Annotated in this window: 99 protein-coding genes and 1 pseudogene; 15 read left to right on the top strand and 85 right to left on the bottom strand. The window is 59.1% G+C overall.

What is annotated here, in order from left to right; all coding sequences use genetic code 11:
• Positions 1-451: 451 nt before the first annotated feature.
• Positions 452-763, top strand: coding sequence for a DUF3077 domain-containing protein (locus M9827_RS02625; protein WP_250603211.1), 312 nt, complete (start codon positions 452-454; stop codon positions 761-763).
• Positions 764-839: 76 nt separating this feature from the next.
• Here M9827_RS02625 and M9827_RS02620 read toward each other — a convergent pair whose 3' ends face one another.
• The 3 genes from M9827_RS02620 to M9827_RS02610 all read right to left on the bottom strand — a co-directional run bounded on the left by M9827_RS02620 (position 840) and on the right by M9827_RS02610 (position 3,447).
• Complete coding sequence (locus M9827_RS02620) at positions 840-1,127, bottom strand: type II toxin-antitoxin system RelE family toxin (protein ID WP_250603209.1); 288 nt, start codon at positions 1,125-1,127, stop codon at positions 840-842.
• Positions 1,128-1,138: 11 nt separating this feature from the next.
• Positions 1,139-1,429 (bottom strand): Phd-YefM, encoded by a 291-nt coding sequence (locus M9827_RS02615; RefSeq protein WP_064393110.1) that lies wholly within the window; start codon positions 1,427-1,429, stop codon positions 1,139-1,141.
• 176 nt (positions 1,430-1,605) lie between these two features.
• Positions 1,606-3,447: a potassium transporter Kup gene (locus M9827_RS02610; protein ID WP_502943390.1), complete on the bottom strand. Its 1,842-nt coding sequence runs from the start codon at positions 3,445-3,447 to the stop codon at positions 1,606-1,608.
• 350 nt (positions 3,448-3,797) lie between these two features.
• Between M9827_RS02610 and rimO the strand changes: the two genes are divergently transcribed.
• From rimO to tsaA, 6 genes are all read left to right on the top strand, one after another.
• A complete protein-coding gene (rimO, locus tag M9827_RS02605) occupies positions 3,798-5,135 on the top strand; it encodes a 30S ribosomal protein S12 methylthiotransferase RimO (protein WP_250603205.1) in 1,338 nt (445 codons plus the stop codon).
• Positions 5,136-5,456: 321 nt separating this feature from the next.
• Positions 5,457-5,930 carry a GNAT family N-acetyltransferase gene (locus M9827_RS02600; RefSeq protein WP_250603203.1) on the top strand — a complete coding sequence of 158 codons (474 nt, stop codon included), beginning with the start codon at positions 5,457-5,459 and terminating at the stop codon, positions 5,928-5,930.
• A 188-nt stretch (positions 5,931-6,118) separates the two neighbouring features.
• Positions 6,119-6,829 carry an rRNA pseudouridine synthase gene (locus M9827_RS02595; protein WP_250603201.1) on the top strand — a complete coding sequence of 237 codons (711 nt, stop codon included), beginning with the start codon at positions 6,119-6,121 and terminating at the stop codon, positions 6,827-6,829.
• A gap of 70 nt (positions 6,830-6,899) precedes the next feature.
• The gene (locus tag M9827_RS02590) at positions 6,900-7,370 is read left to right on the top strand and encodes a YehS family protein (protein WP_250603199.1); all 471 of its coding nucleotides are present in this window, start codon (positions 6,900-6,902) and stop codon (positions 7,368-7,370) included.
• A 129-nt stretch (positions 7,371-7,499) separates the two neighbouring features.
• The gene (locus tag M9827_RS02585) at positions 7,500-8,270 is read left to right on the top strand and encodes an SDR family oxidoreductase (protein WP_093436415.1); all 771 of its coding nucleotides are present in this window, start codon (positions 7,500-7,502) and stop codon (positions 8,268-8,270) included.
• 182 nt (positions 8,271-8,452) lie between these two features.
• A complete protein-coding gene (gene tsaA, locus M9827_RS02580; protein ID WP_250603197.1) occupies positions 8,453-9,151 on the top strand; it encodes a tRNA (N6-threonylcarbamoyladenosine(37)-N6)-methyltransferase TrmO in 699 nt (232 codons plus the stop codon).
• 184 nt (positions 9,152-9,335) lie between these two features.
• On the opposite strand, the gene fpr is transcribed toward tsaA, so the two are convergent.
• Entirely contained in the window at positions 9,336-10,115 is a 780-nt protein-coding gene (gene fpr, locus M9827_RS02575) for a ferredoxin-NADP reductase (protein WP_007908723.1), read from the bottom strand.
• 133 nt (positions 10,116-10,248) lie between these two features.
• Here fpr and M9827_RS02570 point away from each other — a divergent pair, with 133 nt between their 5' ends.
• The gene (locus M9827_RS02570) at positions 10,249-11,175 is read left to right on the top strand and encodes a LysR family transcriptional regulator (RefSeq protein WP_038358063.1); all 927 of its coding nucleotides are present in this window, start codon (positions 10,249-10,251) and stop codon (positions 11,173-11,175) included.
• On the opposite strand, the gene M9827_RS02565 is transcribed toward M9827_RS02570, so the two are convergent.
• The 3 genes from M9827_RS02565 to M9827_RS02555 all read right to left on the bottom strand — a co-directional run bounded on the left by M9827_RS02565 (position 11,172) and on the right by M9827_RS02555 (position 13,232).
• Positions 11,172-11,534: a diacylglycerol kinase gene (locus M9827_RS02565; RefSeq protein ID WP_003222276.1), complete on the bottom strand. Its 363-nt coding sequence runs from the start codon at positions 11,532-11,534 to the stop codon at positions 11,172-11,174. The two genes, M9827_RS02570 and M9827_RS02565, sit on opposite strands and share 4 nt — an antisense overlap.
• 74 nt (positions 11,535-11,608) lie before the next feature.
• Positions 11,609-12,259: a response regulator transcription factor ErdR gene (gene erdR, locus M9827_RS02560; protein WP_250603195.1), complete on the bottom strand. Its 651-nt coding sequence runs from the start codon at positions 12,257-12,259 to the stop codon at positions 11,609-11,611.
• Between the two features lie 223 nt (positions 12,260-12,482).
• Positions 12,483-13,232 (bottom strand): tRNA-uridine aminocarboxypropyltransferase, encoded by a 750-nt coding sequence (locus M9827_RS02555; protein ID WP_250603193.1) that lies wholly within the window; start codon positions 13,230-13,232, stop codon positions 12,483-12,485.
• Positions 13,233-13,417: 185 nt separating this feature from the next.
• Between M9827_RS02555 and M9827_RS02550 the strand changes: the two genes are divergently transcribed.
• The gene (locus tag M9827_RS02550; RefSeq protein ID WP_007908738.1) at positions 13,418-13,843 is read left to right on the top strand and encodes a PA3611 family quorum-sensing-regulated virulence factor; all 426 of its coding nucleotides are present in this window, start codon (positions 13,418-13,420) and stop codon (positions 13,841-13,843) included.
• Here M9827_RS02550 and M9827_RS02545 read toward each other — a convergent pair whose 3' ends face one another.
• Complete coding sequence (locus M9827_RS02545) at positions 13,844-14,038, bottom strand: hypothetical protein (RefSeq protein ID WP_077571372.1); 195 nt, start codon at positions 14,036-14,038, stop codon at positions 13,844-13,846. It abuts the gene before it with no gap.
• 351 nt (positions 14,039-14,389) lie between these two features.
• On the opposite strand from M9827_RS02545, the gene M9827_RS02540 reads away from it, so the two are divergent.
• Complete coding sequence (locus tag M9827_RS02540) at positions 14,390-15,508, top strand: LOG family protein (protein ID WP_250603191.1); 1,119 nt, start codon at positions 14,390-14,392, stop codon at positions 15,506-15,508.
• A 55-nt stretch (positions 15,509-15,563) separates the two neighbouring features.
• Here M9827_RS02540 and recX read toward each other — a convergent pair whose 3' ends face one another.
• The 46 genes and pseudogenes from recX to M9827_RS02310 all read right to left on the bottom strand — a co-directional run bounded on the left by recX (position 15,564) and on the right by M9827_RS02310 (position 52,616).
• Positions 15,564-16,034: a recombination regulator RecX gene (gene recX, locus M9827_RS02535; protein WP_095112456.1), complete on the bottom strand. Its 471-nt coding sequence runs from the start codon at positions 16,032-16,034 to the stop codon at positions 15,564-15,566.
• 8 nt (positions 16,035-16,042) lie between these two features.
• Entirely contained in the window at positions 16,043-17,101 is a 1,059-nt protein-coding gene (gene recA / locus M9827_RS02530; RefSeq protein ID WP_090282065.1) for a recombinase RecA, read from the bottom strand.
• 83 nt (positions 17,102-17,184) lie between these two features.
• Complete coding sequence (locus M9827_RS02525) at positions 17,185-17,685, bottom strand: CinA family protein (RefSeq protein ID WP_250603189.1); 501 nt, start codon at positions 17,683-17,685, stop codon at positions 17,185-17,187.
• A gap of 67 nt (positions 17,686-17,752) precedes the next feature.
• Positions 17,753-18,271: a lysis system i-spanin subunit Rz gene (locus M9827_RS02520; protein ID WP_250603187.1), complete on the bottom strand. Its 519-nt coding sequence runs from the start codon at positions 18,269-18,271 to the stop codon at positions 17,753-17,755.
• Positions 18,250-18,816 (bottom strand): glycoside hydrolase family 19 protein, encoded by a 567-nt coding sequence (locus M9827_RS02515; RefSeq protein WP_250603185.1) that lies wholly within the window; start codon positions 18,814-18,816, stop codon positions 18,250-18,252. The genes M9827_RS02520 and M9827_RS02515 overlap by 22 nt, the downstream gene beginning before the upstream one ends.
• A gap of 36 nt (positions 18,817-18,852) precedes the next feature.
• A complete protein-coding gene (locus M9827_RS02510) occupies positions 18,853-19,107 on the bottom strand; it encodes a hypothetical protein (protein WP_250603183.1) in 255 nt (84 codons plus the stop codon).
• A pseudogene (locus tag M9827_RS02505) lies at positions 19,107-20,266 on the bottom strand (glycine-rich domain-containing protein). The gene M9827_RS02510 and the pseudogene M9827_RS02505 overlap by 1 nt, the downstream one beginning before the upstream one ends.
• Positions 20,267-20,284: 18 nt before the next feature.
• Entirely contained in the window at positions 20,285-20,731 is a 447-nt protein-coding gene (locus M9827_RS02500; RefSeq protein ID WP_093436448.1) for a tail fiber assembly protein, read from the bottom strand.
• Positions 20,732-21,628: a gp53-like domain-containing protein gene (locus M9827_RS02495; RefSeq protein WP_093436451.1), complete on the bottom strand. Its 897-nt coding sequence runs from the start codon at positions 21,626-21,628 to the stop codon at positions 20,732-20,734. It lies immediately after the preceding gene.
• A gap of 35 nt (positions 21,629-21,663) precedes the next feature.
• On the bottom strand, positions 21,664-22,131 hold the full coding sequence (locus M9827_RS02490) for a phage tail assembly chaperone (RefSeq protein WP_250603181.1): 468 nt from the start codon (positions 22,129-22,131) through the stop codon (positions 21,664-21,666).
• Positions 22,131-23,057 carry a glycine-rich domain-containing protein gene (locus tag M9827_RS02485; RefSeq protein ID WP_250603179.1) on the bottom strand — a complete coding sequence of 309 codons (927 nt, stop codon included), beginning with the start codon at positions 23,055-23,057 and terminating at the stop codon, positions 22,131-22,133. The genes M9827_RS02490 and M9827_RS02485 overlap by 1 nt, the downstream gene beginning before the upstream one ends.
• A 22-nt stretch (positions 23,058-23,079) precedes the next feature.
• Positions 23,080-23,646, bottom strand: a complete 567-nt coding sequence (locus M9827_RS02480) for a tail fiber assembly protein (protein WP_250603177.1) — start codon at positions 23,644-23,646, stop codon at positions 23,080-23,082.
• An 8-nt stretch (positions 23,647-23,654) separates the two neighbouring features.
• Positions 23,655-24,749 (bottom strand): phage tail protein, encoded by a 1,095-nt coding sequence (locus M9827_RS02475; protein WP_250603175.1) that lies wholly within the window; start codon positions 24,747-24,749, stop codon positions 23,655-23,657.
• 138 nt (positions 24,750-24,887) lie between these two features.
• Complete coding sequence (locus tag M9827_RS02470; RefSeq protein ID WP_250603173.1) at positions 24,888-25,403, bottom strand: phage tail protein; 516 nt, start codon at positions 25,401-25,403, stop codon at positions 24,888-24,890.
• A complete protein-coding gene (locus M9827_RS02465; RefSeq protein WP_250603171.1) occupies positions 25,400-26,551 on the bottom strand; it encodes a phage tail protein in 1,152 nt (383 codons plus the stop codon). The genes M9827_RS02470 and M9827_RS02465 overlap by 4 nt, the downstream gene beginning before the upstream one ends.
• A gap of 14 nt (positions 26,552-26,565) precedes the next feature.
• The gene (locus M9827_RS02460) at positions 26,566-27,165 is read right to left on the bottom strand and encodes a YmfQ family protein (protein ID WP_095112473.1); all 600 of its coding nucleotides are present in this window, start codon (positions 27,163-27,165) and stop codon (positions 26,566-26,568) included.
• Positions 27,153-28,199 (bottom strand): baseplate J/gp47 family protein, encoded by a 1,047-nt coding sequence (locus M9827_RS02455; protein ID WP_250603169.1) that lies wholly within the window; start codon positions 28,197-28,199, stop codon positions 27,153-27,155. The genes M9827_RS02460 and M9827_RS02455 overlap by 13 nt, the downstream gene beginning before the upstream one ends.
• Complete coding sequence (locus M9827_RS02450) at positions 28,189-28,587, bottom strand: phage GP46 family protein (protein WP_093436478.1); 399 nt, start codon at positions 28,585-28,587, stop codon at positions 28,189-28,191. The genes M9827_RS02455 and M9827_RS02450 overlap by 11 nt, the downstream gene beginning before the upstream one ends.
• Positions 28,587-29,096 carry a phage baseplate assembly protein V gene (locus M9827_RS02445; RefSeq protein WP_250603167.1) on the bottom strand — a complete coding sequence of 170 codons (510 nt, stop codon included), beginning with the start codon at positions 29,094-29,096 and terminating at the stop codon, positions 28,587-28,589. Before M9827_RS02445 ends, M9827_RS02450 begins: the two co-directional genes overlap by 1 nt.
• A 114-nt stretch (positions 29,097-29,210) precedes the next feature.
• Entirely contained in the window at positions 29,211-30,257 is a 1,047-nt protein-coding gene (locus M9827_RS02440; RefSeq protein WP_250603165.1) for a phage baseplate assembly protein, read from the bottom strand.
• 3 nt (positions 30,258-30,260) lie between these two features.
• Positions 30,261-31,496, bottom strand: a complete 1,236-nt coding sequence (locus M9827_RS02435; RefSeq protein WP_250603163.1) for a DNA circularization protein — start codon at positions 31,494-31,496, stop codon at positions 30,261-30,263.
• Positions 31,483-33,468: a phage tail tape measure protein gene (locus M9827_RS02430; protein WP_250603161.1), complete on the bottom strand. Its 1,986-nt coding sequence runs from the start codon at positions 33,466-33,468 to the stop codon at positions 31,483-31,485. Before M9827_RS02430 ends, M9827_RS02435 begins: the two co-directional genes overlap by 14 nt.
• Positions 33,469-33,598: 130 nt before the next feature.
• Positions 33,599-33,895 (bottom strand): phage tail assembly protein, encoded by a 297-nt coding sequence (locus M9827_RS02425; protein ID WP_007908778.1) that lies wholly within the window; start codon positions 33,893-33,895, stop codon positions 33,599-33,601.
• Positions 33,892-34,239: a phage tail tube protein gene (locus M9827_RS02420; protein WP_007908779.1), complete on the bottom strand. Its 348-nt coding sequence runs from the start codon at positions 34,237-34,239 to the stop codon at positions 33,892-33,894. Before M9827_RS02420 ends, M9827_RS02425 begins: the two co-directional genes overlap by 4 nt.
• A 67-nt stretch (positions 34,240-34,306) precedes the next feature.
• Complete coding sequence (locus M9827_RS02415) at positions 34,307-35,803, bottom strand: phage tail sheath subtilisin-like domain-containing protein (protein ID WP_250603159.1); 1,497 nt, start codon at positions 35,801-35,803, stop codon at positions 34,307-34,309.
• Positions 35,803-35,982 (bottom strand): DUF2635 domain-containing protein, encoded by a 180-nt coding sequence (locus M9827_RS02410; protein ID WP_093436496.1) that lies wholly within the window; start codon positions 35,980-35,982, stop codon positions 35,803-35,805. Before M9827_RS02410 ends, M9827_RS02415 begins: the two co-directional genes overlap by 1 nt.
• A complete protein-coding gene (locus tag M9827_RS02405) occupies positions 35,979-36,563 on the bottom strand; it encodes a phage tail terminator protein (RefSeq protein ID WP_250603157.1) in 585 nt (194 codons plus the stop codon). The genes M9827_RS02410 and M9827_RS02405 overlap by 4 nt, the downstream gene beginning before the upstream one ends.
• Before the next feature lie 140 nt (positions 36,564-36,703).
• Positions 36,704-37,735, bottom strand: a complete 1,032-nt coding sequence (locus tag M9827_RS02400) for a phage late control D family protein (RefSeq protein WP_250603155.1) — start codon at positions 37,733-37,735, stop codon at positions 36,704-36,706.
• Positions 37,736-37,744: 9 nt separating this feature from the next.
• Positions 37,745-37,957, bottom strand: a complete 213-nt coding sequence (locus tag M9827_RS02395; RefSeq protein ID WP_250603153.1) for a tail protein X — start codon at positions 37,955-37,957, stop codon at positions 37,745-37,747.
• Positions 37,950-38,333: a phage tail protein gene (locus tag M9827_RS02390; protein WP_250603151.1), complete on the bottom strand. Its 384-nt coding sequence runs from the start codon at positions 38,331-38,333 to the stop codon at positions 37,950-37,952. The genes M9827_RS02395 and M9827_RS02390 overlap by 8 nt, the downstream gene beginning before the upstream one ends.
• A complete protein-coding gene (locus M9827_RS02385) occupies positions 38,333-40,549 on the bottom strand; it encodes a phage tail tape measure protein (RefSeq protein ID WP_250603149.1) in 2,217 nt (738 codons plus the stop codon). The genes M9827_RS02390 and M9827_RS02385 overlap by 1 nt, the downstream gene beginning before the upstream one ends.
• A gap of 129 nt (positions 40,550-40,678) precedes the next feature.
• Entirely contained in the window at positions 40,679-41,260 is a 582-nt protein-coding gene (locus M9827_RS02380; protein WP_250603147.1) for a phage tail assembly protein, read from the bottom strand.
• Between the two features lie 172 nt (positions 41,261-41,432).
• Positions 41,433-41,939 (bottom strand): phage major tail tube protein, encoded by a 507-nt coding sequence (locus tag M9827_RS02375; protein ID WP_204895009.1) that lies wholly within the window; start codon positions 41,937-41,939, stop codon positions 41,433-41,435.
• On the bottom strand, positions 41,939-43,105 hold the full coding sequence (locus M9827_RS02370; protein WP_034154903.1) for a phage tail sheath protein: 1,167 nt from the start codon (positions 43,103-43,105) through the stop codon (positions 41,939-41,941). The genes M9827_RS02375 and M9827_RS02370 overlap by 1 nt, the downstream gene beginning before the upstream one ends.
• A 2-nt stretch (positions 43,106-43,107) precedes the next feature.
• Complete coding sequence (locus M9827_RS02365) at positions 43,108-43,293, bottom strand: hypothetical protein (protein WP_007964321.1); 186 nt, start codon at positions 43,291-43,293, stop codon at positions 43,108-43,110.
• 103 nt (positions 43,294-43,396) lie between these two features.
• Entirely contained in the window at positions 43,397-43,846 is a 450-nt protein-coding gene (locus M9827_RS02360) for a DUF4376 domain-containing protein (RefSeq protein ID WP_250603145.1), read from the bottom strand.
• A 70-nt stretch (positions 43,847-43,916) separates the two neighbouring features.
• The gene (locus M9827_RS02355; protein ID WP_250603143.1) at positions 43,917-46,670 is read right to left on the bottom strand and encodes a phage tail-collar fiber domain-containing protein; all 2,754 of its coding nucleotides are present in this window, start codon (positions 46,668-46,670) and stop codon (positions 43,917-43,919) included.
• A complete protein-coding gene (locus tag M9827_RS02350; protein ID WP_250603141.1) occupies positions 46,671-47,306 on the bottom strand; it encodes a phage tail protein I in 636 nt (211 codons plus the stop codon).
• The gene (locus tag M9827_RS02345) at positions 47,303-48,298 is read right to left on the bottom strand and encodes a baseplate J/gp47 family protein (RefSeq protein WP_250603139.1); all 996 of its coding nucleotides are present in this window, start codon (positions 48,296-48,298) and stop codon (positions 47,303-47,305) included. Before M9827_RS02345 ends, M9827_RS02350 begins: the two co-directional genes overlap by 4 nt.
• The gene (locus M9827_RS02340; RefSeq protein ID WP_250603137.1) at positions 48,295-48,627 is read right to left on the bottom strand and encodes a phage baseplate protein; all 333 of its coding nucleotides are present in this window, start codon (positions 48,625-48,627) and stop codon (positions 48,295-48,297) included. Before M9827_RS02340 ends, M9827_RS02345 begins: the two co-directional genes overlap by 4 nt.
• Before the next feature lie 14 nt (positions 48,628-48,641).
• A complete protein-coding gene (locus tag M9827_RS02335) occupies positions 48,642-49,250 on the bottom strand; it encodes a phage baseplate assembly protein V (protein ID WP_250603135.1) in 609 nt (202 codons plus the stop codon).
• Positions 49,251-49,253: 3 nt separating this feature from the next.
• Complete coding sequence (locus M9827_RS02330; RefSeq protein ID WP_250603133.1) at positions 49,254-49,775, bottom strand: hypothetical protein; 522 nt, start codon at positions 49,773-49,775, stop codon at positions 49,254-49,256.
• Between the two features lie 70 nt (positions 49,776-49,845).
• Positions 49,846-50,184: a phage holin family protein gene (locus tag M9827_RS02325; RefSeq protein ID WP_250603131.1), complete on the bottom strand. Its 339-nt coding sequence runs from the start codon at positions 50,182-50,184 to the stop codon at positions 49,846-49,848.
• Positions 50,185-50,292: 108 nt separating this feature from the next.
• Positions 50,293-50,868: a DUF642 domain-containing protein gene (locus M9827_RS02320; protein ID WP_007908819.1), complete on the bottom strand. Its 576-nt coding sequence runs from the start codon at positions 50,866-50,868 to the stop codon at positions 50,293-50,295.
• Positions 50,869-50,967: 99 nt separating this feature from the next.
• Positions 50,968-51,369 (bottom strand): tail fiber assembly protein, encoded by a 402-nt coding sequence (locus M9827_RS02315; protein ID WP_250603129.1) that lies wholly within the window; start codon positions 51,367-51,369, stop codon positions 50,968-50,970.
• Between the two features lie 512 nt (positions 51,370-51,881).
• Complete coding sequence (locus tag M9827_RS02310) at positions 51,882-52,616, bottom strand: XRE family transcriptional regulator (protein WP_123374600.1); 735 nt, start codon at positions 52,614-52,616, stop codon at positions 51,882-51,884.
• 211 nt (positions 52,617-52,827) lie between these two features.
• Here M9827_RS02310 and mutS point away from each other — a divergent pair, with 211 nt between their 5' ends.
• Together mutS and fdxA are read left to right on the top strand one after the other, a co-directional pair.
• Positions 52,828-55,410, top strand: coding sequence for a DNA mismatch repair protein MutS (mutS, locus tag M9827_RS02305; protein WP_250603127.1), 2,583 nt, complete (start codon positions 52,828-52,830; stop codon positions 55,408-55,410).
• Positions 55,411-55,573: 163 nt separating this feature from the next.
• A complete protein-coding gene (gene fdxA, locus M9827_RS02300; protein WP_007908827.1) occupies positions 55,574-55,897 on the top strand; it encodes a ferredoxin FdxA in 324 nt (107 codons plus the stop codon).
• A gap of 624 nt (positions 55,898-56,521) precedes the next feature.
• On the opposite strand, the gene rpoS is transcribed toward fdxA, so the two are convergent.
• The 8 genes from rpoS to M9827_RS02260 all read right to left on the bottom strand — a co-directional run bounded on the left by rpoS (position 56,522) and on the right by M9827_RS02260 (position 63,756).
• Positions 56,522-57,529 carry an RNA polymerase sigma factor RpoS gene (gene rpoS, locus M9827_RS02295; RefSeq protein ID WP_250603125.1) on the bottom strand — a complete coding sequence of 336 codons (1,008 nt, stop codon included), beginning with the start codon at positions 57,527-57,529 and terminating at the stop codon, positions 56,522-56,524.
• 106 nt (positions 57,530-57,635) lie between these two features.
• The gene (locus tag M9827_RS02290) at positions 57,636-58,505 is read right to left on the bottom strand and encodes a peptidoglycan DD-metalloendopeptidase family protein (RefSeq protein ID WP_250604202.1); all 870 of its coding nucleotides are present in this window, start codon (positions 58,503-58,505) and stop codon (positions 57,636-57,638) included.
• Between the two features lie 211 nt (positions 58,506-58,716).
• Entirely contained in the window at positions 58,717-59,352 is a 636-nt protein-coding gene (locus tag M9827_RS02285) for a protein-L-isoaspartate(D-aspartate) O-methyltransferase (RefSeq protein ID WP_172828219.1), read from the bottom strand.
• Between the two features lie 41 nt (positions 59,353-59,393).
• Entirely contained in the window at positions 59,394-60,143 is a 750-nt protein-coding gene (surE, locus tag M9827_RS02280) for a 5'/3'-nucleotidase SurE (RefSeq protein WP_250603123.1), read from the bottom strand.
• Complete coding sequence (gene truD, locus M9827_RS02275) at positions 60,131-61,189, bottom strand: tRNA pseudouridine(13) synthase TruD (protein WP_250603121.1); 1,059 nt, start codon at positions 61,187-61,189, stop codon at positions 60,131-60,133. The genes surE and truD overlap by 13 nt, the downstream gene beginning before the upstream one ends.
• Positions 61,186-61,659: a 2-C-methyl-D-erythritol 2,4-cyclodiphosphate synthase gene (gene ispF, locus M9827_RS02270; RefSeq protein WP_038979164.1), complete on the bottom strand. Its 474-nt coding sequence runs from the start codon at positions 61,657-61,659 to the stop codon at positions 61,186-61,188. Before ispF ends, truD begins: the two co-directional genes overlap by 4 nt.
• 43 nt (positions 61,660-61,702) lie before the next feature.
• Entirely contained in the window at positions 61,703-62,548 is an 846-nt protein-coding gene (fghA, locus tag M9827_RS02265) for an S-formylglutathione hydrolase (protein ID WP_250603119.1), read from the bottom strand.
• 95 nt (positions 62,549-62,643) lie between these two features.
• A complete protein-coding gene (locus M9827_RS02260; RefSeq protein ID WP_250603117.1) occupies positions 62,644-63,756 on the bottom strand; it encodes an S-(hydroxymethyl)glutathione dehydrogenase/class III alcohol dehydrogenase in 1,113 nt (370 codons plus the stop codon).
• 116 nt (positions 63,757-63,872) lie between these two features.
• Between M9827_RS02260 and M9827_RS02255 the strand changes: the two genes are divergently transcribed.
• On the top strand, positions 63,873-64,769 hold the full coding sequence (locus M9827_RS02255) for a LysR family transcriptional regulator (protein WP_250603115.1): 897 nt from the start codon (positions 63,873-63,875) through the stop codon (positions 64,767-64,769).
• 140 nt (positions 64,770-64,909) lie between these two features.
• On the opposite strand, the gene ispD is transcribed toward M9827_RS02255, so the two are convergent.
• The 23 genes from ispD to rpsB all read right to left on the bottom strand — a co-directional run bounded on the left by ispD (position 64,910) and on the right by rpsB (position 91,021).
• A complete protein-coding gene (gene ispD / locus M9827_RS02250; protein ID WP_250603113.1) occupies positions 64,910-65,617 on the bottom strand; it encodes a 2-C-methyl-D-erythritol 4-phosphate cytidylyltransferase in 708 nt (235 codons plus the stop codon).
• Entirely contained in the window at positions 65,614-65,892 is a 279-nt protein-coding gene (ftsB, locus tag M9827_RS02245; protein ID WP_007908838.1) for a cell division protein FtsB, read from the bottom strand. Before ftsB ends, ispD begins: the two co-directional genes overlap by 4 nt.
• Before the next feature lie 171 nt (positions 65,893-66,063).
• Positions 66,064-67,353, bottom strand: a complete 1,290-nt coding sequence (gene eno / locus M9827_RS02240; protein ID WP_003222156.1) for a phosphopyruvate hydratase — start codon at positions 67,351-67,353, stop codon at positions 66,064-66,066.
• Positions 67,354-67,510: 157 nt separating this feature from the next.
• Complete coding sequence (gene kdsA / locus M9827_RS02235) at positions 67,511-68,356, bottom strand: 3-deoxy-8-phosphooctulonate synthase (protein ID WP_123452079.1); 846 nt, start codon at positions 68,354-68,356, stop codon at positions 67,511-67,513.
• Positions 68,357-68,361: 5 nt separating this feature from the next.
• Positions 68,362-69,993: a CTP synthase gene (gene pyrG, locus M9827_RS02230; protein WP_093436570.1), complete on the bottom strand. Its 1,632-nt coding sequence runs from the start codon at positions 69,991-69,993 to the stop codon at positions 68,362-68,364.
• Between the two features lie 274 nt (positions 69,994-70,267).
• A complete protein-coding gene (gene tilS / locus M9827_RS02225; RefSeq protein ID WP_250603111.1) occupies positions 70,268-71,596 on the bottom strand; it encodes a tRNA lysidine(34) synthetase TilS in 1,329 nt (442 codons plus the stop codon).
• A 122-nt stretch (positions 71,597-71,718) separates the two neighbouring features.
• A complete protein-coding gene (locus M9827_RS02220; protein WP_250603110.1) occupies positions 71,719-72,666 on the bottom strand; it encodes an acetyl-CoA carboxylase carboxyltransferase subunit alpha in 948 nt (315 codons plus the stop codon).
• 139 nt (positions 72,667-72,805) lie between these two features.
• Positions 72,806-76,327, bottom strand: a complete 3,522-nt coding sequence (dnaE, locus tag M9827_RS02215) for a DNA polymerase III subunit alpha (RefSeq protein ID WP_250603108.1) — start codon at positions 76,325-76,327, stop codon at positions 72,806-72,808.
• A gap of 76 nt (positions 76,328-76,403) precedes the next feature.
• A complete protein-coding gene (gene rnhB / locus M9827_RS02210; RefSeq protein WP_038357914.1) occupies positions 76,404-77,030 on the bottom strand; it encodes a ribonuclease HII in 627 nt (208 codons plus the stop codon).
• Between the two features lie 11 nt (positions 77,031-77,041).
• Positions 77,042-78,172: a lipid-A-disaccharide synthase gene (lpxB, locus tag M9827_RS02205; RefSeq protein WP_250603105.1), complete on the bottom strand. Its 1,131-nt coding sequence runs from the start codon at positions 78,170-78,172 to the stop codon at positions 77,042-77,044.
• 2 nt (positions 78,173-78,174) lie between these two features.
• Positions 78,175-78,951 (bottom strand): acyl-ACP--UDP-N-acetylglucosamine O-acyltransferase, encoded by a 777-nt coding sequence (gene lpxA / locus M9827_RS02200; protein WP_250603103.1) that lies wholly within the window; start codon positions 78,949-78,951, stop codon positions 78,175-78,177.
• Positions 78,948-79,388, bottom strand: coding sequence for a 3-hydroxyacyl-ACP dehydratase FabZ (gene fabZ, locus M9827_RS02195; protein WP_003222142.1), 441 nt, complete (start codon positions 79,386-79,388; stop codon positions 78,948-78,950). Before fabZ ends, lpxA begins: the two co-directional genes overlap by 4 nt.
• A gap of 106 nt (positions 79,389-79,494) precedes the next feature.
• Positions 79,495-80,550, bottom strand: a complete 1,056-nt coding sequence (gene lpxD / locus M9827_RS02190) for a UDP-3-O-(3-hydroxymyristoyl)glucosamine N-acyltransferase (protein WP_250603101.1) — start codon at positions 80,548-80,550, stop codon at positions 79,495-79,497.
• A gap of 3 nt (positions 80,551-80,553) precedes the next feature.
• Positions 80,554-81,057 carry an OmpH/Skp family outer membrane protein gene (locus M9827_RS02185; protein ID WP_007908849.1) on the bottom strand — a complete coding sequence of 168 codons (504 nt, stop codon included), beginning with the start codon at positions 81,055-81,057 and terminating at the stop codon, positions 80,554-80,556.
• A gap of 45 nt (positions 81,058-81,102) precedes the next feature.
• Positions 81,103-83,478 (bottom strand): outer membrane protein assembly factor BamA, encoded by a 2,376-nt coding sequence (gene bamA, locus M9827_RS02180; protein ID WP_250603099.1) that lies wholly within the window; start codon positions 83,476-83,478, stop codon positions 81,103-81,105.
• A 74-nt stretch (positions 83,479-83,552) separates the two neighbouring features.
• The gene (gene rseP / locus M9827_RS02175) at positions 83,553-84,905 is read right to left on the bottom strand and encodes a sigma E protease regulator RseP (RefSeq protein WP_250603097.1); all 1,353 of its coding nucleotides are present in this window, start codon (positions 84,903-84,905) and stop codon (positions 83,553-83,555) included.
• A gap of 54 nt (positions 84,906-84,959) precedes the next feature.
• On the bottom strand, positions 84,960-86,150 hold the full coding sequence (gene ispC, locus M9827_RS02170) for a 1-deoxy-D-xylulose-5-phosphate reductoisomerase (RefSeq protein WP_250603095.1): 1,191 nt from the start codon (positions 86,148-86,150) through the stop codon (positions 84,960-84,962).
• A complete protein-coding gene (locus M9827_RS02165) occupies positions 86,147-86,953 on the bottom strand; it encodes a phosphatidate cytidylyltransferase (protein ID WP_250603093.1) in 807 nt (268 codons plus the stop codon). Before M9827_RS02165 ends, ispC begins: the two co-directional genes overlap by 4 nt.
• The gene (uppS, locus tag M9827_RS02160; RefSeq protein WP_250603091.1) at positions 86,953-87,708 is read right to left on the bottom strand and encodes a polyprenyl diphosphate synthase; all 756 of its coding nucleotides are present in this window, start codon (positions 87,706-87,708) and stop codon (positions 86,953-86,955) included. Before uppS ends, M9827_RS02165 begins: the two co-directional genes overlap by 1 nt.
• A gap of 14 nt (positions 87,709-87,722) precedes the next feature.
• Positions 87,723-88,280 (bottom strand): ribosome recycling factor, encoded by a 558-nt coding sequence (frr, locus tag M9827_RS02155; protein WP_047291868.1) that lies wholly within the window; start codon positions 88,278-88,280, stop codon positions 87,723-87,725.
• Positions 88,277-89,020, bottom strand: a complete 744-nt coding sequence (gene pyrH, locus M9827_RS02150; protein WP_003222124.1) for a UMP kinase — start codon at positions 89,018-89,020, stop codon at positions 88,277-88,279. Before pyrH ends, frr begins: the two co-directional genes overlap by 4 nt.
• A 209-nt stretch (positions 89,021-89,229) precedes the next feature.
• A complete protein-coding gene (gene tsf, locus M9827_RS02145; protein ID WP_250603088.1) occupies positions 89,230-90,093 on the bottom strand; it encodes a translation elongation factor Ts in 864 nt (287 codons plus the stop codon).
• A gap of 190 nt (positions 90,094-90,283) precedes the next feature.
• Entirely contained in the window at positions 90,284-91,021 is a 738-nt protein-coding gene (rpsB, locus tag M9827_RS02140) for a 30S ribosomal protein S2 (protein WP_003222119.1), read from the bottom strand.
• Between the two features lie 373 nt (positions 91,022-91,394).
• Between rpsB and map the strand changes: the two genes are divergently transcribed.
• The gene (map, locus tag M9827_RS02135; RefSeq protein WP_250603086.1) at positions 91,395-92,177 is read left to right on the top strand and encodes a type I methionyl aminopeptidase; all 783 of its coding nucleotides are present in this window, start codon (positions 91,395-91,397) and stop codon (positions 92,175-92,177) included.
• A gap of 41 nt (positions 92,178-92,218) precedes the next feature.
• Positions 92,219-94,921 carry a [protein-PII] uridylyltransferase gene (locus tag M9827_RS02130; protein ID WP_250603084.1) on the top strand — a complete coding sequence of 901 codons (2,703 nt, stop codon included), beginning with the start codon at positions 92,219-92,221 and terminating at the stop codon, positions 94,919-94,921.
• The last annotated feature ends 90 nt before the right edge of the window (positions 94,922-95,011 follow it).

The raw sequence follows: 95,011 nt of genomic DNA, 5'->3' as shown, positions 1-95,011 counted from the left end.
CGATAGCGGAGTGTCAGTCACTGATTTGCAAGCTGACACTCCGCTATCGCGAGCAGGCTCACTCCTACAAGGAATTGCGTGTCCGGCGTTTAGTTTCGTTTACTTCCAGTCTTGCAATATCGGATGACGCCCACAGACCTTGTAGGCAAACTCCGAAACTCGTGTTTGGACGCTCTGCCGCTCTATTGCGCTGTTTTTTGACGGGATACTCTCCAGACGTCGCTGACCCATTCAGCGATCGGGCTTGGTAACCCGGTGGAATAAGGCGCAACAGCGCACCCGACACGACTCAGGCGTATTACACGTCTGTGCCCCTGTGTTATGGCAGCTGTGTGTGGGACGCTTTCGAGCGTGCCGGTTTCCTTGGTTCCCCGGTTTACCAACCTGCGCACAGCTGCCACCCATTCGCTTGGTATCGGATGCGGCAGCTCTCGAAATCAAGGGAACTGACATGAACAATCAATCTGATCTTAAAACCATCGGCTTCACCCCCTTCCTCTACAACTCCGATCAAGCGTTCTTCAGCGTTCGCTCCGGCATCCCGATCATCGATGCCTTGTCGCAATCCTCCGACCTGCTGTACCTCGCAAAATCCTTCGCCGAAGATGCGGCCTTCATCAGAGACACCGACCGCCATGCCTGGGCTGCGCATTACCTCACACTCATGGGCAAGGCTTTGCTTGATGATGTGATTCAGACACTGACTCCTCGTCCTCCGCGAACAAAGGCTGAATCTGAATTAGATGCACCCGAGAGCATGTAAAAGCGCAGGCACAAAAAAGCCCCCGCCAGTTGAAAAACCGGCGAGGGCTATCTTTTAATTGGGTTCGACACATTGATCAGATTCGACGCTCGGCGGCGTCGTAAACCTCTTCATCTCGCCGCACCCCAACGGCGACGATCAACACCTGAATCGCCCTGCCATTGACCCGATAAACAATGCGCGTGTCGCCCGTGCGAATCCTGCGACATCCGGCAAGGCTGGATCTGAGCGGTTTTCCAGACTTGTCTGGCTCACCATTAATAATCCGCTCTTCAATGACATCAAGAATCCGGTTGGCTGCCGCAGATCCCAGTTGATCCAGATCCCCTTGGACTTCCGGATGATAAATCACTCCCCAAACCATCCAGCACTCCTTTAGTCCTTCCTGGCATACCGGGCCCGCATATCGTCATGGCTGACCGCCTGGGCCGGATCAAAATTGATCAATCTCTCCCGGGCTGCCGCTTCGATGCGCAGATTCTCGAGTTCATCCAGCATCTCTTGATAGGCCTGCACATTGATGATGACAGCGGCCGGTTGATTGTCTTTGAAGATAACCAAACGCTCCGTTGCACGACTGGAGATTTCCTTGAGCTTCGCACTGAAGCTCCTGACCATGGCAGTGACGGAAATTGCCTGGTCAGCACGTTCTAGTAATGCCGTCATAACTACCTCTCACTCACTTGCTGATTAGCACAATAATGCACAGAGTATTGCGTTGAATTAAACACAGTGCAACCTCCTGTTTCCAGCCACCGACCAAATACCCGCTCGACCAGACGCCCACAAAAAAGCCCCCGCCAGCCACTAGGCCGACGGGGGCTTTTCATTTGAGGTCAGGCTTACATCTCCACCTGCGTCCCCAACTCAATCACCCGGTTCAACGGCAAATTAAAGAACCGCAAATTGCCATTGGCATTCTTCAACATGAACGCAAACAACGCCTCACGCCAACGCGCCATGCCCTCAAGTTTCGAGGCAATCACCGTTTCGCGGCTGAGGAAGTACGTGGTGCGCATCGGGCTGAAGTCCAGATCATCCAGATGACACAGCTTCAGCGCCTGCGGCACATCCGGCTCGTCGGTGAAGCCGAAGTGCAGGATCACCCGGAAGAAGCCTTCGCCGTGGGCCTCGACTTCGAAGCGTCGCGATGGCGGTACACGCGGGATGTCTTCGTAGACCACGGTCAGCAACACCACTTGCTCATGCAACACCTGGTTATGCAGCAGGTTGTGCAACAGGGCATGCGGCACGGCGTCGGAGCGCGCGGTGAGGAACACCGCGGTGCCCTGCACGCGGTGCGGTGGCTGCACGCGGATACTGCTGATGAAGATCGGCAGCGGCAGCGCGCCTTCGTCGAGGCGATCGACCAGCAGCTCCTTGCCGCGTTTCCAGGTGGTCATCAGGATGAACAGCACGATCCCCGCCAGTACCGGGAACGCACCGCCCTGAATGATCTTCGGCACGTTGGCCGCGAAGAACAGGCCATCGACCAGCAGGAAGCCAATCAGAATAGGCACCGCCAACAGCGGCGGCCATTTCCACAACAGCAGAATCACTGCCGACACCAATATGCTGGTGATCAGCATCGTGCCGGTCACCGCCACACCGTAAGCCGACGCCAGCGCGCCCGAGGATTCGAAGCCAATGACCAACAGGATCACGCCGACCATCAGCGCCCAGTTCACCGCACCGATGTAAATCTGGCCCTGTTCGGCACTGGAAGTGTGCTGTATGTGCATGCGCGGAATGTAGCCGAGCTGGATGGCCTGACGGGTCAACGAGAACGCGCCGGAAATCACCGCCTGCGAAGCAATGACCGTGGCCAGGGTCGCCAGTACCACCAGTGGCACCAGTGCCCAGCTCGGCGCCAGCAGGTAGAACGGGTTACGCGCCGCTTCCGGGTTTTCCAGCAGCAACGCGCCCTGACCGAAATAGTTCAGCACCAGGGCCGGCAGCACCAGAATCAGCCAGGCGCGGGCAATCGGCTTGCGGCCGAAGTGGCCCATGTCGGCGTACAAGGCTTCGGCGCCGGTCAGTGCCAGCACCACCGCGCCGAGAATCGCCACGCCCATGCCCGGATGTACGATGAAGAAACGCACACCCCAAATCGGGTTCAGCGCGCTCAATACTTCCGGGTGTTTAAGAATTCCGCTGATACCCAAACCGCCCAGTACCAGGAACCACGCCACCATCACCGGGCCAAACAGCTTGCCGATGCGATCGGTACCGTGTTTCTGGATCAGGAACAGCGCGACCAGCACCACCAGTGCCATCGGCACCACCCAGCGTTCCAGGCCATCGAACGCCAGCTCCAGACCTTCAACCGCGGACAATACAGAAATCGCCGGCGTGATCATGCTGTCGCCGTAAAACAGCGCTGCACCGATCAGCCCCAGAATCACCAGCACCGTTTGCAGTTTCGGGTAGCGGCTGGATGCACGTCGCGCCAGAGCGGTCAGCGCCATGATCCCCCCTTCCCCCTGGTTGTCAGCGCGCAGTACGAACAACACGTACTTGATGGTGACGACCCAAATCAGCGACCAGAAAATCAACGACAGAATCCCGAAAACTCCATCGTGGTTGACCGGCACACCATAGTGACCAGCGAAAACTTCTTTGAGGGTGTACAACGGGCTTGTGCCGATGTCGCCGTAAACTACCCCGACTGCCGCGACCAGCATGCTCAGCGGTTTTGCAGCCGAATGCTCGGCGCCCGCCGCCTGACTACTTGCCTGACCCATCCAACACTCCTACTTCTCAGAACCGGCTTCTTTGAATGAAGCACTATGCTTTGTGGTGCAGCATGCGCTGTTTTACCTGTTGTTACAGACGTTTTGTTGACTGTAAAAAATTGGTAAAGCTCAACGGCGCGAAGCATAGCGCAGCACTCGTCGTATTTCCCTGCATAAAGCTGGTCAAGTGCGTTGCTCATCGCTAGAATTGCGCACTTTTTGATCAGAGGCGCGCCCTAAGCGCCCGTCCGTCGGCTTTCGCATCAAGAAAGCGATGTCACAAAATACCGAGGTTAGACATGTCCACCACTCCCGCGCCGGCCAATCCAAAGGTTGGCTTCGTATCTCTGGGTTGCCCGAAAGCACTGGTCGACTCCGAGCGCATCCTGACCCAGCTGCGCATGGAAGGCTATGACGTGGTGTCCACCTATCAGGACGCCGACGTGGTAGTCGTCAACACCTGCGGTTTCATCGATTCGGCCAAGGCTGAGTCGCTGGAAGTGATCGGCGAAGCGATCAAGGAAAACGGCAAGGTTATCGTCACCGGTTGCATGGGCGTGGAAGAAGGCAATATCCTCGACGTACACCCGAGCGTGCTGGCCGTGACCGGTCCGCAGCAGTACGAGCAAGTGGTCAACGCCGTGCACGAAGTGGTGCCGCCGCGTCAGGATCACAACCCGCTGATCGACCTGGTGCCGCCGCAAGGCATCAAGCTGACTCCGCGCCACTACGCCTACCTGAAGATTTCCGAAGGCTGCAACCATAGCTGCAGCTTCTGCATCATCCCGTCGATGCGCGGCAAACTGGTCAGCCGTCCGGTCGGTGATGTGCTCGACGAAGCTCAGCGCCTGGTCAAATCCGGCGTTAAAGAGCTGTTGGTGATCTCGCAAGACACCAGCGCCTACGGCGTTGACGTGAAATACCGCACCGGTTTCTGGAACGGCGCGCCGGTAAAAACCCGCATGACCGAACTCTGCGAAGCGCTGAGCACCCTCGGCGTCTGGGTGCGTCTGCACTACGTTTACCCGTATCCGCACGTTGATGAGCTGATCCCGCTGATGGCCGCCGGCAAGATCCTGCCGTATCTGGACATCCCGTTCCAGCACGCCAGCCCGAAAGTGTTGAAGTCGATGAAACGCCCGGCATTCGAAGACAAGACCCTGGCGCGCATCAAGAACTGGCGCGAAATCTGCCCGGACCTGATCATCCGTTCGACCTTCATCGTCGGCTTCCCGGGCGAAACCGAAGAAGACTTCCAGTACCTGCTGAACTGGTTGACCGAAGCACAACTCGACCGCGTTGGCTGCTTCCAGTACTCGCCGGTCGATGGCGCGCCTGCCAATGATCTGGACCTGGAAGTGGTGCCGGACGACGTCAAGCAGGACCGCTGGGAGCGCTTCATGGCGCACCAGCAGGCGATCAGCTCGGCGCGTCTGCAGATGCGCATCGGCCGTGAAATCGAAGTGCTGGTAGACGAAGTCGACGAGCAAGGCGCGGTTGGCCGCTGCTTCTTCGATGCACCGGAAATCGATGGCAACGTGTTTATCGACAACGGCAGCAACCTGAAGCCGGGCGACAAGGTCTGGTGCACAGTGACTGATGCTGACGAATATGATCTGTGGGCTGAGCAGATCTGATCTGAAGATCAAAAGCCCCTCACCCTAACCCTCTCCCAGAGGGAGAGGGGACTGATCGAGGTGTTCTTTCGAATTGTGGCGACTTGAAATATCCAGTCGAACGCAGATTTTGAACAGCACGAAGATCAGCTCCCTTCCCCCTCGCCCCTTGGGGGAGAGGGTTGGGGTGAGGGGGAGAGTTCTTGCTGGCGAAAGAAATAGCCAGCCAGACACCGCAACAAATACAAACAGCCCCGCTCTTTTTACAAGATGCGGGGCTTTTTTACGGCTATCGTTTAGCGGGGGACGGACTCCCTTGAAACGGACAAGAGGCAGACGGGCATGCGTCACCATTCGGTCATCCACACGCCGAAACTCAGCGATTACCAGGAACTGACCCGGGTCTGGGAGGCCTCGGTTCGCGCCACCCATGATTTTCTGCCAGACAGCTATATCGAACTGCTGCGCAACCTGGTGCTCACGCGTTATCTGGATGCAGTGATGCTGATCTGCACCAAGGACGCCCACCAGCGCATTACCGGGTTTGCCGGTGTTGCAGCGGGCAAGATCGAAATGCTGTTCATCGACCCCGCCCATCGCGGCCAGGGGTTGGGCAAGAAACTGCTGAATTACGCCCTGCAACATTTGAATGCCGATGAACTCGACGTCAACGAACAGAACCCGCAGGCGCTGGGGTTCTACTTCAAGCAGGGTTTCGAGGTGATCGGCCGCTCGGAGGTGGATGGCATGGGCCAGCCGTATCCGCTGCTGCATATGCGCTTGCGCCAGAACCAGCAACGCTCCAGTAACGGCTGACACAACACAAACCCTGTGGAAGCTGGCTTGCCAGCGATGCGGACACTGCGGTGTGCAACAAATACCGAGGTGATGCTATCGCTGGCAAGCCAGCTCCCACAGGGAATACGAATACCGTGTAAATGGAACCGGGCTTAACCGGCGCCACACAGGTACAATGCCCACCCCTTTTTTGTTACGGCCCTGTCATGACTGACCCGATTCGCCTCTCCAAACGCCTCATCGAACTGGTCGGTTGCTCCCGCCGGGAGGCCGAGCTGTTCATCGAGGGCGGCTGGGTCACCGTGGACGGCGAAGTCATTGATGAGCCGCAGTTCAAGGTCGGCGACCAGAAGGTCGAGCTCGACAAGGATGCCAAGGCCACCGCGCCGGAGCCAGTGACCATCCTGCTCAACGCCCCGGCCGGCATGGATGTTGAAACCGCCATGCAGTCGCTCAGCGCAGAGACCCTCAGCGAAGAGCACCGCTACAGCAAGCGCCCGTTGCGCGGGCACTTCCTGCGCCTGACCGCCAGCGCCGACCTGCAGCCCAAGGCCAGCGGCCTGCTGGTGTTCACCCAGGACTGGAAGATCCTGCGCAAGCTCACCGCCGACGCCGCGAAGATCGAGCAGGAATACGTGGTCGAGGTCGAAGGTGACATGGTCGCTCACGGCCTCAACCGCTTGCAGCACGGCCTGACGCACAAGGGCAAGGAACTGCCGCCGGTCAAGGCCAGCTGGCAGAACGAAAACCGTCTGCGTTTCGCCATGAAAAACCCGCAACCGGGGATCATCGCCCAGTTCTGCGAAGCGGTCGGCCTGAAGGTCGTCGGCATCCGCCGCATCCGCATCGGCGGCGTCTCGATCGGCAAGGTCCCGGTCGGCCAATGGCGCTACCTGTCCGGCAAAGAGAAGTTCTAAGACTTCCACTGCCGCCACACATTCCGGCAGCGCGCCCGCGTGCTGCCCACAACGCATCAGGATTACCCACATGGTTCATAACGACGTACTGCGCAGCGTGCGCTACATGCTCGACATCAGCGACAAGAAAGTGGTCGAGATCATCAAACTCGGCGGCCTGGACGTGACCCTCGCTGACGTAGTGACCTGGCTCGACAAGAAAGAAGAAGACGAAGAAGGTTTCGTGCGCTGCCCGGACGAAGTCATCGCGCATTTCCTCGACGGTCTGGTGATCTTCAAGCGTGGCAAGGACGAAAGCCGTCCGCCGCAGCCGATCGAAGTGCCGGTGACCAACAACATCATCCTGAAAAAGCTGCGCGTGGCTTTCGAACTGAAAGAAGACGACATGCACGCAATCCTCAAGGCCGCCGAGTTCCCGGTGTCCAAGCCTGAGCTGAGCGCGCTGTTCCGCAAGGTCGGCCACACCAACTACCGCCCGTGCGGCGACCAGTTGCTGCGCAACTTCCTCAAGGGTCTGACCCTGCGCGTTCGCCCGGCCTGATCCCCTTCTGCGGTGGCGACTGATGGTCGCCGCCGCAGCGCATGACCGTTCATTCCCTCCGAAAATAGTGGCTCCGCTTTTCGCGGCTGACGACTAGGGTGTATTGATCCCTAATCCTCAGGACTCGCCATGCACCCGTATTTCTCCCTGCAAGGCCGCACCGCTCTGGTGACCGGCGGCACCCGTGGTATCGGCAAAATGATCGCCAAAGCCTTTGTCGAGGCTGGCGCTCGTGTTTACGTCTGCTCGCGCGACGCCGAAGCCTGTCATCAAACCGCGGAAGAACTCAGCGCCTTGGGCAAGTGCCACGGCGTGGCGGCGAATCTGGCGACGGAAGAAGGCGTGCAGGAACTGGCCGCGCGCCTGGGCGAGCAGATCACGCATCTGGATATTCTGGTGAACAACGCCGGCACTACTTGGGGCGCGCCGCTGGAGAGCTACCCGGTCAAGGGTTGGGAAAAAGTCATGCAGCTCAACGTGACGTCGGTGTTCAGTTGCATCCAGCAGTTTCTACCGTTGTTGCGCAAGGCGGGTTCGGCGGCGAACCCGGCGCGGATCATCAACATCGGTTCGGTGGCGGGGATTTCTTCGTTTGGCGAGCAGGCGTATGCCTATGGGCCAAGTAAAGCTGCCCTACATCAATTGTCGCGGATTCTCGCGCGGGAACTGGTGAGCCAGCACATCAACGTCAACGTGATTGCGCCGGGGCGCTTTCCGAGCAAGATGACTCAGCATATTGGCAATGATCAGCAGGCATTGGCTGAGGATACGGCGTTGATTCCGATGAAGCGTTGGGGGCGTGAAGAGGAGATGGCGGCGTTGGCGATCAGTCTGGCGAGTACGGCTGGGGCTTACATGACCGGGAATATTATTCCGCTGGATGGTGGGTTCAGCCTCTGAGATTGGCGGTGAAGCTATCGCTGGCAAGCCAGCTCCCACAGGTTCTTCGGTGTACACGGTTATGAGAACACTTGAGAACCCTGTGGGAGCTGGCTCGCCAGCGATGGCGCCCGCCCGACCAGCACCAGACTTGAGGTTGGACGGGTTATCATGCCCACCCTGCCCCGCTTCGAATGCAAACCATGACTTACAGCGTTTCCCCCATCGGCTTCGTGCGTTCCTGCTTCAAGGAGAAATTCGCCATCCCCCGCCAACCGCAACTGGCCCCCGCCGCCCGTGGCGTGCTGGAACTGGTGGCGCCGTTCGATCAGGGTGACGCCGTGCAAGGCCTGGAACAGGTCAGCCATGTGTGGCTGCTGTTTCTGTTCCATCAGGCCCTTGAAGACAAACCGCGCCTGAAAGTGCGCCCGCCACGCCTGGGCGGCAACAAGTCCATGGGCGTGTTCGCCACCCGCGCCACACACCGGCCAAATGGTATCGGCCAATCCGTGGTGAAACTGGACAGGGTCGAAGCCAATCGGCTGTTTATCTCTGGCATTGACCTGCTCGACGGCACGCCGGTTCTCGACATCAAACCCTACGTGCCGTACGCCGATATTATCCCCGGCGCCTCCAACAGCATCGCCAGTGCTGCGCCGCAACTGATTGACGTGCAGTGGACGGACGCTGCACTGAAACAGGCGCACACGCACGCTCAGCGCCTTGGCGAGCCGTTGGTCGAGCTGATCGAGCAGTGCCTGGCGCAGGATCCGCGTCCGGCCTACCAAACCCCGGCGCCAGAACGCGAATACGGCGCGCAATTCTGGGATCTGGATGTGCGCTGGCATTACCCGACGCCTGAGCAGATCCGCGTGCTTGAAGTCATTCCTGCCACGGTCTGATGCCGCACCCAATGTAGGAGCTGCCGAAGGCTGCGATCTTTTGATCTTTCTTTTTAAGATCAAGATCAAAAGATCGCAGCCTTCGGCAGCTCCTACATGGATTGTGGCAAGCATGATGGAAATATTTCAGGCATAAAAAAGCCCCCATTGCCTGCATAGTCAATGGGGGCTTTTTAAGAGAGGCTTACTTCTCGACGAATGCACGCTCGATCAGGTAATCACCCGGCTCGCGCATCCGCGCCGAGATCTTCAGGCCGAAGCTGTCGAGTACTTCGCTGGTCTCGTCGAGCATGCTCGGGCTGCCGCAGATCATCGCGCGGTCGTCCTGCGGATTGATCGGTGGCAGACCGATGTCGCTGAACAACTTGCCGCTGCGCATCAGGTCGGTCAGACGGCCCTGATTCTCGAAAGGCTCACGGGTCACGGTTGGGTAGTAGATCAGCTTGTCACGCAGCGCCTCGCCGAAGAACTCGTTCTGCGGCAGGTGCTCGGTGATGAATTCGCGGTAGGCGACTTCGTTGACGTAACGCACACCGTGAACCAGGATCACTTTTTCAAAGCGCTCGTAGGTTTCCGGGTCCTGAATCACGCTCATGAACGGCGCCAGACCAGTGCCAGTGCTCAGCAGGTACAAATGCTTGCCCGGGTTCAGGTCGTCCAGAACCAGAGTGCCGGTAGGCTTCTTCGAGATGATGATCTCGTCGCCTTCCTTCAAGTGCTGCAGCTGCGAGGTCAGCGGGCCGTCCTGCACCTTGATGCTGAAGAACTCCAGATGCTCTTCCCAGTTCGGGCTGGCGATCGAGTAAGCGCGCATAAGCGGGCGGCCGTTGGGCTGTTGCAGGCCGATCATCACGAACTGACCGTTCTCGAAGCGCAGACCCGGATCGCGGGTGCACTTGAAGCTGAACAGAGTGTCGTTCCAGTGATGAACACTGAGGACACGCTCGTGGTTCATGTTGCTCATGTACGTTTGACTCCTGGATATTGGGTCTGCGCTGGCTTTTGAAGGCGACGGTGCGCAATTGCATCGCATTCTAATAGCGACGACAATATCTGTTAACTGGATTATTAAGATAAGGGTTATCGGTTATATCGATATGCGATTTACTCTCCGTCAACTGCAAGTCTTCGTCGCCGTCGCCCAGCAGGAAAGCGTATCCCGTGCTGCGGGTCTGCTCAACCTCTCGCAGTCGGCCGCGAGCACGTCGATCACCGAACTCGAGCGGCAATCCAGCTGCCAGTTGTTCGACCGCGCCGGTAAACGGCTGAGCCTCAACGCCCTCGGCAAACAGCTGTTGCCGCAGGCGGTGGCTCTGCTCGACCAGGCCAAGGAAATCGAAGACCTGCTCAACGGCAAATCCGGTTTCGGCTCGCTGTCGGTGGGCGCCACGCTGACCATCGGCAATTACCTGGCGACCCTGCTGATCGGCAGTTTCATGCAGCGCCACCCGGAAAGTCAGGTAAAGCTGCACGTGCAGAACACTGCCAATATCGTGCAACAAGTCGCCCACTACGAAATTGATCTGGGTCTAATCGAAGGTGATTGCAGCCACCCGGACATCGAAGTGCAGAGCTGGGTCGAAGATGAGTTGGTGGTGTTCTGCGCGCCGCAACATCCGCTGGCCCAACGCGGCTCCGCGACCATGGAAGAACTGACCCACGAGGCATGGATTCTGCGCGAACAGGGTTCCGGCACGCGCCTGACGTTCGATCAGGCCATGCGGCATCATCGCAGCGCGCTGAATATCCGCCTGGAACTGGAACACACCGAAGCGATAAAACGCGCGGTGGAATCGGGGCTGGGGATTGGCTGCATCTCGCGGCTGGCGCTGCGTGATGCATTCCGCCGTGGCAGTCTGGTGCCGGTGGAGACGCCGGACCTGGACCTGGCGCGGCAGTTCTACTTCATCTGGCACAAGCAGAAGTATCAGACTTCGGCGATGCGCGAGTTTCTCGATCTGTGCCGCGCTTTCACTGCCGGGGTGCAGCGCAGCGACGAGATCGTTTTGCCGACGATTGCTTAAAGCAGAATCACTGCCCACACCAAAGCGATCATGCTCAGTGCGACAAATTGCGCGGCACTGCCCATGTCCTTGGCGTTTTTCGACAGCGGGTGCAGTTCCAGCGAAATGCGGTCGATGGCCGCTTCCACCGCCGAATTCAGCAACTCGACGATCAGCGCCAACAGGCACACAGCAATCAACAGCGCCTGCTCAACGCGGCTGACATTGAGAAAGAACGTCAACGGAATCAGCACGACATTGAGCAGCACCAGTTGGCGGAACGCCGCTTCACCGGTGAAAGCTGCGCGCAGGCCGTCCAGCGAATAACCCGAAGCATTGAGGATACGTTTCAGGCCGGTCTGGCCCTTGAAAGGTGACATAAAGTAGAAACCAACCGAAAAGGAGTGGGGAAGCTAGATCAACAAAAGTCAAAAAAGCGTGAAGACGCCAGCCTTTATTGGCTCGGAATTGACTCAAGTTGTTGCAGCAGTAAAGCCGCTTGCGTGCGGGTGCGCACATTCAGCTTGCGGAAGATCGCCGTGACATGGGCCTTGATGGTCGCTTCCGACACGCTCAGCTCATAGGCAATCTGCTTGTTCAACAGGCCCTCACAGACCATGGTCAACACGCGGAACTGCTGCGGCGTCAGGCTGGCGAGGCCATCGCTGGCGGCTTTGGCTTCGTCGGACACACTGACCGCCTCGAATGCTTGTGGCGGCCAGAACACATCGCCCTCGAGCACTTTGCGCACGGCTTCCTGAATCACGCTGAGGTCGCTGGACTTGGGAATAAAGCCACTGGCGCCGAACTCACGGGATTTGACCATCACCGAAGCTTCTTCCTGCGCCGAAACCATCACCACCGGAATCTGCGGGTACTGTCCGCGAAGCATGACCAGCCCGGAAAAACCGAAAGCGCCGGGCATGTTCAGGTCCAGCAGGACCAGATCCCAGTCAGCCTTTTCGGTCAGACGTGTTTCCAGCTCGGCGATGCTCGCCACCTCCACCAGCCGCACATCCGGGCCAAGGCCCAGCGTCACCGCTTGATGCAGGGCGCTACGAAACAGGGGGTGATCATCGGCAATCAGGATGTCGTATGTGGCCATTTTTCAAATGATCCTGTTTTTGATGGCAGACCCGGTGCATTCCGGCCTGGCCAAAGCAACTCAAGATGCCGCTTGAAAGCGGTATCCACAGGGGCACGTTCAACGCCAATCAACAGCAAACACGGCGTTTCAAACCTTGGCCGCACCCTAATCGGCGCCAAGCATGCCCAGCGAAGACGGGGTGGTCAAGCAGCACGGCCGCTGGCTTGTACAGTATGGGCCACTATTGGGCCAACTCCGGCTGCGGCTTTCGTATATAGGGCAGCAACTCGGCGTGGGCCGGCGTCGATTCATTCATGTCCACTTGCTGTTTGGCGCCGAGGTAATGCTGGCTGAACACGTCGAAATAGGCGTCCAGCGCCGAGGCGGCGTCGCTGTCACCGGCCAGTTCCAGGCACAGCGCCGCGACTTCGGCAGTGCACAAGTGCTCGCTGCGGGTCGAACGGCGCAAGCGGTAGCGTGAGAGTTTGTCGGGCAGCAGACTGAGAATCGGCAAACGATCGAAATACGGGCTCTTGCGGAAAATCTTTCGTGCCTCGGTCCAGGTGGCGTCGAGCAGAATGAACAACGGACGCTTGTTGCTATCGATCGCGACAGTGTTGGTCACTCGCGACGGCTCTACGTATTCGCCGGGAAACACCAGATACGGTTGCCATTGCGGATCATTGAGCAGTGCGAGCATCTGCGGATCGGGCTCGGTACGCGACCAGATAAACGCATGGTTATCGCGCACCACGTCGGCAATCAGCCAACCGGTGTTGCTCGGCTTGAACACTTCCTTGCCGGTCATGATCAGGCACACGCCCGAACGCGTTTCGACACTCGGCCGCCAGGCGCACAGGCAATGGCTGATGATCACCCGGCAATCGCGGCAACGCTCGGAGCGAAAGCCACGGGCCTGAATCGGCTTGATGCCCTCGTCCTCGCGCTGATCGCGCAAGCGGGCTACGGCGTTGGGGGCATGATGGGTCACGGGCAACGCCTTACGGCAGGAAAACTCGACACGCACAGCACTCGGCAGGCAATAAAGGCCGGCAGTTTACCAGAGCGACGGGCACAAGCCTGTACCCTCCCGACCGGCTCCCCTATAATTCGCCGCCACTGAACGCACAGTCACGTGGCTGGTCGAACCACCAGTCACTGAACCAGGAGAGTTTCATGCTGCGCCTTATCGTTCCCACCGCTGCCATTCTGCTGGCGTCGTCCTTCACCGCTCAGGCTGCTTCCCTGAGTGAGCAGAATCTGAACCGCGAGCTGCGCAACGTCGCCGCCCAAAGCAGCGTCGGCACGCCTCGGGCAATCAATGAAGACATTCTTGATCAGGGCTACACCGTTGAAGGCACTCAGTTGATCAACCACCTGAGCGTACAGAAGAGCCACGCCGACAAAATGCGCGCTGACCCTAAAGCTGTGTATTTTCAGTTGGGCGCCTCGGTGTGCAACAACCCGTCGTACCGCAAGCTGATGGCCAAGGGTGCGATCATGCGTTACGACTTCACTGAAGTGAAAACCAACAAGGCGATCGGCTCCGCCAGCTACCAGGAATCGGATTGCCCGAAAGCTGCCCCGGCGAAGAAGAAGTAACTATCGCGAATTGGCGCGCCGCTGTTCATCCTCGGCGCGCAGTTCCGCCAGCAAGGCCTGCAAATAGTGCGAACGGCGCTCGCCACCCGCCAAGCGCCGGCAGCACTCCTCTTCGAGACTGAGCTGATTGGTCTCGGCTGCCGCTTTCAACATTCGATACAGCTGCGTATCGATCTCCAGAATCACTCTGGCCATATGTCTCGCCTCCTTGCCACCTGCAAATCCTTGAATCGCGTGCACCTGACCTACAGTTATTGACCTGAAGCTGTCGTAAGGCGCCTGTATGTTAGTAAATCAGAGCGATTGCAGCTCGGCGCACGTTCGGACGAGCGGTGAAGCAACGTGCGGAAAATCAATAAACGGTTGCCAGCCAAAACTTTACAGCGCAATGATCAAGTCAGCGCAAATGCGCGCCAGGGTCTAGATTCAGAGTATTCCCGATCATTTTTCAACGGCAGGAAAGGAACTGCCGATCGTGTGTTTTTTGCAGCGCGGCCCTGACGCCGCTCGTCAGGGCCATCCGCTCTGTGCAGAAGGAGACGTTGAATGCCTTACCAACCGAATGACTTGCTCAGCCGTCATTTTCAGGAAAGCGGCCCCGACCTCATCAGCAAGGTCGAAGAACAACTCAACCGTGTTTCCCCCAACAGCCCGAATATTCCTATCTACCGCGACATGATCCTGACCGTGCTGCGCATGGCCCAGGAAGACCACAACCGCTGGAACGCCAAGATCACCTTGCAAGCCCTGCGCGAACTGGAGCAGGCCTTTCGGGTGCTGGAGCAGTTCAAGGGCCGACGCAAAGTCACCGTGTTCGGCTCGGCGCGCACGCCGGCCGAACATCCGCTGTATGCCATGGCCCGCGAACTCGGGGCAGCATTGACCCGCTCGGGGATGATGGTCATTACCGGCGCCGGGGGCGGCATCATGGCCGCCGCGCATGAAGGTGCCGGCCGCGATCACAGCCTAGGCTTCAATATCACCCTGCCCTTCGAACAGCACGCCAACCCGACGGTGGGCGGCACCAGCAATCTGTTGCCGTTCCACTTTTTCTTCACGCGAAAACTGTTTTTCGTCAAAGAAGCCGACGCGCTGGTCTTGTGCCCGGGCGGGTTCGGCACACTGGATGAAGCACTGGAAGTACTGACATTGATCCAGACCGGTAAAAGTCCATTGGTGCCGGTGGTGCTGCTGGATGCGCCGGGCGGCACGTTCTGGCAAGGCGCGATGGACTTCATCCGCCAGCAACTGGAGAGCAACCACTACATTTTGCCGACCGACATGAAACTGATGCGACTGGTCTACAGCGTCGACGAGGCGGTGGAGCAGATCAACCAGTTCTACAGCAACTTCCACTCCAGTCGCTGGCTCAAACGACAATTTGTGATCCGCATGAATCACAAGCTCAGCGATCAAGCGCTGGAACACATGCAGGAGGCTTTTGCCGATCTGTGCCTGAGCGATCAGTTTCATCAACACGCCTACGCCGGCGAGGAACACGATGAAGCGCAGTACAGCCATCTGGTGCGGCTGGCCTTCGCCTTCAATGCCCGCACCCACGGGCGCTTGAGGGAGTTGATCGACTACATCAACCTGCCGGAAAACTGGGCCGACTCCAGGCCGCAAACAGCACAACGCAGCCGCGAGCCGTCAAAGGCAATCTGAAGGCAAAAAAAAACGGCCCGCTATTTTCATAGCGGGCCGTTTTTATTGAATCGGTTTAATCGTCCATCCCTCGACCGCTGAACAAGCGGTTGATCATCTCCATCGAGAACCCCCGATACGCCAGGAACCGGCCCTGTTTGGCCCGTTCTTTCGCATCAATCGGTAAATGCCCGGAGAACTTCCGGCGCCACGTCTCCTGCAGTTGTTCCTGCCAACTGATACCGCTTTCGCGCAGGGCGAGTTCTATATCGGCGCGTTGCAAACCGCGTTGACTCAGCTCTTCACGAATCCGCAGAGGGCCATATCCGGAACGGGCGCGGTAGGAAACAAAACTTTCAAGATAACGGGCTTCGGAAAGCAGCCCCTCTTCCGTCAAACGGTCGAGGGCTGTTTCGATCATCTCCGCCTCAGCGCCGCGTTGACGCAGTTTGCGCGTCAGCTCGACTCGACCGTGCTCGCGGCGTGCGAGCAGGTCCATGGCGGTTCGCCGCACCGCGACGAGGGTATCGAGTACGGCGGTGGTCATCGCTGCAATCAGATATCAGCGTCGGCCAGGTCGTCTTCAGTCTCTTTGACTGCAGAGGCCTTGGAGTCGGCGATCACTGCTGGCGACAGCAGTTTGTCACGCAGTTGCTTCTCGAGCTTCGCGGCGATTTCCGGGTTGTCCGCCAGGAACTTGGCCGAGTTGGCCTTGCCCTGACCGATCTTGGTGCCTTCGTAGGCATACCAGGCGCCGGACTTCTCGACGAAACCGTGCAGCACGCCCAAGTCGATCATCTCGCCATTGAGGTAGATGCCCTTGCCGTAAAGAATCTGGAACTCGGCCTGACGGAACGGCGAAGCGACCTTGTTCTTCACAACCTTGACGCGGGTTTCGCTGCCGACCACTTCGTCGCCTTCCTTCACCGCGCCGGTACGGCGGATGTCAAGACGAACCGAGGCGTAGAACTTCAGCGCGTTACCACCGGTGGTAGTTTCCGGGCTACCGAACATCACGCCGATCTTCATGCGGATCTGGTTGATGAAGATCACCAGGCAGTTGGCGTTCTTGATGTTACCGGTGATTTTACGCAGCGCCTGGGACATCAGACGGGCTTGCAGGCCCACGTGCATGTCACCCATTTCGCCTTCGATTTCAGCCTTCGGTACCAGGGCTGCCACGGAGTCGACAATGATCACGTCAACCGCGTTGGAGCGCACCAGCATGTCGGTGATTTCCAGGGCCTGTTCGCCGGTGTCCGGCTGCGACACCAGCAGGTCGTCGACGTTGACGCCCAGCTTGCCGGCGTACTCAGGGTCGAGGGCGTGTTCGGCGTCGACGAATGCGCAGGTCGCACCGGCTTTTTGCGCTTGGGCGATCACGGACAAAGTAAGCGTGGTTTTACCGGAAGATTCAGGACCGTAGATTTCAACGATACGGCCTTTTGGCAGGCCGCCGATGCCGAGTGCGATGTCCAGACCCAGAGAGCCGGTGGAAATGGCCGGGATCGCCTGACGGTCCTGATCGCCCATACGCATTACGGCACCCTTGCCGAATTGACGTTCGATCTGACCCAGGGCCGCAGCCAAGGCTTTCTTCTTGTTGTCGTCCATTAAAGTCCTCACGTAATCAATAAGGCCTGACGGCCAACACCTGTATAAGTAGCCAGTATTATTCCACAGCGTTCGCGGATCGCCTACCCCTGATTTTCGATTTCTCGTGCCGCTAGTCGCAGGAGCCCCTCTAGCGCGGCCTTCACCGTTTGTCGGCGGACGTCATCGCGGTTGCCGGGGAAGTGTTGAACCTCACTGGTCACCGTCTCGCCAACGCCCCAGGCCAACCACACCGTGCCGACCGGTTTGTTCGGCGAGCCACCGTCCGGCCCGGCCACACCACTGACTGCTACGGCAAATCGCGCCAGGCTTTTGTCCTGGGCACCACGCACCATCGCCTCAACGACCTCGCGACTGACGGCGCCGACCGACTCGAACAACTCGGCCGGCACATTCAATTGCTGGGTTTTCTGCCGATTGGAGTACGTGACATAACCTGCCTCGAACCACGCCGAACTGCCCGGGATTCGGGTGATGGCTTCGGCAATCCCGCCTCCGGTACAGGATTCAGCGGTAGTGACGTGGGCATTGAGCAGTTGCAAACGTCGGCCCAGGTCGGCGGCCAGTTGAGTGATCTCTTTCACGGCGTGCTCCGGATCGTGTGGAATGCCTCCACCGTACACGAGCCGGTTGCGCTTTCAATACACAGACTCATTCAAAATGTGCAGGCGCCAGCGCTCTGACATACGCCTGACACGCCTGCAAGGCAATCAGTCCACGGTCGCCGCTGGCGGTGATGGCGATAATTCGTTGAGCATGCGCCGGGTCAAGTCGGGCGCGTACGGTTGCATGATCCACGCTGCTGGCGCTGGCGGCGGCTGGCACGTTGCAGCCTGGGGCAACGTCGCTGGCGTCGAGAAGGACTGACAGGCGCACATCAGCAGTAGCAAGACGATCGCGCAGGCGATCCTGATCACGTTGGGCATCACTGAGTGCTCGATAGTGGGTTTGCTCACTGGTCGCGAGCCGCTGCTCCAGCGCCAGGCGTTTATCCTGCTCGGCCTGTTGCGCGGTGGCGGCGGTCTGCTTCAGTTGATTGAGGGTTTCGGCGTTTAACCGGGCCTGCTCGGCCAATTGCCGTTCGTAACGCCACGCCTGAAACTGCCAGGCTGCGGCAAACGCACTAGTGGCCAGCAACGAGATGCCGATCACTCGCCAGGGGATTGGCATAGCACCGCCCTCGCCCGCGCCCAGATTTCCAGGCGATCCTGCAAGCCATTCAACCCGCCGTTGATTCGCCGGGTGATGGTGTTGAACTGCTCGCGATCGGCGAGTTCATTCAAGCCATTCTTTTCCCAGAACCACGCGGCGGATTCGGCGGCCCATCGCGGCTGTTCGAGCAATTCAGGCAAGGGCAGCAGCCGTTCATCGCCGAACAGGCCGAGACTGCATTCGCGATAGTTACTGCGCCCGGTGATCTGAATCAGCCCGCGACCACGATACTTCTGCCCGTCGCCGTCAGCCTCCGGGGTGTTGCCCAAACGCAAGGCCAACGTACCGGTGTCATATTTGCTCAGGTATTGGTTATTGCCCAATTCCCGCACGTAGCGCAGTTGCCCCGACTCATGGCCGATTTGCGCGAGGAACGCCGCGACACGCTTGGGCGAGTCGATATGACGGCGAGCCATGGCACTGTTGAGCGCAGAAACAAAAACGCCCGCTTGGGAGCGGGCGTTGGGCATGATGTCGATAAGGTTGTTTTCAGTTATTTGCATAATGCTTGATCCTCCCTGGATATTGCCCCGATTGAATCATGGTTGGCGGCCAATGCCTGTCAGCCATTTTTTTGCCAGAGTTTTCAGGGTGCTGTCCGGCGCAGGTTCCTCGGGTGATGCGAAGAACCAACCGAGGGTGCCGAAGTTGGCGGTCCAGTTGATTTGCGGTGCAGGAGTGATTTCAGTGATGTCGACCCAAAGCAGATCCGGGTGAAACATCTCGGCCATATTGCCTTCGGTGGAGAACAGTTCGACCACAGTGCAGTTGACGATGCGTGCGTAGGTTTTCATCAGGCGTACTCGTAGATGATCACGGCGCCTGAAGCACCTGCGCCACCAGGTCTGCCAGGTTGACTGGGTGCGTTGGCAATTCCTCCCGCACCGGAACCCAAACCGGAGCCTGGTGCGGCCAGAGAGCCTGCTGCGCTGTTGCCAAAACCGCCTCCACCCAACGGCGAGCTGCCACCGTGCCCAGCAAGGGTCGAGCCGTTGACAGAGATCCCGGGAGCGCCCGCGTTTCCCGCGCTGTTGACGATGTTGCCTCCACTGGCCGACTGGCCGGGATAGCCTCCGGTATAAAGTCCCATCCCCTGGTTCGCAACAAAGCCAATCCACGGCGACCCTCCACCACCGGCAGCCGAAACCAGCGAGCCAAAAGAACTGGTACCACCACCTCCGGCATTCGCCGCTGCGAGTCCCGCGCTTCCGCCAGTCCCCACCGTGACAGCCTGACGAGAACCAATCGCCTCGGAAGGTAACCACGCTTCAGCATAACTACCGGAGGCGCCGCCACCCACGGTTGCATATTGGGAAGTTGTGGTCGCCCCGACTCCCGCACTTCCACCACCACCGCCCACAACCTTGACCAGAACGTGCTTCGTCCCGGCTATCGGCTCATAGGTGCCGGATACGGTAAACGTCTTTACCCCCAACAACCGGCCGCTCGCAGCATTACCACCGCTCGCATACACCAGCACCCAACTGTCCAGCGCCGCGCTGTACACCACCGAACACACACTGCTGCCGACAATCTCCGCTGGCCGCAATGCACTCAGCCCAAGGCTCAATAACGGCTTGGGCAGCAGCCATTCGGTGCGAACGTGCTGGCTCCAGTGTTGGCATTACCAGCGGTAAAGCGCAGCGCCAGACCGTCCTTCAACGTAGTGATGACCGGCACGTAGTTGGCCATGTACAGATTGGCGGCGCCGATATCGGTCGCATGCTTGTCTTCACCGGCCTGACTGATTTTTTTCAGCGCCTGCAACAGCTGCGTCGCATCGGTTTCGTTTGGTTCAAGACCCGCAGATTTGACGACGTTCAACAATTCATCGGTAACGCTGTTGCCCCAGGTCGCCGGGATCAACGATCCGGGCAATCCCGCGACAACATCTTCATTGACGAATTTGCCATTCACCAGTCCGACGCTGGGAACGCTTTTTTGATAGTCCATTTCAACTTCCCTGATGACTTACAGCGCAGCAGCCAACCACTTCGGCGCTACCGGCCGATGCTCGCCGAACGGAAAAAAGGAACCCTGCGGCCAGTCGCGCAATTCACGGCGATACGTCTGCAATTGGGCATATTGCTCTGTGGTAAGCGTCGTGCCGCCGCCGTCTTCCAACTCATCGCGATCACGCGCCACCAACCCGTCGGTGGCGGCCAGTTGCGCGGTGCGCCAACGGCGCTCGGCGTCAGCCGCTTCATCGGCCGAAGGAGGCGCAGGATCGACCAGAATCGGATAGCCGTTATCCGCACGCACGCCGATCACCTTTGCCGCAACGGCCAATTGCTGCAGCAGCGAGATCCAGTAAGTCTGAGGAATCTCGATGACATCGTCGGGAATGTCAGTTGAGTTGATACCCGGTACATAAACGCCCCGGGTGCTGGCGCTGAACAAAACGTTGAACGGATTCATTCAATAGCCCTTTGCGTAATAATTGATGCCCCAACCCGCAGCGACGCTGCCGCTGTAATCACGAACCTTGAGCTTGCAGCCTTGTTGCTTTCCAGAACCCGCAATCAGGATGACCATCGCCCCGTCACCGCCGGCATGAGTGGCCACCAGAGAAGAAAAGGCTGTAGGAAAAGAGATTGGGAAAATGACGTCGACTTCGCCCTTCGCATCCGTTGTGCCGACACCCCATTGCTCAATGTTGCCGCTGGCAAACCGTTGGTAACCGACGTTGCCATAGACGCCCGAATGGGCCGTGGCATAACGATCGCTGATCGACCCTCCGTACAGCCGCCATTGGCTCGCCAGTTTGATCAGGCATGCGGAGTCGCCGAGTCCGAGTTTCAGCGACCCGAACGTGCCGTTGCAGGTTTCAATTTGCTCGTTTGCGGCGGGGTTGATGGTCAGAACACCGTTGCCCGCATTGATCACGTGTAGCGTGCTGGCATGGGCAATGCCATTGATGGAGGGCAACGTTGCCGTGATCGGCGTTGCGCTGGCGAAACTCGCCACGCCCCCCACGTGGGCTACGGTCAGGACAGTGCTGGTCGGGTAAGAAACGAAGCCGGAAAACTGCAGACCCGCGCGGGCGACGAACTCGGTAGTGGCAACCGCTTTGCCTTGATTGAATTGCGGCGCCGTGACGAACAGGTTGTTGCTGCGCAGCGCACTGAGCAGTTGATTATTGGCGGCCTCCGTCGGTGTCAGCCCTGCGCTCTGGATGACCGTCAACAACTCTTGCGTAACACCATTACCCCAACTGGCCGGAATCAACGACCCTGGCTTGCCCGTCAGTAAATCTTCATCGACAAACTTGCCATCTACCAACCCGGCGCTAGGAACACTCTTTGGATAATCCATGATTCAACTCCTTGTTTAAAAATGCCTGAGACCAGTCAATCCGCATTGGCGACCCACCATTGCGGTGCTATCGGGCGAGAAACCGCCGTCGGGAAACCTTCAGCCTCAGGCCAGTCACGCAGCGCCTGGCGGTACTCCAGCAACTCCAGATACTGCGCGGCCTTGAGCGTCGTCCCACGCCCCAGCGCCTGCTCGTCGCGATGCCGCGTCACCCACCATTCAGTGGCCGACAGACTGGACTGACGCCACGTTCGCGCTGCCGTCAAAGGCTCTTGCTCCTCGACGACAGTTTCAGGAATGACGACAGGATTGCCCATGACCGGTAACGGCGCGAGCTCATGGCGCAGTTCACTGAGGGGCGCGCCGATATCAACGTGCATGCCCTCCGCCACCTGCACCATCGTCTCGACGAAAGCGGGGGCAAACAGTTGGGCGATCGCATAGTCACCGGTATCGATCAGCTCGACGGCGACACCATTTTCCACTCGTGCATAACGGGCCATTATTCGTACTCCCAGATTTCACAAAAGGCGTTGCCGCCGGCACCGCCCACGAAGGAATTTGTCAGATGTGATGAGCATGAACCGCTGCCTCCCGAGCCACGGATGCCTGTTACTCCCGGATTGTGTACGCCCTTGTACGGACCGCCTCCGTCGAACGGACTCGCGGCTCCACCTCCGGAGAGCATTCCCCAGTTAGCGTTGAACATTGCGTAGCCACCGGTGATGCCACGTGCATTGGCGAGATTGCCACCCACCGCGTCTTGGCCACCGAGGCCACCTTGAACATACCCGGAGGCAGAAGTTGAGGTATCAATGTTCAGGATCTGTGCACCGCCGCCGCCTGCCACGCTCATGAATGAGCCGAAGGAGGCCCCGCCGCCGCCCAGCCCCATCGTGGGGCCGACCGCACCACCCGCACCCAACGAAACAGGCACGCCGGCAAGCATTTGTGGAGTCACGTCATACAGACTCTCCGCATAGGCACCCGAACCACCTCCTCCGCCAATACGTAAATTACTGGCGGCAACAGGCGCACAACCACCACCCGATCCACCCGCCCCGACCAGCCGTACACGAATCCGTTTGGCCCTCGGGTTGGGCTTGTAAACCGTGATCCCGACCGTCTCGATCTGCCGGACCGCCAGCAGCCGCCCGACCGCGTCGATGATGCCGTAGCCACTCAAGGTCGTCGGGGTGTTTTTCAGTTTGGTGAAGTCGACCAGAGCACCGATCGCGGTCGCCAACTGATCGGTTTTCGTCTCATCGGGAGTCAGCCCCGCCGCCTTGATCGCATTGAGAATTTCCTGTGTGACGCTGTTGCCCCACGCGGCCGGGATCAACGATCCCGGCGTACCCGCCACCGGGTTTTCATCGACGAAGCCGCCGTTGACCAGTCCCACGCCGGGGATAGTTTTTGGATAATCCATTGCACTGCTTCCTGTGCTGAAATCAGTTGGCTACGGTTGCGCCGGGGGCAACTGGCCAGGTAACTTCATCGGGAAAACCGGCCTGTTTTTCGATACGGTTCAGCTCTACGCTATAGAGCTTCCATTCGATCAGCAGCAGTTGTTCGTCATGGCTGGCATCGCCGATGTCTTCGGCGTATTGCAGCGGGGCGATGCGCAGGACGGCGTCGCGTAGCAGTGCGTCGCGCTGGTCGAGGCATTGTTGTCTGACGCTCGACAAGCGAGCCTGCTCATCCGACACCCAGGCATTGTCGCGCCAGACATGGAACTCACCTGGCCATGGCTGTGCGGTCAGGGTGTCTGGCAGCTCTCCCAACTCGGTCCAGATTTGTTGAGCGCCGCCGTCCTTGCGATAAACCACACCGCGGCGGTCAATCACTTCACGGGGTACGCCGTTGATGAGCGCCCAGCTACGACCGGCCTCCGGCTCAGGCAACTCGTACGCCAGCTCAACAGCATTGCCGGGTAGCTGGATGCCGATGCCCGGCGTGACAATGAACTCGACAGGCCCGGACAGGGCGCCCGCGCCATCAAATAGATAATTGAACATACAGTGCCTCAGATGAGTTTGATGCGGCCGGGATAGGCGATGTTGCGAGGGCGGGATTTGAAGGCGTAAAGCAGCGTTGCAGCAGTGTCCCTTTGGTACGTGGTATTGACCGGAAAGATCGGGCCACCATTGACCAGCCCTGAAACGTATTGGGGTTCTTCACGGGTATCTGCACCAAAGTTGGTCAGGCTATCCGTCCAGTAAGCACCCACGGCACCTCCGCCATTGGCACCTTGGGCATAGGAGTGTGTCGAGCCGGGTTGAAAGGTGCCCATTACGCGCCCTGAGTCCACACCACGACCTTCATCCAGCACCCGCAGGAATTCCCCTCGCCCCTCAGGGCCACGAAAGGTCGTCGCACCGTCACCCGTGGTCCATTTCCCCTCGGTGCCTACGCGTAAAGCTTCTGCACCCAACATCCCTGATTGCTGGGCGTGATCCCAGAGCCACGGCCACTCCGCGCGTTTCATGACGGTGCCATTGAGCGCGCCATATCCGCCGGGGCTGAGCATGATGGTCGTCTCGAAAAACGGCCGCCCCAACGGCGTATTGTCAAAGCGTCCGACCGGCCACCAGCTCCCGGCCCCATCACTGCGCAAATGCCACCAGTCACCACCGCCCATCAACACGAAAAATGGATACCCGCTGGCCGCAAGATGCGTATGAAAGCGGATGCGATCCGTGCCCGACGCCTGGATGACCAGGCGGTTGCCGCTATTGTCCACACGCCGCACAATCACATCACGCACACCGAGTGCGGCGTTGGCCGGTGGTAGCAGCAAGGTCACCGGACCGGGGCTGCCATCGATCAGAACGAGGCCAAGTTCAGCATCGATCAGGGTTTTCGACGCGGCCAGTCGGGTGATAACCGAGCGCATCGGACTGGTACTGCTGATGATCGACTGGATCGCCTTGTACAGCTGTCCGGTATCCGCCTCGGAGGCCACCAACCCACCGCCGGTAATCACACCCAGAATCTCCTGAGTCACACTGTTGCCCCACACCGCCGGGATCAACGATCCCGGCGTACCCGCCACCGGGTTTTCATCGACGAAGCGGCCATCGACCAGGCCGACGCTGGGGACGCTTTTTGGATAATCCATAGGTTGTTCGTTCCTTTGAAATGACAAATGACCGGCATCGGCACAGTGCTTTCTGCATGCCTGATCACGGTCTGTTTTCAGAAAATAAAAAGCCCACATTGACGTGGGCCTGGATGACGCAGAACTGAGGTTTTTGATTTAGCTGGATGGACCGTTGACCCGTTCGCGAATGGCGACCAATGCTTCGTCAGCAGCGCTGCGCGCTAGATCCATCTTGCCCTTGGCAGCTTGAGCGCGAATCTGCGCTTTGGCTTTCAGTCGCAGAGTCCGCAGGATCAGCAAATGGTCGGTCAGTTGATCGGCCTTGCTGAGAATCTGCTCGGCGGCCTGTTTGGCGGTGCGACCTTTGACCACCCAGGCTGCGACCGACAGCGGCACTTCCTTTTTCGGGTAACCGGCGTTTTGATAGGCCTGAGCATCGGCGGCGGCCTGGGTGTATTCCATGGCTTTGAGCGGGTCGCCGGCCAGTGCGGTACGAGCATTGTCAGCGGCGGCATCGACTTTGCTGCACAGCTGCTCGGCTTCCTGCTGTTCCAGCTCGGCGGTTCTGGCGGGATTCAGCTGCCACTTTTCGCCATCCCAATCATGAGCAACAGAAGGTTGTGCCGGGCGCAGACCGTCCTCGAACTGATGCAGTTCTTGAATGATGATCATCGGATCAACTCCCAGGAAAAACTGATGTTGACCGCTGCGGTGAAATTGACAGCGATACCCGATGCATAGTCAGACAAACCGTGACTCTTGAGCCCCATGCTGAACAGCAGTTCATCGCTTGCGGCGTTGCTGGCGCCCCAAGTGTGTTCCGTTTGGTAGCTCTGCCAAAGCGAGCGCAATTCAGAATGGTCAAAGCTGGCAGTAAGGGTCGAGACGGTCGTGTCACTCACGACGTTGCTGGAGAAAATCAATACAGGTGCATTTGCAGTTGCCCAGCCGTCCCAGTTACTGGATGTTCCAATCGTCGGGTTCAAGAAACAGTAATTGCCACCGAGCCACCCTGCGGGTGCAAACCCGACAGAACTGATAGCCGTCGGATGCGGCGTCGGATTGCCCACCACCAGCCGCGCCGCCCGCGCATGTGGATCGAGTGGAAGGTAAACCACACCATTGCCGTTAACTGTCTGCGTCCACGACAAGCGACTGCGGTTATAAATCGGCCGGACAATCGGTACCGAGCCGGGACCAGCCGTCACCACCCATGCCAGACAAAGATCCAGCGTCGTCGATTGGAAACCGCCTCCCGCCGCACCATTGATCGTACCCTTCAAACCCTCTGGAGTAGCGTCATAGATCGTGCCGCGCTGCATGTAGAAGGTCAGCACGCCGGCAACCACTTGCGCACGCAGAAAGTAACCAGAGTTAGGCAACAGATCGGCACTGCTCCAGGCTTGTGTCGTAAACGTGCGCGGACGACCCAACTGACCTGCCAGCACTTCCTGGCCCAGGCTGATCAGTACACCGGGCAGAATCGATAACCGCCCGCCACTGGTAGCAAACGCGGTCGGCGTGATGGGCAATCGCCCGTCTGCCGTAGCAACGGTAGCGATTGGCAAGGCGCCAATCGGCAACGCCGAATCCAGATTCCAGCCCTTGGCCGAAACGCTCTGAATCGCCTGCAACAACTGATCGTATTTCTTCTCGTCCGGGGTCAGATCCCCGGCCTTGATCACATTGAGGATTTCCTGTGTAACCCCATTCCCCCAATCCGCCGGAATCAATGATCCCGGCGTCCCGGTCATCGGGTTTTCATCGACAAACTTCCCATTCACCAGACCGGCGCTGGGCACACTGTTCGGATAATCCATCCCCTCATTCCTCCCTAGTCATAATTGATGTGCACCTTGGTATGCGCCGGGGCACTGCGGTGAATCAGGCATTCCAGCGCCGAACCCGGGTTGACGCCGAAGCGCTCACCCCAATAACTCGCGCCGTAACGCCGGCCAAGCAGCAAGCGTCCGCCGGTGTTGAGCGTCCACATGAACTGCGCCTCCCAGGTGCCCCAATGCGCCGAGCCGAAACGCGAGCGGCCCATACGCGGGGCTTCGAGTTCGGTGATGGTGGCGTTGGGGTAGCCCTGGCTTTTGGCGATGTCGAGGTAGTAACCGACGGCCTGGCTGCCAACCGCGAGCAAGCGGCGGCGGACGGCGAGGCGGCGGTCGTCGAACAGTGGCGTGGCGCCCAGGCACGGGTCGGGCAGGTTCATCACCCGTTCCCAGTCCGGCACCAGTTCGCTGACGCCGGCCGGGTCCATCTCGTTGAGCAGGTCAGCGGCACGGGCATCGAGGCGGGCCAGTTCGACGGCGACGCCTTGCAGCACTTCTTCGAGTTCCGGCACGCGTTCCGGGTCCCACGCCGGGCCACTGGGCAGCAAGGCGCGCAGTTGCGCCTGATATTGCGCGGCGGTTCTTATGCCCCCCATACGCAGCCTCCGAAGGTGAGCAGTTCGCTTTGCCCGGCAGGCACGTCAGCGGCCGGCGCGGTCAGGGTGTGATCGTACTCACCACCGGCGCTGCTGATGGCTTCGCGGATATGGCTGATCAGCAACGGCACACCCAGATCGGCCTCGCGGTTGTGCAGGTCGCGCAACTGCGCTTCAACGGCGGCGCGCACGGCGCTGGTGTCCGGATTGACGCTCTTGAAGCGATACACCACCGGCACCTGAATCGGCCGCTGCACGTGCACTTCTGCGGTCACCGGCCGCAGCGGTTCGATGTACGCCTGAACCTCCGCCAGTTGCTCATCGTTGGGCACCGGTTGCGGGTCTTCATCACGCATGATGAACACCGTTACCGTGCCCGGCCCGAGCAAGCCACCACGACACCAGGCGCGGGTCACGCCCGGCACTTCCAGCGCCCAGGTCTCGTAGTCACTGGCCGAACCGCCATGGGGAATGACACGGTAGGAACGAATCACCCGCGAGCGCAGCGATTCCAGACTTTCCCGCGCCACACCGCCGCTGAGGCCCGGCGCCAGCACCACGAAGCTGTTGCCGACGACGCCGGTAATCGGCTGCACCGGGTTCAGTGCCAGACCGGCGTCGGCATTACCGAGGCTGCCGGCATCCAGCGCGGCGATGGTGGTGGTGTTGCTGCCATTGGCCGTGGTGCGTGCGGCGGTGACTTTGTAGGTACGGCCATCGTTCGCTTGCAGCAGCGTGTCGACATCCAGCACGGCACCGGCGGTGGCGGTAAAACTGACGCTGCCGGTGGCGACTTGCGCGGGTTTGCGCGGTTGGTTCAGACGCAGTGCGGCAATGCGCTCCAGGGTCGACTCATCAGCCTTGTCGGGCAGGATCTGCTCGGCAATCCAGTCGAGATAACCGTACAGGCCATAAGCGGCGCCGCCGAGAGTACGGGCCAGCACTTGCGCATCGGACTGGCGCAGCGAATCGCCGGCCAGGTCGCTTTGGGTGCGCTTGATCAGCACCGGCAGCGAAGGGGTTTCAAACGGCATAGATCACCTGCCAACTGTTATCGGGGTTGATGTCCAGACGTTCGCCGTCAGCCAGGGTCAGGACCGTGCGCAGGTTCAGGCGCTGGGCGTCGAGGCGTTCGCTGATGATGTCGATGGCGCTGCAGTGGCCGTCGTCGATCAGCCATTGCAAGGCTTCGCGGGCATAGAACTCGGCGTCCATCTGCGTTTGTCGGGTCAATTTCACCCGCCTCAGTAGCCATAGCCGCGAGCCGATGCGATCGTCGGCGACGGTGGGAAAGGTATCGCCCCACCAGCCGAAACGTTCTTCGTCGTCGAGGGCGTCGTCATCGGCGGCGCGGCGCCAGGTGAACAGGCTGATGAGTACGGCGCGGGTCAGCGCGGCGTGGAGGTTCGGGCTGATCAGCATCACTGGCCTCCTGCCGGCGCGCCGGTCTGGCCGCTGCCGGCCTGTACGCCGACGTGCACGTGTTTGATCTGGCTGATGCCGCCGGCGAGTTGATCGCCGGTGGAGACGATCTTGCCGGTCTGGTTGATCACCGGCGTATCGAAGTTCACCGCGCTGCTGGCGCGGATGTTCAGCGTGACGGTTTCAATGTCGATGATCCGCCCGCGCTTGAAATGAATCTTGTCGCCTTCGTCGGTGTAGATCGCCACTTCGCCCGCAGCCAGCGATTGCAGGCGATAACGGCGGTCGGCGATCACCAGGGCGATGGCGTGGGAGCGGTCGCCGCCGAGAAAGGTGACGACACCTTCGGCGCCGGCCAGCGGATGACTGGTGAAGCCGTAGGGTTCGAAGTGTTCCATGTCGTCGTTCACTTCGCCGGCGGTGAGGCGCATTTGCAGCGATTGCAGCTTGGATGCCGAGTTGGCGAGCACGACAGTGCCGCGCGCCAGCAGGCGTGTCAGTAGGCTCATGCTTGGTTCCTGTAAGAAACGGGCCGAGGTCAAAAGATCGCAGCCTTCGGCAGCTCCTGCATAAGATCGGCGTATACCTGTAGGAGCTGCCGAAGGCTGCGATCTTTTCCGGGCCTATGAGGTTGTTTTAGGAGGGCTGGGATTGGCATCGAAAGTATGCGGCGGCGCCACTTGCAGAGTGGTCACCGAGCCTTGCGCCGACAGCGAATACGTGACTTTGGAAATCAGCATGTCGCCATCGAAACCGAGCACCGGATCCTTGACCTTGACCAGCGTGTTGTGCCGCCACAGATCGCCGTTGGACTGGCGCCAGCCCTGCACCTGATAGGTGGTGGTCTGCGCCCGGCCCATGCGCGTGGCACTTTCCCATTGGGCGCGCTGCTGGGCCAGTTCGAACGTCAGCGCGGTGCCCTCGTTGATGATCGTGGTGCGTCGACGTTTGAAACTCAGGTCGGTCGCGCTGGATTCAACCTCGCTGACCGCCGCCCCGCTCTTCTTGTCCGAACCTTTCTGCTGGCCGATTACCCGGTATTCGGAAAACACCTGGCTCTGATCCATCGGCGCGTTGGCCGACAGAATGTTCTTGCCCAACTCCAGCGCATCACTGGCCCGCCCACCGCTACCGGGTTTGGCCAGCACCAGCCGACCCTGCTCGTCATCGGTGGAAAACACCCGGAACAGCGAGAGCAGGCGGTCGATCGACTGGAACACCGTTTCGCCCGGCACGATGGTGTGCTTGGCGAGCCTTGCGGTCTCGGGGATCTGATTGACCACCGTCAGCGAGTAGTCCATGGCCAGCGCCTGAACGATGCTCAGCAACGGTTGCTCCTGCCATTGATTCGGCCGGTTGGTGGCCGCGCAATCGACCAGATCCTGAGTCTTGGAACTGCCCTCGATGCTCAGGCTGATCTGGCGCCCGTCGTAGCTGATCGGTGCTTTGAACACATAGCCGGTGAGCACCAGGTCCTGGCCGATTTTCACTTCGCAGGGGTCACCCGGTTTTATCCGTTGATCCACCGTCTGCCCCGGCCATTGCCAGGTGATGTCGAGTTTGAAGGTGCGGAACTGGCGCTCCAGATCAGCGGTGATTTCCACGCTTTTCCAGCCGCCGTATTCCATGTTGTTGACGGTCAGCGTGACATGGTTATCCATCTCGCTCATGGCTCACTCCCTGGACACTTTCACGTCGTTGGGTGAAAAGCCCGGATGGTTCATCGCGTTGCTCTGAGTCACCTGGGTCACCCGTGTGGCATCGGCAAATTGCTTGTAGGCCACAACCAGCGCCGGCAGGCTTTCCTGGAACGATTTAGTGACCTGTCGCACACCGGATGACGCCACTGCCTTGAGATGCGCAATCAACGCTTCCTTCACGTCGTTGATTGCCTGGTGATGCTTGGGATCGGCTTTGTCCAGCATCGGGTCAATCGCCACCCCGACCGCTTTCTGCAGCGCTTTCATTTCGTCGGTCACCGGTACTTCCTGACGGGTCACCGGTTGATCCGCCTGATGCGCCACCGATGGTGTCGACGTCAGTTTTACCGCCGGGGTCGCCACCGGCATCGACGCGACCCATTGCGCGACTTTGACCAGCATCGTGTCCTGCACCAGATCGGCCATGGCTTGCGCCGCCGCATTGGTGTCCTTGCCCGTGGTGATCTTCGGCGCATCAGCCTTGCGGATCGCTTCGAGTTGTTGGGACACGTCGGCAATCACGCCACGGTAGCCCTCCTTCGCGAACGCCTTGAGTTCTTTGATATCGCCGAGCAGACCTTTGAACTCCGCCGCCACTTCCTTGGGCAACTCCTTGACCGCTTTGACCAGTTCAGTGATTTGCCTGTACTGCTCGATCAGCGGTTTGAGCTGCTCTTTGATCACCTCATAGACACCGGTCAGGCTGTTGCGCAGATTGGCGATGCCGATCCGCGCAGCCTTGATCAACGTCATCGCCTGTTCGAAGCGCGCCACTGCCGAACCCAACAGCGTGTCGGCCTTGGCCAACAGGACTTTTTGCGTACTGACAGTAGCGGTCGGGAACGGCAGCGGCCGGTCGGGGTAGAACTTCAGACTGAACGTCACCAGCCCGCCGTCCTGGCGGGTGTGGGTCATGTCGCATTCACCGACCTTGACTTGCAGGCGTCCCAGCCACGGGTGCACCAGCTCGCCACTGCCCTGCTCCAGCGCCTTGAGCAGCTTGTCGCGCTGCTCCAGGCAATCGGCGCCGATGATGAACGCCGTGATGTCGTGAGTCTTGGCCTGCTGGCCCAGATCCTCGAAATACGGCAGGTCGCGTTGCGGGTATTCGTGCAACTGACCTTTGCGACCGACCGGGGTTTTCGCCTGATCGATCCAGAACCCGACACCGCGAAACGATGCCGGCAACAAACGGTCACGCCAGTTCATTGGAACCTCCTGCCGACAACGAGCGATAGCCAATGCGCGAAGACAGCGCCAGGCCCGGTTGATTGGTTTGCGGTTGATCGGTGCGCAGCCCTGCCGGCGCATTTTCGAAGCGCACGGTCAGGCCGCCTTCGAGTTGCGTGCGATTGTTGATTGCGCTTTGTTGAATCAGTGCGCCAGAGGTTTGTGGCAGTGTGCTGCTCATTCCTGGCGCCCCGGCAGGCGCCGCAGCGCTGGTGCCGGTGATTGTGGCGAAGAACCCGGAGACATTGCCGCCGAGCAGTTCTTTGATCTGTCCGAAAATACCTTGGAGTCTTGTCGACATATCACTGAACCAGACGAGAACGGGCTGCCACTTCTGCTGGATAGATTCCAGCGGCGACTGACTGAACAGATCACCCAAGGTTGCTTTCACCGATTGTGCGTCTGTGTTCAGCGTTGCCCACAAACCGGAAAAATATTCCGTGACGCCATTCCATTTCGCTATGACCGTTTCCACGGGAGCGTTGCCGAACAGGTTCTGAAACTCGCTCTTCAATGGCTGGGCACCTGCCCGGAGAACGTCCCACAGCGCTGAAAAAACCGGCGCCAAGGGTTGCCAGGCGCTTTCGACCATAGCGGTCGGAGACCAGGAGAACGTCGACTTGAGTTGCTCCCATCCGCTCGCCGCAATGCGGTGCATGCTGCCAACCGCATCGAAAACCGTGCTTTGCGCGGAATCCCAGGCCCTCGACATATTCGTTGTCAGCGTGCCATCGAACAGCGATGTGATGCTCGACCAACCGTTAGCAACCCTGGTGCTCATATCGTCGATGGCCGTGAAGACCGCGCTTTGTGCGGAATCCCATACGCCTGACATTTTTGCTGTCAGCGTGCCGTCAAACGTCGACTTGACCGATTCCCAACCGGACAGCGTAGCTGCATAGCTACGATTCCAGTAACCGGTGACGGACTCATCGGCCGAGTCCCAGAGTGCGTTCATTTTCTCCAGTGGCGAGGTGTACAACCGGGCCTTGAGGCTTTGCAATCCAGCCGCAGTGCTGGCAGCTGCACTGTCCCAGTAAGCGCCGACAGAGGTGCGAGCCGAATCCCAGGTTTGCTCGATGGACGCGCCGAATGCGTGCAGACGTTCGGACGCTCCCGCCGCAATACGGCTGGCACCTGCGATAGCGTCGGCGCGCATCTCTTGCCACTTCAGCGAAGCTGTGGCACGCATCGACTCGAACCGTTGCCTTCCATTCGCAACCATCTCATCCCAGCCTTGGCGCACGTCGTCGATGCCGCGTCGGGTCGCATCGCCAATCGATTGCCAGGTTCGGCTGAAGAAGCCCGAGATCGCCCCCCAGTTATTGGTGATCAGCCGTGCGCCGATCACAATCACGGCCACAGCTGCCGCTATCCCGGCCGCAATCAGGCCAATGGGCGAGGTCAGAATTCCCAGCACCGCGACCAGTCCCATCGCGCCGACCGTGACCACCGTAAACGCCACAGCAGCGGCTGCCAGCCCTTCAACCAGATACGGATTGTTGGCGACGAACTGGCCGATGGACGTCATCACTGGTGTCAGCGCCGTGACGATGCCGTTGACCGCTGGCAACAACGCCTGACCGATTTTCAGCGAGATGTTGTCCAGCGCCTTGTTGAATTTCTCCAGGTTGGCCGAGGTTTCCCCCTGCACCACTTTCGGCACTTTCAGCCCCTTGAGTGCCCTGGCTTTTTTCGCCAACGCATCCTGCGCTTCGATGGCCTTTTTGATGCCGTCCTGAAACGGCTTGAGCAGACCACCTTCGGCAATGAAACCGGCGACGTCCAGCGGCTCAAGGCCGCTGTCTTCCATGCTTTTCTTGAATGCTGCGACCTTGCCGCGCAGCCCCTTCATCTCGGTCTCCATCTTCTCGGCGCCCTTGAGCACCACGAGCATGTTGACCGTGACGGGAAAGTTCTGCGGGATCAGGCTCAAATTTGTATTCGCCATCACTGCACCTGCTGCATCGCATTGATCCGTTGCGCGTGCTCCAGCGATTCGCGGAGCACATCCAGTGGCCTGGCCATCATCTGTTCGGGGTCAACCTTCCAGAACCAGGCCAGGTCATAGGCGACGGCGATCAGGTCGGTGATGGCGCCGACGCCGCACTCATGAAAAAACTCGCAACGGCCCAGCTCAGCGCGTTGAGGTCAGCCAGATCCAACTGGTTGACCGACGACGGTGGAATACCGGCGCACACGGCGATGTACTTGGCCGCCACGTCCATGTCGAGGCTGACTTCTTCGCTCTTGTCGATCTTGTACGGCAGCGCCTTGATCGCTCGCACTTCCTGCACCGTCGGACGGCGCAGGACGAGTTCGGTCAGGGGCTCGCCGTGAGCTTCGATCGCAACCTGAAGCTTCACGGCGCCGCTCATTGCCAGGTCCCCTTGATGCCTTCGAATTTCAGTTCGATGGTGGCGTCATCGCCTTTGGAGACTGGTTCCTCGACCAGGTAGGCGCCGGCCAGTACGTAGACTTTGCCGTTGCTGAATTCGCAGGTGACGGTGATGTCGGTGCCTTCAATCAGCTTCTTCAGCGGGAAGTCGGCGGTGTGCAGCGCGGTCACTTTGAACGACGGCGCGATGTCGGTTTCCTTGTAGAAGCCGGGTACGACGGTTTCGCGTTTGACCGCCATCAGCGGGGCTTCGCAGCCGCCATTGATGGTCAGTTGTGCGCCGTCGACTTTGACGTAGCAGGTGCCTGCAATCAGTTGACCCATGGTGTTACTCCCTTGAATAAAAAAGCCCACGCGAGGTGGGCTGAATGCTTGACGTCAAACGCGCTTATCAGGCCGCGTCGTCGTACTGCAGACGGAATTGGTTGAGCAGTGCGAACACGCGCAGACCGTTGATGTAATCCGGCGGGAACAGCACGTTCACGCGGCTCGGGTCCTGCACGTCGCGCTCGACGATCAGGTGCTCGGCGAACAGCTCGGCGTTCTCGACGTGGCCTTCCAGTTCGAGCTTGGCGTACTGCGCGATCAGCTCACCGCGAATGGTCGCAGGCGTCACGATCGGCTGGCCGGCGCCGAAACGGGTGCCGTCGGAGGCCAGTTTGTGGCGCCCGTATTTGCTGGTGATCACGCTTTGCAGACGACGCACGATGAACGCCGACTGGTGCATGGTTTCGCTGTCCAGGTAGGAGTTGTCGGCCTGACCGTAAGCGTTTTTCTGGTAGGTGGTGATCGAGCGCTGGATGCGCACGTAACCGCCTTCGTAGTAGGCAGTGGCGATGCCATAGTTGAGCAGCGACTGACGCTCGGTCAGGGTAAAGCGCTCACTCGCCGGTGCCGGATCAACACCCGGCAGGCTGCCGCTTTGGGTCGGACGGCTAGCGTCGGCGGAGATGAATACCGCGGTGCGTGCAGCCAGTGCCGCAGCTTGTACCCAGAACGGTTGCGGTACGCCTGGCTCCAGCGCCTGAATGGTCATGTGCTGGTCATTACGCGCCTGACCGGCCGCAACCAAAGTGCCGACGGTGCCGCGCTTGGCGCTGTAGACGTGACCGAACAGTTGTTTGGCCCACGACCAGCGACCGGTGCTGTCATCCATGACCGCTTGCCAGGTGTTGAGGGTCGACAGATCCGACCATGGCAGTGCGATGAACTCGAACGGCTCGTCGCCCAGTGCGGCAATCGCCGCCACCTGATCCGGCACGCCGGCACCGCCGGTCATGGCGGTGATCGCAGTGGTCAGGCCGGCCGGGGTTTCTTCGCCGTTGCTCTTGCCCAGTCGATTGAACTGCAGACTGATGTCGTTGCCGCTGTCACCGGTCCACTTGGCACTCAGGGTGACCACGCCTTCAGCCGCGGCCGCGCTCACCGGCAGATCGGCGGTTGCGTTGATTTTCTGCGCCAGTGCAGTGGCCGCTTGCGCAGCAGTGGCACCGTTGACCACGGTGGCTTGCACACGCACGCCGCCGACATACAGATTGAGCACACCGGCCTGAGTGGCGGTGCCGGTCAGGGTCAGCACGCCTTTGGCGATCGCGCCTTCGGTGTTGTGCAGCGGCAGGCACCAGATCTCACCGATCGGGTCAGCCTTGCGGAAGGTCTCGTACATCGAGGCGAGCATCGAACCTTGGCCACCGATGCTCTTGGCCAGCGCAACGCTGGAGACCAAAACCAGTTTGCCGACTTCGGTCGGGGCGATGTTGTCGTTGACCTGAGCGACGATCAGACGACGCAGGGTCGAGCTCGCGCTATTGGCGGCCGAGTTGTCCATTTCGGCATAGAACAGCGGTACACGAATGTCCGCAGGGATGTTGCTGAATCCGATCGCCATTATTTGGCTCCCTTTTGTTTGGCTGGTGCGGTTTTGAGGGTGATATCGCCGTCGGCCAGACGTCGGCGCCACCAGGCGCTGTCCAGCACTTCACGGCCTTCGGCCGGCAGCAGATCGCCCGCCTCCGGGTCAGGTACGACGCGGCCAGCGGCCGGCAGTACGGTGATGCGATTGCTCATGGGGTTACGTCTCCAGAGAAAGTCATTTCCACGCGCCCATCGGGGCCCGGGCGTTTCAGGTTGGGGTCGGCCGGATCGATCGCATCGACCCGTACGGTGGCCCCGGTAAAGGACGACAAACCGTCCAGTTCGCGTTCGTGCCAACTCTCCGCAGGCTGACTCGGCAGATTGCGGCCGAGCTGGAACTCGGCAAAAAAGCGCAGCCGGTAGAAGGCGCGGCTGCTGTTGATCGAGACCATTTCGCCGCCGTCGTAGACGATGGCGCTGTAGTCGGAATCGGGCTTGAACCCCACCAGCGCACGCCACAGTTCGGCGCGCAGGTCGTGCAACAGATCCAGCGCTTTTGTGGCGTCCGTGGCGTCAAGCACCAGGACGATTTCGAAGCGGTCGCGGATCGGTTGGGTGGTGAGGTTTTGGGAGGTACTGTTGCTGGCCAGATCGGCGATAGGCAGCACGTGGGCCGAAGGTGTTGGCAGATCGGGGTTGCCTTGCAGCAAGGCCAGATCGACACCAACGGCAATGTGGTTGGCAAGGCCAGGGCATTGCGCACGCAGTTGCGTGAGGATCGGGGTGATCTTCATGGTGGTGTTCCAGATTATGAAAATGACCACAGGCCCATGTGGGAGCGAGCCTGCTCGCGAAAGCGGTGTCTCAGTCGCCTTCAATGTTGGATGTTCCGGCCTCTTCGCGAGCAGGCTCGCTCCCACAGGGAGTTGTGTCGTCAGTCTTTGGATTCAGCCTTTGGATCGAGGCCGCTGGCATCGATCAGGCAGCGATAGCTGTTCTCGCGATTGCCACTGGCGGTGACCTTGTCGATCGACCAGCGCCCCCGCATAAAATCCGGCCAGGTTTCATCGAGCAGCAGCAGGCCCTCGGCAGCCAGCCGTGGATCACCAGGACAGGTGATCTTCACCTTGTATTTGTGGCGCAACATCTTGCGCACTTCGCCCTCGCCAACGGCGATGGCATCCGCTTCATTGGGTTGCTTCTGGCGGATGGTCTTGAACGGCGCGAGTCCCGTCTCGACCCAATGCAAAACGCCTGTAACAGCATCGACAAAACAGGTCTTGCAGCCATTGGCCTGTTCGCGGGCAGCCTCTTCCAGCGTGGCGCTGATGAAGGCGTGATCGCCGGGACGATTGTCGTGGGTGACCGACAACGTCACATCCTGCAGTTTCTGCCCCGAGATGGATTTGATCTGACCGGGCCGCGCCAGCACATACGCATCGCCATAAGGTTTGGCGACCAGGTTGTACTTCTTTGCCAGCCGCGTCAGAAAGCCCATGTCAGTTTCATTGGACTGGTCGACGTGGGCGATCTTGATCATCGACACGTCCGCAGCGACACGCGATGAAAAACCGTGCTGCGACACCAGTTTGCTAAACAACTGACCGAGCGTCGTTGGTCCATGACTGGCGGTGCGCCGCTGCTTGAAGCCGGTCTCGTCATCCTTGCTGAAAGGCGCTGCAGTGGCCACCAGGGTCAGGCGAAACGGAAACAGCGTCGGTGTCAGGCGAGTGACTTTGAACTGGCCCTTGTCGACCATTTCTTCCATTTCCAGGTAACCCACCAGCAGGCCGATTTTCCCGCCCAGATTTGGCAGCCCTTCGAGACCTTCCAGATCAATGGTCAGGGTCAGTTGATCCGACTCGATACCGGCGGCATCAATGTGCTCCCAACTGATAAGACGCTGGTTGAGCAGGTCCGCGTTTGCGCCATAAATCTGAACGACCGGGGTAAAACCCAATGCCATACAACCTCCTTAATCCCAGGCCGTGAGCGCTTTGATCGCAGCAGGTTTGTTGTTGAGTTCAGGCAGCACGACCCAGATGCCAGCGGGCAGAACCGGGCCGTGCTCGGCCAGGGTCGGGTTGAGCTTCCACAGGGCTTCTTCAGCGGCATCGTCGCTGCGCCCGGTTTCGCGGTAGAGCAGCAGATTCACCGAATCACCGGCCACGCTTCGAACCTTACGCATTGTTGAACTCCGCCAATTCGATGACCCAATCGACCACCATCGCCGTACCGTCATCGATGATGTAGGTTTGGGTTTCCTGAACGTTGTTGATCCGCCACAGACCCCAGTTGCGACCGATGCCATCGATCAGCGGCAGCGGAATACGCAGCGCCTGCAAGGCGCGCAGTTCATCCAGCCGATCCATGGCCACGGCGTACATCGATTTGCCGGTGATGGTCAGGGTTTCCGTTTTCTGGCCGGTCTGGCTGGATTTCGGTTTGCTGGTGAGAATCTGTATTTCCGTCCAGCCACCATCGGACTTGCGCAACAACGAGTGGTACGCAAATTGGCGCGACAGGCCGAAGATGAAGCTGCCTAATGCCATTTGTTGTTTCATCAGGCGGCTCCATCGGTCAGGGCTGCGTCACGGCGGGTGGCGAGTGGGTTGTTGGTCAACAGCGGCAGGAACTGGCCGTGGAATTGTCCACTCAGTTGCTGCCCGATGATTGTGCGGATTTGTTCAGCCGTGTCCGGAGCCGGACAGGTGACCTGGATCAACGGTGAAAAGCTCACCTGCTGATTTTGCGTCTGCGCGCTCGGCAGTTCTTTGGCGACGTCTGCCGGCGGGGCGAGTTTGTCGGAGGCCGGTGCCAGTTTTTCACCGAGCCAAGAACCGCCCATGCTGCCCATCGTACTGCCGACGATGCCGCCCACCACGCCTCCGATGGCCGTGCCGATGACGGGAATGAAACTGCCGATCATCGCGCCGGTAACCGCACCGGCATAACCACCGGCCAGACTGCCACCGGCTGAACCCAGCGCACCGCCGACCAGTTTGTTATCGCCTTCCTCCAGCCCCTTCAACACATCGGGAGCCGCAGCGGCCACGGTCAGCAGTGCATTGGTTTTGCTGAATCCCTTGGCCAGAGCTTTGGCGTCGGTGAAACGGCTGCGCAATGTCGGGCGTGGTTGCTCAGGTGCTAGCGGCTCGACAGATGGGGGACTGACGGAGGCTTTGAGTTTGGCCGGGTTTCGGCGTTTTTTGGGCTTGCCGGTTTTTTCGGGTTTGTCAGTTTTTTCAGGCTTGTCGGGTTTGTCGGACTTGTCGGACTTGCCGGTGTCGCCAGCGCTGGCAGGCTGATCCAGAACATCGATAAGAGGACCGGCGCCTGCCGTCGTCAGCAATTTTGTCGCCGCACCGCGAATGACCGAGGTCGTGGCAGCTTTGATTTGCGCGCCCCGGGACAAGGCAATAACGCCACCCAGCGTGAGCAAGGCCGCCGTCGCCCTTGGCTGCTCCTCGGCAAAGCGGGCCATGCCACTGGCGACAGCATCCAGAGAGACCACCACACCATCGAACGCATTGGTGAATGCACCGCCAGCGGCTGTAAACAACCGTGTGACACTCGCGTCCAGCGCATTGACGCGTCCTTGCGAGGTGCCCCCCAATTGCTCAGCGTCTTTGCTGACTGAGCCGGCGTAATTGAGCTTCGACGGGGCTTGCGGATTCGGCGCAGTCAGCAGACCGAACGCCTTGGTCACGTCCTCAGGTTTTTTCAGCAACTTGAGAATGGCGTCGTTGCCACTGAAGAGGTTCTTGGTCAAAGCCTCCTTCTCTTCGGGCTTCTTGTCCTTGAGGGCTTCCATGACCTTGATGATGGTCGCCGACGCATCGGTCTTCATGCCTGTGGCGACTGCCTCCGACCCCAGTCCATTGCCCAGTGAAGCCCAGGCAGTGCGCTGCTCATCCGTGGCCGTGTCGGCCTTGGCAAGCACCGTCAACAGACTGTTGAGCCCGGCTCCCGCAGCAGACTTGTCAACACCGCTGTTCAAAAACGCTGCGGCCAGTGCCGCGACCTGCTCCGGCGTGAGTCCGCCGGCGACGGCTTTTTCACCAACATTCTGTACAACTGAGCCAATGTCCGCCGATGTCGCGTCCAGCGTGCTGTGCCCCAGATAGTTGGTCGCATCGGCCAGGCTTTGGCTTTTACCGCGATCAAGATTCATCGCTGATTGCCAGGCCAGCATCATCTCGCCGGCTGATTTCACATCAACGCCGAACGCCGAAGCGTTGATCGCCGCATCGCGGGCGAAATCGGTCAAGGCGGCAACTTTAAGCTCGGGTTGAAGGCCTTCACCTACCCCCGATTTGGCCGCAGCCAGTTGCACCTGCAGCAGATCCACGCTGGTGGCGCCACTGGGAGCAACCTGTTTCTCGCTGGCCATCCTCAGGGTTTCTTGTGAAAGCGCCTGAAGTTGATCCTTGTCCAGTTTCAGCACTCGATTGAGTTCAGACAAAGAGGTCTGCTGTGCCATCGTCGCTAGCATGGCTTTGGGGGGGGAGCGCTGCTCGACCTCTGCCTTGAGCTTTGACTTCGGCTCACTGTTTGCAGCAGGGGCTGCCGCCACAACCTTGAATAGCGATTGCTGGCTCACCAACAGTTCGCGCAGCTTGATCTGCTCTTGGGTCAGCAAACGAATGTCCACGCTTGCCAACGCTAGCGTCAGATTCAAATCCTGCAGCGGTTTGCCGAGGTTGTCGGGCAACGAAAATCCGCCCGTTGCATTGCCGCCCTCACCGGCGTACGTGAGCGCATATCTGTTCTCTGCCATTGCCGCTCTACTCCTGTTTTACGCCAAGGCGAGTGATCGCTATGTCGTAGCGGCGCAACGCCTTTTCGGCGTCCCATTCCAGAATCTCCGCTTCACTTACCGGGTAAATGAGCGGGACGATATCGAGGATTACTTCGATGTCGCGTTCCGAAAGTAGGCCGCCGGCTGGTTTAAAAAATCGTCGATGCGCACCTGCAATTGGGTCCAGTCAGGGACGGTCATCTGGGCCAGATCGGGGATCATCAGGCCGGTGCAATGGGCGGTGATGAACTCGGCGCGTTCCTTGGCCGTTTTCAGTTTCTTCATCACTTTGGTCGCGCGCAGTGCAGGCATTTCCAGCGACAGCGAGGTCACAGTGCGGCCGGTCACGGCGAGCGGTTGCAGCAATTGCACCTGATCGGGATCGTCAGACTTTTGCGCGTCTTCGACCTGGTCGAGAAAGTGCGAGGCCGGACGGGTCGACATCTCGTGCACGTACTGGGCGATGGTCACGTAGTCCGGGCGCTTGAGCTGGTCGAGTTCCTTGACCGACAGGCCGGTGGCGAGCAGCGCGAGTTCGAAGAACTGATCGTCTTCATCATCGCCGGCGCGTTCCAGCGCTTCTTTTTGCGCGGCGTAGAACAGCGGTTTGAGCTGGATCGTTTCAATCTGCGAACCGTCGTCGCCGGTGATCGGCGATAGAAGCTCATGCTGGGGTGGCATCCACGACATGTATGAATTCCTTGGTGATTCTTGGGGGTTACTCAATTTCTGCCAGTCACACTGGCCCACTGTGGGAGCGAGCCTGCTCGCGAAAGCGGCGGTTCAGTCACATTGATGTTGCATGTGCCAAAGGCTTCGCGAGCAGGCTCGCTCCCACAGGTTTTTGTGGTGCTGGGAAGGGTTACGGCATCAGCACCGCACGCCGGGCATCACCGAGGATGTCGACGCCGTTGAGCACGAACTTCTGGGTGCGCACGTCGATGTCGATCACCGGGATGCCGTTCTCCAGGCGGTTGTAGGTGCGGCAGGACAGCTCCAGATTGGTCTTGGGTTTTTCACCCATTTTCACGGCGGTTTCTTCGAGGGATTTCAGCTTGCCGCCCACGGTGTGATAGGTGAACCAGGTGTTGCCATCCTGATCCTGACCGGCTTCACGAACGTTCAGCAGGATGTCGTCGCCCAGCTTCACACCCAGTGCGAGCATGACTTCGGCGCCGAGGCCTTGCAGGGTCAGCTTGGCGTTGAGCGCTTTGCCGCCCTTGGCCATTTCTTCGACGATGAAGCGGCCGCCACGCATTTCTTCCACGTCGAATTCGATCTTCGGCGGTGTGAATTCCTCAACGGTCGCCGACAATGGCAGGCCTTGCAGGGTGGCCGCGATGGCCTGTCTTACGCGGTTGGTAAACATTAGAGAACGTCCTCCAGGAACTGCTCGATGATTTCATCGCGGGCGTTGAGTTGATAAACCATGTGTTCGTTCGGCGCGTAGCGGCCGTAGTCGATGACCACGTACCAGGTGCCGTTCTTGTACTTCTCGACGCTGTTCAGCTCCGGGTGCAGATAGACGCTGCCGCCAGGAATGGTTTCGTCGGCGACCAGGGTTTGCAGCCAGTCGTTGATGCGCTTGACCTCTTGATCCATGAACGACTTGGTGAGGTTCTTGGCCATGGCTTTCTGGCCGGCCTTGACCAGCTTGCGGCTGATCGCATCTTCCAGACCGACGTAGCTGATGAACTTGCCGGTGATCGAGCGGTTACCCAGCAGCGAGAAGCCGCCGAGCACGGTGCGGGCGTAGTAGCTGACGCCGTAGCGGTTAAGCAGATCGCCTTCGGTGGAGGTGTCGAGGATGTTGTATTCAACTACGCGGGACACGTCCTCAGCGTAGGTCACCTGATTGCCCGGGCTTTCCCACTGTTTGACCTTCGCCAGTGCGGCAATCGCCAGGCTGGAAGGCGACAGGAAGACGTTTTTCTTCGCCGCTTTCGAGTACACCGCAGGCATGTTGTGCACCACCAGGCAGCGGTCGAAACCGAGATCGGCGCCGCCCAATTCCTGGCTGTACAGCACTTGATCGGCAACCGAGGCGTCCTTGCCGTCCAGCACCACACGGGCCTTGATGCGCTTGCCGAACGAGGCGAACTCGCTGGCCACCGCTTTGGTGCCGGTGAAGCCCGGCGCGCCGATGATGGTCAGGTCTTCAGGAACACTGCCCAGCGCGGCCAGACCGAGCTTGCGGCCAGTCAGTGGATCGACGCCGCCGATCACGTTGTTAACGGTGTCGGCCGGGGTCGCGCCCGCCTCGACGATCACCACGTAGACCGGTACCTTGACCACTTTGAGGATCTGGTAAACCGCGTGGTACAGCGTGCCCTCTTCCGAACCGGTCGGATCGAGCAGCGCGTGGGTGGTGAAGCTGTTGATGCGGAACGGTGCGTTACGCGGAATCAGCGGATCGGCTTTCGGCGCAGTGCCAACCAGACCGATAACGTTGTCACCCAGGCCACCCATGGCCTCGGGGGATTCAGTGGCATTGACGGTAATGCCGTTGTGCTCGAAGTTCAAAACCTCAGCCATGGTTAGTCAGCCTTCTTGGCAGCGGCCTTTTTGGCCTGGGTGGAGGGGGTTTTCAGTTCCAGTCGACCGGCGCTGTGCAGGGCACTGGCTTCGACGTCGAGAAGATCAAGGTCTTGACCGACGCTCGACCAGTGCCCACCGCCGGTGGGGAATGGAACGAGCACGGTGTAGGTTTGGCGGGTTGCCATTTTTCGTTTCTCCATAAACGGGAAAGCCCCTCGTGGGGAGGGGCTTTGGCGGGTGTTGAATGCGTTTGGGGGATAAGAAAACGCCCCGAAATTCAGGGGCGTTCTACTGAAGGTTTGTGACTGGCGTTTCAATCATGGAGTCTGGCCAGCCCTCGGTCAGCATTTCGCTGCCGTACTTTCCTGCTCGAGCACACTCGGACAACGCTTTTTCCCGATCAAAGCAGGCCTGAACATGAGACCGCAAAGCTTGTGCAATTTGCAGGATTTGCGGGGCGGTCAAATCGACAAACCCCGCGACAGACTTGTAGCTGCAGCGATATTCAGGATCGAGCATCGCGGAAACCGCCATTCCAGCGATCAGTGATTGACTGTCACGGGATGAGTCTATACCGACTCCCGCAACCACGATGCCCAAACCTTCTCGGCGAAATCGCTCTTCAGCAATTAGGTCCAATTGATGCTTGACGAACATCTCGCCGTTCGCTAAACCGAAGGCATCTTCCAGCTCTTGAAGGGTGGGTTCATGGTCAAACAGTACTTCACCGTCAGCCAATGGCCAGTCTGGGGCGACACACCGAAAGGTCGTCCCCACATTTGAGTAGGCTCTAAACATAGATGACCCCTTAAAAAGTGTATTGGGAGATGTGGACATCGTTTGCACGGGAAACCGACGAATAGAGTCGATAAAAGATAGTCTGCGGAGTCGTCATGACCAGATCAGAGAATGGGCTGAGAACACCCAGTCCGACGATTCCACCGATGCCGCATGCTTTCAGCCCCACTTCGGTAACATCCGACGAAAGCCCCAGAGAGCCACCACCTGGGAAATCAGCGCTTCCGATGTAATGAACATAACCACCGACAGTTTTCGCATTCCTCGGAACAACAGAGGCCAGCGAGATCGGTGTCGGCAACATCGATAAACCGTTTTCCAGCACTATCGTCTGAGCAATGGAAATTGAACGCTGATGCTGAATGCCGGTGTTCATCAATCGATTGGCATCTGTTTGCCACACACTGACGAGCGCACTTGCGCTATAACCGGCGGGCATGCTGGTGCCGGCATAAACGTCGGGAACGGAACTAGATGTCGCATTGATGCCCAGCAACTTCGCAACCCTTAACTCGGGGTTGTAGATGACGTAAATGCCGACACTACCGCTTGCTGGAGCGATACCGGTGTCCATGCCACCTGCACCGACGGTTGTCAGATCGAGCGATAGATTGAGATTCGACAATTTGTACTGCGCGACACCCGGCTGCTCGACAATCAGTTGATCAGCAGTAACCGTTGCAACAGAGGCCGCGACAGGCAGCGATATTCTCAGATTACGCATGGCGCCTACTTCCGCACCATTTAGACGAACCAGTTTGACGTCAGCAGCCAGAGAGGCGATGTCGATGCTTCCCTGATTGATTGGTGCATTCCAGGCTTTGATACACCACATCACCGCCAGGTTGCGCGGGCGGGAAACACCTAAAGCACCCACGCTTACCGGCGTCGAGCCCGCGCTGAAAACAGCGTTACTAACGGTATAGTCAGAAGCCGTGTGCGGGTCCAGCCCATGTAACTTGGCTATATCCGCATCCGATGCGGTGTTATGCCAGAGGCCAGAAACTGCTGGATTGACGTTTGAAGGGTCAAAAGATTGCAAACTGCCTTTTTGCCAACTACCCAGGCTTCTGTTCGCATCCACGCCACGCCCATGATCCCAACCGCGCAGGAATTCACCGCGCGACTCCGGCAATCGGAAGTTACCTGCGCCTTCATTGCCTTTGTTATAGACAGTGCCGAGATAGGCGGCCAGATCCGGATAAGTCGCAATGCTCTGCACACTGCCATCCAGCTCCAGAAAACCCGGTGGAACGATACCCGTCGGGAAAGCCATTACCGCACCGACTGGCACGGCAGATCCGAGCCGCGATACTTCCTTGACCAGTGCTGCTACATCGATGTTTCCCTGATTGACCGGGGCGTTCCAGGCTTTGATGCACCACATGACGGCGACGTTACGCGGGCGGGTTTCAGCCCCACCAGCCGCATTTGTTTGCACATTATTCGACGTTCCATAATCCTGAACGAAGTTGCGAGTAACCGTTCCTGCCGCAAACAAGTCTGTGACTAATTCGTAAACGGTTGTATGAGCGTGCGCTTTTACTTCGTCAGATTGCCAGCTGCCTACTGCGCGCCCGACATCGCTGCCACGTCCATGATCCCAACCGCGCAAAAATTCCCCGCGAGTTTCCGGCAAGCGGAAATTACCGACCCCCTCATTCCCCTTGTTGAACTTGCCACCCAGATAAGCGCTAAGGTCTGGGTAAAGTGCACTGCTCTGAACACTGTTATCCAGCTCCAGAAAACCCGGCGGTGGCGAATTGACCGGGAACGCCACAATCGAACCCACCGGCAACGCTGAGGCCTTGGCAATCAGCGCCTCAACTTCAGCTTTGGTGTACGAATCCTTGATGCCAAACCCGGCCAATGTTTCAGGGTTGGCACCGGCAGTCGCCCGGCCATACTCATCAACCGTCAGACTCTTGTAAGTCCCGGCCGCAATCCCGGTTCGCCCCGCGAGCATCTTGAACGTCAGCGCAGTCGTGCCGAGGGTGATCGGCGCATTGGTGGTCAAATGCCACAGCGAATCACCGTTCGCCGTGCCTTCCTCGACCATGACCGTCAGGCCCGGCGTGACCTTGGCGCTGGTATTGGCATCGGTTGCCCGCACCCAGTCGCCGTTCGCGACAACCCACAGGCCGTTGTCCTTGGCCAGGGTCTGGTTCGCAACAAGCACGCGGTCGCCAGCAATCACTGCGACACCGTCAATTTGCTGCGCACCACTCAATACGATGTTGCTGGATGCAGCAACACGCACCGACTGCTTGCCATCCAGCTTGCCGAGTTCTTCGGCCAGATAACTCATGACCCAGGCACGGGTGGCTTTAACCACGGTGTCATCAATCAACAACGTCACCAAGGACGCATTGCTGGTCTCGAAAATCGACCGAATGTAGAACTCTTTACCCGACCCCGACGTCGCCAAAACCGGCTTGAACGACTCCGGATATTTGACGATGGCATAGAGAACGCCGGTGTCAGTCCAAAGCCCCGCTTCCCGCACATACCAACCGCCAACATCCGGCGGAATGGTCACTTCGGCGAGCAGCCAGCTCGGATTCTTCTCGTCCTGGAACAGCGCATTGAGCGGCCCGCGCCAGACTTCGCGCTTCAGCGCGGTGGCGGTCGCGGCCGGGTTGTAGACCGTGCCGCCGCCGTCGCCGACGGATATCTGCGTCAACTTGATCGGCGTGCCCGCGGCTTTACACGCCGTTTCGTAGGCAATCCCTGCGTTGGTGAGCAGGGTGTAATAGTCAGCCATTCAGGCCCCCTGAGGATAAATAGTGGATGTTTCGACGGTGTACATGCCGGCGGCCATGAACGCCTCTCCCGAGGTTTCAAGGCCTTCGATGAACACCGGATAAACCGTGGTCAGTTCGCCGCAGAACGTCGCGGCGCCGATGACGTGATTGCCGAAAGCGCTCAAGCCAACGGAGACCGTCAGCACATCGCGCTCGCTCTTGGCATCCGCCAGACGTCGGTCGAGACGGGCGTCGATTTCTTCGCTGTAGGGTTGGTCGCTGAAGGCTCGTACGGAAAAGCTGTACGGCGTGCCGGGCGGAGTCTGTTCGTACCAGGCGCGGATTTCCGGGCGCAGTTGCAAACCCTTGGCAGCGTTTTCCAGCGCCTTGCGAGTGCCGGCCTGGCGCGCGGTGGGCCAGGCCAGTTCAACGGTCAGGCGTTTTTCCGCTTCCGGGGCGGCGGTGCTCCATTCAGCAACACCGCGATCCGCTGCCAGATACGGCAGAAACGCGACCGGCGTTTCGCTCGGGTTCATCAGTTCGGGGAACGGCGGCGCGATGCGATCAAGCAGTGCGCCGAAGCCCAGATCCAGCCCTCGTTCGAGTGCTGAACTGTTCGCCGGCAGCAGCGTCGGGCGCTGAGTTTTTTCACTCATAGCGTCAGCACCTCGACTTCGACCGCCGTACAGTACGGCGCCTGAAACGCGCTGGTCACGATCGGCGCCAGCGGTTCGAGAATCTGCAGTTGCACGGCACCGGCGCTGTGCAGTGTGTAGTCGATCCAGCTCGGATCGACTCGACCTTCGAGGCGATGACAGCTGTCGGCATAAGCCTGCAATTGCTGTTGCGCGGCGACTTTGGTCAGGCCCGAATCGGGGCCGGAATTGATCTTGGCGACGACACGAATTTTGTAGCGCTGGATGTCGGCAGCCTTGACCGTGACAAGGTCGGTTTCCGGTCGCACATCAGGCCGCGCGAAGTGCTGACGCACGCCCTCAAGCAATGCTGCGGACGGCGTGCCATCGCCTTCGCGGGACAGCACAGTGACCTGCACTTCGCCCGGCGCGGTGCGCCGAGCGTTGCCATCCTTGACCTGCGCGGCGAAACCGTCCGGGTTGAAGGTGTACGTGACGTTCACCACACCCGACTCGGTGGATTCGACCTGCACCGTCGGACGCTCACCGAGGGTGAAAACTTCGCGGCGATACTGCATCCGCGAACCGGCTGCCGGCGCATGGGGCGCCAGGTAATAACGCAAGCGAGCATCGTCGTCGCTTTCATAAATCGCCGGCACCGGCGGGAATGCCGCCGGGTCGCCCGGATCGAGCAACTGCCGCTCCAGCCCCATGTCCGCCAGTCGCGCATCCAGGTTGCTGCCGGTCGCCCACCACGCCAGCATCTGTTTGATGCGAGCGTTGTACTTGCGCTCATGGGTTTGCAGCCGCACACAGAAAGCCTCAAGTGCCAGGGTCAGCAGTTCACTCTCGTTTTCCAGGCTGGTCTTGAGTTTTGCGGCACTGTCCGGCGAGCGCGCACCGACGTATTCGATGACGAAAGTCTTGAACTCGGCGAGCAAGTCTTCAAAGGCTTCAACGGTGATCAGCGCGGGTTCGGCCAATTGGTTCTGGCCGGGGATCAACATGCTCATGTCACGACCTCGAAGGTTTGTTGACGGTTTTTCCAGGTGCCGGCAAAGCGCAGCAGCAGACCTGCGCCCTGACGGCTGGCGACGATCACGCTCGGCTGAAAATCGCTGATCCCGTTCTGTGCGTTGTAGAACGCCTGCGCCGCGTGGCTCTGGGCCAGAAGCAGGACGTCATCGCCGAGGTTCTGCCCCAGCAGCGACGGGATCAGCGAGCCATAAAGGGGCCTTTTTTGCCGGGTGCCCAGCGGCGTGGTCAGGGCCCTGGTCGCGCGCTGCACAAACTGCAGCCAGTCGTCGACCGTGGCCCCGCTGTCTCTATCGATTCCGATCATGGGAAGCTCTTGAATCAGGGGCTGATGACACGGCCCTGGTGATCGACCAATGGGCCACTGAAGTGCACGCCGGAAGCGTCAATGCTCAAGCCGACTGCCCCCAGTTGCAGAGTGATCAGCTGTGGCGTCAGCACCAGTTGCGCCGGGCCGATGCTCAATTCCAGCGATTCACGAGAACCGTTGAACGTTGCCGGACCGTTTTGCCAATGCAAGGTGTGTGTGGCGTCGTCGTACCCGCTTTCGCTGCCATCCTGATGCACTCGACGGGTCAGCGTCGGGATCGTAGAGGCTGGCGGAAAACGGTCACTGTTCAAACCAAACAACGCCACGCTCTGTGCGCCGCTTTCGCCGCTGCCGTAGTTGAACAGCAAACACTGCTCGCCTACCGTCGGAATCCGCGACTCGCTTTGTGCGCCGGCACTCGGGTTGAAAAACTTGATGGCTGGCGTGAGCAAGCCACCGTGGCTGACCTGACAGGTGTTGCTCGCGGCATCGACGGTCTGGCAAATGCCGATGCGACAAAAGCTTTCGGCGCGACGGTGCAGGTCGTCGATTTCCGCTTCCATCTCGGCCAGGCGTTCGATGATCGGGCCGAGTTGCATGCGCAGTAATGCGTCGAACATTGGTCAGGCCTCCAGCGCGGTGTACTGGTCGGGGTCGTCGATGTTGCTGACTTCCCAGGTGCGAGCGAATTTCGGCGTGCCCAGCGGATCGTCGAGCAAGGTCGGGCCGAGGTAGAGGGTCTGGTTGAACGTCAGGGTCCAGGCCTTGTATTGCTGATCGCCACGGATGAGCAATGACGGCAAGCCATCGATATTCATCGGCAGATCGCATTGATCGCCAGGCAGGTTCCAGCGGTTATCGGTGATCAGGTTTTTCAGCACCGCGATCAGATCGCACGCTGCAAATGCGCTGGCGGCAAGGGCCGGGATGACTTGCAGGGACACCGTCATGACATGAGCAATTCGCCCATCAGCGGCGCGCACTCCCGGTCCATTGCGGTCGAAGCTGATCAACGCCCAGGCATGGTCCCCCGGCGCAGTGAAATCATCGTGATTACCGACGTTGAGGTTGAGCCCGGCAGTGTTGCGCAGCGTCGTCGCGAGGGCGGTGAACAGCTGCGACGGCTGCTGGATCGGTGTGGGCATACATGACCTCCTTTTCAATCGTCCACGCGCAGCCCTGCCGCCAAAATGGCGGCACGGAGAAGTACTAAGGTTAAGGGTGGTCGCGAGGGGGGATTTCGCAGACGCCGATGCGCTTGGCCGCCCAGCGTTCATACAGACCGATAGCGACGTCGGCGCCGGCCATTGCGGTCAGGCAACCGAAGGCGCCGGCGGCCCAGATCGACATGCCGGCGGCATACAGCAGCATGATCGCCGACACGCCGCAGATCATGCAGGCGCCCGAGCGCAGGGCCAGGCGCCGCAGCAATGACCAGCCGCGAGCGCCCTCCTTGTCGGCGCGCCACATTTCGCCGGACACCCCGCCCACTACGGCAAGGAGGATGACCAGCCAGATCGGCATGTCGGCCAGGGCTTGTTGCTCATTTGTCATGTCACGCCTCCGGGGTAGCGTTGAGGAAACAAGAAATTGTGAGCAGACCCGATGCATTGAGGTCATCTCTCACGTTTGAGTAAAACCAGCGCTCCCCGTCTACAGGCGTTACAAACGCTCGACAATGACGTCATCAATAAAGGCAAAGTTGGCGTACGGGTTCTGCTCGTTGGAAAACGCCAGCGTTGTCTGCGGCGTGGTTGCGGTGAAATCGTAGGTCAGGGTGGCCCATTCAACTGCAACGCCTTTGGCGGTCGGCGTGTTGAAGGTCGCGGTTTGTCCTGCCACTTTCATCTGGATGACGCCGTCGCCCGAGCGGCTGGCAAACCGCGAATTGCCCGCACTGAAGGTCACTCGGTATTTGGCGCCGACAGTCGTTGCAAAGTTTTGCTGTATTCCACCGCCGTTGCCGTACACGTAGTTGGCCAAGTCAACGATCATCACGCCATCTGCTGCAACGGAGCCGCCAATCGCATTGGGCATATTGAAATATTCGGCACCAGACAGAAATGTCGTCCAGCCTGTGATGGCGTTGGCTTTTGCGGGAGTGTCCAGAATGCAGCCTGCCCCGCAGGTTGATTGCTCGAAACTGCCGTTCACCAACAGATTGGCAGCCAGTGCGTGGGTACCTGTGCCGAGCAGTACAAAAGTCGTGAAAAGCGCAGCGATTTTATTGTTCAACATGGTTTGTTTTTCATCCCTGATAAATTTCGGAATTGGTTGTGGTCTTCTGGCTCAAGGAACCAGGCACGATGGGTCTGCTTTCACAGCAGACTTGATGCGTCAGTAAGGAGCGACCGGCCACATGATGTTTGCCGGATAACCCGACTGTTTATCGATGTCGCTGAGAGCGATGCAGTACTGTTTGTGAGCCAGCAGCCGGGCCTGCTCTTCTGCCGTGGCCATGGCCAGGTCAACCTTGAACTGCAACGAGTTCATCAACAGCCAGTTGGCGGCCGCATTCAGCAGTTGCCATTTCTGCTGTTCGGCTTCATTTCGCAGGTCTTCCTCGGTCGGTGGAGAAAAGGTCCAGATTCCGTTGAATGTAGCTCCCCACCCCACTCGAACATCCGAGCCGGTGACATCAACCCAGACGGAGGCTGGCGAAGCCGGTGCTTCAGGAGCGATTTCGCTCTCTTTCAGTTGGACCACTCTGTTGTATTCGACCAGTGCATACAGACTCATGTGCATTCCTCAATGTGTGTTTTTTCAATGCATGTCGTGTTTGATCAGGCAGGCATTCCAAAAAGCCCGGCGCTTGCACGCCGGGCTTTTCAGTAATGCGCTCCTTCGCCTTCCTTCAAATCCTGTATCCATGAAGGAAGCTGACTTTTCGGCGCTACTGGCGCGGTACGAGTCCATTCAAATTGTTTTTCCGACCGCGGTCCCTGCCCGCCGGATAACTGCTTCTGGTGCTTTACGCTGCACACCCGGGTCAGTTGCCAACCCTCTGAACCGTTGAGGCCGGTTCATCGCTGCCTGTTCTTGTGGAACTAAAGAGCTTGTTGCCAGCCGCTTTGTCGAGCGGCTTGGTGGCAAGAATATGCATGTATGCATATACAGTCAATGCGCAAATGCATTTATTTATGCATTAGAAATGCACGGGCGCATGAAATCCCCGCAACTCAAGGGTTTGGCGGTTTCCTCAAGGCGAAAAAAAACCCGCCGATGGGCGGGTTTATCTGAAGAGGTTCGGGTTAGCGGGCGTACATGCCCCACCAGAAAACATGACCGAGGATGACGATCTGCTCTTCCTGAATCTCCTGGAAGCTGTAGTCCTCGTCCGGATGTTCATCGCGATTGAAGCTGCGCAGACGAATGCCGGTCGGCAAGCGGTAAAGCTGCTTTACGCGTAACTGGCCGTTGTGATTGATCGCGTACAGGTCGCCATCGATGATGTCGCCGATGCCGCACTTGCCCGCATTGACGCCGACGGTGGCACCATCACGCAACACCGGCAACATGCTGTTGCCGCGCACTGTCACGCATTTTGCCTGGTCGAACTGCACACCGTTATGGCGCAGGCTGCGCTTGCCGAAGCGCAGGCTAGAGCGTTCGCTCTCTTCGATGACGAATCTTCCTGATCCAGCAGCCAATTCAACCTCGCGAAGGAACGGCACCGATACTTCGTCATCATCGACAGGCGTATCGTCGTCCCACAGCATTATGTCCTTGAGTTCCGCATGTACGTCATCACGCACGGCACCGGCCGAAGGCGCGACATCTGCGCGCCCGCGCAATTGATCGGTGCTCACAGCGAAGTACTCGGCGATCTTCGAGATGTGTTTATCCGAAGGATCGACGATCTTCCCGCTGAGAATCCGCGAGAGAGTGGATTGAGGCACGCCGGTGCGACGGTGGAGCTCCGTGGGGGAGATCCCGTGCTGGTCGAGCAGTGCTCTTAAGACGGAGGCTACGTTGCGTTTTTGCATAACGCGCATAGTGCTTGAAGTTATTCGCGAAGACAAATGCTGATTTGCATAAATCGTGCATAAACACACTTTTCGATGAACAAACCCGTCACCCGGCCGCGATGCCTGCGTCCGACAGACTGCCCATGGTAACCTTGCGCCCATCGCGGAAAAGCCCGGCTGATGCCCCTGCTTTTGCCCTACATCTTTTAACGAGTTGCCTGACAATCCGATGAATAAAGCCGTCTCCGACCTGTCCTCCCACACCCCGATGATGCAGCAATACTGGCGCTTGAAGAATCAGCACCCGGATCAGCTGATGTTCTACCGCATGGGCGACTTCTACGAGATCTTCTACGAAGACGCGAAGAAGGCGGCCAAGTTGCTCGACATCACCCTGACCGCGCGCGGGCAGTCGGCTGGGCAGGCGATTCCGATGTGCGGGATTCCGTATCACGCGGCGGAAGGCTATCTGGCGAAACTGGTCAAGCTTGGCGAGTCGGTGGTGATCTGCGAGCAGGTCGGCGATCCGGCCACCAGCAAGGGCCCGGTGGAACGTCAGGTGGTGCGCATCATCACCCCGGGCACGGTCAGTGACGAGGCGTTGCTGGATGAACGTCGCGACAACCTGATCGCGGCGGTGTTGGGTGACGAACGTCTGTTCGGTCTGGCGGTGCTCGACATCACCAGCGGCAATTTCACCGTGCTGGAGATCAAGGGCTGGGAAAACCTGCTGGCGGAACTGGAGCGGGTCAACCCGGTTGAGCTGTTGATCCCGGATGACTGGCCGAAAGACCTGCCGGCGGAAAAACGCCGTGGCGTGCGCCGTCGTGCGCCATGGGATTTCGAGCGCGACTCGGCGCTGAAAAGCCTCTGCCAGCAATTCTCGACCCAGGACCTGAAAGGCTTCGGGTGCGAAACCCTGACCCTGGCCATCGGCGCCGCAGGCTGCCTGCTGGCCTACGCCAAGGAAACCCAGCGCACTGCCCTGCCCCACTTGCGCAGCTTGCGTCACGAACGACTGGATGACACGGTGGTGCTGGACGGTGCGAGCCGTCGCAACCTCGAACTCGACACCAACCTTGCCGGCGGTCGCGACAACACCCTGCAATCCGTCGTCGATCGCTGCCAGACCGCGATGGGCAGTCGCCTGCTGACCCGGTGGCTGAATCGCCCGCTGCGCGATCTGACCGTACTGCTGGCGCGTCAGACCTCGATCACGTGCCTGCTCGACGGCTACCGTTTCGAAAAACTGCAACCGCAGCTCAAGGAAATCGGCGACATCGAGCGGATTCTCGCGCGGATCGGCCTGCGCAATGCGCGGCCCCGTGACCTCGCCCGCCTGCGCGATGCCCTTGGCGCTCTGCCGCAATTGCAAGTGGCGATGACCGATCTCGAAGCGCCGCACCTGCAGAGTCTGGCGACGACCACCAGCACCTACCCCGAACTGGCAGCACTGCTGGAAAAAGCCATCATCGACAACCCGCCCGCAGTGATCCGTGACGGCGGCGTGTTGAAAACCGGTTACGACAGCGAACTCGACGAGCTGCAATCGCTGAGCGAAAACGCCGGTCAATTCCTGATCGATCTCGAAGCGCGCGAGAAAGCGCGTACCGGCCTGGCCAACCTGAAAGTCGGTTACAACCGCATCCACGGCTACTTTATCGAGTTGCCGAGCAAGCAGGCCGAATCGGCGCCGGCGGATTACATCCGGCGTCAGACGCTGAAAGGCGCCGAGCGATTCATCACGCCGGAACTGAAAGAGTTCGAAGACAAGGCTCTGTCGGCCAAGAGCCGCGCTCTGGCTCGCGAGAAGATGCTGTACGAGGCACTGCTGGAAGACCTGATCAGCCAGTTGCCACCGTTGCAGGACACTGCCGGCGCGCTGGCCGAACTGGACGTATTGAGCAACCTCGCCGAGCGTGCATTGAACCTCGAACTGAACTGCCCGCGTTTCGTCAGCGAACCATGCATGCGCATCACCCAGGGTCGTCACCCGGTGGTGGAGCAAGTACTCACCACACCGTTCGTGGCCAACGACCTGAGCCTGGACGACAACACGCGCATGCTGGTGATCACTGGCCCGAACATGGGCGGTAAATCCACCTACATGCGCCAAACCGCATTGATCGTGCTGCTCGCGCACATCGGCAGCTTCGTGCCGGCGGCCAGTTGCGAACTGTCGCTGGTCGACCGCATCTTCACGCGGATCGGCTCCAGCGATGACTTGGCCGGTGGCCGTTCGACCTTCATGGTCGAGATGAGCGAAACAGCCAACATCCTCCATAACGCTACCGAGCGCAGCCTGGTGTTGATGGACGAAGTCGGTCGCGGCACCAGCACCTTCGATGGTCTGTCGCTGGCGTGGGCAGCCGCCGAGCGCCTGGCTCATTTACGCGCCTATACTTTGTTCGCGACGCACTACTTCGAACTGACCGTGTTGCCGGAAGCCGAGCCATTGGTGGCCAACGTCCACCTCAACGCCACCGAGCACAACGAACGCATCGTGTTCCTGCACCACGTGCTGCCGGGACCGGCCAGCCAGAGTTATGGCTTGGCAGTGGCGCAACTGGCCGGAGTGCCAAGCGAAGTGATCCTGCGTGCCCGCGAGCACCTGAGCCGACTGGAAGACACTGCATTGCCGCATGAAGCACCCAAGCCTGCCGCCAAAGGCAAACCGGCCGCGCCGCAGCAAAGCGACATGTTCGCCAGCCTGCCGCACCCGGTGCTCGATGAGCTGGCAAAACTGGATCTTGATGATCTGACGCCGCGTCGTGCTCTCGAAATGCTCTATGCACTGAAGAACCGGATATAAGCACTGAAGAAGCGGATATAACGCAAACGGCTTCAAGCTGTTAGAATCTCGCGCGGTTTGGGATGCTGCTGGCTAATAGCCTGGCCAGCAGGCATCGCTCCCGAACCTGGCGACCCCAACCGTGAAGGGGCTACGCTGCCGCCGCCTGAGGAGAAAATTAGAAATGACCTTCGTCGTCACCGACAACTGCATCAAGTGCAAGTACACCGACTGCGTAGAAGTCTGTCCGGTGGACTGCTTTTACGAAGGCCCGAATTTCCTGGTGATTCACCCGGACGAGTGCATCGACTGCGCCCTGTGCGAACCGGAATGCCCGGCTGTAGCCATCTTCTCCGAGGACGAAGTTCCGGAAGAGATGCAGGAGTTCATTCAACTCAATGTTGAGCTGGCTGAAATCTGGCCGAACATCACCGAGAAGAAAGAATCGCTGCCGGACGCCGAAGAGTGGGATGGCGTCAAAGGCAAGATCAAAGACCTCGAACGCTGATCTGTCGCGCGCTCGAAACAAAAGGCCCCTTGTGGGCCTTTTTGCTTTTCCATGTATTGCTTTTCTGCGGGCAAAAAAAAGGGGCGGTATGACCCGCCCACATTTTTTCCCTATTCCCTGTATTCCTTTTCATCGTCCTGATGAATCGCGTCCTGCGATGTCCGTTCCCCTCTTCCTTGAAGGGCGTGTCTGTCCGTCGACACAACCCAGATACTAGAGAGTTCCCTGACAAGAGCAATCGACCATGGCGGACTGAAAACCCTGTAATAAGCACTTCATATAAAAAAATAAACTTATAAATCATATAGTTAGCCATAGCCCCAAGAAGGAATCGACGTCTGCCGGCCTGTAAAAATAGGGAAGACTTACGACAGAGTAAGACAAGGCTTACACCGCAAGACTACAAACGATGGAAATGTCGACCGTATGTCTGGTGATGAGCAGCACGGCGAGGCAGCGTGCCCCACTGGACTGCGCAGCAGGCCTCGTTCCAGATAAAGTGGGGCCACTTCGTGCCCCAGCGGGAGCAAGCCCCTCGCCACAGGAAATCACATTCGCTACTTGAGCAGGCAACAAAAAGCCCCGAACCAGTCGGGGCTTTTTGCGGGCAGGCGTATGGGACGCTTATTGGAACAGCGACTCGCTCGACAGGCCATTCTTTTCAAGGATTTCACGCAGGCGCTTGAGGCCTTCTACCTGGATTTGTCGGACCCGTTCACGGGTCAGGCCGATCTCCAGGCCTACATCTTCCAGCGTGCTGCTCTCGTGACCGCGCAGGCCGAAGCGGCGTACGACCACTTCGCGTTGCTTGTCAGTCAGCTCCGACAGCCATTGATCAATGCTCTGCGACAGGTCATCGTCCTGTAGCAGTTCACAAGGATCGGTCGGACGATCATCGGTAAGAGTGTCCAGCAGGGTTTTATCCGAATCCGGACCCAGCGAGACGTCGACCGAAGAAACCCGCTCGTTCAGGCCGAGCATGCGCTTGACCTCGCCCACCGGTTTTTCCAGCAGATTGGCGATTTCTTCGGGTGAAGGTTCGTGGTCGAGCTTTTGCGTCAGCTCCCGTGCAGCCCGCAGGTACACGTTGAGCTCCTTGACCACATGAATCGGCAACCGGATGGTCCGGGTCTGGTTCATGATCGCGCGCTCGATGGTCTGACGAATCCACCAGGTCGCGTAGGTCGAGAAGCGGAAGCCGCGCTCGGGATCAAACTTTTCCACCGCCCGGATCAGCCCGAGGTTGCCCTCTTCGATCAGATCCAGCAGCGACAGCCCCCGATTGACGTAACGTCGGGCGATTTTGACCACCAGCCGCAGGTTACTTTCAATCATGCGCTTGCGCCCGGCCGGATCGCCACTTTGCGACAAGCGCGCAAAATGAACTTCTTCCTCCGGGGAGAGCAATGGGGAAAAGCCGATTTCGTTGAGATACAACTGCGTGGCATCAAGTGCACGCGTGTAGTCGATGTACTTATGTTGTTTAAGTGAAGCGGAGTGTTTGGATTTGGAACGAACGGAAGGTGGAGCAGCCCCTTCATCATTCGACATCGAATCCGACTCGATGCCGGCCTCCATAAGGAGAACCTCATCGTCGATGTCAAACTCCGGCACTTCTTTACTGAGAGCCATTGTTATAGTCCTTTGGTGAGTTCGACCCCAAGCTCAAGCGACGCCTTTATCCTTGGCAGCGCTGGAGCCTGTCCCCTCTACGCGACGGAACAGGCTGGCCTACAAATCAACGTCTTGGCAGGAACTGCAGCGGATCTACAGGTTTACCTTGGCGGCGAATCTCAAAATGCAGTTTCACCCGGTCTGTACCCGTTGACCCCATTTCGGCAATTGTCTGTCCGACCTTGACCTGCTGCCCCTCCCGAACCAACAGCCTGCGGTTATGTCCGTAGGCACTGACGTAGGTTTCGCTGTGTTTGATGATGACTAATTCGCCGTAGCCCCTTAAGCCACTCCCGGCGTATACCACCGTCCCATCAGACGCAGCTAAAACAGGCTGTCCCAAATCTCCGGCGATATCAATTCCTTTATTCAAACTACCGTTTGAAGAGAATTTTCCAATCAGAATGCCATTAGATGGCCATCCCCAGCCGGTCGGGGCCGGGCCTGCCGGAGGCAGCGGCGCGGGTGCTTGCTTGTTGGCGACGGACGGTACAGCCCCCGTAGAACCGGTGGTTGTAGTGGTTGTCGTGCCATTTGCCTGGCGCCGGATTACCGTGGTTTTGCTCGACGAGGAAGGTGCAGAACTGCTGTTGCTCACAACCGCTGTCGGCGTTGAACCGGTACGACCATCAAAGCGAATTGTCTGACCCGGATGGATCGTATACGGCGTAGGAATATTGTTCCGGGCCGCGAGGGCTTTGTAGTCCCAGCCGTAGCGAAACGCGATCGAAAACATCGTATCGCCCGGACGGACTACATACTGCCCGGTCGTCACCGTAGGACGCTGGGCCACCGCGTTGTTGCGGTCGACCACCCGCACATTGCTCGATTTGGTGCTGGAGCAACCGACCAGCAAGGTGCTCAAGACAAGGCCAGTCACCAGGCGCTGAAAGCTCGTGTTACCCATACGCTGCGCAATGACTGTGAGACTCACCCGCCGCTCCCTTTGTGGTGGCTGAAAAATGTGGAATGCCGGATTTCGGCATAAGGTGTCGCCAGTATAACGGGCCGAATCGGCTTTACCTTCAATGAAGCGAAATCGCTTCGCGCACACGTTTGCAAGTTGCAATCTGCTGCGTTTAAACCATCGCTGCCGAGGTAAGACACAGGCGAACGAAAGGAATTCAGCGCACGCAAACAAATGCTCAGGCCAGTGGCCCATTGAGCAACGGCACGAAACGGACCGCCCCCAGCACATGCCGGGAAAAGCCGTTTTCCTCACGCACGATCAGCATCAATTGCTGCACTTCTCCGGAACCCACCGGAATCACCATGCGTCCTCCCGGAGCCAGTTGATCGAGCAAGGCTTGCGGAACATCCGTGGCTACGGCGGTGACGATAATGCCGTTATACGGGGCCAGCGCCGGCCAGCCCTCCCAGCCATCGCCCCAGCGGAACACCACGTTGCGCAGATTCAGTTCAACCAAACGTTCCTTGGCGCGATCCTGCAGCACTTTGATGCGCTCAACCGAGAACACTCGCTCGACCAGTTGCGACAACACCGCTGTCTGGTAACCGGACCCGGTGCCGATCTCCAGCACCTTATCCAGCGGCCCCGCCTCCAGCAGCAACTCGCTCATGCGCGCCACCATATAAGGCTGGGAAATGGTCTGGTTGTTGCCGATCGGCAACGCCGTGTCTTCATAGGCGCGGTGTGCCAGCGCTTCGTCGACGAACAGGTGACGAGGTGTGCGCCGGATCACTTCCAGCACCTTGGCGTTGGACACGCCCTCTTCGTAGAGGCGCTGGATCAGCCGCTCGCGGGTACGCTGAGAGGTCATGCCGATCCCGCTGCGCAGCCTGTCTTCGTGTTCACGTGCCATCAGCGCAGTCCCTCCAGCCAGCCATCAAGGCTTCTGAACGCATCGTTGAAGGTGCGATCAAGCTGCAACGGCGTGATGGACACAAATCCCTGCATCACCGCATGAAAGTCAGTGCCCGGGCCGCCATCTTCAGCATCGCCGGCAGCGGCAATCCAGTACCCGGCCTTGCCACGCGGATCGACCACTTTCATCGGCGCCGCCGCCCGGGCGCGGTGGCCCAGGCGAGCCAGTTGAATACCGCGAATGTGGTCGATCGGCAGATTGGGAATGTTCACGTTGAGCACCGTGCGTGGCGGCAGGTCGAGCCCGGCATGGGCCTCAACCAGTTTGCGCGCAAAGTACGCCGCTGTCGGCAGATTATCCACCTGCCGCGAGACCAGCGAAAAAGCGAATGACGGACGTTCGAGAAAACGCCCTTCAAGGGCGGCCGCCACGGTTCCGGAATACAGCACGTCATCGCCAAGGTTGGCGCCGAGGTTGATCCCGGAAACCACCATGTCCGCCTCGCGCTCCAGCAGGCCGTTGAGGCCCAGGTGCACGCAGTCGGTCGGTGTGCCGTTGAGGCTGATAAAGCCGTTGGCCAGGTATTGCGGGTGCAACGGACGGTCGAGCGTCAGCGAACTGCTGGCGCCGCTTTTGTCCTGCTCCGGGGCGATAACCACGCACTCGGTGTAATCCGCCAGCGCAGCATAAAGCGCGGCGAGACCGGGTGCGGTTACCCCATCGTCGTTAGAAATCAGAATACGCATGGGCTGTCCGTCTGCCCCACCGGCACCAGATCAACGAGTTCGCGCACCAATACGGTGGCGAAGCATCCGGCCGGGAGGACGAATTCCAGTTGCAGAATGTCAGGTTGGGGATAATGCCACGTCAACCCGCCAATGGGCAGCCGCAGGATGCGACGTTCGTGGCTCATGCCGGCGTGGATCAACCAGTCGCGCAGATCCGCTTCGCGGGCGGCGATCTCCTGCTCCAGTTCATGGACTGCACCAGTGGTGGGCGAGTCACCTTCACCCCACTGCGGGCCAGTCGGATGCAGATCGAGAATCGCCAGACGCGGGTCACTGCACTCAGCTTCACCTGCCGGGAAAAAACTGCGGCTGTCGGTGAACGCCAGCAGATCACCAACCAGCGCGGTGTTCCAGGTGCCATCGGCAACCCGTGCCGCCAGCACCTTGTTGAAAAGGAAACTGCGCGCGGTCGAGAGCAGACGCGAACGCACGTTGCGCTGCTCCGGCAAAGCCTTGCGCGCCGCCCACGAACGGGCATCGACAACGTTGCCGCCGTCGTGGCCGAATCGCTGGGCGCCGAAATAGTTGGGGATACCTTGTTTGGCGATCAACTGCAGACGTTGTTCAATCGCCGCCTTATCGCCATCGAACTGAGTCAGGCGCAGCGTGAAACCGTTGGCCGAATGCGCTCCGCGTTGCAGTTTGCGTTTGTGGCGAGTGGTCTTGAGGATCTTCAGCGTGTCGTTTTCCGCCGCCGACAGATCCGGATCGGCCTTGCCCGGCAATTGCACACTGAACCACTGGCGGGTCAGCGCCTGGCGATCCTTGAGGCCGGCATAGCTGACGGTGCGCAACGGCACGCCGGCAGCCTTGGCGATACGCCGCGCGGCTTCTTCAGTGTTCAGGCCGCGTTTTTCCACCCAGATCCACAGATGTTCGCCATCGCCGCTGAACGGGATATCGAGGACTTCATCGACCTGAAAGTCTTCAGCGATAGCTTTCAGTACTGCGGTGCCGAGGGGTTCGCCATAGGCCCGCGGGCCGAGCAATTGCAGTTCATTCATGCGCGCAGCAACAAGGCAACGGAGTGCACGGCGATGCCTTCTTCGCGACCGACAAAGCCAAGCTTTTCGGTGGTGGTAGCTTTCACGTTCACTTGATCCAACTCAACTTGAAGATCCGCCGCGATCAGCGCGCGCATCGATTCGATATGCGGCGCCATTTTTGGCGCCTGGGCGACGATGGTGTTATCGACGTTACCGACTTTCCAGCCTTTGGCGTGGATCAGCGCGACCACATGACGCAGCAGCACACGGCTGTCGGCGCCCTTGAATTGCGGGTCGGTGTCCGGGAAATGTTTGCCGATATCACCCAGCGCAGCGGCGCCGAGCAAGGCATCGCTCAAGGCGTGCAGCAGGACGTCACCGTCGGAATGAGCGAGCAGCCCGAAGCTGTGTGCGATGCGCACGCCGCCCAGAGTAATGAAATCGCCTTCAGCGAAACGGTGCACATCATAGCCGTGGCCAATACGCATAAAAAAACGCCCCGATTTTTGTCAGGGCGTGATTCTACCTGCATTAACCGCGCAGAGCGCGTGCGTGATGCTGCAAGTGGTCGTCTATAAAGCTTGAGATGAAGAAATAGCTGTGGTCGTAGCCCGGTTGCAGGCGCAACGTCAGCGGATGGCCCGCTTGTTTTGCCGCTTGTTGCAGGGCTTCAGGTTTGAGCTGGGTGGCGAGAAAATCATCGCGATCCCCTTGATCGACCAGCAGCGGCAGTTTTTCGTCCGCCTCGGCAATCAGTGCGCAGGCATCCCACTCCTTCCACTTCGAACGGTCTTCGCCCAGATAACGCGAAAATGCTTTCTGCCCCCACGGGCAATCGATCGGATTGTTGATCGGCGAAAAGGCCGACACCGATTGATAACGCCCAGGATTGCGCAACGCACAGACCAACGCACCGTGACCGCCCATGGAGTGACCGCTGATGCTGCGTTTGTCCGATGCCGGGAAATGCGCTTCAACCAGTGCAGGCAATTCCTGCACGACATAGTCATGCATCCGATAGTGCCGCGACCAAGGCTCCTGAGTGGCGTTCAGATAAAACCCGGCACCGAGGCCGAAATCCCACGCGCCATCCGGATCATCCGGCACATCCGGCCCGCGCGGGCTGGTGTCCGGCGCAACGATGATCAAACCCAGTTCGGCGGCCATGCGCATCGCGCCAGCCTTTTGCATGAAGTTCTCATCGGTGCAGGTCAGGCCGGACAACCAGTACAGCACCGGCAGCTTGCCGCCCTGCTCCGCCTGCGGCGGCAGGTACACGGCAAACACCATGTCGCAACCGAGCACATCGGAGCGATGGCGATAGCGCTTGTGCCAACCGCCGAAACTCTTCTGACAGGAGATGTTTTCCAGACTCATGGGATTCTCCCAGCTACAAGCGGCAAGCTTCGAGCTTCAAGACAAGGCAGAGACACCCTTACTTGCAGCTTGAAGCTTTTAGCTTGGCGCTGCTTTTAGAAATGAATGACGGTGCGGATGCTCTTGCCTTCGTGCATCAGGTCGAACGCCTTGTTGATGTCTTCCAGGCCCATGGTGTGGGTGATGAACGTATCCAGCGGGATCTCGCCGCTCTGGGCCATGTCGACGTAGCTTGGCAACTCGGTACGACCGCGCACGCCGCCGAACGCCGAACCGCGCCAGACGCGACCGGTCACCAGTTGGAACGGACGGGTAGCGATTTCCTGACCGGCACCCGCGACGCCGATGATCACCGACTCGCCCCACCCCTTGTGGCAGCACTCAAGCGCGGCACGCATCAATTGCACGTTGCCGATGCACTCGAAGGAGAAGTCGACGCCGCCATCGGTCATGTCGACGATCACTTCCTGGATCGGACGATCGAAGTCTTTCGGGTTTACGCAGTCGGTGGCCCCCAGTTGTTTGGCGATTTCGAACTTGGCCGGGTTGATGTCGATGACAATGATGCGCGCAGCCTTGGCTTTCACCGCACCGATCACCGCCGACAGACCGATACCGCCCAGACCGAAGATGGCCACGGTGTCACCCGGTTTGACCTTGGCGGTATTGAGCACTGCACCGATACCGGTGGTGACGCCGCAGCCCAGCAGGCAGACCTTTTCCAGTGGCGCATCCTTGGAGATCTTGGCCACGGAGATTTCCGGCAACACGGTGTATTCCGAGAACGTCGAAGTGCCCATGTAGTGGAAAATGGTTTCACCCTTGTAGGAGAAACGCGAAGTGCCGTCCGGCATCAAACCCTTGCCCTGGGTCGCGCGAATCGCCTGACACAGGTTGGTCTTGCCCGACTTGCAGAATTTGCACTGACCGCATTCCGGGGTGTACAGCGGAATGACGTGATCGCCAACGGCAACCGAGGTCACGCCCTCGCCGATGGCTTCAACGATGGCGCCACCTTCGTGGCCGAGGATCGACGGAAAAATACCTTCCGGGTCAGCGCCGGACAGGGTGTAGGCATCCGTGTGGCAAACACCGGAAGCCACCACGCGCAGCAAAACCTCACCGGCCTTGGGCATGGCGACATCGACTTCTACGATTTCCAGCGGCTTCTTGGCCTCGAAAGCTACGGCGGCGCGCGACTTGATCATGCTGACTCTCCAGTGAATCCATTGAATAAAAAAGCAGACAAGGAGTGTAATACACGGCCTAACGATGAATAATCCGGACAAAAGCAAAACATTATTGCCATACAGGGATAATCCCGATGTCTGAAAACCGCTGGGAAGGCATTGACGAGTTTGTTGCCGTTGCCGAATGCAGCCAGTTCACCGCTGCTGCCGAACGCCTAGGGGTTTCGTCCTCGCACATCAGCCGACAAATCGTACGACTGGAAGAAAGACTTCAGACGCGTCTGCTCTATCGCAGTACCCGTCGAGTGACGCTGACCGAGGCGGGGCAAACGTTTTTGCAACATTGCCAACGCTTACAGGACGGTCGCGAAGAGGCTTTGCGTGCGGTCGGTGACCTGACCAGCGAACCGAAAGGCATGCTGCGCATGACCTGCGCGGTCGCCTACGGCGAGCGGTTCATCGTGCCGTTAGTGACGCGGTTTATGGGGCAATACCCGCAATTGCGCGTCGACATCGAACTGAGCAATCGCCAACTGGACCTGGTGCATGAGGGGCTGGATCTGGCAATCCGCTTGGGTCGGCTTCAGGATTCGCGACTGGTCGCTACGCGGCTGGCGCCACGGCGTATGTACCTGTGCGCGTCTCCGTCTTACCTGGAACGGTATGGTCGCCCACATAGCTTGTCGGAATTGAGTCGGCACAATTGCCTGATCGGCAGCTCGGACCTGTGGCAACTGGAACAGAACGGGCGGGAATTTTCCCAGCGCGTGCAGGGCAACTGGCGCTGCAACAGTGGGCAAGCGGTGCTGGATGCGGCGCTTCAAGGGGTGGGGTTGTGTCAGTTGCCGGATTATTACGTGCTGGAGCACTTGCACAGTGGCGCGTTGATTTCGTTGCTGGAGGCGCATCAGCCGCCGAATACTGCGGTGTGGGCGCTGTATCCGCAGCAGCGGCACCTGTCGCCGAAAGTGCGCAAGTTGGTGGATTTTTTGAAGGAGGGGTTGGCCGAACGGCCCGAATATCGGAGCTGAGTGTGTTGTCTGTGCGGCCGCCTTCGCGAGCAGGCTCGCTCCCACAGGGGATCTTCAGTGGATACAAAATTCGTGTTCGGCGTAATTCAAAGGTGGGAGCGAGCCTGCTCGCGAAGGCAATCTGACCAGCACCACAGCACTCAGCGGCGATTCGCCCAACGCTGGCGTAACCATTCCAGATCCTCAGGTCGGGTGACCTTGAGGTTATCCGCCCGCCCTTCAATCAAACGCGGCTTGAGACCGGCCCACTCCATCGCAGATGCTTCATCGGTAATCACAGCATCCGCCACAAGACTGTCCGCCAACGCCCGATGCAGCGCACCGAGGCGGAACATCTGCGGCGTGTAAGCCTGCCAGATCACGCTGCGATCCACGGTTTCCAGCACACGACCGTGCTTGTCGACTCGCTTCAAGGTGTCGCGTGCAGGGACGGCGAGCAGGCCGCCGACCGGATCATCTGCCAGTTCAGCAAGCAACTTATCGAGATCATCGCGACTCAGATTCGGCCGTGCCGCATCGTGTACCAGCACCCAATCTTCATCATCGGCACCCTGCGCATGCAGGTGCAGCAAGGCATTGAGCACCGAGCCGGAACGCTCGGCCCCGCCTTCAACCCGCTGAATACGCGGATCGTTGACGCAGGCCAGGTTCGGCCAATAAGGATCATCAACAGCAAGACTGACCACCAGGCCCTTGAGGCTTGGGTGATCGAGGAAACAGCCGAGGCTGTGTTCAAGAATTGTGCGCCCGCCCAGTTGCAGGTATTGCTTGGGACGGTCCGCAGCCATTCGGGCACCGACGCCCGCGGCAGGAATCACGGCCCAGAAGGCCGGCAGGGAATTGATCATTGGGCCAACTGGTAAAGGGTTTCGCCGTCCTTGACCATGCCCAGTTCGTGACGAGCCCGCTCTTCAACGGTCTCCATGCCCTTTTTCAACTCGCTGACTTCAGCGTCCATCACGCGATTGCGCTCCAGCAAACCTTCGTTCTCGGCGTGTTGATCAGCTATCTGCTGATTCAGCTCGGCGACTTGCGCCAGACTGCCATTGCCCACCCACAGGCGGTACTGCAGACCGGCCAGTAGCAAGAGCAAAACGAGAAACAACCAGTAAGGACTGCGCATCGAATATCAGGTATCCAGTGAAAAAAGACAGCCACGCCAAAACTTTGAAGCATCTGATAGCACGAAGCCTGGAAGACCCAGGCTTGTGCTGTTAAGGCATCAGATTAGTGGCAAATCCATCGCTGTCACGACTTTTTCGACACAATCCGGTGTCCTTCCATCCGTTTGTACTTAGCCGCGGAACTCGCTGCGACCGTTGTACTTGGCCTTGCCATTCAACTGCTCTTCGATACGCAGCAGTTGGTTGTACTTGGAAACGCGGTCGGAACGGCACAGCGAACCGGTCTTGATCTGGCCAGCCGAGGTGCCCACGGCCAGGTCGGCAATGGTCGAATCTTCGGTTTCGCCCGAACGGTGCGAGATCACTGCGGTGTAACCGGCAGCCTTGGCCATCTGGATGGCTTCCAGGGTTTCGGTCAGGGTGCCGATCTGGTTGAACTTGATCAGGATCGAGTTGGCGATCTTTTTATCGATGCCTTCTTTCAGGATCTTGGTGTTGGTCACGAACAAGTCGTCGCCAACCAGTTGGGTCTTCTCGCCAATCTTGTCGGTGAGGATCTTCCAGCCAGCCCAGTCGGACTCGTCCAGACCGTCTTCGATCGAGATGATCGGATAACGTTCGGTCAGGCCTTTGAGGTAATCGGCGAAACCTTCAGCGGTGAACACCTGGCCTTCGCCGGACAGGTTGTACTTGCCGTCTTCGTAGAATTCGCTGGCCGCGCAGTCCAGGGCCAGGGTCACGTCGGTGCCCAGCTTGTAACCGGCGTTGGCCACTGCTTCGGAGATCACTTTCAGCGCGTCTTCGTTGGAGGCCAGGTTCGGTGCGAAACCGCCTTCGTCGCCAACGGCAGTGCTCAGGCCACGGGCCTTCAACACAGCTTTGAGGTGATGGAAAATCTCGGTGCCCATGCGCAGACCTTCCGAGAAGGTCTTGGCACCAACCGGCTGCACCATGAATTCCTGGATGTCGACGTTGTTATCGGCGTGCTCGCCACCGTTGATGATGTTCATCATCGGTACCGGCATCGAGTAAACACCTGGGGTGCCGTTTAGGTTGGCGATGTGTGCGTACAGCGGCAGATCCTGATCCTGGGCAGCAGCCTTGGCCGCAGCCAGGGACACGGCGAGGATGGCGTTGGCGCCCAGGGTCGCTTTGTTTTCGGTACCGTCGAGCTTGATCATCGCGTGATCCAGGGCTTTCTGGTCGCTTGGGTCGGTGCCCAGCAGCAGATCGCGGATCGGACCGTTGATGTTGGCTACCGCTTTGAGCACGCCCTTGCCCAGGTAACGGCTCTTGTCGCCATCACGCAGCTCGAGCGCTTCACGCGAGCCAGTGGATGCACCGGACGGCGCGCAAGCGCTGCCGATGATGCCGTTGTCGAGAAGCACGTCCGCTTCCACGGTGGGATTGCCACGGGAGTCGAGAACTTCACGACCTTTGATGTCGACGATTTTTGCCATTGTTGTAAACACTCCAAAGTTGACGAAAACGACGCAGCTAGAGGAAATCTTTTTACCGTCGGCAAGGGGTGTGCAGCGGGCAGGCTTGCAGACGATAACGCTCATGCCCGAGGGCATGAGCGACAAATCGTGCGGTACTTTACCGGAGAATTGAGGTTTACGCGGTTTCTACCGTCGGAAAACTCTTCACCAGTTCGTCCAGAGCTTTGAGCTGGGCCAGGAATGGCTCCAGTTTGTCCAGACGCAAGGCGCAAGGGCCGTCGCATTTGGCGTTGTCCGGGTCCGGGTGCGCTTCGAGGAACAGACCCGCCAGCGACTGGCTCATGCCGGCCTTGGCCAGATCCAGAACCTGGGCACGACGACCGCCGGCGGAGTCGGCACGACCGCCAGGCATTTGCAGCGCGTGGGTCACGTCGAAGAATACCGGATACTCGAACTGCTTCATGATGCCGAAGCCGAGCATGTCGACCACGAGGTTGTTGTAGCCGAAGCTCGAACCACGCTCGCAGAGGATCAATTGATCGTTACCCGCTTCGACGCACTTGTTCAGGATGTGTTTCATTTCCTGAGGCGCGAGGAACTGGGCTTTCTTGATGTTGATGACTGCATTGGTCTTGGCCATCGCGACGACCAGATCGGTCTGGCGCGACAGGAAGGCCGGCAGTTGAATGATGTCGCAGACCTCAGCGACGACCGCGGCCTGCGCAGGCTCGTGGACGTCGGTGATGATCGGCACGCCAAAGGCTTGTTTGATGTCCTGGAAGATGCGCATGCCCTCTTCCAGGCCAGGACCACGATAGGAGGTCACAGAAGAACGGTTGGCCTTGTCGAAACTGGCTTTGAACACGTAAGGGATACCGAGTTTTTCGGTGACCTTTACGTACTCCTCGCAAACCTGCATGGCCATGTCACGGCTTTCCAGCACGTTCATGCCGCCGAACAGCACCATGGGTTTGTCGTTGGCAATCTCGATGTCGCCGACGCGGATGATCTTCTGTGCCATCGGGGTTACGCCTTCTTCTGGTGTTGAGCCAACGCTGCTTTGACAAAACCGCTGAACAGCGGATGGCCATCACGTGGTGTCGAGGTGAACTCAGGGTGGAACTGGCAAGCAACGAACCATGGGTGATCGGCCGCTTCAACCACTTCAACCAGCGCCGCATCAGCGGAGCGACCGGAGATTTTCAGGCCGGCTTCGATCAACTGTGGCAGCAGGTTGTTGTTCACTTCGTAACGGTGACGGTGACGCTCGACGATCACGTCCTTGCCGTAGCAGTCGTGGACCTTGGAACCGGCTTCGAGCAGGCAGTCCTGAGCGCCAAGACGCATGGTGCCGCCCAGGTCGGACGATTCGGTACGCACTTCAACGGCACCGGTCGCGTCTTCCCACTCGGTGATCAGACCGACCACCGGATGGCCGCTGGCGCGATCGAACTCGGTGGAGTTGGCGTCTTTCCAGCCCATCACGTTACGGGCGAACTCGATGACCGCCACCTGCATACCGAGGCAGATACCCAGGTACGGAACCTTGTTTTCGCGAGCGTACTGAACGGCCGTGATCTTGCCTTCCACACCACGCAGACCGAAGCCGCCTGGTACGAGGATCGCGTCGACACCCTCGAGCAGCGCAGTGCCCTGGTTTTCGATGTCTTCGGAATCGATGTAACGCAGGTTGACCTTGGTGCGGTTGCTGATGCCGGCGTGACTCATCGCTTCGATCAGCGATTTGTAGGCGTCCAGCAGCTCCATGTACTTGCCGACCATGGCGATGGTCACTTCGTGTTCCGGGTTCAGCTTGGCGTCAACCACTGCATCCCACTCGGACAGATCAGCGCTGCCGCATTGCAGGCCGAAACGCTCGACAACGAAATCGTCCAGACCCTGCGAGTGCAGGATGCCCGGGATCTTGTAGATGGTGTCGGCGTCTTCCAGCGCGATTACCGCACGCTCTTCAACGTTGGTGAACTGAGCGATCTTGCGACGCGACGAGATGTCGATCGGGTGATCGGAACGGCACACCAGCACGTCTGGCTGCAGGCCGATCGAACGCAGCTCTTTTACCGAGTGCTGGGTTGGCTTGGTTTTGGTCTCGCCAGCAGTGGCGATGTACGGCACCAGTGTCAGGTGCATCAGCATCGCGCGCTTGGCACCGACTTCGAAACGCAGTTGACGGATGGCTTCGAGGAACGGTTGCGACTCGATGTCACCGACGGTGCCACCGATTTCAACCATCGCCACGTCAGCGTCACCGGCACCCTTGATGATGCGGCGCTTGATTTCGTCGGTGATGTGCGGGATCACCTGGATGGTTGCACCCAGGTAGTCACCACGGCGCTCTTTGCGCAGCACGTGCTCGTAGACACGGCCGGTGGTGAAGTTGTTGTTCTGGGTCATGGTCGTGCGGATGAACCGCTCGTAGTGACCCAGGTCGAGGTCGGTCTCGGCGCCGTCGTGGGTGACGAACACTTCACCGTGCTGGAACGGGCTCATGGTGCCCGGATCGACGTTGATGTACGGATCCAGCTTCAGCATGGTGACCTTAAGTCCCCGCGCCTCCAGGATGGCTGCCAATGAAGCCGATGCAATGCCTTTCCCCAATGAAGAAACAACACCGCCCGTGACGAATATGTAGCGCGTCATGAAAAACCCTAGAAGTCTGCGTTAAAGCGGTACGAGCCGCCGGGGAAAGCGAAGGAAGGCCGAAGCCCCCGATCACCTGCATTAATCACAGTGCACCTTTCAAAAAAACCGCCGCGTTGGGACAGACCGGCAGAAGAAACACCGGTACGTTGCTCGCTACACATTTTTTGGAATCGCCCAGCAAAGACTGCTTGGTAATCGGCAACTCCTGCAATTCAGGCGAATCCACAGAAGTTGTATCAAGAAGGGAGCGTAGTCTACCGGAATGCTCCTTTCAGCTCAAACCTTGATCTTCGTCTGTTGGCTGCCAATGCAATTTCCAGCCGTCCTGCCCATGGCCATCAAGTCCCGGCAGGTTCGCCACCGCGAGCAATTCATCGCCGCGAAACAGCAGCGGCAATCTGCCACGCACGAAGCCCGGCACCGCGCGCTCATTGAGCAGGCGCTTGAGGTCACGGCGACCGCGATCCGCCACCTGCATGACTTCACCGCCCTGACGATAGGCAATGCGCAAAGGCCCGACGGGAGTCTGCCCGCTGAACATGACACGTCCGTTATTCGCCAAGCGTAGCGCTGACGCCGGGCTCTGCCACTCGGCGCCGATCATCGGCGTGCGTAGCCAGTCACCGCAGAGCCACCACAGACGACCGGCGCTGCGGTGCAGCTCACCATCGGCCAGACGCCAGATTGGCGCCGCATCAGGAGCGGCATCACACAGATTTGCCCAACCCGACCAATGGTCGGTGTCGGGCAAGCGGGTCAGCGGTTCCAGCCAGTGACTGAGGGCGTTGCGTTGTCGGGCGGCAGACAGCGCAGCCAGCGGCGCCAATTCCAGCGTTGGCAGCCCCAGCCATGCGAAATCATGCGCGGTGGCGGCGTGGGCCAGATCGATCTGCGCCAACTCATCGAGCAGCCCCTGCGCTTCACGCAGATGCGCGGCGCTGCGGGCCATGCTCGCCTGTGCTTGCGGCCAGCGCTCGGTCAGCCGTGGAATGACCTGATGGCGCAAGTAGTTGCGCGAGAATTGCCGATCCTGATTGGACGGGTCTTCGATCCAGACCAATTGGTGAGCCTGCGCATAGGCTTCCAGCTCGGCTCGAGAGACATCCAGTAACGGGCGAATCAACATGCCCTGCCCCACTGACCTTTGCTGTGGCATTCCCGACAATCCGCGCACTCCCGCTCCACGCAGCAGCCGGAACAGCAGCGTTTCCGCCTGATCATCGCGGTGCTGACCAGTGAGCAATACGTCATTGGCGAGTGTCTGTGCACCGAACACCGCGTAACGCGCATCCCGCGCCGCCCGTTCCAGACTGGCACCCGGTTGCACCGTAACCCGCTCGATCAGCAACGGCACCCCCAGCGCATCACACACGGACTGACAATGCTGCGGCCACGCATCAGCCGCAGCCTGAAGGCCGTGATGGATATGGATGGCGCTTAACGGGGGAAGGGATTCGGTTTTTGCCAGAGAGGCAAGCAGATGCAGCAGGACGGTGGAATCGAGACCACCGGAGAACGCGACGCGCCAATGAGCGGCGTTGCGCCAAGGCTCAAGGTGCGGCAGAAGCCGTGAAGGCAAATCACTCTTCGATGCATTCATGGAGAGGGCCGCTTCTCAAAGATCCCTGTAGGAGCTGCCGAAGGCTGCGATCTTTTGATCTTGAAAAACAAAGTCAAAAGATCGCAGCCTTCGGCAGCTCCTACAGGGGTATTGCGTTCGACTTAGAGACCGTAGCTCATCAGTCGATCATAACGGCGCTTCAGCAACGCTTCGTTATCGAACTTCTTCAGCATCGCCAGTTGCGAGCTCAGCTCGGTACGGATCGATGCAGCAGCAGCGGCCGGATCACGGTGGGCGCCGCCCAGAGGCTCGCTGATCACTTTGTCGACGATGCCCAAGCCTTTCAGGCGCTCGGCGGTGATGCCCATCGCCTCAGCAGCATCCGGCGCTTTTTCGGCGGTTTTCCATAGAATCGAAGCGCAACCTTCCGGCGAGATCACCGCGTAGGTCGAGTACTGCAGCATGTTCAACTGGTCGCAGACGCCAATGGCCAGTGCACCACCGGAACCACCCTCACCGATAACGGTGGCGATGATCGGCGTTTTCAGGCGCGACATCACGCGCAGGTTCCAGGCGATCGCTTCGCTCTGGTTGCGCTCTTCAGCGTCGATACCGGGATAGGCGCCCGGGGTGTCGATGAAGGTCAGGATCGGCATTTTGAAACGCTCGGCCATTTCCATCAGGCGGCAAGCCTTGCGGTAGCCTTCCGGACGCGGCATGCCGAAGTTGCGGCGCACTTTCTCGCGCACTTCACGGCCCTTCTGGTGGCCAATGATCATCACCGGCTGGTCTTCCAGACGGGCGATACCGCCAACGATGGCCGCGTCGTCGGAGAAGTGACGGTCGCCGTGCAGTTCGTCGAACTCGGTGAAGATGTGCTCGATGTAGTCGAGGGTGTACGGGCGTTTCGGGTGACGCGCCAGGCGTGCGATCTGCCAGCTGGTCAGCTTGCCGAAGATGTCTTCGGTCAGCGTTTTGCTCTTGTCCTGCAGGCGGGAGATCTCATCGCCGATATTCAGCGAATTGTCATTACCGACCAAGCGCAACTCTTCGATCTTGGCTTGCAGGTCGGCGATCGGCTGTTCGAAATCTAGAAAATTCGGGTTCATAGGCGTCCGTCTTGGGTCGTGTCCCAAATGAGCTTGGGCCGGCCGGTTGTCTATTCGCGCCCTACCTTAAGGGAGAGGCGCGCTGAGGTCGAGATTAAAAATTCAGGTTGCGGGCAAGCGCAATGATGGCACTTGCCGGTCAACGGTATTGGAGGAAGACGTTGTCTCGCCCGAACTGGTCACGCAGGGCTTGAATCAACGCATCCGCCGGATCAATCCGCCAGGTCTCGCCGAACTGCAGCAAGGTCTTCGCATCCGGGCTGGTGTACTCCATGGTGATCGGGCACGCGCCGCGATGACGTTTGAGCAATTCACCCAACCAGCGTAGCTGATCGCCTTTCAGGTCCTGGGTTTGCAGCTTCAGGCGCAGGCTCTCGGCGAGGTTGGTACGCGCATCTTCCATGCTCATCACGCGCTTGACCCGCAGGCGCAGGCCGCCGGAGAAGTCATCGTTGCTGACCTCCCCCTCAACCACCACCATCGCGTCGGTCTGCAACAGCGACTGCGCGGAATGGAACGCATCGGCAAACAGCGACGCCTCGATCCGCCCCGAGCGGTCGTCGAGGGTGATGAAGCCCATCTTGTCGCCCTTTTTGTTCTTCATCACGCGCAGGGCAATGATCATCCCCGCCACGGTTTGCGTATCGCGCGCCGGCTTCAGGTCGATAATGCGTTGACGGGCAAAACGGCGGATCTCGCCTTCGTATTCGTCGATCGGGTGACCGGTCAGGTACAGACCCAGAGTGTCTTTTTCACCCTTCAGGCGTTCCTTGAGGGTCAGCTCCTTGGCCTTGCGATGCGACGCATAAACGTCGGCGTCTTCCTCGACGAACAGCCCGCCAAACAGGTCGGCGTGACCAGAATCGTGAGTACGCGCGGTCTGTTCGGCCGCCTTGATCGCCTCTTCCATCGCCGCCAGCAGCACGGCGCGGTTACGGTCGATATTGGCCTGATAAGCCTTTTGTTCGTCGTGGAAGTACGGCCCCAGACGATCCAGCGCACCGCTGCGGATCAAGCCGTCGAGAGTACGTTTGTTGATGCGCTTGAGGTCGACACGGGCGCAGAAGTCGAACAGATCCTTGAACGGACCTTCCTGACGCGCTTCGGTAATGGCCTCAACAGGGCCTTCACCAACACCTTTGATCGCGCCGAGACCGTAGACGATGCGACCGTCGTCGTTCACCGTGAACTTGAACTCCGACGTGTTCACGTCCGGCGCGTCGAGGCGCAACTTCATCGTGCGCACTTCCTCGATCAAGGTCACGACCTTGTCGGTGTTGTGCATATCCGCCGAGAGTACCGCGGCCATGAACGGCGCCGGGTAGTGAGCTTTCAGCCAGGCGGTCTGGTACGAGACCAGGCCGTAGGCGGCGGAGTGGGATTTGTTGAAGCCGTAACCGGCGAATTTTTCCACCAGGTCGAAAATGTTACCGGCGAGGTCGGCGTCAATATTGTTGGTCGCGCAACCTTCAATGAAACCGCCGCGCTGCTTGGCCATTTCCTCGGGCTTTTTCTTACCCATGGCGCGACGGAGCATGTCCGCACCGCCGAGGGTGTAACCGGCCATGACCTGAGCAATCTGCATCACCTGTTCCTGATACAGGATGATGCCGTAAGTCGGTGCCAGAACAGGCTTCAAGCCTTCGTACTGGTAATCCGAGTGCGGATACGCCAGCTCGGCACGGCCGTGCTTACGGTTGATGAAGTCGTCCACCATGCCGGACTGCAGCGGGCCCGGACGGAACAGGGCCACCAGTGCGATCAAGTCTTCCAGGCAGTCGGGCTTGAGCTTTTTGATCAGCTCTTTCATGCCGCGGGATTCAAGCTGGAACACCGCAGTGGTTTCAGCTTTCTGCAACAGCGTGTAAGTCGGTTTGTCGTCCAGCGGGATAAACGCGATATCCAGCGGCGGCTCGTTGACCTTGGCGCGGTCGCGGTTAATCGTTTTCAGCGCCCAGTCGATAATCGTCAGGGTCCGCAGACCGAGGAAGTCGAACTTCACCAGACCGGCCGCTTCAACGTCGTCCTTGTCGAACTGGGTTACCAGGCCGTCACCGGCCTCGTCGCAATAGATCGGCGAGAAGTCGGTCAGTTTGGTCGGCGCGATAACCACACCACCGGCGTGTTTACCGACGTTACGCACAACGCCTTCGAGCTTGCGCGCCATCTCCCAGATTTCCGCAGCCTCTTCATCGACCTTGATGAAGTCCCGCAGGATTTCTTCCTGCTCGTAGGCTTTTTCCAGGGTCATGCCGACTTCGAACGGAATCATCTTCGACAGACGATCCGCCAGGCCATAGGACTTGCCCTGTACCCGCGCCACGTCGCGCACCACAGCCTTGGCGGCCATGGAACCGAAGGTGATGATCTGGCTTACCGCGTTGCGGCCGTATTTCTCGGCCACGTAGTCGATCACGCGGTCACGACCGTCCATGCAGAAGTCGACGTCGAAGTCGGGCATCGAGACCCGTTCCGGGTTAAGGAAACGTTCGAACAGCAGGTCGTATTCGAGCGGGTCGAGGTCGGTGATCTTCTGCACATAAGCCACCAGCGAACCGGCACCCGATCCACGGCCAGGACCTACTGGTACACCGTTGTTCTTGGCCCACTGGATAAAGTCCATCACGATCAGGAAGTAACCGGGGAAGCCCATCTGGATGATGATATCCAGCTCGAAATTCAAGCGGTCGACATAGACCTGGCGCTTGGCTTCGTAGTCTTCGGTGGTGTCTTTGGGCAGCAGCACCGCCAAGCGTTCTTCGAGACCGTCGAAGGAGACCTTGCGGAAATATTCGTCGATGGTCATGCCATCGGGGATCGGGAAGTTGGGCAGGAAGTGCGTGCCCAGCTTTACTTCGATGTTGCAGCGCTTGGCAATTTCGACGGTGTTTTCGATAGCGTCGGGAATGTCGCTGAACAGCTCGATCATTTCCTCGGCGCTTTTCAGGTATTGCTGATCGCTGTAATTCTTCGAACGCCGCGGATCGTCGAGGGCGCGGCCCTCACCGATGCACACGCGGGTTTCGTGGGCGGCGAAGTCTTCCTGCTTGATGAAGCGCACATCGTTGGTCGCCACCAGCGGCGCACCAAGTTTATCGGCGAGCGCTACCGCACCGTGCAGTTGTTCTTCATCGTTAGGGCGATTGGTGCGCTGGATTTCCAGATAGAAACGATCCGGGAACACCGCCATCCATTCACGCGCCAGCGCTTCGGCTTCGGCCGGGTTGCCGCCGATCATGGCCATGCCGATTTCGCCTTCTTTGGCGGCGGACAGCATGATCAGGCCTTCGTTGGCTTCGGCGACCCACTCACGCTCGACAATAATCATGCCGTTGCGCTGACCTTCGATAAAGCCGCGCGAGATCAACTCGGTGAGATTGCGATAACCCTTGGCGTTCATCACCAACAGGCTGAGCCGGCTCAGCGGTGCGTCCGGGTCTTTGTTTGACAGCCACAGGTCGGCGCCGCAGATCGGCTTGATCCCGGCGCCCATGGTGTTTTTATAGAATTTGACCAGGGAACACATGTTGTTCTGGTCGGTGACCGCGACCGCCGGCATGTTCATGGCCGTCAGTGCTTTGACCAGCGGCTTGATCCGCACCAGCCCGTCGACCAGGGAGTATTCAGTGTGCAGGCGTAGATGAACGAATGAAGCCGGCATAGTGATCCTGTCCAGTTACATAGAGACAACAAGGCCCGGATTGTACCGGGCCTCGAACAAAACATCAGCCTTGCGACTAAACCTGCGTCAGACCTTCCAGCGCTTCGTAAGCCAGGCGCACCGGGGCGAACGAGCGCCGGTGAATCGGCGTCGGGCCAAGACGCGCCAACGCTTCCAGATGAACGGGCGTCGGATAACCTTTATGGCCACCGATGCCGTAACCCGGGTAGATCAATTCGAAGGCGGCCATTTCACGGTCGCGGCTGACCTTGGCCAGAATCGATGCGGCAGCGATGGCTGGAACCTTGCCGTCGCCCTGCACCACCGCTTCGGCGCGCATCGGCAGTTGCGGGCAGCGGTTGCCGTCGATCATCGCCAGTTTCGGCTGGATGTGCAGCCCGGCAACCGCGCGCTGCATGGCCAGCATGGTCGCGTGCAAAATATTCAGCTCGTCGATTTCCTCGACTTCAGCGCGGGCGATGCACCAGCTCAGGGACTTCTCGATGATTTCGTCGTAGAGCTTTTCGCGCTTGGCTTCGGTGAGTTTCTTCGAGTCGTTAAGCCCGAGGATCGGCCGGTTCGGATCGAGGATCACCGCCGCCGTCACCACCGCACCGCACAGCGGGCCGCGACCGACCTCATCGACGCCGGCAACCAGTTCTTCAACTTCGGCGACCAGGGTGAAATCCAGGCCCATTTGCATGCTTGTCTTGCTCATCGTGTCTGACCGATCAGGTTGAGGACGGCGTCCGCCGCCTGATTGGAGGCATCCAGCCGCAACGTGCGATGGATCTCATCGAAGCCGCGAGTCTGTTCTTCGCCGCCTTCGATCAATGGCGACAGCGTCTGCGCCAGTGCTTCGACCGTCGCATCATCCTGCAACAATTCCGGGACCAGCAGACGCTGGGCCAACAGGTTCGGCAAGGACACATACGGGCTCTTGACCATACGCTTGAGAATCCAGAACGTCAGCGGCGCCAAGCGATACGCCACCACCATCGGCCGCTTGTACAACAGCGCTTCAAGGGTGGCGGTGCCGGAGGCGATCAACACGGCGTTGCACGCAGCCAGGGCCAGATGGGATTTGCCGTCGAGCAAGGTCACCGGCAAATCACGACCGGCGAGCAGCTCTTCAAGTTGCGCGCGACGTTCCGGATTGGCGCACGGGATGACAAAGCGCAAACCTGGGCGCATCGCCCGCAGACGTTCGGCGGTATCGAGGAACAGCGCGCCCAGACGAGAGACTTCGCCGCCACGGCTGCCGGGCATCAACGCCACCAGCGGGCCGTCGGGCAGTCCCAACTCGGCACGCGCCGCAGCGCGATCAGCCTCCAGCGGAATGGTATCGGCCAGCGTGTGGCCGACGAACCGCACCGGCACGCCTTTTTCTTCGTAGAATTTTGCTTCGAACGGCAGCAGCGTCAACATCAGGTCGCAGCCTTCGCGGATCTTCAGCACACGCTTCTGCCGCCATGCCCACACCGACGGACTGACGTAGTGCACGGTCTTGATCCCGGCCTGACGCAGCTTGAGTTCGATATTGAGGTTGAAGTCCGGTGCGTCGATACCAATGAACGCGTCCGGCTTCTCGGCGATCAGCGTAGCGATCAGGTCCTTGCGGCGCTTGAGCAGTTCGCGCAGCCGTCCAAGAACTTCCACCAGCCCCATGACCGACAAGCGCTCCATGGGAAAGTAGGACGTCAGCCCTTCGGCCTGCATCAACGGGCCACCGACACCGATGAACTCGACCGCCGGATGCTGAGCCTTGAGCGCACGCATGAGGCCGGCGCCGAGAATGTCACCGGAAGCTTCACCGGCCACCAGCGCAATACGCAGATTGGCCATGATCAGCGAGTGATGCCGCGAGTCGACGACTGGATGGAATCACGGAATACCGCGACTTCCGGGAATTGCGCAGCAGGTTCGGCCAGTTCGGCCAGCGCCTGCTCGACCGTAAGGCCTTGGCGATAGACGGTTTTGTAAGCTCGACGCAGCATGTGAATCGCATCCTCGCTGAAACCGCGACGGCGCATGCCTTCGAAGTTCATGCTGCGCGCTTCGGCCGGGTTGCCAAACACGGTGACGAACGCCGGAACGTCCTTGCCGATGGCGGTGCCCATACCGGAAAAACTGTGGGCGCCGATGTGGCAATACTGGTGAACCAGAGTGAAGCCGGAGAGGATCGCCCAGTCATCCACGTGCACATGGCCGGCCAACGCGGTGTTGTTGACCAGAATGCAGTGGTTACCGATAACGCTGTCATGCCCGATGTGCGCATAGGCCATGATCAGATTGTGATCGCCCAACGTGGTTTCCGAACGGTCCTGCACGGTGCCGCGGTGAATCGTCACGCCTTCACGGATGACGTTGTGGTCACCGATCACCAGACGGGTTTCTTCACCTTTGTATTTCAGATCGGGTGTGTCTTCGCCTACCGAGGAAAACTGGTAGATGCGATTGTGCTTGCCGATGCGGGTCGGGCCTTTGAGGATTACATGCGGCCCGATCACGGTACCCTCGCCGATTTCCACACCTGCGCCGATGATCGACCACGGGCCGACCTCGACGCCATCAGCCAGAACGGCCGACGGATCGATGATTGCGCGAGGGTCAATCAAACTCATAGCTTGCGTTCCGCACAGATGATTTCAGCCGAGCAGACCGGCTTGCCATCGACCGAAGCCTGGCATTCGAATTTCCAGATCTGACGCTTGCAGCTGATGAACTTGGCTTCAAGGATCAACTGATCGCCCGGCAACACAGGCTGGCGGAAGCGCAGCTTGTCGGAGCCGACGAAGTAATAAAGCGTGCCATCGGCAGGCTTCACATCGAGCATTTTGAAACCGAGGATCCCGGCAGCCTGAGCCATCGCCTCGATGATCAGCACGCCCGGCATGATCGGGTGCGCCGGGAAGTGACCATTGAAGAACGGTTCATTGATGCTGACATTCTTGTAGGCGCGAATGCGCTTGCCTTCAGTGTCCAGTTCCACCACCCGGTCCACCAGCAGGAACGGGTAACGGTGAGGCAGGTATTCGCGAATCTCGTTGATGTCCATCATTTCGGGGGGAAGCCTATGTAAAGATTGGGAGCGCGACTGACGCGCACTCCTCTAGCAAATCAAGGAGGCAGTCTAGAGGCTGTGCACACTTGATATGGAAATGGTATCAGCCATCTGATGAAGCATTGCCGTCAGGGGTCACTTCCCCTACGCGCTTTTCCAGCTGTTTCAAACGTCGCGCGATGTCATCGAGCTGACGGATGCGGGCCGCGCTTTTGCGCCATTCGGCCGCCGGTTGCATGGCTGTACCGGAAGAATAGGCACCCGGTTCGGTAATCGAGTGGGTCACCATGGTCATCCCGGTCAGGAAAACGTTGTCGCAAATATCAATGTGGCCGACCAGACCGACACCACCAGCGAGCATGCAATGCTTGCCGATTTTAGTGCTGCCGGAGATCCCGACGCACGCTGCCATGGCGGTGTGATCACCGACCTGAACGTTGTGGGCGATCTGGATCTGGTTGTCGAGCTTCACGCCATTGCCGATCACGGTATCGGCCAGCGCGCCGCGGTCGATGGCGGTATTCACGCCAATCTCGACATCGTCGCCGATGGTCACGCCACCAATCTGGGCGATTTTCTGCCAGATGCCTTTTTCGTTGGCAAAACCGAAGCCTTCGCCACCGAGCACGGCACCGGACTGAATCACCACTCGCTTGCCGATGCGCACATCGTGATACAGCGTCACGCGCGGGGCGAGCCAGCCGCCTTCACCGATTTCGCTGCGGGCACCGACAACGCAATGCGCACCCAATGTCACCTGCGCACCAATTCGCGCACCGGCTTCGATCACCACGAAAGGGCCGATGCTGGCGCTTGGATCAACCACCGCATCCGCTGCAATCACCGCCGACGGATGGATACCGGCAGTGGCTTTTGGCTTCGGATCGAACAGGTGGGAGATACGCGCATACGCCAGGTAAGGATCAGGCACCACCAACGCATTACCGGCAAACCCTTCGACGTCGGCTTCTTTGAGCAACAGTGCTGCTGCCTGCGAGCCCGCCAGGTATTTGCGATATTGAGGGTTTGCCAGAAAGCTCAACTGAGCTGGGCCAGCCTCTTGCAAAGTGGCTAGCCCAGTAATTTTCGTCTCAGGGTCGCCACGCAAGGTGGCGCCGAGAAACTCGGCCAACTGGCCGAGCTTGATAGTCACGGTCATGGGTTACTTCAGCTGATTCATGCGCTCGATAACCTGGCGCGTGATGTCGTACTGAGGTTTGACATCGATGACTGCGCCACGCTCGAACACCAGGTCAAAACCACCTTTCTTGATGACTTCTTCCACTGCGCTATCCAGTTTTGGCTTCAGTTGCTTGAGCATTTCGCGGTCGGCAACAGCTTTGGCTTCGTTCAATTCCTTGGACTGGAATTGGAAGTCACGGGCCTTTTGCTTGAATTCCAGCTCCAGACGCTCACGCTCACCTTGCTGCATTTTGTCGCCACCGGCCATCAGACGATCCTGAATGCCCTTGGCGCTGCTTTCCAGCGTCTTCAGCTTGGTCAGTTGCGGACCGAACTTCTTCTCGGCATCTACCGCGTATTTCTTGGCCGCGTCGGATTCAAGCAAGGCCATCTGATAGTTCAGAACGGCAATTTTCATGTCGGCAAATGCCGGGCCTGCCACCATCAAAGAGGCCAGGAGAACCAATTGAGTCAACTTACGCACGATGCACTCCTACAAAATCCATTGTCGTTATCTTGGGTCAGACGCTTAGAACGTCTGGCCGAGGGAGAATTGGAACACTTGAGTTTCAGCCTCATCCGGCTTCTTGATCGGCATGGCCAACGCGAAGCTCAGAGGCCCCAGTGCGGTGACCCAGGTCACACCCACACCCACGGAACTGGCCATGTTGCTCAGGCTGATGTCGTTGCACTTGGTGTTCGACGTCGAGCCGTTTGCGTTAGTCGTGTCCTTGCACTGCGAGTCAAATACGTTACCCACATCCCAGAATACCGAGGTGCGCAGGGAACGCTGATCTTTCACGAACGGCAGCGGGAACAGAACCTCGACACCGCCCTGGATCAGGACGTTACCACCGAACGGCAGTGGATCCTGGTCCGGGTCAGCCAGCGTGCCCGGGTTGGTACCACGGCTCGGTGTACTGCGCGGGCCGAGAGTGCTGTCCTTGAAGCCACGAACCGAGTTGAAACCACCAGCATAGTAGTTTTCATAGAACGGCAAGCCATCAGTCCCGCCGTAACCGTCGCCATAACCCAGCTCTGTGTGCAGACGCAGGGTGTAGTTCTCGCTGATCGGCTGGAACAACTGACCACGGTAATCAAGTTTGTAGAACGACAGGTCGCTGCCTGGCACGGTGGTTTCCAGAGTCAGGCTCTGGGAACGACCACGGGTTGGCAGTACGCCTTTGTTCAGTGTCGACTCGGACCAGCCGGCCGAAGCCTTGAAGTTCAGGTATTTGTCGCCTTCCTTGTTAACGAAGTCGAAAATCTCGTCAACGGTGTAGGTACCGGTCTTGATCTCGTCCTGTTGAACCGACAGACCAAAGGTCAGACGCGAAGTCTCGCTGATCGGGTAGCCAACGTTCACGCCGGCACCCAGGCTGTCGACCGCATAGCTGGCTACGTCGACGTCGAGGTCTTTGTAGTCAGTGGTGCGATAGAACGCGTTGTAACCCAGGCTCACGCCATCGGCGGTCCAGTACGGGTCAACGTAGCCGAAGTTGTAGCGGCTCTGGTATTCACTGCGGGTCAGGCCGACGCTGACGCGGTTACCGGTACCGAGGAAGTTGTTCTGGGTGATCGAACCACCGAGGATCAAACCGGCACTCTGGGCGAAACCGACGCTGGCGGTAATCGAACCGGAAGCCTGCTCTTCAACGGCGTAGTTCACGTCAACCTGATCGTCCACACCCGGAACAGCCGGGGTTTCAACGTTGACTTCTTTAAAGAAGCCCAGACGCTCAAGACGGGTTTTAGACTGGTCGATCAGGTAAGTCGAAGCCCAGCCGCCTTCCATCTGACGCATTTCACGACGCAGCACTTCGTCTTCCGACTTGGTGTTGCCACGGAAGTTGATGCGGTTGACGTAGGCACGCTTGCCCGGATCAACAGCGAACAGAATATCGACGGTGTGATCATCATCGTGCGGCTGAGGTACGCCGTTGACGTTGGCGAAGGTGTAACCCTCGTTACCCAGACGACGGGTGATCAGCTCGGATGTGGTGGTCATCAGCTTGCGCGAGAACACCTGGCCTTTCTGCACCAGCAGCAGGGACTTGACCTGATCTTCAGGGACTTTCAGATCACCGCTGAGCTTGACGTCACGAACGGTGTACTTCTCGCCTTCGGTGACGTTGACAGTGATGTAGACGTGCTTCTTGTCCGGGGTGATGGAGACCTGGGTCGAAGCGATATCCATGTTGATATAGCCACGGTCCAGGTAGTAGGAACGCAGACGCTCCAGGTCACCGGAAAGCTTTTCACGGGCGTACTTGTCATCGTTCTTGAAGAACGACAGCCAGTTGGTGGTTTTCAGTTCGAACAGGTCGGTCAGGTCTTCTTCAGGGAAAACCGTGTTGCCCACCACGTTGATGTGCTGAATGGCCGCAACGGTACCTTCGTTGATCTTCACTTTCAGACCCACGCGGTTACGCGGCTGCGAGACCACTTCGGTATCAACGGTAGCCGAGTAGCGACCTTGCGCGACGTACTGACGTTGCAGTTCGTTACGCACACCCTCAAGGGTGGCGCGCTGGAAGATCTCGCCTTCGGCCAGACCGGACTGTTTGAGACCTTTCATCAAGTCTTCAGTGGAGATCGCCTTGTTGCCTTCGATCTCGATACTGGCGACCGACGGACGTTCAACGACCGTGATTACCAGAACGTTGCCTTCGCGGCCCAGCTGGATATCTTGAAAGAAACCGGTTTTGAACAACGCACGAGTGGATTCCACCAGGCGACGATCATCCGCCTGCTCACCGACGTTCAACGGCAAGGCACCAAAGACGCTACCCGCGGAGACCCGCTGGAGGCCATTGACGCGAATATCAGAGATAGTGAAGGACTCGGCGTGAACTTCGGCGATCATCAATACGGTGAGAACCGCAGTTAGCAGCAGACGTTTCATGAAGTCCTTTCTTATTCCAACTGGCAATAAACAAACTGCCGCAAAATGCGGCAGATTCGCAATTCAGCGAAGCGTTACAGACGACCCAGATCGTTGACCAGAGCAAGCAACATCACCCCGACCACCAAACTGATACCGATCTGTATCCCCCAACCTTGCACCCGATCCGACAAGGGACGACCACGCGCCCACTCGATCAGATAAAACAACAAATGCCCCCCATCCAGTACAGGAATGGGCAGCAAATTCAGAACGCCCAGGCTAATACTCAGATAAGCAAGGAAATTCAGGAAATCAGCGACGCCCGACTGGGCAGAAGCGCCCGCCACTTTAGCAATGGTTATCGGTCCACTCAAGTTTTTTACCGAGAGCTCGCCGAACAGCATTTTCTTCAGTGAATCGAGCGTCAGAATGCTCATGGTCCAAGTGCGACGGGCACCCTCGCCAATTGCAGCCAGCGGCCCATAACTGACCTCGCGAATCATCTCCGGTGGCCAGTCGACAGCTTTTACGCCAGCCCCCAGATATCCGCTTGGCGTTTTGCTTTCGCCACGCGCTGCCAGGGTCACAGGGACGTCGATTTGAGCATTGTCGCGCTCGACGCGCAGCATGATTTTGGTATCAGGACGCGTACGGACCGTATCAACGACCTGCTGCCAGTCATTCAGCGCCTGACCGTCGAGCGCCAACAGACGATCGCCAGTCTTCAGGCCGGCCGCCTGGGCCGGACCTTTCGGATCCAGTTCGGCAAGTACCGGCGGCAGGGCCGGGCGCCACGGACGAATCCCCAGGGAGCGGATCGGGTCCGGCTCATCTGCGCCTTTGAGCCAGTTATCCAGCTTCAGCTCACGCGGCGAATCGACAGTCGTACCCTGCTCACGCACCAGCAGCTGCAAAGAACCGCTTTCGCCAAGGCGCCGGACCAATTGCAAATTGACGGCTGCCCAACCGGTAGTCGGCTCCCCATCTATAGAAACGATTTCCTGGCCTGAGCTCAAACCGGCACTGGCCGCGATACTGCCGGATTCAACCGCACCGATGACCGGACGCACCTGCTCGCTGCCGAGCATGGCCAACACCCAGAAGAACACCAACGCCAAGAGGAAGTTGGCAATGGGACCTGCAGCGACAATGGCGATACGCTGACGCACGGTTTTGCGGTTGAACGACTGATCAAGCTGATCGACTGGAACTTCGCCTTCGCGCTCATCGAGCATCTTGACGTAGCCACCCAACGGTATCGCCGCGATGACAAACTCAGTGCCTTGCTTGTCATGCCAGCGCAGCAACGGCATGCCGAAGCCTACGGAAAATCGCAGAACCTTGACGCCACAGCGACGCGCGACCCAGAAGTGGCCGAATTCGTGAAAGGTGACCAGCACACCCAAGGCGATCAGGGTGCCGGCAATCATATAGAGCGCGCTCATCTACTTTCTCCGCAATCCTGTTCAGTACCGCGTGTAGCCATTGTGTTGCAAATTTTATCGATCGTGACGCTTCAACCATTGCTCGGCCAGGATTCGTGCCTTGGCGTCTGCCGTAAACACGGCTTCGAGATCGGCCATCGCAACAACCGGTTCGAGGTTCAAGACTTCCTCGATGATACTCGCGATTTCCAGATAACGGACCCGTCCATCGAGAAACGCTGCCACCGCGACTTCATTGGCCGCATTGAGCATTGCCGGAGCACTGTCGCCCGCCTCGGCAGCTTGCCGCGCCAGACGCAGGCAAGGGAAGCGCTGTTCATCCGGCGCCTCGAAGTCCAGACGCGCGATGGCGAACAGATCCAGCGGTGCTACACCGGAATCAATACGCTCCGGCCAGGCCAGGGCATTGGCAATCGGTGTACGCATATCGGGATTGCCCAACTGCGCCAGCACCGAACCGTCGACATAATCGACCAGCGAGTGAATCACGCTCTGCGGATGAATCACCACCTCGACCTGGAAAGGCTTTGCATCGAACAACCAACAAGCCTCGATCAGCTCGAGCCCTTTATTCATCATGCTGGCCGAATCGACCGAAATCTTGCGCCCCATGGACCAGTTCGGGTGCGCACATGCCTGATCAGGTGAAACATGCGCCAATTCACTCATGGGCGTCTGTCGGAACGGGCCGCCAGAGGCTGTGAGCAAAATCCGACGGACGCCGACGGAGTTCAATCCACGGGCAAAATCCTGTGGCATGCACTGAAAAATCGCGTTGTGTTCGCTGTCGATCGGCAGTAACACCGAACCACTCTTGCGCACCGCCTGCATGAACAAGGCGCCGGACATCACCAGCGCCTCTTTATTGGCCAGAAGAATTTTCTTGCCCGCTTCGACAGCGGCCAGGGTCGGACGCAGACCTGCCGCACCAACGATTGCCGCCATCACCGCATCGACTTCCGGAGCAGCAGCAACCTGACACAGGCCCTCCTCCCCCACCAGCACGCGAGTCGGCAAACCGGCGGCACGCAAATCATCCTGCAAGCCACGCGCGGCAGCCGCCTCAGGCACCACAGCAAATTGCGGCACGTGGCGCACGCACAAGGTGAAAAGCTCGCTCAGACGCGTGAAACCACTCAACGCGAAGACCTGATAACGCTCAGGATGACGAGCAATGACATCCAGCGTGCTCAGGCCGATCGAGCCCGTCGCACCCAGAACGGTAATCTGTTGTGGCCGACTCACGGTGCAGCCATCCAAAGCAGTACGGCGAACACTGGAATGGCTGCGGTCAGACTGTCGATACGGTCAAGCACACCACCATGACCCGGCAGCAGATTACTGCTGTCCTTGATGCCGGACTGACGCTTGAACATGCTTTCGGTCAGGTCGCCAACAACAGAAATGAACACGATCAGCGCGGCGCCAATCAAGCCTTTAAGCAGCTCGGCGACGGTCCAGTCACGCACCAGGCCGACAATCGCGGTGATCAGCAGACTCAGTGCCAGACCACCGTAGACGCCTTCCCAGCTTTTTCCCGGGCTGACTTGCGGGGCCAGCTTGCGCTTGCCAAATTTGCGCCCGGAGAAGTAAGCACCGATATCGGCACCCCAGACCAACACCATCACCGCCATGATCAGCCAGTTACCCAGCGGGTATTGCTTGATCTGCACCAGGCCTTGCCAGGCAGGCAACAGAATCAGCAGGCCAATGACCAGTTTGGTGGCGGCCGTGGACCAACGCTCGCTGGAGCGCGGATACGTCAGCACCAGATAGGTCGCCACCGCCCACCAGAGCACCGAAGCCCCCAGCACCCACGGCGCCAGGCCGGGCAGCACATACATGACGAACAACATCAATGCGACGACTGCGGCGTAGCCAACGCGGAACGATTGAGCGGTAAAGCCTGCCAGACGCGCCCATTCCCAGGCGCCCAAACTCACGACCATGCCGATGAACAGGGCAAAACCCGAACCCTGGAGCAAGAAAAAGCCGCACAAGGCGATCGGCAGCAGGATCAGCGCAGTGATGATTCGTTGTTTAAGCATTAAACCCGGGCTCCAGCTTCGACCTGTTCGCTCGTTTTACCGAAGCGACGCTGGCGCGAAGCGAAATCGGCCAGCGCATTGCGCATGGCATCGTGTTTGAAGTCCGGCCAGAACAGGTCGGAGAAGTACAACTCGGCGTAAGCCAGTTGCCACAGCAGGAAGTTGCTGATGCGGTGTTCGCCACCGGTACGGATGCACAGGTCCGGCAATGGCAGATCGCCGGTCGCCAGACAGGTTTGCAGCAGATCCGGGGTAATGTCTTCCGGACGCAGGTGCCCGGCCTGGACTTCACGTGCCAGACGCTGGGCAGCCTGTGCAATATCCCACTGACCGCCGTAATTGGCGGCGATTTGCAGGATGAAACGGTTGGCACCCGCCGTCATCGCTTCGGCTTCACGCATTGCTGCCTGAAGTTCCGGATGGAAGCGCGAACGATCGCCAATGATGCGCAGGCTGATGTTGTTCTCGTTGAGGCGCTTGGCCTCACGACGCAATGCCTTGAAGAAAAGATCCATCAAGGCACTGACTTCTTCGGCCGGGCGTTGCCAGTTTTCACTGGAAAACGCGAACAGGGTGAGCACCTCGACCTTGGCCTCGGCGCACACCTCGATGACGGCCCGCACAGCATCCACGCCCGCTTTATGCCCGGCGACACCCGGCATAAAGCGTTTTTTCGCCCAGCGATTGTTGCCATCCATGATGATCGCGACATGGCGCGGCACCGCGGACGGCGCAGTCTGCTTGGTCTTGTCCATTTAAAGCTCGACCCTTATACGGCCATCAGGTCTTTTTCTTTCTCGTCCGTTGCCTTGGTGATCTGGGCCTCGGATTCTTTGGTCAACTTATCGATATCAGCGATGGCACGACGCTCTTCGTCTTCGCTGATTTCCTTGTCCTTGACCAGTTTTTTCAGCTCGCCCAAGGCATCGCGACGAATATTGCGCACGGCAACACGCGCATCTTCAGCTGCGCTGCGGGCCTGCTTGGTGAAGCCTTTACGCGTTTCCTCGGTGAGGGCAGGCATAGGAATCAACAGCAACTCGCCCAGGTTGGTCGGGTTGAGGTTCAGACCGGCGCTCTGGATCGCCTTGTCGACGGCAGCGAGCATGTTGCGCTCGAACGCCACGACCTGCAGGGTGCGCGAGTCTTTTACGGTGACGTTGGCCACACTGCTCAGCGGGGTGTCAGTGCCGTAGTAAGGCACCATGACACTGCCGAGAATGCTCGGGTGAGCCTTACCGGTACGAATCTGGCCGAACGCGTGGTTCAGAGACTCCAGGGATTTCTGCATACGCGCTTGGGCGTCTTTCTTGATTTCGTTGATCATTGTTGGCCTTCCTCGATCAAAGTCCCTTCAGCGCCGCCGTGCACAATGTTCAGCAGGGCACCGGGCTTGTTCATGTTGAATACGCGCAGCGGCATCTTGTGGTCGCGGCACAGGCAAATAGCGGTCAGATCCATCACGCCCAGCTTGCGATCCAGCACTTCATCATAAGTCAGATGATCGAACTTCTCGGCATGCGGGTCTTTGAACGGGTCAGCGGTGTAGACGCCATCGACCTTGGTCGCTTTGAGCACGACGTCGGCATCGATTTCGATTGCACGCAGGCAGGCTGCCGAATCCGTGGTGAAGAACGGATTACCGGTACCGGCGGCGAAAATCACCACGTCCTTGGAGTTCAGGTGACGCATGGCTTTGCGGCGATCATAGTGATCGGTCACGCCAACCATGGAGATGGCCGACATCACGATGGCCGAGATATTGGCACGTTCCAGCGCGTCGCGCATGGCCAGGGCGTTCATCACAGTGGCCAGCATGCCCATGTGGTCACCTGTCACCCGATCCATACCGGCTTTGCTCAAGGCTTCGCCGCGGAACAGGTTGCCACCGCCGATCACCAGACCGACCTGTACGCCGATGCCGACCAGCTGGCCGACTTCCAGCGCCATCCGATCCAGCACTTTTGGATCGATCCCGAACTCTTCCGAGCCCATCAGGGCCTCGCCGCTAAGCTTGAGTAGAATGCGTTTATAGCGAGCCTGATAACCACTGCCCTGCTGAGCCATTGCGAATCTCTCCTGCGGCGTATTTAAAAATTCTTTGCGAGCTGTTTACAGCTGGCGTTCACTCTAGCTTGGCGCTGCTTCAGCGCCATCGGAACATGGCTTTGTAAGTCAGTTCCAAGTGGAAACCAATAAAAATTGGCAACCCCATCTGAAAAGAGGCTGCGCGCGTAAGCGGGCAGCCTCTTTCGGGCGACAGTTGAAAAACCGTCTTATTGCTTGGCGGCAGCCAGCTGGGCAGCAACTTCTTCAGCGAAGTTGTCGACCGGCTTCTCGATGCCTTCGCCTACTTTGAAGTAAGTGAAGGAAACGATTTCTGCGCCGGCTTTCTTGGCCAGCTCGCCAACCTTGACTTCAGGGTTCTTGACGAACGCCTGCTCAACCAGGCTTGCTTCTGCCAGGAACTTGCTGATACGGCCCTTGACCATGTTCTCAACAATGTTTTCTGGCTTGCCTTTGATCTTCTCTTCGTTCAGCTGCAGGAACACAGCTTTTTCACGCTCGATCGCTTCATCCGAAACTTGCGAAGGCAGCAGGAACTCAGGGTTGCTTGCAGCTACGTGCATCGCGATGTCTTTGGCCAGCTCGACGTCACCGCCTTTCAGGACAACAGCAACACCGATCTTGTTACCGTGCAGGTAGGTGCCGACAACGTCACCCTCTACGCGGACCAGACGACGGATGTTGACGTTTTCACCAACTTTAGCAACCAGAGCTTCACGAGCCGATTCCTGAGCGGCGATCAGCGGAGCTGCATCGGTCAGGTTCTCGTCGAAGGCTTTTTCTACGCTGGCAGCAACGAAGTTCTTGAAGTCATCTTGCAGGGCCAGGAAGTCGGTCTGCGAGTTGACTTCCAGCAGCACGGCTGCCTTGTCGTTCGATTTGATGGCGATTGCGCCTTCAGCGGCAACGTTGCCCGCTTTCTTGGCAGCCTTGATCGCGCCCGAAGCACGCATGTCATCAATGGCTTTTTCGATGTCGCCGCCAGCCTTTTCCAGGGCTTTCTTGCAGTCCATCATGCCTTCGCCGGTACGCTCGCGCAGTTCTTTGACCAACGCTGCAGTAATTGCTGCCATTTTCAAATTCCTCTTGGATAGGTTTTCAACCATTCCACCCGATCGAACGGGCGTTCAATTCTTCCCGAACCAGCTTGTAGCCGCTGCACGTTACAGATGCTGTAGCTGCGCTGCCGACAAATGGTTTTCGAGGTGGCAAAAAGGGGGCCAAGCCCCCTTTTTGCTTACTGAGTTAACGCCAGGGCGCTAATTACTCAGCTGCAGCCTGAGTTTCTTCAGCTGCGAATTCTACAGTGCCGCCAGCAACATTGTTGCGACCGCGGATTACTGCGTCAGCCATCGAACCCATGTACAGCTGGATAGCGCGGATTGCGTCATCGTTGCCTGGGATGATGTAGTCAACGCCTTCCGGGCTGCTGTTGGTGTCGACAACGCCGATTACCGGGATGCCCAGCTTGTTGGCTTCGGTGATCGCGATGCGCTCGTGGTCAACGTCGATCACGAACAGTGCGTCTGGCAGACCGCCCATGTCCTTGATGCCGCCCAGCGAACGATCCAGCTTTTCCAGGTCACGGGAGCGCATCAGCGCTTCTTTCTTGGTCAGCTTGGCGAAAGTACCGTCTTCGGCTTGAACTTCAAGGTCACGCAGACGCTTGATGGAAGCACGAATGGTTTTGAAGTTGGTCAGCATGCCGCCCAACCAGCGGTGATCGACGTACGGCGAACCGCAACGTGCTGCTTCTTCAGCAACGATCTTGCCAGCGGAACGCTTGGTGCCGACGAACAGAATCTTGTTTTTGCCCTGGGCCAGACGCTCTACGAAAGTCAGAGCTTCGTTGAACATTGGCAGGGTTTTTTCAAGGTTGATAATGTGAATCTTGTTACGCGCGCCGAAAATGTACTTACCCATTTTCGGATTCCAGTAACGGGTTTGGTGACCGAAGTGCACACCGGCCTTCAGCATATCGCGCATATTGACTTGGGACATGATAGTTCCTTGATAAGTCGGGTTTGGCCTCCACGTATCCCAATGACCAACCAGTGGCATAAAGCCAAAAGCACCCAGGTCATCGTGTCGACACGTGTGTGGATTTAAGCTTTTCGGAGCATCCCCGGAAAGCGGCGCATTTTATACCACAGGGTGCGCAGAAACGGAACCCGGAATCTGTATTCGCACCAAGGACATGGGCGCAGCCCCCTTGGAATCGGCCCCGAGCGCACCATTGTATAGAGAGAAGCGATGCACGCGGGCGCTGAATTGCGCCGTGCGTCTGTTAGAATCGCGTTTTTCAGGGTGGCCAATCGAACACCTGCCACCCTATTCGTATCAGCAAGCGCCGCCGAGCGCAGAGAGAGCCTGTATGACCGTCACCCTCAAAACCCCCGAGGACATCGCTGGCATGCGCGTCGCCGGCAAACTGGCCGCCGATGTGCTGGAAATGATTGCCGAACATGTCAAACCGGGCGTCACCACCGATCAACTGAACCAGATCTGCCACGACTACATCGTCAACGTGCAGCAAGCCATCCCTGCCCCACTCAACTACAAGGGCTACCCGAAGTCGATCTGCACCTCGATCAACCACGTGGTCTGCCACGGCATCCCGAACGACAAGCCGCTGAAAAACGGCGATACCCTGAACATCGACGTGACCGTGATCAAGGACGGCTACCACGGCGATACCAGCCGTATGTTCCACGTCGGCGAAGTGCCGGTCTGGGCCGAGCGTCTGTCGCAGATCACCCAGGAATGCATGTACAAGGCGATCGAGATCGTCAAACCCGGCTGCCGCCTCGGCGACATCGGCGAAGTGATTCAGAAGCACGCCGAGAAGAATGGTTTCTCGGTGGTTCGCGAATTCTGCGGCCACGGCATCGGCAAGGTCTTCCACGAAGAACCGCAAATTCTGCACTACGGTCGCGCCGGCACCGGCATGGAACTGAAGGCCGGCATGACTTTCACCATCGAGCCGATGATCAATCAGGGCAAGGCCGACACCAAAGTACTGGGCGACGGCTGGACCGCAATCACCAAGGACCGCAAGCTCTCGGCCCAGTGGGAACACACCCTGCTGGTCACTGACACCGGTTACGAGATCTTTACCCTGCGCGCCGATGACACCATCCCGCGCGTCTCGGCCTGATCCACACAACGTTCCCAGCCTTATAGAAGGAAAGCCAATCGATGCCGCAGGTGGATCCCGAACTCTTCGACCGCGGCCAGTTCCAGGCTGAACTGGCCCTGAAAGCGAGTCCTATCGCGGCGTTCAAGAAGGCGATCCGCCAGGCTCGCGAGGTGCTCGACACGCGTTTTCGCCAGGGTCGCGACATTCGCCGCCTGATCGAAGACCGTGCCTGGTTCGTCGACAACATCCTGCAAAAGGCCTGGGAGCAGTTCAACTGGAGCGAGGACGCCGACATCGCGCTGGTCGCAGTCGGCGGCTACGGTCGCGGTGAGCTGCACCCGTATTCCGACATCGATCTGCTGATCCTGCTGGACAGCGCCGATCACGAAGTTTTCCGCGACTCCATCGAGCGTTTTCTGACACTGCTGTGGGACATTGGCCTGGAAGTCGGTCAGAGCGTGCGCTCGGTCGACGAATGTGCCGAAGAGGCTCGCGCTGACCTCACGGTTGTCACCAACCTGATGGAAAGCCGCACCATTTGCGGCCCCGAGCGTCTGCGCCAGCGCATGCTCGACGTCACCAGCACCGCACACATGTGGCCGGCCAAGGAGTTTTTCCTGGCCAAGCGTGCCGAGCAGAAGGCCCGTCACCACAAGTACAACGACACCGAATACAACCTGGAACCCAACGTCAAAGGCTCGCCCGGCGGCTTGCGGGATATCCAGACGATTCTGTGGGTGGCCCGGCGTCAGTACGGCACCCTGAACCTGCGCGCCCTCGCCGGCGAAGGTTTTCTGGTTGAGAGCGAAAACGCCCTGCTCGCCTCTTCCCAGGAATTCCTCTGGAAAGTGCGATATGCGCTGCACATGCTCGCCGGTCGCTCGGAAGACCGCTTGTTGTTCGATCATCAGCGCACCATCGCCGGCCTGCTCGGTTTTGAAGGCGACGACGCCAAACAGGCCGTCGAAAACTTCATGCAACAGTATTTCCGCGTGGTAATGAGCATCGCCCAGCTCAGCGACCTGATCATTCAGCATTTCGAGGAAGTCATCCTCGCCCCGGAAGACGAAGCGCCGCCGCAGCCGATCAACTCGCGCTTCCAGCTCCACGACGGCTATATCGAGGCGCGCAACGACAACGTGTTTCGCCGCACGCCGTTCGCCATGCTCGAAATATTCGTGCTGATGGCCCAGCAGCCGGAAATCAAAGGCGTGCGCGCCGACACCATTCGATTGCTGCGGGAAAACCGTCACCTGATCGACGACAACTTCCGCAACGATATTCGCAATACCAGCCTGTTCATCGAGCTGTTCAAGTGCAAGATCGGCATCCACCGTAACCTGCGCCGGATGAACCGATACGGCATTCTCGGGCGCTATCTGCCGGAGTTCGGCTTTATCGTCGGGCAAATGCAGCACGACCTGTTCCACATTTATACGGTCGATGCGCACACGCTGAACCTGATCAAGCACCTGCGCAAATTGCAGTACACCCAGGTCTCGGAGAAATTTCCGCTGGCGGCCAAGCTCATGGCCAAACTGCCCAAGCCCGAACTGATCTACATGGCGGGCCTGTATCACGACATTGGTAAAGGCCGGCATGGCGATCACTCGGAAATCGGCGCGGTCGATGCAGAGGCGTTCTGCCAGCGTCATCAACTGCCAGTGTGGGACAGTCGCCTGATCGTCTGGCTGGTGCAGAACCATCTGGTGATGTCGACCACCGCCCAGCGCAAGGACTTGTCCGATCCGCAAGTGATCCACGACTTTGCCTTGGCCGTCGGCGACGAAACCCGCCTCGACTACCTCTACGTGCTGACGGTGGCCGACATCAACGCGACCAACCCGACGCTGTGGAATTCGTGGCGCGCCAGCCTGTTGCGCCAGCTCTACACCGAGACCAAGCGCGCCTTGCGCCGTGGCCTGGAAAACCCGGTGGACCGCGAAGAGCAGATCCGCCAGACCCAAAGCGCCGCGCTGGATATTCTGGTGCGTGGTGGCACCGACCCGGACGATGTCGAGCAGTTGTGGGCGCAGTTGGGCGATGACTATTTCCTGCGCCACACCGCCGGCGACGTGGCCTGGCACAGTGATGCGATCCTGCAGCAACCGGTCGATGGCGGGCCGCTCGTGCTGATCAAGGAAACCACCCAGCGCGAGTTCGAGGGCGGCACGCAGATCTTCATCTATGCACCGGACCAGCATGATTTCTTCGCCGTGACCGTGGCCGCGATGGACCAGCTCAACCTGAACATTCACGACGCCCGGGTCATCACCTCGAGCAGCCAGTTCACCCTCGACACCTACATCGTGCTCGACAACGAAGGCGAATCGATCGGCGACAACCCGGCACGGGTCAAACAGATCCGCGAAGGCCTGACCGAAGCCCTGCGCAACCCGGACGATTACCCGACGATCATCCAGCGCCGCGTGCCGCGTCAGCTCAAGCATTTCGCCTTTGCGCCGCAGGTGACGATTCACAACGATGCGCAGCGTCCGGTGACGGTTCTGGAATTGACCGCCCCGGATCGCCCGGGACTGCTGGCGCGGATCGGCGGGATTTTCCTTGAGTTCGACCTGTCGCTGCAGAACGCCAAGATTGCGACCCTCGGCGAGCGGGTCGAAGACGTGTTCTTCATCACCGACGCCCACAACCAACCGTTGTCCGACCCGTTGCTGTGCAGCCGTTTGCAGGATGCGATCGTTGAGCAACTGAGCGTCAATCAGGAACCCGATATCAAACTGTCGCGCCTCAGTATTTGATGGCGCCCCGGATTCAAATGGCTTTGCGAGAGACCCTGCCCCAATGAACAACGCTCTGAACCAGCTCCAGCCGTACCCGTTCGAAAAGCT

It is taken from the genome of Pseudomonas sp. AKS31, assembly GCF_023634765.1.
GTDB lineage: Bacteria > Pseudomonadota > Gammaproteobacteria > Pseudomonadales > Pseudomonadaceae > Aquipseudomonas.
Note: the sequence above shows the minus strand (reverse complement) of the source record. Positions and strands in the feature narration are given on the sequence as shown.

Bases quoted from the DNA above. Each gene is read 5' to 3' on its own strand.
- M9827_RS02625 (WP_250603211.1), top strand. From the start codon at position 452: ATGAACAATCAATCTGATCTTAAAACCATCGGCTTCACCCCCTTCCTC.
- M9827_RS02620 (WP_250603209.1), bottom strand. From the start codon at position 1,127: ATGGTTTGGGGAGTGATTTATCATCCGGAAGTCCAAGGGGATCTGGAT.
- M9827_RS02615 (WP_064393110.1), bottom strand. From the start codon at position 1,429: ATGACGGCATTACTAGAACGTGCTGACCAGGCAATTTCCGTCACTGCC.
- M9827_RS02610 (WP_502943390.1), bottom strand. From the start codon at position 3,447: ATGCTGGTCGCGGCAGTCGGGGTAGTTTACGGCGACATCGGCACAAGC.
- rimO (WP_250603205.1), top strand. From the start codon at position 3,798: ATGTCCACCACTCCCGCGCCGGCCAATCCAAAGGTTGGCTTCGTATCT.
- M9827_RS02600 (WP_250603203.1), top strand. From the start codon at position 5,457: ATGCGTCACCATTCGGTCATCCACACGCCGAAACTCAGCGATTACCAG.
- M9827_RS02595 (WP_250603201.1), top strand. From the start codon at position 6,119: ATGACTGACCCGATTCGCCTCTCCAAACGCCTCATCGAACTGGTCGGT.
- M9827_RS02590 (WP_250603199.1), top strand. From the start codon at position 6,900: ATGGTTCATAACGACGTACTGCGCAGCGTGCGCTACATGCTCGACATC.
- M9827_RS02585 (WP_093436415.1), top strand. From the start codon at position 7,500: ATGCACCCGTATTTCTCCCTGCAAGGCCGCACCGCTCTGGTGACCGGC.
- tsaA (WP_250603197.1), top strand. From the start codon at position 8,453: ATGACTTACAGCGTTTCCCCCATCGGCTTCGTGCGTTCCTGCTTCAAG.
- fpr (WP_007908723.1), bottom strand. From the start codon at position 10,115: ATGAGCAACATGAACCACGAGCGTGTCCTCAGTGTTCATCACTGGAAC.
- M9827_RS02570 (WP_038358063.1), top strand. From the start codon at position 10,249: ATGCGATTTACTCTCCGTCAACTGCAAGTCTTCGTCGCCGTCGCCCAG.
- M9827_RS02565 (WP_003222276.1), bottom strand. From the start codon at position 11,534: ATGTCACCTTTCAAGGGCCAGACCGGCCTGAAACGTATCCTCAATGCT.
- erdR (WP_250603195.1), bottom strand. From the start codon at position 12,259: ATGGCCACATACGACATCCTGATTGCCGATGATCACCCCCTGTTTCGT.
- M9827_RS02550 (WP_007908738.1), top strand. From the start codon at position 13,418: ATGCTGCGCCTTATCGTTCCCACCGCTGCCATTCTGCTGGCGTCGTCC.
- M9827_RS02545 (WP_077571372.1), bottom strand. From the start codon at position 14,038: ATGGCCAGAGTGATTCTGGAGATCGATACGCAGCTGTATCGAATGTTG.
- M9827_RS02540 (WP_250603191.1), top strand. From the start codon at position 14,390: ATGCCTTACCAACCGAATGACTTGCTCAGCCGTCATTTTCAGGAAAGC.
- recX (WP_095112456.1), bottom strand. From the start codon at position 16,034: ATGACCACCGCCGTACTCGATACCCTCGTCGCGGTGCGGCGAACCGCC.
- recA (WP_090282065.1), bottom strand. From the start codon at position 17,101: ATGGACGACAACAAGAAGAAAGCCTTGGCTGCGGCCCTGGGTCAGATC.
- M9827_RS02520 (WP_250603187.1), bottom strand. From the start codon at position 18,271: ATGCCAATCCCCTGGCGAGTGATCGGCATCTCGTTGCTGGCCACTAGT.
- M9827_RS02515 (WP_250603185.1), bottom strand. From the start codon at position 18,816: ATGCAAATAACTGAAAACAACCTTATCGACATCATGCCCAACGCCCGC.
- M9827_RS02510 (WP_250603183.1), bottom strand. From the start codon at position 19,107: ATGAAAACCTACGCACGCATCGTCAACTGCACTGTGGTCGAACTGTTC.
- M9827_RS02500 (WP_093436448.1), bottom strand. From the start codon at position 20,731: ATGAATCCGTTCAACGTTTTGTTCAGCGCCAGCACCCGGGGCGTTTAT.
- M9827_RS02495 (WP_093436451.1), bottom strand. From the start codon at position 21,628: ATGGATTATCCAAAGAGTGTTCCTAGCGCCGGGTTGGTAGATGGCAAG.
- M9827_RS02490 (WP_250603181.1), bottom strand. From the start codon at position 22,131: ATGGCCCGTTATGCACGAGTGGAAAATGGTGTCGCCGTCGAGCTGATC.
- M9827_RS02485 (WP_250603179.1), bottom strand. From the start codon at position 23,057: ATGGATTATCCAAAAACTATCCCCGGCGTGGGACTGGTCAACGGCGGC.
- M9827_RS02480 (WP_250603177.1), bottom strand. From the start codon at position 23,646: ATGTTCAATTATCTATTTGATGGCGCGGGCGCCCTGTCCGGGCCTGTC.
- M9827_RS02475 (WP_250603175.1), bottom strand. From the start codon at position 24,749: ATGGATTATCCAAAAAGCGTCCCCAGCGTCGGCCTGGTCGATGGCCGC.
- M9827_RS02470 (WP_250603173.1), bottom strand. From the start codon at position 25,403: ATGATCATCATTCAAGAACTGCATCAGTTCGAGGACGGTCTGCGCCCG.
- M9827_RS02465 (WP_250603171.1), bottom strand. From the start codon at position 26,551: ATGGATTATCCGAACAGTGTGCCCAGCGCCGGTCTGGTGAATGGGAAG.
- M9827_RS02460 (WP_095112473.1), bottom strand. From the start codon at position 27,165: ATGGGGGGCATAAGAACCGCCGCGCAATATCAGGCGCAACTGCGCGCC.
- M9827_RS02455 (WP_250603169.1), bottom strand. From the start codon at position 28,199: ATGCCGTTTGAAACCCCTTCGCTGCCGGTGCTGATCAAGCGCACCCAA.
- M9827_RS02450 (WP_093436478.1), bottom strand. From the start codon at position 28,587: ATGCTGATCAGCCCGAACCTCCACGCCGCGCTGACCCGCGCCGTACTC.
- M9827_RS02445 (WP_250603167.1), bottom strand. From the start codon at position 29,096: ATGAGCCTACTGACACGCCTGCTGGCGCGCGGCACTGTCGTGCTCGCC.
- M9827_RS02440 (WP_250603165.1), bottom strand. From the start codon at position 30,257: ATGAGCGAGATGGATAACCATGTCACGCTGACCGTCAACAACATGGAA.
- M9827_RS02435 (WP_250603163.1), bottom strand. From the start codon at position 31,496: ATGAACTGGCGTGACCGTTTGTTGCCGGCATCGTTTCGCGGTGTCGGG.
- M9827_RS02430 (WP_250603161.1), bottom strand. From the start codon at position 33,468: ATGGCGAATACAAATTTGAGCCTGATCCCGCAGAACTTTCCCGTCACG.
- M9827_RS02425 (WP_007908778.1), bottom strand. From the start codon at position 33,895: ATGAGCGGCGCCGTGAAGCTTCAGGTTGCGATCGAAGCTCACGGCGAG.
- M9827_RS02420 (WP_007908779.1), bottom strand. From the start codon at position 34,239: ATGGGTCAACTGATTGCAGGCACCTGCTACGTCAAAGTCGACGGCGCA.
- M9827_RS02415 (WP_250603159.1), bottom strand. From the start codon at position 35,803: ATGGCGATCGGATTCAGCAACATCCCTGCGGACATTCGTGTACCGCTG.
- M9827_RS02410 (WP_093436496.1), bottom strand. From the start codon at position 35,982: ATGAGCAATCGCATCACCGTACTGCCGGCCGCTGGCCGCGTCGTACCT.
- M9827_RS02405 (WP_250603157.1), bottom strand. From the start codon at position 36,563: ATGAAGATCACCCCGATCCTCACGCAACTGCGTGCGCAATGCCCTGGC.
- M9827_RS02400 (WP_250603155.1), bottom strand. From the start codon at position 37,735: ATGGCATTGGGTTTTACCCCGGTCGTTCAGATTTATGGCGCAAACGCG.
- M9827_RS02395 (WP_250603153.1), bottom strand. From the start codon at position 37,957: ATGCGTAAGGTTCGAAGCGTGGCCGGTGATTCGGTGAATCTGCTGCTC.
- M9827_RS02390 (WP_250603151.1), bottom strand. From the start codon at position 38,333: ATGAAACAACAAATGGCATTAGGCAGCTTCATCTTCGGCCTGTCGCGC.
- M9827_RS02385 (WP_250603149.1), bottom strand. From the start codon at position 40,549: ATGGCAGAGAACAGATATGCGCTCACGTACGCCGGTGAGGGCGGCAAT.
- M9827_RS02380 (WP_250603147.1), bottom strand. From the start codon at position 41,260: ATGTCGTGGATGCCACCCCAGCATGAGCTTCTATCGCCGATCACCGGC.
- M9827_RS02375 (WP_204895009.1), bottom strand. From the start codon at position 41,939: ATGTTTACCAACCGCGTAAGACAGGCCATCGCGGCCACCCTGCAAGGC.
- M9827_RS02370 (WP_034154903.1), bottom strand. From the start codon at position 43,105: ATGGCTGAGGTTTTGAACTTCGAGCACAACGGCATTACCGTCAATGCC.
- M9827_RS02365 (WP_007964321.1), bottom strand. From the start codon at position 43,293: ATGGCAACCCGCCAAACCTACACCGTGCTCGTTCCATTCCCCACCGGC.
- M9827_RS02355 (WP_250603143.1), bottom strand. From the start codon at position 46,670: ATGGCTGACTATTACACCCTGCTCACCAACGCAGGGATTGCCTACGAA.
- M9827_RS02350 (WP_250603141.1), bottom strand. From the start codon at position 47,306: ATGAGTGAAAAAACTCAGCGCCCGACGCTGCTGCCGGCGAACAGTTCA.
- M9827_RS02345 (WP_250603139.1), bottom strand. From the start codon at position 48,298: ATGAGCATGTTGATCCCCGGCCAGAACCAATTGGCCGAACCCGCGCTG.
- M9827_RS02340 (WP_250603137.1), bottom strand. From the start codon at position 48,627: ATGATCGGAATCGATAGAGACAGCGGGGCCACGGTCGACGACTGGCTG.
- M9827_RS02335 (WP_250603135.1), bottom strand. From the start codon at position 49,250: ATGTTCGACGCATTACTGCGCATGCAACTCGGCCCGATCATCGAACGC.
- M9827_RS02330 (WP_250603133.1), bottom strand. From the start codon at position 49,775: ATGCCCACACCGATCCAGCAGCCGTCGCAGCTGTTCACCGCCCTCGCG.
- M9827_RS02325 (WP_250603131.1), bottom strand. From the start codon at position 50,184: ATGACAAATGAGCAACAAGCCCTGGCCGACATGCCGATCTGGCTGGTC.
- M9827_RS02320 (WP_007908819.1), bottom strand. From the start codon at position 50,868: ATGTTGAACAATAAAATCGCTGCGCTTTTCACGACTTTTGTACTGCTC.
- M9827_RS02315 (WP_250603129.1), bottom strand. From the start codon at position 51,369: ATGAGTCTGTATGCACTGGTCGAATACAACAGAGTGGTCCAACTGAAA.
- M9827_RS02310 (WP_123374600.1), bottom strand. From the start codon at position 52,616: ATGCAAAAACGCAACGTAGCCTCCGTCTTAAGAGCACTGCTCGACCAG.
- mutS (WP_250603127.1), top strand. From the start codon at position 52,828: ATGAATAAAGCCGTCTCCGACCTGTCCTCCCACACCCCGATGATGCAG.
- fdxA (WP_007908827.1), top strand. From the start codon at position 55,574: ATGACCTTCGTCGTCACCGACAACTGCATCAAGTGCAAGTACACCGAC.
- rpoS (WP_250603125.1), bottom strand. From the start codon at position 57,529: ATGGCTCTCAGTAAAGAAGTGCCGGAGTTTGACATCGACGATGAGGTT.
- M9827_RS02285 (WP_172828219.1), bottom strand. From the start codon at position 59,352: ATGACCTCTCAGCGTACCCGCGAGCGGCTGATCCAGCGCCTCTACGAA.
- surE (WP_250603123.1), bottom strand. From the start codon at position 60,143: ATGCGTATTCTGATTTCTAACGACGATGGGGTAACCGCACCCGGTCTC.
- truD (WP_250603121.1), bottom strand. From the start codon at position 61,189: ATGAATGAACTGCAATTGCTCGGCCCGCGGGCCTATGGCGAACCCCTC.
- ispF (WP_038979164.1), bottom strand. From the start codon at position 61,659: ATGCGTATTGGCCACGGCTATGATGTGCACCGTTTCGCTGAAGGCGAT.
- fghA (WP_250603119.1), bottom strand. From the start codon at position 62,548: ATGAGTCTGGAAAACATCTCCTGTCAGAAGAGTTTCGGCGGTTGGCAC.
- M9827_RS02260 (WP_250603117.1), bottom strand. From the start codon at position 63,756: ATGATCAAGTCGCGCGCCGCCGTAGCTTTCGAGGCCAAGAAGCCGCTG.
- M9827_RS02255 (WP_250603115.1), top strand. From the start codon at position 63,873: ATGTCTGAAAACCGCTGGGAAGGCATTGACGAGTTTGTTGCCGTTGCC.
- ispD (WP_250603113.1), bottom strand. From the start codon at position 65,617: ATGATCAATTCCCTGCCGGCCTTCTGGGCCGTGATTCCTGCCGCGGGC.
- ftsB (WP_007908838.1), bottom strand. From the start codon at position 65,892: ATGCGCAGTCCTTACTGGTTGTTTCTCGTTTTGCTCTTGCTACTGGCC.
- eno (WP_003222156.1), bottom strand. From the start codon at position 67,353: ATGGCAAAAATCGTCGACATCAAAGGTCGTGAAGTTCTCGACTCCCGT.
- kdsA (WP_123452079.1), bottom strand. From the start codon at position 68,356: ATGGCACAGAAGATCATCCGCGTCGGCGACATCGAGATTGCCAACGAC.
- pyrG (WP_093436570.1), bottom strand. From the start codon at position 69,993: ATGACGCGCTACATATTCGTCACGGGCGGTGTTGTTTCTTCATTGGGG.
- tilS (WP_250603111.1), bottom strand. From the start codon at position 71,596: ATGAATGCATCGAAGAGTGATTTGCCTTCACGGCTTCTGCCGCACCTT.
- M9827_RS02220 (WP_250603110.1), bottom strand. From the start codon at position 72,666: ATGAACCCGAATTTTCTAGATTTCGAACAGCCGATCGCCGACCTGCAA.
- dnaE (WP_250603108.1), bottom strand. From the start codon at position 76,327: ATGCCGGCTTCATTCGTTCATCTACGCCTGCACACTGAATACTCCCTG.
- rnhB (WP_038357914.1), bottom strand. From the start codon at position 77,030: ATGCAAATGGGCCTGGATTTCACCCTGGTCGCCGAAGTTGAAGAACTG.
- lpxB (WP_250603105.1), bottom strand. From the start codon at position 78,172: ATGGCCAATCTGCGTATTGCGCTGGTGGCCGGTGAAGCTTCCGGTGAC.
- lpxA (WP_250603103.1), bottom strand. From the start codon at position 78,951: ATGAGTTTGATTGACCCTCGCGCAATCATCGATCCGTCGGCCGTTCTG.
- fabZ (WP_003222142.1), bottom strand. From the start codon at position 79,388: ATGATGGACATCAACGAGATTCGCGAATACCTGCCTCACCGTTACCCG.
- lpxD (WP_250603101.1), bottom strand. From the start codon at position 80,550: ATGACCGTGACTATCAAGCTCGGCCAGTTGGCCGAGTTTCTCGGCGCC.
- bamA (WP_250603099.1), bottom strand. From the start codon at position 83,478: ATGAAACGTCTGCTGCTAACTGCGGTTCTCACCGTATTGATGATCGCC.
- rseP (WP_250603097.1), bottom strand. From the start codon at position 84,905: ATGAGCGCGCTCTATATGATTGCCGGCACCCTGATCGCCTTGGGTGTG.
- M9827_RS02165 (WP_250603093.1), bottom strand. From the start codon at position 86,953: ATGCTTAAACAACGAATCATCACTGCGCTGATCCTGCTGCCGATCGCC.
- uppS (WP_250603091.1), bottom strand. From the start codon at position 87,708: ATGGACAAGACCAAGCAGACTGCGCCGTCCGCGGTGCCGCGCCATGTC.
- frr (WP_047291868.1), bottom strand. From the start codon at position 88,280: ATGATCAACGAAATCAAGAAAGACGCCCAAGCGCGTATGCAGAAATCC.
- pyrH (WP_003222124.1), bottom strand. From the start codon at position 89,020: ATGGCTCAGCAGGGCAGTGGTTATCAGGCTCGCTATAAACGCATTCTA.
- tsf (WP_250603088.1), bottom strand. From the start codon at position 90,093: ATGGCAGCAATTACTGCAGCGTTGGTCAAAGAACTGCGCGAGCGTACC.
- rpsB (WP_003222119.1), bottom strand. From the start codon at position 91,021: ATGTCCCAAGTCAATATGCGCGATATGCTGAAGGCCGGTGTGCACTTC.
- map (WP_250603086.1), top strand. From the start codon at position 91,395: ATGACCGTCACCCTCAAAACCCCCGAGGACATCGCTGGCATGCGCGTC.
- M9827_RS02130 (WP_250603084.1), top strand. From the start codon at position 92,219: ATGCCGCAGGTGGATCCCGAACTCTTCGACCGCGGCCAGTTCCAGGCT.